This window comes from Tabrizicola sp. (assembly GCF_030694085.1).
GTDB lineage: Bacteria > Pseudomonadota > Alphaproteobacteria > Rhodobacterales > Rhodobacteraceae > Tabrizicola.
On record NZ_JAUXZE010000082.1, the window covers coordinates 110,063 to 222,023 of the forward strand.

110 protein-coding genes (2 of these 110 cut by a window edge) are annotated in these 111,961 nt (G+C 65.0%); 61 read left to right on the plus strand and 49 right to left on the minus strand.

The features are described 5' to 3' along the window. A protein-coding gene (gene mutS, locus Q8M85_RS19160) for a DNA mismatch repair protein MutS (protein ID WP_305547551.1) crosses the window boundary here: on the plus strand, positions 1-1,215 show its end. The gene continues 1,404 nt to the left of window position 1, outside the view; the window shows 1,215 of its 2,619 coding nt (coding positions 1,405-2,619); its start codon lies off the left edge, out of view; its stop codon occupies positions 1,213-1,215. A gap of 51 nt (positions 1,216-1,266) precedes the next feature. On the opposite strand, the gene Q8M85_RS19165 is transcribed toward mutS, so the two are convergent. Together Q8M85_RS19165 and hrcA are read right to left on the minus strand one after the other, a co-directional pair. Beyond that, positions 1,267-1,797 (minus strand): nucleotide exchange factor GrpE, encoded by a 531-nt coding sequence (locus Q8M85_RS19165; protein WP_305547553.1) that lies wholly within the window; start codon positions 1,795-1,797, stop codon positions 1,267-1,269. 15 nt (positions 1,798-1,812) lie between these two features. Beyond that, on the minus strand, positions 1,813-2,883 hold the full coding sequence (gene hrcA / locus Q8M85_RS19170) for a heat-inducible transcriptional repressor HrcA (protein ID WP_305547555.1): 1,071 nt from the start codon (positions 2,881-2,883) through the stop codon (positions 1,813-1,815). A 73-nt stretch (positions 2,884-2,956) separates the two neighbouring features. Here hrcA and rph point away from each other — a divergent pair, with 73 nt between their 5' ends. Genes rph through hemW form a run of 3 tightly spaced genes read left to right on the plus strand, consistent with a single transcriptional unit; the run spans position 2,957 to position 5,465 of the window. After that, positions 2,957-3,673 carry a ribonuclease PH gene (gene rph / locus Q8M85_RS19175; protein ID WP_305547557.1) on the plus strand — a complete coding sequence of 239 codons (717 nt, stop codon included), beginning with the start codon at positions 2,957-2,959 and terminating at the stop codon, positions 3,671-3,673. Beyond that, positions 3,673-4,278, plus strand: coding sequence for an RdgB/HAM1 family non-canonical purine NTP pyrophosphatase (gene rdgB / locus Q8M85_RS19180; protein WP_305547559.1), 606 nt, complete (start codon positions 3,673-3,675; stop codon positions 4,276-4,278). Before rph ends, rdgB begins: the two co-directional genes overlap by 1 nt. Continuing rightward, a complete protein-coding gene (hemW, locus tag Q8M85_RS19185) occupies positions 4,278-5,465 on the plus strand; it encodes a radical SAM family heme chaperone HemW (RefSeq protein ID WP_305547561.1) in 1,188 nt (395 codons plus the stop codon). The genes rdgB and hemW overlap by 1 nt, the downstream gene beginning before the upstream one ends. On the opposite strand, the gene Q8M85_RS19190 is transcribed toward hemW, so the two are convergent. The 8 genes from Q8M85_RS19190 to Q8M85_RS19225 form a co-directional block, all read right to left on the minus strand. Then, complete coding sequence (locus Q8M85_RS19190; RefSeq protein WP_305547563.1) at positions 5,466-6,365, minus strand: ParB/RepB/Spo0J family partition protein; 900 nt, start codon at positions 6,363-6,365, stop codon at positions 5,466-5,468. A gap of 2 nt (positions 6,366-6,367) precedes the next feature. Further along, the gene (locus Q8M85_RS19195; RefSeq protein WP_305547565.1) at positions 6,368-7,171 is read right to left on the minus strand and encodes a ParA family protein; all 804 of its coding nucleotides are present in this window, start codon (positions 7,169-7,171) and stop codon (positions 6,368-6,370) included. Continuing rightward, positions 7,164-7,793 (minus strand): 16S rRNA (guanine(527)-N(7))-methyltransferase RsmG, encoded by a 630-nt coding sequence (gene rsmG, locus Q8M85_RS19200; RefSeq protein WP_305547567.1) that lies wholly within the window; start codon positions 7,791-7,793, stop codon positions 7,164-7,166. Before rsmG ends, Q8M85_RS19195 begins: the two co-directional genes overlap by 8 nt. After that, positions 7,790-9,652 carry a tRNA uridine-5-carboxymethylaminomethyl(34) synthesis enzyme MnmG gene (gene mnmG, locus Q8M85_RS19205; protein ID WP_305547569.1) on the minus strand — a complete coding sequence of 621 codons (1,863 nt, stop codon included), beginning with the start codon at positions 9,650-9,652 and terminating at the stop codon, positions 7,790-7,792. The genes rsmG and mnmG overlap by 4 nt, the downstream gene beginning before the upstream one ends. A 24-nt stretch (positions 9,653-9,676) precedes the next feature. After that, positions 9,677-10,960, minus strand: a complete 1,284-nt coding sequence (gene mnmE / locus Q8M85_RS19210) for a tRNA uridine-5-carboxymethylaminomethyl(34) synthesis GTPase MnmE (protein WP_305547571.1) — start codon at positions 10,958-10,960, stop codon at positions 9,677-9,679. A gap of 13 nt (positions 10,961-10,973) precedes the next feature. Then, complete coding sequence (gene rho, locus Q8M85_RS19215) at positions 10,974-12,245, minus strand: transcription termination factor Rho (RefSeq protein WP_305547573.1); 1,272 nt, start codon at positions 12,243-12,245, stop codon at positions 10,974-10,976. Between the two features lie 117 nt (positions 12,246-12,362). Continuing rightward, entirely contained in the window at positions 12,363-13,262 is a 900-nt protein-coding gene (locus Q8M85_RS19220; protein WP_305547574.1) for a hypothetical protein, read from the minus strand. Beyond that, positions 13,256-13,717, minus strand: coding sequence for a CopD family protein (locus Q8M85_RS19225; RefSeq protein ID WP_305547576.1), 462 nt, complete (start codon positions 13,715-13,717; stop codon positions 13,256-13,258). The genes Q8M85_RS19220 and Q8M85_RS19225 overlap by 7 nt, the downstream gene beginning before the upstream one ends. 411 nt (positions 13,718-14,128) lie before the next feature. Here Q8M85_RS19225 and Q8M85_RS19230 point away from each other — a divergent pair, with 411 nt between their 5' ends. The 4 genes from Q8M85_RS19230 to dnaQ are packed head-to-tail and all read left to right on the plus strand — an operon-like array spanning position 14,129 to position 16,875. Continuing rightward, positions 14,129-14,716, plus strand: coding sequence for a nucleoside triphosphate pyrophosphatase (locus tag Q8M85_RS19230; protein WP_305547577.1), 588 nt, complete (start codon positions 14,129-14,131; stop codon positions 14,714-14,716). Next, positions 14,713-15,552 carry a shikimate dehydrogenase gene (locus Q8M85_RS19235; protein WP_305547578.1) on the plus strand — a complete coding sequence of 280 codons (840 nt, stop codon included), beginning with the start codon at positions 14,713-14,715 and terminating at the stop codon, positions 15,550-15,552. The genes Q8M85_RS19230 and Q8M85_RS19235 overlap by 4 nt, the downstream gene beginning before the upstream one ends. Then, a complete protein-coding gene (coaE, locus tag Q8M85_RS19240) occupies positions 15,549-16,145 on the plus strand; it encodes a dephospho-CoA kinase (protein ID WP_305547579.1) in 597 nt (198 codons plus the stop codon). Before Q8M85_RS19235 ends, coaE begins: the two co-directional genes overlap by 4 nt. Continuing rightward, a complete protein-coding gene (dnaQ, locus tag Q8M85_RS19245; protein ID WP_305547581.1) occupies positions 16,138-16,875 on the plus strand; it encodes a DNA polymerase III subunit epsilon in 738 nt (245 codons plus the stop codon). Before coaE ends, dnaQ begins: the two co-directional genes overlap by 8 nt. Positions 16,876-16,954: 79 nt before the next feature. Here the strand turns inward: dnaQ and secB are convergent, their stop codons facing one another. The 7 genes from secB to Q8M85_RS19280 all read right to left on the minus strand — a co-directional run bounded on the left by secB (position 16,955) and on the right by Q8M85_RS19280 (position 23,768). Further along, complete coding sequence (secB, locus tag Q8M85_RS19250) at positions 16,955-17,473, minus strand: protein-export chaperone SecB (protein ID WP_305547583.1); 519 nt, start codon at positions 17,471-17,473, stop codon at positions 16,955-16,957. A 183-nt stretch (positions 17,474-17,656) separates the two neighbouring features. Beyond that, positions 17,657-18,658 carry an inositol 2-dehydrogenase gene (gene iolG / locus Q8M85_RS19255; RefSeq protein ID WP_305547585.1) on the minus strand — a complete coding sequence of 334 codons (1,002 nt, stop codon included), beginning with the start codon at positions 18,656-18,658 and terminating at the stop codon, positions 17,657-17,659. 39 nt (positions 18,659-18,697) lie between these two features. Continuing rightward, positions 18,698-19,465, minus strand: a complete 768-nt coding sequence (locus Q8M85_RS19260) for an ATP-binding cassette domain-containing protein (RefSeq protein WP_305547587.1) — start codon at positions 19,463-19,465, stop codon at positions 18,698-18,700. 5 nt (positions 19,466-19,470) lie between these two features. Next, positions 19,471-20,583, minus strand: coding sequence for an ABC transporter permease (locus Q8M85_RS19265; protein WP_305547589.1), 1,113 nt, complete (start codon positions 20,581-20,583; stop codon positions 19,471-19,473). 108 nt (positions 20,584-20,691) lie between these two features. After that, positions 20,692-21,633 (minus strand): substrate-binding domain-containing protein, encoded by a 942-nt coding sequence (locus tag Q8M85_RS19270; RefSeq protein ID WP_305547591.1) that lies wholly within the window; start codon positions 21,631-21,633, stop codon positions 20,692-20,694. A gap of 168 nt (positions 21,634-21,801) precedes the next feature. After that, complete coding sequence (locus tag Q8M85_RS19275; RefSeq protein WP_305547593.1) at positions 21,802-22,608, minus strand: TIM barrel protein; 807 nt, start codon at positions 22,606-22,608, stop codon at positions 21,802-21,804. A gap of 128 nt (positions 22,609-22,736) precedes the next feature. Further along, a complete protein-coding gene (locus Q8M85_RS19280) occupies positions 22,737-23,768 on the minus strand; it encodes a LacI family DNA-binding transcriptional regulator (protein WP_305547595.1) in 1,032 nt (343 codons plus the stop codon). 132 nt (positions 23,769-23,900) lie between these two features. On the opposite strand from Q8M85_RS19280, the gene Q8M85_RS19285 reads away from it, so the two are divergent. From Q8M85_RS19285 to Q8M85_RS19295, 3 genes are read left to right on the plus strand one after another with little or no spacing between them, the layout of a single operon-like run. Further along, entirely contained in the window at positions 23,901-24,992 is a 1,092-nt protein-coding gene (locus Q8M85_RS19285) for a fatty acid desaturase family protein (RefSeq protein WP_305547597.1), read from the plus strand. Positions 24,993-25,002: 10 nt separating this feature from the next. Next, positions 25,003-25,314: a MocE family 2Fe-2S type ferredoxin gene (locus Q8M85_RS19290; protein ID WP_305547599.1), complete on the plus strand. Its 312-nt coding sequence runs from the start codon at positions 25,003-25,005 to the stop codon at positions 25,312-25,314. Next, positions 25,314-26,111: a 3-methyl-2-oxobutanoate hydroxymethyltransferase gene (locus Q8M85_RS19295; protein ID WP_305547601.1), complete on the plus strand. Its 798-nt coding sequence runs from the start codon at positions 25,314-25,316 to the stop codon at positions 26,109-26,111. Before Q8M85_RS19290 ends, Q8M85_RS19295 begins: the two co-directional genes overlap by 1 nt. On the opposite strand, the gene Q8M85_RS19300 is transcribed toward Q8M85_RS19295, so the two are convergent. Further along, positions 26,108-27,037 (minus strand): LysR family transcriptional regulator, encoded by a 930-nt coding sequence (locus tag Q8M85_RS19300; protein ID WP_305547603.1) that lies wholly within the window; start codon positions 27,035-27,037, stop codon positions 26,108-26,110. The genes Q8M85_RS19295 and Q8M85_RS19300 overlap by 4 nt on opposite strands. A 165-nt stretch (positions 27,038-27,202) precedes the next feature. On the opposite strand from Q8M85_RS19300, the gene chvE reads away from it, so the two are divergent. From chvE to Q8M85_RS19365, 13 genes are all read left to right on the plus strand, one after another. Beyond that, entirely contained in the window at positions 27,203-28,249 is a 1,047-nt protein-coding gene (gene chvE / locus Q8M85_RS19305) for a multiple monosaccharide ABC transporter substrate-binding protein (protein ID WP_305547900.1), read from the plus strand. A 62-nt stretch (positions 28,250-28,311) separates the two neighbouring features. Further along, positions 28,312-29,853, plus strand: a complete 1,542-nt coding sequence (mmsA, locus tag Q8M85_RS19310; protein ID WP_305547605.1) for a multiple monosaccharide ABC transporter ATP-binding protein — start codon at positions 28,312-28,314, stop codon at positions 29,851-29,853. After that, complete coding sequence (mmsB, locus tag Q8M85_RS19315) at positions 29,854-31,023, plus strand: multiple monosaccharide ABC transporter permease (protein WP_305547607.1); 1,170 nt, start codon at positions 29,854-29,856, stop codon at positions 31,021-31,023. It abuts the gene before it with no gap. A gap of 8 nt (positions 31,024-31,031) precedes the next feature. Further along, on the plus strand, positions 31,032-32,024 hold the full coding sequence (gene araD1 / locus Q8M85_RS19320) for an AraD1 family protein (RefSeq protein WP_305547609.1): 993 nt from the start codon (positions 31,032-31,034) through the stop codon (positions 32,022-32,024). Between the two features lie 10 nt (positions 32,025-32,034). Further along, a complete protein-coding gene (gene araD / locus Q8M85_RS19325) occupies positions 32,035-33,780 on the plus strand; it encodes an L-arabinonate dehydratase (RefSeq protein WP_305547611.1) in 1,746 nt (581 codons plus the stop codon). 129 nt (positions 33,781-33,909) lie between these two features. Next, positions 33,910-34,830 (plus strand): Gfo/Idh/MocA family protein, encoded by a 921-nt coding sequence (locus Q8M85_RS19330; protein WP_305547613.1) that lies wholly within the window; start codon positions 33,910-33,912, stop codon positions 34,828-34,830. Between the two features lie 11 nt (positions 34,831-34,841). Next, a complete protein-coding gene (locus Q8M85_RS19335) occupies positions 34,842-36,350 on the plus strand; it encodes an aldehyde dehydrogenase (NADP(+)) (RefSeq protein ID WP_305547615.1) in 1,509 nt (502 codons plus the stop codon). 1 nt (position 36,351) lies between these two features. Next, positions 36,352-37,368 (plus strand): aldose epimerase family protein, encoded by a 1,017-nt coding sequence (locus Q8M85_RS19340; protein ID WP_305547617.1) that lies wholly within the window; start codon positions 36,352-36,354, stop codon positions 37,366-37,368. 201 nt (positions 37,369-37,569) lie between these two features. Continuing rightward, complete coding sequence (gene ytfQ / locus Q8M85_RS19345; protein WP_305547619.1) at positions 37,570-38,541, plus strand: galactofuranose ABC transporter, galactofuranose-binding protein YtfQ; 972 nt, start codon at positions 37,570-37,572, stop codon at positions 38,539-38,541. Between the two features lie 105 nt (positions 38,542-38,646). Further along, positions 38,647-40,173, plus strand: a complete 1,527-nt coding sequence (locus Q8M85_RS19350) for a sugar ABC transporter ATP-binding protein (RefSeq protein WP_305547621.1) — start codon at positions 38,647-38,649, stop codon at positions 40,171-40,173. Continuing rightward, positions 40,170-41,207 (plus strand): ABC transporter permease, encoded by a 1,038-nt coding sequence (locus Q8M85_RS19355; RefSeq protein ID WP_305547623.1) that lies wholly within the window; start codon positions 40,170-40,172, stop codon positions 41,205-41,207. The genes Q8M85_RS19350 and Q8M85_RS19355 overlap by 4 nt, the downstream gene beginning before the upstream one ends. After that, complete coding sequence (gene yjfF / locus Q8M85_RS19360) at positions 41,204-42,163, plus strand: galactofuranose ABC transporter, permease protein YjfF (RefSeq protein ID WP_305547625.1); 960 nt, start codon at positions 41,204-41,206, stop codon at positions 42,161-42,163. The genes Q8M85_RS19355 and yjfF overlap by 4 nt, the downstream gene beginning before the upstream one ends. 18 nt (positions 42,164-42,181) lie before the next feature. Continuing rightward, positions 42,182-42,901 (plus strand): FadR/GntR family transcriptional regulator, encoded by a 720-nt coding sequence (locus tag Q8M85_RS19365; protein WP_305547627.1) that lies wholly within the window; start codon positions 42,182-42,184, stop codon positions 42,899-42,901. Between the two features lie 85 nt (positions 42,902-42,986). On the opposite strand, the gene Q8M85_RS19370 is transcribed toward Q8M85_RS19365, so the two are convergent. Genes Q8M85_RS19370 through Q8M85_RS19380 form a run of 3 tightly spaced genes read right to left on the minus strand, consistent with a single transcriptional unit; the run spans position 42,987 to position 46,132 of the window. Beyond that, positions 42,987-44,000, minus strand: a complete 1,014-nt coding sequence (locus Q8M85_RS19370; protein ID WP_305547629.1) for a proline racemase family protein — start codon at positions 43,998-44,000, stop codon at positions 42,987-42,989. Between the two features lie 11 nt (positions 44,001-44,011). Then, positions 44,012-45,244 carry an FAD-binding oxidoreductase gene (locus tag Q8M85_RS19375; protein ID WP_305547631.1) on the minus strand — a complete coding sequence of 411 codons (1,233 nt, stop codon included), beginning with the start codon at positions 45,242-45,244 and terminating at the stop codon, positions 44,012-44,014. A gap of 3 nt (positions 45,245-45,247) precedes the next feature. Next, positions 45,248-46,132 carry a dihydrodipicolinate synthase family protein gene (locus tag Q8M85_RS19380; protein WP_305547633.1) on the minus strand — a complete coding sequence of 295 codons (885 nt, stop codon included), beginning with the start codon at positions 46,130-46,132 and terminating at the stop codon, positions 45,248-45,250. Between the two features lie 135 nt (positions 46,133-46,267). On the opposite strand from Q8M85_RS19380, the gene Q8M85_RS19385 reads away from it, so the two are divergent. Further along, complete coding sequence (locus Q8M85_RS19385; RefSeq protein WP_305547635.1) at positions 46,268-46,987, plus strand: GntR family transcriptional regulator; 720 nt, start codon at positions 46,268-46,270, stop codon at positions 46,985-46,987. A gap of 36 nt (positions 46,988-47,023) precedes the next feature. On the opposite strand, the gene Q8M85_RS19390 is transcribed toward Q8M85_RS19385, so the two are convergent. The 5 genes from Q8M85_RS19390 to Q8M85_RS19410 all read right to left on the minus strand — a co-directional run bounded on the left by Q8M85_RS19390 (position 47,024) and on the right by Q8M85_RS19410 (position 51,382). Then, a complete protein-coding gene (locus Q8M85_RS19390; RefSeq protein WP_305547637.1) occupies positions 47,024-47,269 on the minus strand; it encodes a MoaD/ThiS family protein in 246 nt (81 codons plus the stop codon). Positions 47,270-47,272: 3 nt separating this feature from the next. Continuing rightward, positions 47,273-49,522: a xanthine dehydrogenase family protein molybdopterin-binding subunit gene (locus tag Q8M85_RS19395; protein WP_305547639.1), complete on the minus strand. Its 2,250-nt coding sequence runs from the start codon at positions 49,520-49,522 to the stop codon at positions 47,273-47,275. Beyond that, entirely contained in the window at positions 49,522-50,010 is a 489-nt protein-coding gene (locus Q8M85_RS19400) for a (2Fe-2S)-binding protein (protein WP_305547641.1), read from the minus strand. Before Q8M85_RS19400 ends, Q8M85_RS19395 begins: the two co-directional genes overlap by 1 nt. Then, positions 50,007-50,885: a xanthine dehydrogenase family protein subunit M gene (locus Q8M85_RS19405; protein WP_305547643.1), complete on the minus strand. Its 879-nt coding sequence runs from the start codon at positions 50,883-50,885 to the stop codon at positions 50,007-50,009. Before Q8M85_RS19405 ends, Q8M85_RS19400 begins: the two co-directional genes overlap by 4 nt. A 146-nt stretch (positions 50,886-51,031) precedes the next feature. After that, positions 51,032-51,382 (minus strand): hypothetical protein, encoded by a 351-nt coding sequence (locus tag Q8M85_RS19410; protein WP_305547646.1) that lies wholly within the window; start codon positions 51,380-51,382, stop codon positions 51,032-51,034. A 95-nt stretch (positions 51,383-51,477) separates the two neighbouring features. On the opposite strand from Q8M85_RS19410, the gene Q8M85_RS19415 reads away from it, so the two are divergent. Both Q8M85_RS19415 and Q8M85_RS19420 read left to right on the plus strand, forming a co-directional pair. Continuing rightward, positions 51,478-52,212, plus strand: coding sequence for a Crp/Fnr family transcriptional regulator (locus tag Q8M85_RS19415; protein WP_305547648.1), 735 nt, complete (start codon positions 51,478-51,480; stop codon positions 52,210-52,212). A 15-nt stretch (positions 52,213-52,227) separates the two neighbouring features. Then, on the plus strand, positions 52,228-53,868 hold the full coding sequence (locus Q8M85_RS19420) for a CHASE domain-containing protein (protein ID WP_305547650.1): 1,641 nt from the start codon (positions 52,228-52,230) through the stop codon (positions 53,866-53,868). 81 nt (positions 53,869-53,949) lie between these two features. Here the strand turns inward: Q8M85_RS19420 and Q8M85_RS19425 are convergent, their stop codons facing one another. From Q8M85_RS19425 to Q8M85_RS19435, 3 genes are all read right to left on the minus strand, one after another. Further along, a complete protein-coding gene (locus Q8M85_RS19425) occupies positions 53,950-54,915 on the minus strand; it encodes a PRC-barrel domain-containing protein (protein ID WP_305547651.1) in 966 nt (321 codons plus the stop codon). 127 nt (positions 54,916-55,042) lie between these two features. Then, positions 55,043-56,656: a phospholipase D family protein gene (locus Q8M85_RS19430; protein WP_305547652.1), complete on the minus strand. Its 1,614-nt coding sequence runs from the start codon at positions 56,654-56,656 to the stop codon at positions 55,043-55,045. Between the two features lie 30 nt (positions 56,657-56,686). Continuing rightward, on the minus strand, positions 56,687-57,496 hold the full coding sequence (locus Q8M85_RS19435; RefSeq protein WP_305547654.1) for a response regulator: 810 nt from the start codon (positions 57,494-57,496) through the stop codon (positions 56,687-56,689). 154 nt (positions 57,497-57,650) lie between these two features. Here Q8M85_RS19435 and Q8M85_RS19440 point away from each other — a divergent pair, with 154 nt between their 5' ends. Genes Q8M85_RS19440 through Q8M85_RS19450 form a run of 3 tightly spaced genes read left to right on the plus strand, consistent with a single transcriptional unit; the run spans position 57,651 to position 60,099 of the window. Beyond that, complete coding sequence (locus tag Q8M85_RS19440) at positions 57,651-57,824, plus strand: NepR family anti-sigma factor (protein ID WP_305547656.1); 174 nt, start codon at positions 57,651-57,653, stop codon at positions 57,822-57,824. Further along, positions 57,821-58,399 carry an RNA polymerase sigma factor gene (locus Q8M85_RS19445; protein WP_305547658.1) on the plus strand — a complete coding sequence of 193 codons (579 nt, stop codon included), beginning with the start codon at positions 57,821-57,823 and terminating at the stop codon, positions 58,397-58,399. The genes Q8M85_RS19440 and Q8M85_RS19445 overlap by 4 nt, the downstream gene beginning before the upstream one ends. After that, positions 58,396-60,099: a sensor histidine kinase gene (locus Q8M85_RS19450; RefSeq protein ID WP_305547661.1), complete on the plus strand. Its 1,704-nt coding sequence runs from the start codon at positions 58,396-58,398 to the stop codon at positions 60,097-60,099. Before Q8M85_RS19445 ends, Q8M85_RS19450 begins: the two co-directional genes overlap by 4 nt. Before the next feature lie 47 nt (positions 60,100-60,146). On the opposite strand, the gene Q8M85_RS19455 is transcribed toward Q8M85_RS19450, so the two are convergent. Genes Q8M85_RS19455 through Q8M85_RS19465 form a run of 3 tightly spaced genes read right to left on the minus strand, consistent with a single transcriptional unit; the run spans position 60,147 to position 62,132 of the window. After that, the gene (locus Q8M85_RS19455) at positions 60,147-61,052 is read right to left on the minus strand and encodes a hypothetical protein (protein ID WP_305547663.1); all 906 of its coding nucleotides are present in this window, start codon (positions 61,050-61,052) and stop codon (positions 60,147-60,149) included. Next, positions 61,045-61,422: a phage holin family protein gene (locus tag Q8M85_RS19460; protein ID WP_305547665.1), complete on the minus strand. Its 378-nt coding sequence runs from the start codon at positions 61,420-61,422 to the stop codon at positions 61,045-61,047. Before Q8M85_RS19460 ends, Q8M85_RS19455 begins: the two co-directional genes overlap by 8 nt. A gap of 41 nt (positions 61,423-61,463) precedes the next feature. After that, complete coding sequence (locus Q8M85_RS19465) at positions 61,464-62,132, minus strand: hypothetical protein (RefSeq protein WP_305547667.1); 669 nt, start codon at positions 62,130-62,132, stop codon at positions 61,464-61,466. 252 nt (positions 62,133-62,384) lie between these two features. On the opposite strand from Q8M85_RS19465, the gene Q8M85_RS19470 reads away from it, so the two are divergent. Continuing rightward, entirely contained in the window at positions 62,385-62,546 is a 162-nt protein-coding gene (locus Q8M85_RS19470) for a DUF1328 domain-containing protein (protein WP_295072261.1), read from the plus strand. A 127-nt stretch (positions 62,547-62,673) separates the two neighbouring features. On the opposite strand, the gene Q8M85_RS19475 is transcribed toward Q8M85_RS19470, so the two are convergent. Continuing rightward, a complete protein-coding gene (locus Q8M85_RS19475) occupies positions 62,674-63,156 on the minus strand; it encodes a hypothetical protein (RefSeq protein WP_305547672.1) in 483 nt (160 codons plus the stop codon). Between the two features lie 139 nt (positions 63,157-63,295). Here Q8M85_RS19475 and Q8M85_RS19480 point away from each other — a divergent pair, with 139 nt between their 5' ends. Next, positions 63,296-65,146: an AI-2E family transporter gene (locus tag Q8M85_RS19480; RefSeq protein ID WP_305547674.1), complete on the plus strand. Its 1,851-nt coding sequence runs from the start codon at positions 63,296-63,298 to the stop codon at positions 65,144-65,146. A 4-nt stretch (positions 65,147-65,150) separates the two neighbouring features. Here Q8M85_RS19480 and Q8M85_RS19485 read toward each other — a convergent pair whose 3' ends face one another. The 4 genes from Q8M85_RS19485 to Q8M85_RS19500 form a co-directional block, all read right to left on the minus strand. Continuing rightward, complete coding sequence (locus tag Q8M85_RS19485; RefSeq protein WP_305547676.1) at positions 65,151-65,669, minus strand: pyridoxamine 5'-phosphate oxidase family protein; 519 nt, start codon at positions 65,667-65,669, stop codon at positions 65,151-65,153. Positions 65,670-65,751: 82 nt separating this feature from the next. After that, a complete protein-coding gene (gene glgX / locus Q8M85_RS19490) occupies positions 65,752-67,776 on the minus strand; it encodes a glycogen debranching protein GlgX (protein WP_305547679.1) in 2,025 nt (674 codons plus the stop codon). A gap of 14 nt (positions 67,777-67,790) precedes the next feature. Beyond that, the gene (locus Q8M85_RS19495) at positions 67,791-69,002 is read right to left on the minus strand and encodes a glucose-1-phosphate adenylyltransferase family protein (RefSeq protein ID WP_305547681.1); all 1,212 of its coding nucleotides are present in this window, start codon (positions 69,000-69,002) and stop codon (positions 67,791-67,793) included. 96 nt (positions 69,003-69,098) lie between these two features. Further along, on the minus strand, positions 69,099-69,533 hold the full coding sequence (locus Q8M85_RS19500) for an FxsA family protein (protein ID WP_305547683.1): 435 nt from the start codon (positions 69,531-69,533) through the stop codon (positions 69,099-69,101). Between the two features lie 100 nt (positions 69,534-69,633). Here Q8M85_RS19500 and Q8M85_RS19505 point away from each other — a divergent pair, with 100 nt between their 5' ends. The 3 genes from Q8M85_RS19505 to Q8M85_RS19515 are packed head-to-tail and all read left to right on the plus strand — an operon-like array spanning position 69,634 to position 71,910. Beyond that, a complete protein-coding gene (locus Q8M85_RS19505; RefSeq protein WP_305547685.1) occupies positions 69,634-70,293 on the plus strand; it encodes a Tim44/TimA family putative adaptor protein in 660 nt (219 codons plus the stop codon). Between the two features lie 10 nt (positions 70,294-70,303). Next, positions 70,304-71,326 (plus strand): murein transglycosylase A, encoded by a 1,023-nt coding sequence (locus tag Q8M85_RS19510; RefSeq protein ID WP_305547686.1) that lies wholly within the window; start codon positions 70,304-70,306, stop codon positions 71,324-71,326. Then, a complete protein-coding gene (locus Q8M85_RS19515) occupies positions 71,326-71,910 on the plus strand; it encodes a Smr/MutS family protein (protein WP_305547687.1) in 585 nt (194 codons plus the stop codon). Before Q8M85_RS19510 ends, Q8M85_RS19515 begins: the two co-directional genes overlap by 1 nt. 83 nt (positions 71,911-71,993) lie before the next feature. Here Q8M85_RS19515 and Q8M85_RS19520 read toward each other — a convergent pair whose 3' ends face one another. Then, on the minus strand, positions 71,994-73,103 hold the full coding sequence (locus Q8M85_RS19520) for an alpha/beta hydrolase (protein ID WP_305547688.1): 1,110 nt from the start codon (positions 73,101-73,103) through the stop codon (positions 71,994-71,996). Between the two features lie 118 nt (positions 73,104-73,221). On the opposite strand from Q8M85_RS19520, the gene Q8M85_RS19525 reads away from it, so the two are divergent. Beyond that, positions 73,222-73,965, plus strand: a complete 744-nt coding sequence (locus Q8M85_RS19525; protein WP_305547689.1) for an SDR family NAD(P)-dependent oxidoreductase — start codon at positions 73,222-73,224, stop codon at positions 73,963-73,965. Here the strand turns inward: Q8M85_RS19525 and msrA are convergent. Next, a complete protein-coding gene (gene msrA / locus Q8M85_RS19530; RefSeq protein ID WP_305547691.1) occupies positions 73,962-74,564 on the minus strand; it encodes a peptide-methionine (S)-S-oxide reductase MsrA in 603 nt (200 codons plus the stop codon). The genes Q8M85_RS19525 and msrA overlap by 4 nt on opposite strands. Before the next feature lie 200 nt (positions 74,565-74,764). Between msrA and Q8M85_RS19535 the strand changes: the two genes are divergently transcribed. After that, positions 74,765-76,669, plus strand: coding sequence for an alpha/beta fold hydrolase (locus Q8M85_RS19535; protein WP_305547693.1), 1,905 nt, complete (start codon positions 74,765-74,767; stop codon positions 76,667-76,669). A 16-nt stretch (positions 76,670-76,685) separates the two neighbouring features. Further along, complete coding sequence (locus Q8M85_RS19540; RefSeq protein ID WP_305547695.1) at positions 76,686-77,627, plus strand: hypothetical protein; 942 nt, start codon at positions 76,686-76,688, stop codon at positions 77,625-77,627. 60 nt (positions 77,628-77,687) lie between these two features. Here the strand turns inward: Q8M85_RS19540 and Q8M85_RS19545 are convergent, their stop codons facing one another. Next, complete coding sequence (locus Q8M85_RS19545; protein WP_305547698.1) at positions 77,688-78,914, minus strand: argininosuccinate synthase; 1,227 nt, start codon at positions 78,912-78,914, stop codon at positions 77,688-77,690. A gap of 142 nt (positions 78,915-79,056) precedes the next feature. Between Q8M85_RS19545 and Q8M85_RS19550 the strand changes: the two genes are divergently transcribed. Both Q8M85_RS19550 and ilvA read left to right on the plus strand, forming a co-directional pair. Continuing rightward, positions 79,057-79,824, plus strand: a complete 768-nt coding sequence (locus Q8M85_RS19550; protein ID WP_305547700.1) for a hypothetical protein — start codon at positions 79,057-79,059, stop codon at positions 79,822-79,824. Positions 79,825-79,863: 39 nt separating this feature from the next. Beyond that, positions 79,864-81,111, plus strand: a complete 1,248-nt coding sequence (gene ilvA, locus Q8M85_RS19555; protein WP_305547702.1) for a threonine ammonia-lyase IlvA — start codon at positions 79,864-79,866, stop codon at positions 81,109-81,111. Here the strand turns inward: ilvA and Q8M85_RS19560 are convergent. Continuing rightward, positions 81,108-81,446 (minus strand): Hpt domain-containing protein, encoded by a 339-nt coding sequence (locus Q8M85_RS19560; RefSeq protein WP_305547705.1) that lies wholly within the window; start codon positions 81,444-81,446, stop codon positions 81,108-81,110. The genes ilvA and Q8M85_RS19560 overlap by 4 nt on opposite strands. 185 nt (positions 81,447-81,631) lie before the next feature. On the opposite strand from Q8M85_RS19560, the gene Q8M85_RS19565 reads away from it, so the two are divergent. After that, positions 81,632-82,864: a PP2C family protein-serine/threonine phosphatase gene (locus tag Q8M85_RS19565; RefSeq protein WP_305547707.1), complete on the plus strand. Its 1,233-nt coding sequence runs from the start codon at positions 81,632-81,634 to the stop codon at positions 82,862-82,864. On the opposite strand, the gene Q8M85_RS19570 is transcribed toward Q8M85_RS19565, so the two are convergent. Further along, positions 82,853-83,290 carry an NUDIX hydrolase gene (locus tag Q8M85_RS19570; RefSeq protein ID WP_305547709.1) on the minus strand — a complete coding sequence of 146 codons (438 nt, stop codon included), beginning with the start codon at positions 83,288-83,290 and terminating at the stop codon, positions 82,853-82,855. The two genes, Q8M85_RS19565 and Q8M85_RS19570, sit on opposite strands and share 12 nt — an antisense overlap. 78 nt (positions 83,291-83,368) lie before the next feature. Between Q8M85_RS19570 and Q8M85_RS19575 the strand changes: the two genes are divergently transcribed. From Q8M85_RS19575 to Q8M85_RS19605, 7 genes are all read left to right on the plus strand, one after another. Continuing rightward, a complete protein-coding gene (locus Q8M85_RS19575; RefSeq protein ID WP_305547711.1) occupies positions 83,369-84,355 on the plus strand; it encodes an Hsp33 family molecular chaperone HslO in 987 nt (328 codons plus the stop codon). Further along, entirely contained in the window at positions 84,352-84,960 is a 609-nt protein-coding gene (locus Q8M85_RS19580; protein ID WP_305547713.1) for a CoA pyrophosphatase, read from the plus strand. Before Q8M85_RS19575 ends, Q8M85_RS19580 begins: the two co-directional genes overlap by 4 nt. Then, positions 84,957-86,111, plus strand: coding sequence for a CCA tRNA nucleotidyltransferase (locus tag Q8M85_RS19585; protein WP_305547716.1), 1,155 nt, complete (start codon positions 84,957-84,959; stop codon positions 86,109-86,111). The genes Q8M85_RS19580 and Q8M85_RS19585 overlap by 4 nt, the downstream gene beginning before the upstream one ends. 161 nt (positions 86,112-86,272) lie before the next feature. Beyond that, positions 86,273-88,120 carry an ABC transporter ATP-binding protein gene (locus Q8M85_RS19590; RefSeq protein WP_305547719.1) on the plus strand — a complete coding sequence of 616 codons (1,848 nt, stop codon included), beginning with the start codon at positions 86,273-86,275 and terminating at the stop codon, positions 88,118-88,120. A gap of 82 nt (positions 88,121-88,202) precedes the next feature. Continuing rightward, entirely contained in the window at positions 88,203-90,059 is a 1,857-nt protein-coding gene (locus Q8M85_RS19595) for an ABC transporter ATP-binding protein (protein ID WP_305547721.1), read from the plus strand. Beyond that, complete coding sequence (locus tag Q8M85_RS19600; RefSeq protein WP_305547723.1) at positions 90,056-91,282, plus strand: class I SAM-dependent RNA methyltransferase; 1,227 nt, start codon at positions 90,056-90,058, stop codon at positions 91,280-91,282. The genes Q8M85_RS19595 and Q8M85_RS19600 overlap by 4 nt, the downstream gene beginning before the upstream one ends. Positions 91,283-91,372: 90 nt before the next feature. After that, complete coding sequence (locus tag Q8M85_RS19605) at positions 91,373-91,864, plus strand: murein L,D-transpeptidase family protein (protein WP_305547724.1); 492 nt, start codon at positions 91,373-91,375, stop codon at positions 91,862-91,864. A gap of 42 nt (positions 91,865-91,906) precedes the next feature. On the opposite strand, the gene Q8M85_RS19610 is transcribed toward Q8M85_RS19605, so the two are convergent. Then, positions 91,907-92,413: a CAP domain-containing protein gene (locus Q8M85_RS19610; protein WP_305547727.1), complete on the minus strand. Its 507-nt coding sequence runs from the start codon at positions 92,411-92,413 to the stop codon at positions 91,907-91,909. A gap of 178 nt (positions 92,414-92,591) precedes the next feature. Between Q8M85_RS19610 and Q8M85_RS19615 the strand changes: the two genes are divergently transcribed. Continuing rightward, complete coding sequence (locus Q8M85_RS19615; protein ID WP_305547729.1) at positions 92,592-93,185, plus strand: L,D-transpeptidase; 594 nt, start codon at positions 92,592-92,594, stop codon at positions 93,183-93,185. Between the two features lie 91 nt (positions 93,186-93,276). Here Q8M85_RS19615 and Q8M85_RS19620 read toward each other — a convergent pair whose 3' ends face one another. From Q8M85_RS19620 to Q8M85_RS19635, 4 genes are all read right to left on the minus strand, one after another. Continuing rightward, positions 93,277-93,627, minus strand: coding sequence for a DUF5368 domain-containing protein (locus Q8M85_RS19620; RefSeq protein WP_305547731.1), 351 nt, complete (start codon positions 93,625-93,627; stop codon positions 93,277-93,279). 12 nt (positions 93,628-93,639) lie between these two features. Continuing rightward, positions 93,640-94,983 carry an NAD(P)/FAD-dependent oxidoreductase gene (locus tag Q8M85_RS19625; RefSeq protein ID WP_305547733.1) on the minus strand — a complete coding sequence of 448 codons (1,344 nt, stop codon included), beginning with the start codon at positions 94,981-94,983 and terminating at the stop codon, positions 93,640-93,642. 230 nt (positions 94,984-95,213) lie between these two features. Continuing rightward, the gene (hemH, locus tag Q8M85_RS19630) at positions 95,214-96,311 is read right to left on the minus strand and encodes a ferrochelatase (RefSeq protein WP_305547735.1); all 1,098 of its coding nucleotides are present in this window, start codon (positions 96,309-96,311) and stop codon (positions 95,214-95,216) included. Between the two features lie 51 nt (positions 96,312-96,362). Further along, positions 96,363-97,196, minus strand: a complete 834-nt coding sequence (locus Q8M85_RS19635) for a methyltransferase domain-containing protein (protein WP_305547737.1) — start codon at positions 97,194-97,196, stop codon at positions 96,363-96,365. A gap of 23 nt (positions 97,197-97,219) precedes the next feature. Here Q8M85_RS19635 and Q8M85_RS19640 point away from each other — a divergent pair, with 23 nt between their 5' ends. The 7 genes from Q8M85_RS19640 (at position 97,220) to Q8M85_RS19670 (ending at position 102,781) form a co-directional block, all read left to right on the plus strand. Continuing rightward, complete coding sequence (locus Q8M85_RS19640; protein WP_305547739.1) at positions 97,220-97,942, plus strand: double zinc ribbon domain-containing protein; 723 nt, start codon at positions 97,220-97,222, stop codon at positions 97,940-97,942. Positions 97,943-97,977: 35 nt separating this feature from the next. Beyond that, positions 97,978-98,235 (plus strand): glutaredoxin 3, encoded by a 258-nt coding sequence (gene grxC / locus Q8M85_RS19645; protein WP_305547741.1) that lies wholly within the window; start codon positions 97,978-97,980, stop codon positions 98,233-98,235. Continuing rightward, complete coding sequence (locus Q8M85_RS19650) at positions 98,235-99,065, plus strand: carbon-nitrogen hydrolase family protein (protein WP_305547743.1); 831 nt, start codon at positions 98,235-98,237, stop codon at positions 99,063-99,065. Before grxC ends, Q8M85_RS19650 begins: the two co-directional genes overlap by 1 nt. Next, positions 99,062-99,505, plus strand: a complete 444-nt coding sequence (locus Q8M85_RS19655; protein WP_305547745.1) for a MarR family winged helix-turn-helix transcriptional regulator — start codon at positions 99,062-99,064, stop codon at positions 99,503-99,505. Before Q8M85_RS19650 ends, Q8M85_RS19655 begins: the two co-directional genes overlap by 4 nt. 121 nt (positions 99,506-99,626) lie before the next feature. Then, entirely contained in the window at positions 99,627-101,723 is a 2,097-nt protein-coding gene (locus Q8M85_RS19660; RefSeq protein ID WP_305547747.1) for a YjbH domain-containing protein, read from the plus strand. Next, positions 101,720-102,412, plus strand: a complete 693-nt coding sequence (locus Q8M85_RS19665) for a YjbF family lipoprotein (protein WP_305547749.1) — start codon at positions 101,720-101,722, stop codon at positions 102,410-102,412. The genes Q8M85_RS19660 and Q8M85_RS19665 overlap by 4 nt, the downstream gene beginning before the upstream one ends. A gap of 171 nt (positions 102,413-102,583) precedes the next feature. Continuing rightward, positions 102,584-102,781 carry a hypothetical protein gene (locus tag Q8M85_RS19670; RefSeq protein ID WP_305547751.1) on the plus strand — a complete coding sequence of 66 codons (198 nt, stop codon included), beginning with the start codon at positions 102,584-102,586 and terminating at the stop codon, positions 102,779-102,781. A 4-nt stretch (positions 102,782-102,785) separates the two neighbouring features. Here the strand turns inward: Q8M85_RS19670 and Q8M85_RS19675 are convergent, their stop codons facing one another. Then, a complete protein-coding gene (locus tag Q8M85_RS19675; protein WP_305547753.1) occupies positions 102,786-106,298 on the minus strand; it encodes a translocation/assembly module TamB domain-containing protein in 3,513 nt (1,170 codons plus the stop codon). Continuing rightward, positions 106,298-108,133 carry an autotransporter assembly complex family protein gene (locus tag Q8M85_RS19680; RefSeq protein ID WP_305547755.1) on the minus strand — a complete coding sequence of 612 codons (1,836 nt, stop codon included), beginning with the start codon at positions 108,131-108,133 and terminating at the stop codon, positions 106,298-106,300. Before Q8M85_RS19680 ends, Q8M85_RS19675 begins: the two co-directional genes overlap by 1 nt. A 144-nt stretch (positions 108,134-108,277) precedes the next feature. Between Q8M85_RS19680 and Q8M85_RS19685 the strand changes: the two genes are divergently transcribed. The 5 genes from Q8M85_RS19685 to infB form a co-directional block, all read left to right on the plus strand. After that, on the plus strand, positions 108,278-108,904 hold the full coding sequence (locus tag Q8M85_RS19685; protein WP_305547759.1) for a class I SAM-dependent methyltransferase: 627 nt from the start codon (positions 108,278-108,280) through the stop codon (positions 108,902-108,904). 129 nt (positions 108,905-109,033) lie between these two features. Continuing rightward, positions 109,034-109,639 carry a ribosome maturation factor RimP gene (gene rimP / locus Q8M85_RS19690; protein WP_305547761.1) on the plus strand — a complete coding sequence of 202 codons (606 nt, stop codon included), beginning with the start codon at positions 109,034-109,036 and terminating at the stop codon, positions 109,637-109,639. A gap of 12 nt (positions 109,640-109,651) precedes the next feature. Then, the gene (gene nusA, locus Q8M85_RS19695) at positions 109,652-111,262 is read left to right on the plus strand and encodes a transcription termination factor NusA (RefSeq protein ID WP_305547763.1); all 1,611 of its coding nucleotides are present in this window, start codon (positions 109,652-109,654) and stop codon (positions 111,260-111,262) included. Between the two features lie 24 nt (positions 111,263-111,286). Then, positions 111,287-111,931: an RNA-binding protein gene (locus tag Q8M85_RS19700; RefSeq protein ID WP_305547765.1), complete on the plus strand. Its 645-nt coding sequence runs from the start codon at positions 111,287-111,289 to the stop codon at positions 111,929-111,931. Then, positions 111,928-111,961, plus strand: the 5' portion of a protein-coding gene (infB, locus tag Q8M85_RS19705) for a translation initiation factor IF-2 (protein ID WP_305547767.1). 2,555 nt of this gene lie beyond the right edge of the window; 34 of the gene's 2,589 nt are visible here — the first part of the coding sequence; it begins with the start codon at positions 111,928-111,930; the stop codon falls past the right edge of the window. The genes Q8M85_RS19700 and infB overlap by 4 nt, the downstream gene beginning before the upstream one ends.

Here is a 111,961-nt window from a genome sequence, read left to right on the forward strand (position 1 = left end):
AAGCATAACAACGTGCTGGGCTACTTCATCGAAACCACCACCACCCACGAAGACCGCATGCGCGCCATGCCGGAGCTTTTCATCCACCGCCAGACCACCGCCGGACAGGTCCGCTTCACCACCCTCGCCCTCTCCGACCTCGAAACGCGCATCCTCAACTCTGCCAACCACGCCCTCGAAATCGAAAAGCGCCACTACACCGCCCTGAAAGCCGAAATCCTCGACCACTCCGCCCCCATCGCGCTGGCCGCCCGCGCCCTGGCCGAGATCGACGTCGCCGCCGCCTTCGCCGACCTTTCCGCCGAGGAAAACTGGTGCGCGCCCACGGTCGACGACAGCCGCGCCTTCCAGATCATCGGGGGGAGGCACCCGGTGGTGGAGCGCGCCCTTCGGCTACAGGGCCAGCCCTTCGTCGCCAACGACTGCGCCCTGACCGACAAGGACACACCCGCGATCTGGCTGCTGACCGGACCAAACATGGCCGGGAAATCCACCTTCCTTAGACAGAACGCCCTGATCGCCCTCCTCGCGCAGGCAGGCTCCCACGTCCCGGCCACCCAAGCCCGCATCGGCCTTGTCTCCCAGCTTTTCAGCCGGGTCGGGGCCTCCGATGACCTTGCGCGGGGCCGGTCAACCTTCATGGTCGAGATGGTCGAAACCGCCGCGATCCTGAACCAGGCAGACGACCGCGCGCTTGTGATCCTGGACGAGATCGGACGCGGCACCGCGACCTATGACGGCCTCTCCATCGCCTGGGCGACCCTCGAACATCTGCACGAGGTCAACCGCTCCCGCGCCCTCTTCGCCACGCATTACCACGAGATGACCGCCCTGGCTGGCAAGCTGCCGGGCGTGAAGAATGCCACCGTCACGGTGAAGGAATGGGAAGGCGACGTCATCTTCCTGCACGAGGTCCGCGAAGGTGCCGCCGACCGCAGCTATGGCGTGCAGGTCGCGCGTCTTGCGGGCCTGCCGCACACGGTCATCGAACGGGCCAAAGTCGTGCTTGAGGCGCTGGAGAAGGGCGAACGAGAGGGTGGCAAGCAGGCCACGCTGATCGACGACCTGCCGCTGTTCCGCGCCGCACCGCCTGCGCCCCCACCGCCGAAGCAGAAGACCTCAGCGGTGGAAGAGCGGCTGAAGGACATCCACCCGGACGAATTGACACCAATGGAGGCCCTGAAACTGATCTATGAAATCAAGGGGTTGTCGTAGGGTGCGCTACAGCGCACCGTCGGTTGGTGCGCTGTAGCGCACCCTACGATCTTACCCTGCCGTGTTCGAAGACACCCCGACCTGCGCCGGGCGCAGCAGGCGGTCGAACAGCATGAAGCCTTCGGTCGCCACCTGGATGATCTGACCGGCCTTCGTCCCCGGCAGCGGAGCTTCGAACATCGCCTGATGCAACTGCGGGTCGAACTGGTCGCCCACGGCAGGCGAGATCATCGTGATCCCGTGCTTGGTCATCACATTGGTCAGCTCGCGCAACGTAAGCTCGACCCCTTCGATAAGCGCCGCCGAAGTTGCCCGGCTTTCCTCGGGGATCGCCTGGATCGCCCGGTTCAGGTTGTCGTAGACCGGCAGCAGGTCGCGTGCCAGACGCGTCCCGCCGTACATCTCGGCCTCTTTCCGGTCCCGCTCGGCCCGCTTGCGCGAGTTTTCGGCGTCGGCCAGCACCCGCATGAACTTGTCCCGCAGCTCGTCGCGTTCAGCCCTCAGGGCCTCAAGCTCACCAGCGTCCTGGGCTTCAAACTCTTCTACGTCCACCTGCGGAGAGGCGGTTTCTTCCTGCGACATTCGCAACGTCCTTCTTCAGCCCTTGCCGCGGTCACTGACCAGGCGGCCCACCAGCTGGGCGGTGTAGTCGACGATCGGAACGATGCGGCCATAGTTCAGCCTGGTCGGTCCGATGACGCCCACCGCGCCGATGATCTTTCGATCAGCGTTCATATAGGGAGAAACCACCAGACTTGAACCGGAAAGTGAGAAAAGCTTGTTCTCTGAACCGATAAAAATGCGCACGCCTTCGCCCGCCTCGGTAAGGTTCAGGAATTCGGCGATGTCGCGCTTGCGTTCAAGATCATCGAACAGGACGCGGATTCGGTCGATCTCGGACTGATCCGCCGCTTCGCCGATCAGATTGGACCTGCCGCGCACGATCAACCGCTCCGAAGGCTCGCCCGCGTTCTCCCACAGGGCAAAGCCGCTTTCCACCATCTCGCGCGCCAGCGAATCGATCTCTTGTCGCCGTTTGCCGATTTCCGACACGATGTTCGCCCGCAGTTCGGACAGGGTCCGTCCCTCGGCCAGCACATTCAGGAAATTCGCCGCCTCGCGCATCGACGAGGGCGTCTGCCCCGGCGGCGGCACGAAAACCCGGTTCTCCACCTGACCATCTGCAAAGACCAGCACCACCAGCGCCCGGTCGGCGGCCAGGCTGACAAACTCGATATGCCGGATCGCCGCTTCACGCTTCGGGGCCAGAACCACGCTTGCGCCGCGCGTAATCACCGACAGCGCCGCGCCGACTTCGTCCAGCAACGAGGTCACATCCTGGTCGTTAACCCCCAGCGTGGCGTCGATCTTTTCCTGATCCTCGGGGGCGACCTGGCCCACTTCCAGAAGACTGTCGACGAACATCCGCAGCCCCATCTGGGTCGGAACTCGCCCGGCCGAGATGTGCGGGCTGTCCAGCAGCCCCAGATACTCCAGGTCCTGCATGACATTCCGAACCGTCGCGGCCGAGACCTTTTCGGACAACGACCGCGTCAGGGTGCGGGACCCCACGGGTTCGCCAGAGGTGAGATAGCCTTCGACCACGCGGCGGAAGACCTCACGTGTCCGATCGTTCATGTCGCTGAGGATTGGTTGCGGCGTTGTCATCGGTTCAGCAATCGGCCTTGCATCCGGTGCCCGTGGTTGCATATGTGGCCGCATTCCAGCGAAAGGTCCAGCAATGCGCCCGTCAGGCAGAAAATTAAGCGATCTACGGGCGGTTTCAATCGAAACCAACGTGATGCGGCACGCCGAAGGCTCTTGCCTGATCAAGATGGGCGACACGCATGTCCTTTGCTCCGCCACGATCGAGGACAAGGCACCCCCGTTCCTGAAGAACACCGGCCAGGGTTGGGTGACTGCGGAATACGGGATGCTGCCCCGCGCCACGAACTCCCGGACGCGCCGGGAAGCGGCGGCGGGCAAGCAATCGGGCCGGACGCAGGAAATTCAACGCCTTATCGGCAGGTCCCTGCGCGCGGGCGTGGACCGTCAGGCCATGGGTGAACGGCAGATCGTCGTCGATTGCGACGTGATCCAGGCCGACGGCGGCACCCGCTGCGCCTCGATCACCGGCGGTTGGGTTGCGCTGCGTCTGGCGGTGAACAAGCTTTTGACCTCGGGCGTGATCGTGTCGGATCCGATGCTGGATCACGTTTCCGCTGTGTCCTGCGGCATCTACGCCGGCCAACCCTTGCTTGACCTCGACTACCCCGAGGATTCCGCAGCCGGGACCGACGGCAACTTTGTCATGACCGGCGCCGGCAAGCTGATCGAGGTGCAGATGTCCGCCGAAGGGTCAGCCTTCAGCCAGGACGAACTTCTGCAACTCCTCGACCTCGCCCGTGCGGGCAACGCGGCGCTGGTTTCGGCACAGCGGGCCGCCCTGGGTCTGTGATGCTGAAGCGCGGGGATCGCCTTTTGGTCGCCACGCACAACCGTGGCAAGCTGGAAGAGATCGCCGATCTTCTGGCCCCTTTCGATGTAACCGTCGTCGGGGCTGGGGACCTAGGCCTGCCCGAACCCGAAGAGACAGAGACCACTTTCGTTGGCAACGCGCGCCTCAAGGCCCACGCCGCCGCAAGGGCCTCCGGTCTGGTCGCGCTGGCCGACGATTCCGGCCTCGCTGTCGATGCGCTGAATGGCGCGCCGGGTGTCTTCACCGCCGATTGGGCCACCACCTCGAAAGGCCGCGACTTCGCCGTGGGAATGACCCGCGTCTGGCGCGAGCTTGAGGCCATCCACGCCCCCGAACCCCGCACCGCCCAATTCTGCTGCACGCTCGTCCTTGCCCACCCGGACAGCCAAGACCTTGTCTTTGAAGGAAAATCCCCCGGCCGCCTCGTCTGGCCGGGTCGCGGCGAACAGGGCCACGGCTTTGACCCCATCTTCATGCCCGACGGCTATACCCAGACCTTCGGCGAGATGGACCGCTGGGAGAAAAACCGCCTCTCCCACCGCGCCGATGCTTTCCAGAAGCTTGTCACGGCCCTGTTTCCCTGATGGCTGCCCCGGCTTATGAAGATTGGCGCCACGCCGGATTTGGCCTGTATATACACTGGCCCTTCTGCCAGTCGAAATGCCCCTACTGCGACTTCAACAGCCACGTTTCGGCACGGATCGATCAATCCCGCTGGCTTCAGGCGTTCGAAGCCGAAATCGACCGTATCGGCGCCCTGACCGAAGGCCGCATCCTGAACACCGTCTTCTTCGGCGGCGGCACCCCGTCCCTGATGGAAGCCGCCACCTTGCAAGGCATCCTCGACCGCACCCGCGCGACCTGGACCCTCGCGAACGACATCGAGATCACCCTGGAAGCCAACCCAGGCAGCGTCGAGGCCGCCCGCTTCGAAGGATACGCCAAAGCCGGGGTGAACCGGGTTTCCCTTGGAATCCAGTCCCTTGACCCCGAAGACCTCCGCCGCCTCGGCCGGATGCACACGGTTGATGAGGCAGCTAGTGCCATCGCCATCGCTCAGTCCGCCTTCGACCGAGTCTCGATCGACCTGATCTATGCCCGCCAGAACCAGACGCTTCCGGCCTGGCGCGACGAACTCCTCCGCGCGCTGGACTTCGGCACCTCACACCTCTCGCTTTACCAGCTGACCATCGAGGACGGGACGGTCTTCGGCCAGATGCATGCCAAGAACCTCCTCAAGGGCCTGCCGGAAGAGGACCTCTCCGCCGACATGTTCGAACTGACGCAAGAGATCACCCGCAACGCCGGTCTCCCCGCCTACGAGGTGTCGAATCACGCCCGCCCCGGCGACGAATCACGCCACAACCTGATCTACTGGCGGATGGGCGACTATGTGGGAATCGGCCCCGGCGCTCACGGCCGCCTGACCCTCGAATCAGCCCGGTTCGCGACCGAGGCGGAACGCCAGCCGACCCCCTGGCTCAACCGAACCCTGTCCCTGCCCGGAAGTGCCGAGGCGACGGACCGGCTGTCGGCCGAGGATCGCGCCTCGGAATACCTGATGTTCGCGCTGCGCCTGAAAGAGGGTGCTTCCCTCAGCCGCTTCGCCGCATTGGCCGGTGCGCCGCTGTCAGCCGCAGCGCTGTCCGAGGTGACTGCCCTGGGCTTCCTTCACCAGGACGGCGACCGCATCCACACGACCGAAACCGGCGTCATGATGCTGAACGGCATCCTGCGGGCGCTGCTGGCGGGTCGGCAAAGCGCTGGCTGATCAATCTTCATCTGGTAGCTGCGACAGAATCCGACACAACCTGTCGAGATCCTCAAGCGAAGCGTAGCGGATCGTCAGCTCTCCACTTTCGCTGCCGGTAGAATGGTCGATCCGCACCGGCAGCTTCAGGTTAGCCGCCAGATCCGCCTCCAACGCCCGGGTATCCGCATCCTTTTCGGGCACATTCCGGGCCTTCGACGTCAAGGGCTTCGCGCTTTCCTGCACCTTCACCAGGCGTTCGGTTTCCCGAACCGACAGCCCCTTGGCAACGATCTGCGCTGCCAGTTCAGCCGCTTTCGCGCTACCGATCAGCGCCCGAGCGTGACCGGCCGACAGCGCCCCGTCGCGCACCATGTCCTGCACGTCTGTCGGCAACGTCAGCAACCGCAGCAAGTTCGCCACGTGGCTGCGGCTCCGGCTCAGTGCTTCGGCCAGTTTCTCTTGCGTGTGCCCGAATCGAGTCATCAACTGCCGGAAGCCCAGCGCCTCTTCGATCGCGTTCAAGTCGGCTCGTTGTATGTTCTCGATGATCGCAACTTCGAGGACCTCGGTATCGTTAAGGTCCCGCACGACAACAGGAACTTCGTGCAGTTGCGCCAACTGCGCGGCCCGCCACCGCCGCTCACCGGCAACGATCTCGTACACGTCGCGGCCCGGCTTCCGCCGCACGATAAGGGGCTGAATCACCCCCTTCTGCCGAATCGAATCGGCCAGGCTATCCAGGTCTTCCTTGCGGAAATCCATGCGGGGCTGCTGGGGGTTCGGCTCCAGTTTGTCGACCGGCACGTGCAGTTCTGCTTTTCGCGCCATAGCCATCTGCTCGGGGCCCGCCAGATGCACATCGGCCATCAGGGCCGATAGACCACGGCCAAGACCGCGCTTCTCGTTCTTGCTGGACATGCTCAGGCCTCTGAAACTTCTGGAGTTTTACGGCGGTCGGCGATTTCCTTCGCCAGGGCTCGATAGGCCTCGGCTCCTTTGGAGCCGGTATCATAGGTCAGCACGGGCAGTGCATAGGAAGGCGCTTCGCTGATTCGCACGTTCCGGGGAATCGTCGTCCTCATCACCAGGTCGCCCATATTCGCGCGGGCGTCGGCTTCAACCTGCGCCGTCAACCTGTTGCGGCGATCATGCATGGTCAACACAATACCTTCGATCCGCAGGTCCGGGTTTGCTGATCGCCGCACATCGCGAATCGTCAGCATCAGCTGCGAAAGGCCTTCCAGCGCAAAGAACTCGCACTGCAGGGGCACAAGCACGGAATGGGCAGCAACAAGCGCATTCACTGTCAGCAGGCTTAAGGCTGGCGGGCAGTCGATCAGGATGTAGTCGAAGCCGTATCCGTCCATTTCTGGCCGACGAAGCGCATCATGCAGCAAGTAGCTGCGCTTTTCGTTGGAAACGATGTCCAGGTCCGCCGAAGACAGATCTGCATTCGCTGGAATGATCATGATCTCTGGAATGTTGGTTTCCATAACAACATCCAGTAGATCGACACCATCGACGATCAAGTCATAGCTTGTCTTCTTGCGCGCATCCGGCCGCACACCAAGCCCGGTCGAAGAGTTTCCCTGCGGATCAATGTCCACCAACAGGACCTTCTTGCCCAGCTCGGCAAGTCCGGCAGCCAGGTTGATCGCGGTCGTCGTCTTGCCAACGCCGCCCTTCTGGTTGGCCAATGCAAGGATATGGGGGTGGTCAGACATGGCGGTGAATATTCCTGATCACAAGAAGTGCGGCTTCGCCTTCGGACAAGCTTGGCTGCGTGTCAACTTCAAAGTCCCAGGCCTTGCGAGCTTGAGAGATCTCGTCCTGATATCGTGCGCCTTTAGGGAAGATCGCGACGCCGGCGCGGCATAAGTGCAGTTTGGCAAAGCCAAGAAGCTCGGACAGAGGAGCGAGCGCACGCGCGGACAGAACGTCGACATCCAAAGGCTTTAGCGATTCGATTCGTTCGCTTCTGACAGTCACGTCCAAAGCTAGGGCTTGTGCAGCCTGTCGAAGGAAAGTGGCTTTTCGCAGGTCTGATTCGACAAGCGTTACGTGAAGCTTTGGCTGTAGCTCTTTAGCAAGCACAGCCACAACAAGCCCCGGGAAGCCGCCACCCGATCCAAGGTCCGCCCAGGATGTGGCGTCGTGTGGACAAAGTGCGAATACTTGTGCAGAATCTGCGATGTGCCTATCCCACAGCTCCGGCAGAGACTTCTTGCTGACGAGATTTATCGCTGGATTCCAGCGCAGCACAAGCGCTTCGTACGCCCGCAGAGCCTCGAATGTTTCACGTGAAACATTGACTCCGGCCACAGCAAAATCAGTCGAAGCCGTCATCCTGCAAGCTTTTCGCCGGGCTTGCGCAAATGCGCAAGGATCAGAAGCAGCGCTGCTGGAGTAACGCCCTCTATGCGCGATGCCTGCAGGATTGTGTCCGGTGCGACACGCGTAAGCTTTTGCTTCAGCTCGTTGGAGAGGCCTGAAATGCGGCTGTAGTCGAAGCCGTCGGGAATACGTTGTGTCTCCTGGCGCCGCAAGTCAGCGACTTCCCTCGCCTGCCGATCGGCATACTGATTATAGGTAGAGTCAATCTGTAGCAGTTCAAGAACCTCTCGGCCCAACATATTGTAGACGGGAAACGCCTTCACAATGCCATCGACCTCCACTCCGGGAAGCGACAGAACGTCATAGGCTGTCCGCTTTCCCCCGTCCCTGCTCACTGCAATTCCCGCCTCGTTCAGAGCCTTGGGTCCCATCGTCACACCGGACAGCATGTCCCGTCCCGTTTCCAGGGCTTCCAGTTTCTTCAGAAACGCATCGCGCCGCGCCGCAGAGACACACTCGAGGTCCAGCCCGATTGGCGTGAGCCGCCGGTCTGCGTTGTCCGCGCGGACTGTCAGCCGGAACTCGGCGCGAGAGGTGAACATCCGATAGGGCTCCGTCACACCACGCGACGTCAGGTCATCGATCATCACGCCAATGTAGCTGTCGGTCCGACTGAACTCGACCGGCTCCCGACCGCTAGATGCAGCGGCAGCGTTCAGCCCGGCTACAATCCCTTGCGCTCCCGCTTCCTCATACCCCGTTGTTCCGTTGATCTGGCCGGCGAAGTAAAGCCCCTGTACGGCCCGGGTTTCCAGCGTCCTGTGCAATCCGCGCGGGTCGAAGTAGTCATACTCGATCGCATAGCCTGGCTGCAGGATTACCGTCTCCTCCAGCCCCGGGATCGTTCGGATATAGGCGTGCTGGACCTCTTCGGGCAGCGAGGACGAAAGCCCGTTCGGATAGACCGTATGATCGTCCAGCCCCTCCGGCTCCAGGAACACCTGATGCGAGGTCTTGTCGGCAAAGCGCACGACTTTGTCCTCGATGGATGGGCAATAACGCGGGCCAACACCCTCGATATGCCCCCCATACATGGCAGATCGACCCAGGTTGTCTCGCACGATCTGGTGTGTCGCCTCGGAAGTATGTGTGATTCCGCACGAAATCTGACGTGCTTCCGGGACCCGGTTCAGGAACGAGAAAACCGACGGCACCTCATCCCCGGGCTGGCTTTCCAGCTGCGCCCAATCGATCGTCCGCCCATCCAGCCGCGGCGGTGTGCCCGTCTTCAGCCGCCCCACCGGAAGCGCCAACTCGGCAAGTTGCGAGGCCAGCAGACGCGAAGGCGAATCGCCCATCCGACCCCCCGACATCCGCCGGTCGCCGATGTGGATGACGCCGTTCAGGAAAGTTCCCGCTGTCAGCACCACTCGACCCGAGGCCAGATCCACCCCCGAGGCCAGAACGACCCCGGCCACAGCACCGCCGCTTAGCCGCAACCCGGCGACTTCGCCCTCGATGACGTCCAGGCCCGGCGTCGCCAGCAGTTCCGCCCGCATCGCTTCACGATACAAACGCCGGTCAATCTGGGCCCGCGGTCCCTGCACGGCCGGTCCCTTCCGGCGGTTCAACAGGCGAAACTGGATACCCGCGCGGTCCGCCATCCGGCCCATCAAGCCGTCCAGCGCATCGATCTCGCGCACAAGGTGACCCTTGCCCAGGCCACCAATCGCCGGATTGCAGGACATCGCGCCCAGTGTTTCCACGCGCAGGGTCACCAGCGCAACCGACACACCCATCCGGGCCGCTGCCGCTGCCGCCTCGGCGCCCGCATGGCCGCCGCCGATCACGATGACATCGTAGTGTTTCACGTGGAACATCCTTGGGAACACTCCCTACTTGCCGATGCAGAAGCTGGCGAAAATCTCGCCGAGCAGATCGTCCACATCTACGCGGCCGACAAGCGCATCCAACGCTCGCACAGCCTGCCGCAGATGTTCCGCCGCCAGCTCGACGCGCGAGTCGGGTCTTACCACTTCCGCCCGTGACTCGGCCAGAGAAGCAATCGCCGTTGTAACAGCCACGCGATGACGTTCGCGCACTAAGGCGCCCGCAGAGCCCACCCTGTCCCCAAGGATTTCACCGATCCGGGCCATCAATTCGGGGACGCCTTGCCCAGTCTTGCCCGAGACCGCAAGGCCAAGCTGACCAGATATGGTATCCGCCTTGCCCCAGACCACAAGATCATCACCAGTCGGCTCCAACAGCAGGCGTGAGCCATCCGACAGGAAAAGCCGCAAATCCGCCGCTTCGGCCCGGGCCAGGGCCCGCTCGATCCCGGCGCGTTCCAGCCGATCCCCGGTCTCACGTAGGCCCGCCGTATCAAGGAAAGTTACCGGCAGCCCGGCAATCTCCATTCGAACTTCGATCACATCGCGCGTCGTCCCGGCAATCTCGCTGGTAATCGCCGCCTCGCGCCCCGCCAGCTGATTCAGCAGCGTCGACTTTCCCGCGTTGGGCGCGCCCACGATGGCCACCTCGAACCCGTCGCGGATGCGTTCCGCTGCGGTCACCCCGGCCGCTTCGCGCCCCAGGTCGGCCATCAGCCCGTCGATCAGCGTCAGCACTTCGGGCGAGACGTCCACCGGAACGTCCTCGTCCGCAAAGTCGATCGTGGCCTCCAGCAAGGCCCCTGCCCGGATCAGATCGCGCCGCCAGCCTTCCACCTTTTGCCCGACCGACCCCGACAGCACCCGCACGGCCTGCCGCCGCTGCGCCTCGGTCTCGGCGTCGATCAGATCGGCCAACCCTTCGACCTGCGCCAGGTCCAGGACGCCATTATCCAGAGCGCGCCGCGTGAACTCCCCCGGCTCTGCCAGCCGCAGGCCCGGTTGCGCAGACAAGGCTCGCAGCACCGCGCCCACGACCGCCGGCCCGCCATGACAATGCAGCTCCACCACCGCCTCGCCGGTGAAGCTCGCGCGCTCGGCAAAGCACAGCACCAGCGCCTCATCCAGCAGTTCGCCGCCCCAAGTCACCCGCCGCAGCCCCGCAACGCGCGCAGCAGGCAACGACCCGCAAAGCGCAAGACCGGCTGCAAACGCCGCCGGTCCCGAGATCCGTACCACGGCGAGGCCCGACCGACCCCGCGCCGTGGCGAGGGCATAGATCGTGTCCATCGCCAGCCGCCTGTCAGGTGTTCATCGACTCGAAGAATTCGCTGTTCGACTTGGTCTGCTTCAGCTTCGAGATCAGGAATTCGATCGCATCCGTCGTCCCCATCGGGTTCAGGATGCGACGCAGGACGTAGGTCTTCTGAAGGTCCATCTTGTCGACCAGAAGGTCCTCTTTCCGGGTGCCGGATTTCAGGATGTCCATCGCCGGGAACACGCGTTTGTCGGCGACCTTGCGGTCCAGCACGATTTCCGAGTTCCCCGTGCCCTTGAATTCTTCGAAGATCACTTCGTCCATCCGGCTGCCGGTGTCGATCAGCGCGGTGGCGATGATGGTCAGCGACCCACCTTCCTCGATGTTCCGGGCGGCACCAAAGAAGCGTTTCGGCCGCTGCAGGGCGTTGGCGTCCACACCGCCGGTCAGCACCTTGCCCGAGCTTGGAACAACCGTGTTGAATGCGCGGCCCAGACGGGTGATCGAGTCGAGCAGGATCACCACATCGCGCTTGTGTTCGACCAGACGCTTGGCCTTTTCGATCACCATCTCGGCCACTGCCACGTGCCGCGTCGCCGGTTCGTCGAAGGTCGAGGCGACAACCTCCCCCTTCACCGTGCGCTGCATGTCGGTGACTTCCTCGGGGCGTTCGTCAATCAGAAGGACGATCAGATAGCACTCCGGGTGATTCATCGCGATGGAGTTGGCGATGTTCTGTAGAAGCACCGTCTTGCCCGTGCGCGGCGGGGCCACGATCAGCCCGCGCTGGCCTTTGCCGATGGGGGCCACCAGGTCGATGATCCGGGCCGAACGGTCCTTGATCGTCGGATCCTCGACTTCCATCTTCAGCCGCTCATCGGGGTAAAGCGGCGTGAGGTTGTCGAAGTGGACCTTGTGGCGCGCCTTTTCCGGGTCGTCGAAGTTGATCCGCGTGACCTTGGTCATGCTGAAATACTTCTCGTTGTCCTTCGGGGCCTGCATCAGTCCTTCGATGGTATCGCCTGTGCGCAACGAGAACTGGCGCAGGATCTCGGGTCCGACATAGATGTCATCCGGGCCAGGTAGATAGTTTGCGGACGGGCTGCGCAGGAACCCGAACCCATCCTGCAGCACTTCCAGCACGCCATCTCCGCCGATCTCCCAACCTTCCTCGGCGTGCTCTTTCAGAAGCGAGAACATCATCTCGCCCTTGCGCATGCTGGGGGCGTTCTCGATCTCCCACTCCTCGGCCATCGCCAGAAGGTCGGCCGGGGTCTTGGCCTTGAGTTCAGAAAGGTTCAAGCGTTCGACAGTCATGGAATACCTTTGGGCGGACCACGCCCTCTCGCGGGGGGTCTCGGCGGATTTGGAACGGGAGATGCGATGGACCGGACGGCCCTGCGGCGCCCGTTTATACCGCGGCGGAGTGCCAAGTCAATCTGGCAAAGCCGGATCGGCAAACAACGCGGCCGCCGGGGCCAGGAAGATCAGCCGATTTCGCGGAAAATCCCACAGCGTCGGCGTATCGGCCAGGAAGATTGCGCCAAGTCGCAGGAAATCGGCCGGGCCGCTGCGACGAAAATCCTTGGGGCCACCTGCCTGCACCAGCGTGACCGTAAGCGGGCCGAACTCCATATCCCCCAGGCGGATCGACTTCAGTTTCCACAGGTCTGGTCCGCCGGTCAGCAGTCCGGCCCGTGCCAGCGCCGCCTGCGTTGCGGGGCGCAGGTAGAGCGTCCCGTTGTCGCCCGTATCGAAGTCCACCAGCATCGCCTCCTCACCGATCCGCACCGCCGCAGTGGGCTGCTCGCCCTTCCAGTAGGAAAAGACGATCTCGCCCCGCACGTCCTGCGGGCTCAGGGCAAAGGTCCCGGCCCGCAGCACCACCAGCCGCTTTCGCGCATAATCCAGCAGGAACGGATGCGGCTCGACGAAAGGAGAGCCAAGGAACCCCATAAAGCCCGCACCAAACCCGGCCTCGACAAAACCAAAATCGCCACTGACCACCTTCGCAGGCAGTTCCATCGCTTGCCCGTCCACCGCTAGCACTGGCGCATCGTGCAGCATGACAATGATCGGCTGACCCGAGGCGGCATTGCCCCGCGCCACCTCTTGTCCCGGTGCCAGGTCGGCCGCTTCGCGGTTCAGCATCACTGTCTCGGGCGTGCCGTTGTCCAGCATCATCTGGCCGGGCTGACCATTGACCGTCACCTCCAGCATGGGCTTGCCATCGACGACCACAAAGGGGATCTCGCGCCGGTCCCGTCCATCGGACAACAGTTGCGCGAAACCCGGTGATGCACAAAGCACCAGAAGGCAGGCGAGCCTTACCATCTCATGATCACCGAGAAGACGATGACAAGCATCAGGATGGTTGGAACCTCGTTCATCAGCCGGTAGGTCCGCCCGGCCCGGCTGTTGGTGCCCGAGAGGAACTCTTTGCGGCGCAAGCCAAGCCAATGGTGGAACCAGGTCATCCCCAGCACCGCCCCCGCCTTGAACCAGGGCCAGACGAAAGACCAGTCCACCACCCCCGGCGTGAACACCAGCGCCAGCCCGAAAACCCAGGTCGCGATCATCGCCGGGTTCATGATCCCGCGCAGCAACCGCCGTTCCATCGTCTGAAACATCGTGTCGGTGGCCGACCCGGCCTGCACCTGCTCGACGTGATAGACGAACAACCTGGGCAGGTAAAAGATCCCCGCCATCCACGAGATCACCGACACCACATGCAGCGACTTTGTCACCAGATACCAGTCGGCCAGGAAATCCGTGATCGTCTCTAGCATCTTGTCCACCAAAAGCGCGTTCGTTCTTCTTCTATAAAGAAAGAATGAAAGAAGGAATGTTGTTGATGTAGGGCCTGTGCAGAACGGGATTGTCCCACTCGCCCCCAGACCCATCCACAGGGAGGGCCCTGGGGACAAGTTCGGGAAAACCCCCACCCCCTTCGGACTGTTTCCACATTGTCGATTTATTTCATATGGTTAAAATGAACCGTACCCGCGCTTCATCCACAACCTCGCTCTGTCCCGACCCCCTGACAACCATTTCTCCCGTCCGGCGTGACAAGCCCGTGCACAGCGGGATATCTCTGGCCGGATCGTCCCGGACCACCCTCGATACCCACAGACCACCGCCACAACCCCTTTCCCGCCCGAAATGGGCCCAGGAACAAACCGCGGATATCCACAGCCCCCATGATCCTCGCCTCCACCTCTCCGACCCGCCTGCAGATGCTCCGCGCCGCCGGCCTGGACCCCACTGCCATCGCCCCCCGCGTCGACGAAGCCACGATCCGCGATGCCCTTGTCGCCGAAGGCGCAACCCCGCGCGACATCGCCGACGCCCTGGCCGAGATGAAGGCCCGCAAGGTCGCCGAGAAGCACCCGGCCGACCTTGTCCTTGGCTGCGACCAGGTTCTCGCCCTGGACCGCGAGACCTTCGCCAAGCCCCAAACCCCCGACGACGCCCGCGCCCAGCTTCGCCAACTGAGAGGCAAGACCCACAAGCTCCTCTCTGCCGTCGTCGTCTACGAAAACGCCGAACCTGTCTGGCGCACCATCGTCGAAGCCCGCCTGACGATGCACCAGTTCTCCGACGCCTACCTCGACGACTACGTCACCAGAAACTGGGACAGCATCCGCCACTCTGTCGGCTGCTACAAGGTCGAGGAGGAAGGCGTCCGCCTGTTCTCTGCCATCCACGGCGACCATTTCACCATTCTTGGCCTACCGCTTTTGCCGCTGTTGGCATGGCTTGGGAACCGGGGCATGATCGCCACATGACCGACCACCCCCGCATCCCGCTTGCTGCTGTCCTGGGCCATCCCATAGCCCACAGCCGCAGCCCCGCGCTGCACGGCTACTGGCTCAAGCGGTATGGGATCAAAGGTCACTACATCCCGATCGACATCGCCCCCCTGGACCTTTCCCGCCTTCTGCGCACCCTGCCCGAGCTTGGCTTCGTCGGCTGCAACGTCACGATCCCGCACAAGGAGGCAATTCTTCAGATCGCCGATGTCGTCACTGACCGCGCCGCGCTGATCGGGGCGGCCAATACGCTGATCTTCCGCAAGGACGGCAAGATCCATGCCGACAACACCGACGGGTCCGGCTTCATCGCCAACCTGCGCCAGAACGCGCCGCACTGGGCCCCCGGCTCCGGCCCCGCCGTCGTGCTGGGAGCCGGTGGTGCGGCCCGTGCTGTCGTTGCCGCCTTGATCGAGGTCGGTGTCCCCGAAATCCGCCTCGCCAACCGCACCCGAGCCCGCGCCGACGCCATCCGCTCCGATTTCGGCGCGAAGATTCACGTTCATGAATGGGTTCAGGCCGGCAATCTACTGGACGACGCCGCAACCGTCATCAACACCACCTCGCTTGGGATGACCGGCAAGGCCGATTTTCGCATCAACCTTGACAAGCTTAACCCGAACGCGCTCTGCAATGACCTCGTTTACACCCCGCTCAAGACCCAGTTCCTGATCGAGGCCGAAGAACGCGGTGCCACCATCGTCGACGGCCTTGGCATGCTTCTGCACCAGGCTGCCCCCGGCTTTGAACGGTGGTTCGGTCAGCGCCCCGAGGTGGACGAGGCCACCCGCAAGGCTGTCCTTTCGGCATGACCTTCGTCCTTGGCCTGACCGGCTCCATCGGCATGGGCAAATCGACCACGGCGCAGATGTTCGCTGACGAGGGTGTCCCCGTCTGGGACGCCGACGCGACGGTCCACCGCCTTTACCAACCCGGCGAGCCCGCAGCACTTGCCATCGGCGCCCTTTTTCCCACCGCCATCGACGCAGATGGAAGTGTGAACCGGGCCACGCTCCGCACCCTGATCCAGGCCGACGCCACAGTCCTCGACCGCCTGAACGCCGCCGTCCATCCCCTTGTCGCTGCGGACCGCGCCCGGTTCCTAACGGCCAACGCAGCCGCCGAAATCGTCCTCCTCGACGTGCCGCTGCTCTATGAGATCGCCCTCGATGGCGCCTGTGACGCCGTCGCCGTCGTTTCCGCCCCACCTGACATCCAGCGCGACCGCGTGCTATCCCGTGGCGCGATGACGGAAGCCGAGTTCCAGACCATCCTCGCCCGCCAGCTTCCCGACGCGGAAAAACGCGCGCGGGCCGACTACATCATCCCCACGACCAGCCTTGAAGCCGCCCGACAGGCGGTGAAAGATGTGCTGGCAGACATCCGGCGGACCCAAGATGCGTGAAATCGTCCTCGACACCGAAACCACCGGCTTTGAACCCGCCGAGGGCCACCGCATCGTCGAAATCGGCGCGGTCGAGCTTTACAACCACCTGCCGACGGGCCGGACCTATCACCAGTACATCAACCCCGAACGCGGGATGCCGATGGGCGCGTTCGAGGTTCACGGGATCGGCCATGACATCCTGGAAACCCCCGGGAAACCCGTCCCCGGCGGTGTCACGCTGCGCGACAAGCCGGTTTTTGCCCGGATCGGTCAGGCTTTTCTAGATTTCATCGGCGATGCGCAGCTGGTGATCCACAACGCCGCCTTCGACATGAAGTTCCTGAATCACGAACTGGAACGTTGCGGCCTGCCCGGCGTGCCATTTTCGCGCGCAACCGACACCCTGATGATTGCCCGGTCGAAATTCCCCGGCACCCCGGCCTCGCTCGATGCGCTTTGCCGCCGCTTCAACATCGACAACTCGATGCGCGAAAAGCACGGCGCGCTTCTGGACAGCGAAATCCTTGCCGAAGTCTATCTGGAGCTGATCGGCGGCCGCCAGCCTGACCTTGTTCTCGCCAGTGTTGCCCCGGCCCCCGCCCGCAACGCCTCGGGCGAAGCCATCACCTGGCGCCCCCGCCCGCGTCCTGAACCCCTGCCGCCCCGCATCACCGGGGAAGAGCTTGCCGCCCATGCCGCGATGCTCGCCAAGCTTGGCGATGCCGCGATCTGGAAGAAGGAAGCCTGAATACGGCGTTCCGGGAACCGCCGGTCCACCTGGCGCCCCTCTCCCCAGGGGGAGAGGGGCGAGGTGAGGGGGGGAACCGTCAGTTGACCTGCTGTGCCGGTGCAGCCGAGGCCGCCTGCGCCTGCGCCCGACGGGCCAGCTCTTGCCGGTACAGCGCCATGAAGTCGACGGTATCGACGTTCAGCGGCGGGAACCCACCGTCGCGCGTCACGTCCGAGATGATCCGGCGCACGAAGGGGAACAACAGCCGCGGACATTCGATCAGCAGGAATGGATGGATCTGCTCGTCCGTCACGCCTTCGATATGGAAAGTGCCGCCATATTCCAGCTCCAGCATGAACAGCACGTCGCCATTCACCTTGTTCTTCGAGGTGACCTTGAACTTGGTGATCACCTCGTACTGGTTCGCCACCGGGCGCTTGCGGGCGTCCAGGCTGACCGCGACCTGGATGTCCGGCTGGACCTCTCCTGCCGTCAGGCCCTTCTGGACCACCACGTTCTCAAAGGACAGGTCGCGCACATACTGCGCCAGAACCTGCATCTTGACTTGCGGCTGCGTAGCGGCTGCGCCGTTCCCGGCCGGGGTTTCTTCTGCCATATCGGGTCACTCCTCAGCGGACTTGCCGCCTTCTATCAGGTCAGGGTGCGGCCCTCAATCCTGCGGATTCTCCAAACCGAAATGGCCGACCCCGAAGGTCGGCCATTCCTTAACCGTTCCTGAATCAGCGCGCGCAAGCCACTGAAATTACGCGGTCCGCAAAACTGTCCACGGTGGACGGCCTTACAGAATCTCGCCCATCTTGACGACGCGACCTTCCGCGACCGACATCAGCGCCGCCTCGGCCAGGGCCAGGGCCAGCAGCCCATCCTCACCCGACGGCGAAGCCTTCGCTTTGCCCGCCATCGCGTCGATAAAGGCCGCGATCTCGGCTGCATAGGCCTCGGTATATCGGGTCATGAAGAAGTCATGCAGCGGCGGCCGGGTATAGCCCGCCCCCGTCGCGACCTCGATGGAAACCGGCCGCTGGTTCTCGGCCGCGACCGACCCCGCCGACCCGTGCACCTCGATCCGCTGGTCGTAGCCATAGGTCGCCCGGCGCGAGTTCGAGATCACCGCCATCTTCCCCGTGGCCGTCTTCAGCATCACCTGGACGGAATCGCTGTCCCCCGCCGCGCCAATCGCCGGGTCCACCAGAACCGCCGCCATCGCCGAGACTTCGGCGACTTCCTCGCCCAACAGGAACCGCGCCATGTCGAAGTCATGGATCGTCATGTCCCGGAAGATCCCACCCGACCGCTTGATATAATCGACCGGAGGCGCGCCGGGGTCGCGACTGGTGATCGTCACCATCTCGACGGTCCCGATGGTCCCATTGTCGATCTCGCCCCGCACCGCCATGAAATGCGGATCGAAGCGGCGGTTGAAGCCGACCATCAGCGTGCCCCTGTTGGCGCGGACGACCTCCAGACACTGCTTCACCCGGGCCAGCGACAGGTCGATGGGCTTTTCACAGAACACGGCCTTGCCGGCCTTCACGAACTGCTCGATCAGGTCGGCGTGGGTGTCGGTCGGCGTGCAGATCACCACCGCGTCGATATCCTTGGCCGCGCAGATCGCATCAATCGAACGCACCTCGCAGCCATACTGGTCCGCAATCGCCTGCGCCGCCGCCGGCACCGCATCGCTCACCGCCACCAGCTTTGCCCCAGAGTTGCCGGAAACTGCCTTCGCATGAACCTTCCCGATGCGCCCCGCACCCAGAAGCCCGAACCTGATCGTCATAGTCTCTCCTTGTCCCGGGCTGACCCCGGCTTTCGAATGTCAGGCGTAAGTGGCGTCCGTGCCGCCCTTCACGCCCGTGATATAGCTCACGATGTCATTGCCGTCGGTCTCGTCCTTCCGCAAGGAGGCGACGATACGGCCGCGACGGAAAACCACGATCCGGTCCACCAGATCGAACACCTGCCGCAGATTGTGGCTGATCAGGATCATCGGGATGCCCCGGTCCTTCAGGCCCCGGATGATGTTCTCGACTTGAGCCGTTTCCTGCACCCCAAGCGCAGCCGTCGGTTCGTCCATGATCACCAGCTTCGACGCAAAGGCCGCCGTCCGGGCGATCGACACGCATTGCCGCTGGCCGCCGCTCATGTTGCGGATCGGGTTGTCGACGTTGGGGATCTTGACCGCCGTGGTCGCCAAAGCCTCCATCGTCCGGTCGCGCATCGTCTTGCGGTCGAGCCAGGAGAACGGCCCCAGCTTGAACTTGAACAACTCACGCCCGAGGAACAGGTTCGAAGGCACGTCCAGATCGTCGGCCAGTGCCAGAGTCTGAAACACCGTCTCGATCCCGGCCTGCCGCGCCTCCAGCGGGCCGGAGAAACTGACCGGCTGACCGTCAAAGATGACGTCGCCAGAAGTCCGCTGTTCCACCGCCGTCACCTGGCGGACAAAGGTGGATTTTCCCGCCCCGTTGTCGCCCACCACGGCGACATGCTCGCCCTCGTGCAGGATGAAGTTCGCGTCGTCCAGCGCATGCACGCCGCCGTAGTGCTTGGTCAGGCCACGGGTTTCCAGAATGACTTTCGACATGGCCGTTACCCCCGGGTCCGTTTGCGTTGACGCCACTGGTCCAGCACCACCGCGCCGACGATGATCGCGCCCTTGACCATCTCTTGATAGTAGGCGTCCAGCTTGATCGAGGTGAAGCCCGAGATGATCACCGAAAAGATCGCCGCCCCAAGCACCGTCCCCAGGATCGACCCCCGACCCCCGGCCAATGAGACGCCCCCGATCACCGCCATCGCAATGGCGTCGAGTTCATACATCACCCCCATGCCAGCCTGCGCGGTCAGGTTTTTCGAGGTCAGCAGCACCGCCGCAACCGCCGCCAGGACCCCGGCGATGGCATAGACCAGCACCTTGTGCCGGTCGGTGTTGATCCCCGACATCCGTGCCGCAGCCTCGTTCGATCCGATGGCATAGGACCGCTTGCCATACAGCGTGTAGGTCATGATGACGTGGAACAGGACCGCCAGCAGGACGAAAACCACGGCGGGGTTCTGGCCTGGCCACGACAAGAGACCGAAGGTCATGCCTCCCAGAAGGTCCCCATTGGCAAGAGAGCCATATTCAGCCGTCGGAAAGCTGACCGGCTGACCGTTCGACCACCAACGCGCTGCCCCGCGGGCCGAGACCATCATCCCCAGAGTGGCAATGAAAGGTGGGATCTTGGTGTAGGCGACCAGCAACCCGTTGATAAGTCCGGCAAGCAGCCCGCAGGCCAGGCCGATCACGATGGGCACGATGACCGGCAGGTCCATCGCCCAGTCGCCAAAGATGGCCTTGGGGTTGGGGTTGCCATTGACCAGCGCGGTCTGGGCAAAGCTCATCGTTACCATCGCCGTCGCGCCCACCACGGACCCCGACGAAAGGTCGATCCCGCCGATGATGATGACCTGCGTCACCCCCAAAGCGATGATTCCGATGATCGCGACCTGCAGGATCATGATGTCCAGTCGCTGCTGGTTGAAGATCGCATCCACGTTGTCGCGCATGTTGAACAGGAAGGACCCGCCCTGCATGCGGTTCAGGATCTCGAAGATCAGGACGATCAGGACCAGGGCACCGAACACGTTCCACTCCGGTGCGCGGGTGCGCTTAGCCGGATCGTACTTCAAGCCGCCAAGGCCATGCGTTGCTTCTGCCACGTCGCCCTCCTCCCCCAGGATGCAATAAGGCTGGCCGATGCTAACCGATCTGCGCCAGTAAAAACGGGGCGACTGCTGCCAGCCGCCCCATAGGTGCCCGGAAGGGGCTTAGTTCTTCGACAGGTAGCCGTCGATGTTCGCGGGCGTCACCAGTTCGAACGGGACGTAGACCTTCTGGTCGACCGCCTCGCCCGCAGCCAGCTTGACCGCCGCGTCCAGCGCGCCGCCGCCCTGGGCCGCCGCATTCTGGAACACGGTGATGTCCAGTTCCCCCGCCTGCATCGAGGCCAGCGCGTCCTGCGTCGCATCGACGCCCGACACGATGACCGCGTCCATGCCGATGCCAGCGGCCTTCATCGCCTGGATCGCGCCCAGCGCCATCTCGTCATTGTTGGCCAGCACGCCGTCGAAGGCTGCGCCGGTCGACAGCCAGTTGGTCATCAGCGACTGGGCCTGGTCCCGCGACCAGTTGGCGGTCTGCTGGTCGATGATGTTGACCTTCACCGCACATTCGCCGGCTTCCATCACATCATAGTAGTTCTGCGTGCGCTGCACTGCGGCCTGGTTCGACAACTCGCCCTGCATGACGTAGACGCTGACCTCGTCCTTGCCGGCCGCCTTCCACTGGTTGCACTGCTCGATGAAACCCTGGCGCGACGATTCGGATTCGTTCGAGGCGACGAAGGCCTGGTTGTCCGGCAGCGTGTCGACGTTGATCGGCTGGCGGTTCACATAGACCAGCGGCACGCCCGCAGCAGCTGCCGCATCCGACATGGCTTGCGTGGCCGAGGTGTCGACCGGGTTCACGATGATCGCATCGACGCCCGAGGCGATGAAGTTGTTGATCTGGTCCAGCTGTTTGGCGACATCGTTCTGGGCATCCTGGATCTGCACCGACAGGCCGGCCGAATCGGCCTGTTCCTGGATGCCGTTGCGCAGCACGGTCAGGAAGTTGTCGTCGAAAAGCGCCATCGACACGCCGATACCTTCGGCCATCGCGGTGGTGCTCATCAGCGAGGCAAGGCCTGCAGCGATAAGGGTCTTCTTCATGGGTCACTCCTCCCGGTTATTGCCCGCTGTCCATACAGCGGTTCAATTCTGATTGCCGTGACGTCGCCTCCCTGCGCGCCACGGATGAACTCGTCAGTCCCGATACCGCAGACTGAGGAGTTGCCTTCCTTGCGTCAACCGATTCTTGCAACCGGTTGCAAAAGCTGTTCACGCGGGAACCCGCGCCATGTGATCCATGCTGGTCCGCAGCGCCGTCGCCGGGTCTTGCAGAGCGTGGATCTCCGGCGAGAACGCCTCGAAGCTGACGGGCCCGTTCCAGCCCGCCGCCTGCAGCGCCGCGATCTGTTCCACATTGCCCAGCCGGTCGCCCGGCGTCACCAGCACCCGGTGAGGGTCGCGCATGTCGGCGATCCCGACCTCCTGGTCCACTACGCCCGACACATGGACGATGCCGGTATGTTCGGGGAACAGGGGGCCGCCGTGTGCAAGCGTGTGGTGGAACGTGTCGTGCACCAGCTTGAACCGGCCCTTGCCGCCGACGGCTTCGATCCCCTCGACCGCTTCCGATTTGTAACGCAGCGCGCAGATCTCGAAGCCCAAAGGCTCGACCATCCCGATCAGGTTGTGGTCCTCCAGCATCGGTTTCAGCGCCTTCAGCGCCACACGCAGGTTTGCCTGCCGCTCGCCATTGCCCATGCCCATGTTATCATTTCGCGGGATCAGGCTGACCGCCTCGGCCCCGGCGGCCTTGGCGATCTTCATCAGCGCCAGTGCCTCGGCCTCCTTGTCGTCGGACCAGTCGTTGAAGCGCTTGACCTCGGCGACAGCCAGCAGGCGCAGCCCGCTTTCACGGACAAAAGTTCCGCCCTCGGCCGGGTCCAACCCGTCGAACAGCGGCTGCGGCAGGTCGTTGCGAACCTCGATCCCCACACAACCCAACTGCTTGGACAGCGCGACAAGTTCACGGAAGGCAAGCCGGGCCACCGTCATGTGGTTCAAAGCGAACTGGATCATTCCCGGCCTCCCAACCGTGGCAATCTGGTTGGAAGGACCATCGGGACAGACCGCTGTCGCGTCAATCCGTCGCGCCTCGAACGCATCATTTCTGACGAATGGACAAGCAGAAGGTTGATTGCTTTTCGTCAAACGCTTTCTGGAAGGTACAGGTCTGGCGGCAGGAAATGCTGCCCCTGGACGGGGGCCATCCCGTCGGTCACCGCCTCTGTCGCCAGGCGGACCAGATCATCGCACAGCCGCTGCAACGGCGTTGCAATGACCATCGTCACTTGCCGTCCGATCAGCGCTGCCCGACTTTCCGGCGTCAGTTCGTTGACGACCAGTGCAACCTCGCCCGGTTGCCGCGCCTCGCGCACAGCGGCAATGGCGCCCTCCATCCCGCCGCCCGCGCAGTAGATCCCGCGCAGGTCCGGGTGACGCGACAGCAAATCCAGCGTCGCCTCATACGTCAGCTGCCGGGTTTCCAGATTGATCAGCGTATCAAGGATCTGGAACTGTGGCGCATGTTCGCGGAAGTAGCTGCGCACCCCGGTCTCGCGCAGCTCGTGCCCGTGCCAGCGGTAGCCTCCGACGAAGACCGCGATCTTTCCGGCATGGTGGGACGAGGTCGCGATCATGTGCGCCGCAATGCGTCCAACCTTCAAGTTATTGAGTCCCAAATAATTTTGCCGCACACCCTGGCCGAAATCGTTCAGCAGAGAAAAGCAGGGGATGCCCTTTGCGTTCAACCGCATCACCGCCTCGGTCACCTCTGGGTGGGTGACAGCCGTGGCCGCAATGGCATCGACGCGCCCGGCCATCGCCTCCATCAGCTCGGTGAAATCCTTGGGCGACTGCGACGCCGCGAAGGCCACCTGCAGCGAGGCGCGGACACCCATCGCCGCTGTCACCGCCCGTTCCGCTTCGACCCTGAACTGCTGGTAGAAGGACTGGCGTTCCTTGTGCAGCACCAACCCCAGCCGCAACCGCGGCAGGTCGGCGTGCACCCTCTGCCCGATCAGGGGTGCCGCGTGATAACCGATCAGACGCGCGGCCTCATAGACCTTGCGCGCAGTCTCTTCCCGCACCTTCTCGCGGCCGTTCAGAACCCGGTCGACAGTGGCGCTGGACACTCCGGCCTCGCGGGCGACGTCGTGGATCGTGGGACGGTTGGCCATTCTTTCTGACGAAATCCCATCAGGATGTTGCCGGAACATGATGGATCATGACGAAACCTGCAAGCAATACTATTGGCGATTGGGTCAAGACCGACTTATCCACGACTCATGAAACGTCAGCGGAGGTCAAAGATGGGTAAGCGGGACTACAGCCTTTTCGGACCCGACGCCAAGCGCGCCGTCGACAGCGGGCTTACCGCGGCCGAATGGTATCACACCGAGGTGCCGCGCAAGGTGATGAAGGACCTGATGGCACGCAGCGACGCCCCGGCGATCCGCGACACCATCATCCTTTACGGCAGCATGATCCTGTTTGCCGGAATCGGCATCGCGCTGTGGCCGTCGCTGTGGTCTGCCCCGTTCTGGCTAGCCTACGGCGTCCTTTACGGCTCGGCCTCAGATTCGCGCTGGCATGAATGTGGCCACGGCACTGCCTTCAAGACGCCGTGGATGAACAACGTGGTCTATCAGATCGCCAGCTTCATGATCATGCGCAACGCGGCCACCTGGCGCTGGAGCCACGCCCGCCACCATTCCGAGACCTACTTTGTCGGTCGCGACCCGGAAATCGCCGTGATGCGCCCGCCGGAAGTGGCGAAGCTGATCCTGAACTTCTTCGGCATCCTGGACGTCATCGCCTTCGTCCCCCGGCTCCTGCGCAACGCCATTTCCGGCCCCACGCCCGAAGAACGCACCTACGTCCCGCAAAGCGAATGGGACAAGGTGCAGCACGTCGCCTTCGTCCACGTGTCGATCTACGCGGCGACCATCGCGCTGGCCGTCTGGCTGGGCTCCATCCTGCCTCTCATGGTCATCGGCCTGCCCCGGATGTACGGCGCCTGGCACCACGTCATGACCGGCCTTCTTCAGCACGGCGGCCTGGCCGATAACGTCATCGATCACCGGCTGAACAGCCGCACCGTCTACATGAACCCGGTCAGTCGCTTCATCTACTGGAACATGAACTACCACGTCGAACATCACATGTTCCCGATGGTGCCCTACCACGCCCTGCCGCGCCTGCATGAGGTCATCAAGGCCGACCTGCCGCCGCCGAACCGCTCCATCGCCGAGGCGTTCCGCGAAATGTGGCCCGCGATCAAGCGCCAGGTGATGAACGAGGATTACTTTGTCAGGCGTGACCTGCCGCCGACAGCCAAGCCCTACCGAGAGGACTTCCACCGGTACGTTCCGGGCATGATGCCCCCCGCCGCCGCAGAATAAGGACACGCACATGCCCTGGATCGACGCCTGTTCGACCGACGACATCGACGAAGAAGACCTGATCCGCTGGGACCATGCGGGCCAGACCTTCGCGATCTATCACTCACCCGACGGCGCTTTCTTCGCGACCGCCGGTCTATGCACCCACGAAAACGTCCACCTCTGCGACGGCTTGGTGATGGGCAACCTGATCGAATGTCCCAAGCACAATGGCCAGTTCGACTATCGCACGGGTGAGGCGATGCGCGCCCCGGTCTGCGTCAACCTTCGCACCTTCCCGGTGAAGGTCGAAGGCGACCGCGTGTTCGTCGAGGTCGCGTGATGGCGCCGCCCACCGTCAAGGACCTGCTCGACGCGCGCGGCAATCACCAGTTTGCCATGCTCCGCGTCGAGACGCTGGAGGAAGCCGAAGCCGCCGCGAAAGCCGGGGTCGAACTCCTCTCTATCCCCCCCGCCATGCTGATGGACCGCCGCTTCCGCGACGTCGCACCCGATGCCTTCGCCTTCCCGGGCGACAACTTCTACGAAATCGGCGCGACCGATGACTTCCTGCGCTGGGCCTTCCCGCTCTTCAAGCACGGTGCCGACGCCTTCTACTGCTCCGGCTCTCTCGCCACGGTCCGCGCGATGACCGACCACGGTCTGCCGGTTTGCGGCCATGTCGGCCTGATCCCCTCCAAGCGCACCTGGACCGGCGGCTTCAAGGCCGTGGGCAAGACGCTGGAAACCGCGCAGCTTGTCTGGAACCAGTGCAAGGCGCTGGAGGCGGCGGGAGCCTTCGCTGTGGAAATCGAGGTCGTCCCTCATTCCGTCACCCGCTTGATCGCCGAAAAGACCAACCTCTTCTTGATCTCGATGGGCGCAGGCGCGGGCGGTCACGCGCAGTACCTCTTCTCGGATGACGTTCTTGGCCAGAATCGCGGTCGCATCCCCCGCCACGCCAAGGTCTATGCCGACTTTGCCGCCGAGTACGACCGTTTGCAGGCGATGCGCGTTGACGCGATGAGCCGGTTTGCCAAGGACGTCCACGACGGCGATTATCCCGCTCCACAGCATCTGGTGGACTGCGACCCCCAGGTCGTCTCGGACTTCGCCGACTGGCTCGACCAGAACGCCTAGACCTCCAGGATCGCGTCGATCAATCGCTGTGCCGGGGGCGTCATCTGCGCCCCGGCCCGCGTCACCAGGCTGAACGGCGCCACCGACAATCCCAGGTCGATGGGCAGCGACACAAAGGGGACCGAAGGGTTCCCCGCAAAGCTGTCGACGACCGGAGTCGCCAACGGCGCAATCGCATCGGTCTGGTTCAGCAGCGCCAGCGTGAACAGGAAGGACGAGGTCGATATCCTCCTCTGCGGCAGGGGCAACCCCAACTCGGCCAGCCGGCTTACCACCGTCTGCGTCAAAAGCGTCTCGTCGTCGCCCATCACCCAGTCGTAGGACATCAGGTCGTCCAGCGACAGGATCGGCCGGACCAGAAGCGGATGGCCGCGCCGGACCACCAGCGACAACGGCTCGACTGCCAGAACGCGCGCCTCCAGCTGGGTTTCACCGGGCGAAAGCCGTGCCAGCGCAAAATCCAGCCTCCCGTCGCGCAACTGGTCGCACAGGTTGACAGAAGTCGCGACCGTAACCTCGGCGCGGAATTCCGGCAGGTCGCGCTGCAAGGCGATCAGCACCGGCATCACTAGGCTCAGCGCCGGACCCGTCACCGCGCCGACCCGCACGACACCCGCCCGACCCGTCGCCGCCTCGGTCAGCTCGCGGGCGGCATCGGCCAGCTCGATCTCGATCCGGGCCGCACGCCGTGCCAGTGACAGCCCGACTTCGGTCAGCCTTAACCCGCGCCCCTGCCGTTCGTGCAGCGGCAGACCCAGAAGTTCTTCCATATCGGCCAAGAGGCGCGAGGCGGCAGGCTGCGCCACGCCGATCCGGGCCGCAGCCACCCCAAGGGCGCCGACATGGCTGAGTTCGGCCAGCAGCCGCAGCTGCACCGGCTTCAAGCGTCGGAGTTGGATGGCAAGGCTGGATTCGGTCGCACTCATATCAAAAATGTCATGTTTCAGTCACCAGACCCTATTTGACATGCATAGGTCACCTGCGCAATCTGCGCCTCGTCCGTGTGCAGGGGTCGCATTTGCGTGCCCAAAGCGGATGCAAACGAAGAATCATCGGGAGGAAACAAGATGATCTTGACCCGCCGCGGCCTTATGGCCCTTACCGGCGCCACCGCTGCCCTGTCGGCGCTGCCTGCCTTCGCCCAGGACAAGGGCTCCGTAGGCATTGCCATGCCCACCAAATCCTCGTCGCGCTGGATCTCGGACGGCGAGTCGATGGTCAAGGCGTTCCAGGACGCTGGCTATGCCACCGACCTGCAGTATGCCGAAGATGACATCCCGACCCAGCTGAACCAGATCGAGAACATGATCACCTCGGGCGTCAAGGCGCTGGTGATCGCGGCCATCGACGGCACCACGCTGTCGAACGCGCTGGACAATGCGGCTGCCCAAGGCATCAAGATCATCGCCTATGACCGCCTGATCCGCGATTCCGGTTCGGTCGACTATTACGCCACCTTCGACAACTTCAAGGTCGGCGTGCAGCAGGCGGAATCGCTGGTTGCGGGCCTGAAAGAGCGTTTCCCCGACGTGAAGCCGTGGAACGTCGAACTCTTCGGCGGCTCGCCCGACGACAACAACGCCTTCTTCTTCTACAACGGCGCGATGAGCGTGCTGGACCCGCTGATCGCTTCGGGCGACATCGCCATTCCGTCGGGCCAGATGGGCATGGACGTCGTCGGCACCCTGCGCTGGGATGGCGCGGTTGCCCAGGCGCGGATGGACAACCTTCTGTCCTCGAACTACGGCGACAAGCAGCTGCACGGCGCGCTGTCCCCGTATGACGGCCTGTCCATCGGCATCCTGTCGTCGGTCAAGGGCGTCGGCTACGGTTCGGGCGATCTGCCGATGCCGATCGTCACCGGCCAGGACGCCGAGATCCCCAGCGTCAAGTCGATGATCGCGGGCGAGCAGTACTCGACCGTCTTCAAGGACACCCGCGAACTGGCCAAGGTCACCGTCACGATGGTCGACGCTGTCCTTGCCGGTGGCGAGCCGGAAATCAACGACACCGAAACCTACAACAACGGGGTCAAGGTGGTTCCGTCCTACCTTTTGGAGCCGGTCTCGGTGAACCTCACGAACTACGAAGAGATCCTCGTCGGTTCGGGCTACTACACCGCGGACCAGCTGCAGTAAGCTGATCCGAAGGGCCTGCCCGCGCCGCTCCCGCGCGGGCAGGTTCCCTTGGGGGAGGGACCATGACCACACTTCTGGAAATGCGGGGGATCACCAAGGTCTTCCCGGGCGTCAAGGCGCTAGACCGGGTCAGCCTGACTGTCGAGGCGGGGGAAATCCACGCCATCTGCGGCGAAAACGGTGCGGGGAAATCCACGCTGATGAAGGTCCTGTCGGGGGTCTACCCGCACGGCACCTACGACGGCGAAATCATCTATGACGGCCAGCCTTTGCACAATCGCAGCATCCGCGATTCTGAGGAAAAGGGCATCATCATCATCCACCAGGAACTTGCGCTGATCCCCTTGCTGTCGATCGCCGAGAACCTGTTCATGGGCAACGAGGTCGCCACCAACGGCGTGATCTCCTGGCCGCTTGCGATGCAGAAGACGGGCGAGCTTCTCCGCCAGGTCGGCCTTAACGAACCCCCCAGCGCCGTCGTCGGCAAGCTGGGCGTCGGCAAGCAGCAGCTGATCGAAATCGCCAAGGCCCTGTCAAAGAACGTCCGCCTTCTGATCCTGGACGAGCCCACTGCGGCCTTGCAGGAAGCCGACGCCGACCGCCTGCTTGACCTGATGCTGGAGCTGAAGGCGCAGGGCGTCACCCAGATCATTATCAGCCACAAGCTGAACGAAATCGGACGCGTCGCCGACCGCATCACCGTGATCCGGGACGGCACCTCGGTCTCGACGCTGACGAAAGAGGAAATCTCGGAAGACCGCATCATCCGCGACATGGTCGGCCGTGACATGGCCCACCGCTATCCCGAACGGACCCCGGCCCCCGGTGAGATGCTGTTTCAGGTGGAAAACTGGTCCTGCATGCACCCGGAACAGGCCGGTCGGCAGATGATCAAGGGCGTCTCGCTGAACGTGCGCAAGGGCGAGATCGTCGGCATAGCGGGCCTGATGGGCACCGGGCGCACCGAGCTTGCCATGTCGATCTTCGGACGCAGCTACGGCAAGGGCCATGCGGGCACCGTGAAAATGAATGGCAAGCCGGTGGATGTCTCGACCGTGACCAAGGCCATCGCAGCCGGCATCTCCTACGTGACCGAAGACCGCAAGGCGCTGGGCCTGATCCTGGAAGAGCCGATCCTGAAGAACATCAGCCTGGCGAACCTGATGGGTATCGCCCGCCGTCACGTCCTCGACAAACGCCGCGAGGCGCAGGTGGCCGAGGGGTACAGGAAGCAGCTTGCGATCCGCACTCCCGGCGTGCAGCAGAAGGTGGTGAACCTCTCGGGCGGCAACCAGCAGAAGGTGGTGCTGTCGAAATGGCTTTTCACCGAGCCTCAGCTGCTGATCCTTGACGAACCGACCCGCGGTATCGACGTCGGTGCAAAGTTTGAAATCTACACGATCATGAAGGACCTCGCCGAACAGGGCCGGGGCGTCCTGATGATTTCGTCCGAGATGCCCGAGCTTCTGGGAATGTGCGACCGCATCTACGTGATGAACGAAGGCCGGATCGTGGGCGAACTGACCCGCGACGAGGCGAGCCAGGAAAAGATCATGGCGCTGATCGTGAAAGACAACGGCAAGACCACAGGGAAGGTGGCGTAAATGGCTGACAATCAAAGCTCACTCGGCGGGCACCTGCGCGAAAACGGGATGCTTCTGGCGCTTGTCGCCATCGTGGCGCTGTTTTCCGTTCTGGTGTCGATGCAGGGCAAACCGATGTTCCTGCAGGCCCCGAACATCACCAACATCTTCCTGCAGAACGGCCACGTCATCATCCTGGCCCTCGGGATGCTTCTCATCATCGTCGCCGGCCACATCGACCTGTCGGTCGGTTCTGTTGCCGCCTTCACCGGGGCCGTTGCCGCCTATCTTACCGTCGTACTCAAACTCCCGATCTCCGTCGTCATCCCCCTGACCCTGATCGTCGGCGGGTTGATCGGCGCCGCCCAGGGTTACTGGGTCGCCTATTGGCGCATCCCGTCGTTCATCGTCACCCTCGCAGGGATGCTGGTCTTTCGCGGCGCAACGCTGTGGCTTCTGGGCGGGCAGAACATCGGCCCGTTCCCAAAGGCCTTCCAGGCCATGTCCTCGGGTTTCATCCCTGACCTGACCGGCATCGGCAAACCCCACGGCCTGACCCTGATCGTCACCGCCATCGCCATCGCCGTGGTGATCTGGATCGGCCTGCGTTCCCGCGCCCGCGACGCCGAGTTCGGGATCGCCCCGGAACCCACCGGCCTGTTCTGGGGCCGCACCCTGATCATCGCTGCCGCGATGGCCTTCGTCGGATGGCAACTCGCCAGCTTCCGGGGTCTGCCGAACGTGTTGATCGTGCTGGCCGCTCTGACCATCCTTTACGCCTTCTTCACCGAGAACACCGTCCAGGGCCGCCGGATCTATGCCGTCGGCGGCAACTACAAGGCTGCCAAGCTGTCGGGCATCCAGACCGAACGGCTGGTCTTCTTCTGCTTCGTCAACATGGGCGTCCTCGCCGCGCTGGCCGGGATGATGGTCACCGCCCGCCTGAACTCTGCGACCCCCAAGGCCGGCACCGGGTTCGAGCTTGACGCCATCGCCGCCGTCTTCATCGGCGGGGCATCGATGGCTGGTGGCTCGGGCAAGATCATCGGCGTCGTGATCGGAGCGCTGATCATGGGCGTGATGAACATGGGCATGTCGATCCTTGGGGTTGGCATCGACTACCAGCAGATGATCAAGGGCCTGGTCCTCCTCGCCGCCGTCATCTTCGACGTCTACAACAAGAACAAGTGAGCCTCGCCATGCATCTCTCCACCGTCAAGGGCGTCGGCCCTGTCGTCCGTGAAGGCTCCGAAGCCCGGATCGTGCGCAACACCGCCTCGATCTACGAACTGGCGTCCGCTGCCATCGCGGGGAACGGGCTTCAAGGGGAAATCGCCCGTCGCGGCCTCGGCGAAACCGTGGACCTGACCCGCGCGACCTTCGACCTTCCGGTCAGCCACCCCGACCCGGCGCACCTGCACCTGACCGGGACCGGCCTGACGCACCTCGGCTCTGCCTCTGCCCGTGACGCGATGCACGCCAAGCTGGCCAGCGCTGCGCAGCACGCAAACTCTGAATCTGCGGAAACCCTGACCGACAGCATGAAGATGTTCCGCATGGGCCTTGAAGGTGGCCGCCCTGGCGCCGGGGAAGTGGGCGCGCAGCCCGAATGGTTCTACAAGGGCAACGGCCATGCCGCTGTCGCCCCCGGTGCGGCCCTGGAAGCCCCCGGCTTTGCCGAGGACGGCGGCGAGGAACCGGAAATCGCCGGCATCTACCTGATCGGTCCCGACGGCACCCCGCACCGCATCGGCTGGGCGCTGGGCAACGAGTTTTCCGACCACATCACCGAACGGGTGAACTACCTCTGGCTTGCCCACTCCAAACTCCGCGTCGCATCCTACGGACCGGAAATCCTCGTCGGCGAACTCCCCGCCGACGTGCGCGGCCACTCCCGCATCCTCCGCGACGGCAGGACCCTGTGGGAAAAGCCCTTCCTTTCGGGCGAAGCCAACATGTCCCACACCCTCGCCAACCTGGAACATCACCACTTCAAGTACGACATCTTCCGCCAGCCAGGCGACCTGCATGTCCACTACTTCGGCACCGCCACGCTGTCCTTCGCCGACGGCATCAAGACCCAACCCGGCGACACGTTCGAGATCGAGGTCCCCGACTTCGGCCAGCCCCTGCGCAACACCCTGGCCTTCGCGCCGAAGACCCAGGGCGCGACCAAAGTTCACCCGCTGTAAGAGGCCAGAGATGACCAAGTTCAAACCCGCCCCCTGGCCCCGCAAGCTGCGTTCGCAGGAATGGTTCGCCGGCACTTCGAAGGACGCGATCTACCACCGCAGCTGGATGAAGAACCAGGGCCTGCCCGCCGACCTTTTCGACGGCCGCCCGGTGATCGGCATCCTCAACACCTTCTCCGAGCTCAACCCCTGCAACGCCCACCTCAACGACCTCGCCGAACGCGTCAAACACGGAGTCTATGAGGCTGGCGGTTTCCCCGTCATCGTCCCGGTCTTCAGCGTCAGCGAATCCGGCTTCCGCCCCACCGCGATGATGTTCCGCAACCTCGCCGCGATGGCGGTCGAGGAAACCATCCGTGGCCAGCAGATGGACGGTGTCGTCTGCCTTGTCGGTTGCGACAAGACCACGCCGTCGCTCCTGATGGGCGCGGCATCCTGCGACCTGCCCACCATCATGGTCTCCGGCGGTCCGATGCTGAACGGCTACTTCCGCGGCGAACGCGTCGGCTCTGGCACCCATCTCTGGAAGTTCTCCGAGGCTGTCAAAGCCGGGGAAATGACCGCCGAGGAGTTCGTCGAGGCCGAAGCTTCGATGTCCCGCTCGCCAGGCTCCTGCAACACGATGGGTACCGCCTCCACGATGGCCAGCATGGTCGAAGCCCTCGGCATGACCCTCTCCGGCAACGCCGCGATCCCCGCTGTCGACAGCCGCCGCCGCGTGATGGCGCACCTCACCGGCCGCCGCATCGTGCAGATGGTCAAGGACGACCTCAAACCCTCCGACATCCTGACGCGCGAGGCGTTCCAGAACGCCATCCGCGCCAACGCCGCCATTGGCGGATCGACCAACGCCGTGATCCACCTTCTTGCCATCGCCGGTCGCTGCGGCATCGACCTGACGCTGAACGACTGGGACGAATGGGGCCGCGACGTGCCCACGATCGTCAACCTGATGCCGTCGGGCAAATACCTGATGGAGGAATTCTTCTACGCCGGTGGCCTTCCCGCCGTCATGAAGCGGCTGGGCGAGGCGGGCCTTCTGAACAAGGACGCGCTGACCGTCTCGGGCGGCGGCGTCTGGGACGAGGTGAAGGATGTCCGCAGCCACAACGACGACGTGATCCTGCCCGCCGACAAGGCGCTGACCCAGTCGGGCGGCATCGTCGTCGTGAAGGGCAACCTTGCGCCGGACGGGGCGGTCCTGAAGCCATCTGCCGCCACCCCGGCCCTGATGCAGCACCGTGGCCGCGCCGTCGTGTTCGAGGATATCGACGACTACAAGGCCCGGATCGAGGATGAGGCGCTGGATATCGACGAAACCTGCGTCATGGTCCTGAAGAACTGCGGCCCGCGCGGATACCCGGGAATGGCCGAGGTCGGAAACATGGGCCTGCCGCCCAAGGTCCTGCGCAAGGGCATCACCGACATGGTCCGCATCTCGGACGCCCGCATGTCGGGCACCGCCTATGGCACGGTGGTCCTGCACACCTCGCCCGAGGCCGCGCGCGGTGGCCCGCTGGCCGTGGTCCGTTCCGGTGACTTCATCGAGCTGGACGTCGCCAATCGCCGCCTGCACCTCGACATCCCGGACGAGGAACTCGCCGCCCGCCTCGCTGCGTGGAAGCCGGCCGTCGAACCGCCCAGCGGGGGTTATGCCAAGCTTTACCACGACCACGTCCAGGGTGCCGACAAGGGGGCCGACATGGACTTCCTGATCGGCTGCCGGGGCAACGCGGTGGCCCGCGAAAGCCACTGATGACACGCGCAGCGTCGGTCACCACGACTGCCGCTGCGCCCAGGCCCCCCCTCTCCCCTGGGGGGAGAAGGATGGGGTGAGGGGGAACCCGCCCAAGCCCACTAACTCCGCCAAAGGAAAGGCGACCCCATGACCCGCACCAAAGTCGCCCTCGTCGGCATCGGCAAAATCGCCCTCGACCAGCACGTCCCCGCGTTGAACGCCTCCTCCGACTGGGAGCTTGCCGCCACCGTCAGCCGCAGCGGCAAGGTTGACGGCATCCCCGCTTTTACCGACTTCGCCACCTTCCTGGCCGAGCGTCCCGACATCCCCGTCGTCTCGCTCTGCATGCCCCCCGTCCCGCGCTACGCCTATGCCGAAGCGGCGCTCGCAGCCGGCCGACACGTCATGCTGGAAAAACCCCCGGGCGCCACCCTCGCCGAAGTCCACGCCCTCGAAGCGATGGCCATATCCAAAGGTCTCACTCTCTACGCCACCTGGCACAGCCGCATGGCCCACGCCGTCGCCCCCGCGAAAGCCTGGCTTGCCGACAAGACCATCCGACAAGCCCACATTACCTGGCGCGAGGACGTCCGCAAATGGCACCCTGGCCAGGACTGGGTCTTCCAGCCCGGCGGCATGGGCGTCTTCGACCCCGGCATCAACGCCCTCTCGATCCTGACCGAGATCCTCCCGCGCCCCGTCCACCTGACCCGCGCCACGCTCGAATTCCCGTCGAACCGCCAGACCCCCATCGCCGCCCAGCTCACCTTCTCTGGCAACGTCACCGCCGATTTCGACTGGCGCCAGGAAGGCCCCCAGACCTGGGACATCGACATCCAGACCGACCGGGGCCACCTCGCCCTCCGCATGGGCGGCAATGTGCTGGAGATCGACGGCAAACCCTCCGCTGGCGAAAACACCATCATGGGCGAATACCCCGCCCTCTACGCCCGGATGGCCGACCTCGTCCGCACCGGCACCTCGGACGTCGACCTCTCCCCGATGGTCCACGTCGCCGACGCCCTGACCCTTGGCGAACGGCTCACCACCGACGCCTTCGACTTCTAAAGGAGACCACCATGCTGACCGGAAAACACCTGATCGCGGGCAACTGGGTCGGGAACGACCAGACCTTCGCCTCCTCCCCCGCCCACGGCCCCTCGCACGACTTCTCCGTCGGCACCCCGGCCCACGTGACCGCCGCCTGTGACGCCGCCGAGGCCGCCTTCCCTGCCTATTCCGCAAAGACCCGCGCCGATCGCGCCGCCTTCCTGAATCGCATCGCTGACGAGATCGAAGCGCGCGGGGCCGAGATCACCGAAATCGGCACCCAGGAAACCGGCCTCCCCACGGCGCGCCTCGAAGGCGAACGCGGCCGCACGACCATGCAGCTGCGCCTCTTCGCGACCCATATCCTCAAGGACGACTGGCTCGACCGCCGCCACGACGCCGCGCTGCCCGACCGCCAACCCGCCCCTCGCCCGGACATCAAACTTCTGCAGCGCCCCATCGGCCCCGTCGCCGTCTTCGGAGCATCCAACTTCCCGCTCGCCTTCTCCACCGCCGGGGGTGACACCGCCTCGGCCCTCGCCGCCGGCTGCCCCGTGGTGGTCAAAGGCCACTCCGCCCACCCCGGCACCGGAGAAATCGTCGCCCAGGCAATCGATGCGGCGATAAAGGCCTGCGACATGCCACCCGGCACCTTCTCCCTGGTCCAGGGCGGCAAGCGCGACGTCGGCGAGGCGCTCGTCCAGCACCCCTGCATCAAGGCCGTCGGCTTCACCGGATCGCTGGCGGGGGGCCGCGCCCTCTTCAACCTCTGCGCCGCCCGCCCCGAACCGATCCCCTTCTTCGGCGAACTGGGCAGCGTGAACCCCATGTTCCTCCTTCCCGCCGCCCTTGCTGCACGGGGCGAGGCCATCGCCAAAGGCTGGGCCGGGTCGCTGACGATGGGCGCAGGCCAGTTCTGCACCAACCCCGGCATTGCCGTCCTGATCGACGGACCCGAAGCGGACGCCTTTGTTGAAACCTCAAAGACCGCCGTCAGCGCCATCGGCCCGCAAACCATGCTGACCGACGGCATCGCTGACGCCTACCGCCAGGGCCGCGACCGCGTGGCCGCAGGCAACGGGGTCCGCTCTGTCCTGACCACCACTTGCGATCTGCGCAATGCCACCCCCTACCTCTTCGAGGTCTCAGGGCAAGACTGGCTCGCAAACCACGCCCTCGCCGAAGAGGTCTTCGGCCCCCTCGGCCTGATCGTCCGGGTCCGCCACGCATCGGAAATGCAGGACATCGCCCGCAGCCTGCAAGGCCAGCTCACCTGCACACTGCACCTCGACGACGCCGACACCGACCTTGGCCGCGCCCTGATGCCGATCCTCGAACGCAAAGCCGGCCGCCTCCTTGCCAACGGCTTCCCCACGGGGGTGGAAGTCGTCGACTCCCAGGTTCACGGCGGCCCGTACCCGGCCTCGACCAACTTCGGCGCGACCTCCGTGGGCACCATGTCGATCCGCCGCTGGCTGCGCCCGGTGGCTTACCAGAACATGCCCGACGCCCTTCTTCCGCTAGACTGGGCCAAGTGAGATGACTGCCCCCACCGCCATCGGCCAGATCGAAGGCCGCGAGGTCCACGCGGTCACCCTGAAAAGCGACGGCCTCAGCCTGAAGCTCCTGACCTGGGGTGCCCGCCTGGCCGAGCTTTGGGTTCCCGACCGCCAGGGGACCCTGGCCGACATCGTCCTCGGTCAGGACAGCATGGAGAACTGGCAGACCCACGGCACCTATATCGGCGCCACCTGCGGTCGCTACGGCAACCGCATCGCCGGGGGCCGCTTCACCCTTGACGGGCGCGTGGTGCAGCTGGACCAGAACGAATCCGCCCAGCACCTGCACGGCGGCTCAAAGGGCCTCGACCTGAAGGTCTGGGACATCGAAAGCCAGTCCGACCGCCACGTCACCTTCACCACCACCTCCCCGGATGGCGACATGGGCTATCCCGGCACCTTGACCGCCCGGACGACCTACCGGATCGACCAGGGACTACAGATCGAGATGGAGGCGACCACTGACGCCCCCACCATCGTCAACCTGGTGAACCACGCCTACTTCAACCTTGCGGGCCACGGCTCGGGCGACATCCTTGGGCAGCAGCTACAGGTCGAGGCCGGGTTCTATCTGCCCGTCGACGACCGCCTTATCCCGACGGGTGAGGTTCTGACCGTCACCGGAACGCCCTTCGACTTCCGTGCGACAAGGCCCATCGGGCAGGACCTGCCGGGGCAGGGGGGCTTCGATCACAATCTTTGCCTCTCTGGCCCCTTGGGCACCAACGGCCTCCGCCGTTGCCTGCAAGCTTACGATCCCGCCTCGGGTCGACGGATGCGGCTCTCCACCACGGAACCCGGCCTGCAGTTCTACACAGGCGCGCATTTCGACCAGACGCCGGGCAAGGGCGGCGCGCGCTACCCCCGCTTCGCAGGCTTTGCGGCCGAAACCCAACGCTTCCCTGATTCGCCGAATCGCCCGCAGTTTCCCTCCGCGCGGCTTGATCCGGGCTACCGCTACCGTCACGTGATGCACTTCGATTTCAGTCCGGCTTGACCATTGGGCTTTGCTGCCGCAGCGCAGCAGGTCCGAACCTGCCAGAACACCTTGAGAAGGAACAGTTTCGACCGCCCACCCGCGCACGCGCAGCATGCCCACACGCCTCCGTGAACGGACTTCTTGCATATAGTAATACTTTTGCTAACGTCTGCTCAGCCACCCGAGGAGAGTGGCCAAAGTTTCCACTGGGAGGAAATCATGAACGTTATCAAGACTCTCGCGCTTGGCGCGGGACTGGCCAGCTTGTTGCTTTCGGCTGCCTATGCCGAGGGCCTGCAAGGCAAAGTCATCGGCTTCTCGCAGATCGGCTCTGAATCCGGCTGGCGCGCCGCCGAGACTTCGGTGACCAAGGCCGAAGCCGAGGCTCGTGGCATCGACCTGAAATTTGCCGACGCGCAGCAGAAGCAGGAAAACCAGATCAAGGCGATCCGTGGCTTCATCGCCCAGGGCGTCGACGCGATCCTGGTGGCCCCGGTGGTCGCGACGGGTTGGGAAGAGGTCCTGACCGAAGCCAAGGAAGCGGGCATCCCCGTCGTGCTTCTGGACCGTGGCATCGAGGCGCCGGAAGATCTGTATCTGACTTCGGTCGCATCGGACCAGGTCAAGGAGGGTCGCGTTGCTGGTGAATGGCTGGTCGCCAACGTCGGTGACAAGCAGTGCAACGTGGTCGAGCTGCAAGGGACTGTCGGCTCCTCGCCCGCGATCAACCGCAAGCAGGGCTTCGAAGAGGCACTGGCGGGCAAGGCGAACCTCACCCTCACCCGCAGCCAGACCGGCGACTTCACCCGCTCCAAGGGCAAGGAAGTCATGGAAGGCTTCATCAAGGCCGAAGACGGCGGCAAGAACATCTGCGCGGTCTATGCCCACAACGACGACATGGCCGTGGGCGCGATCCAGGCGATCAAGGACGCAGGCCTGAAGCCGGGCAGCGACATCCTGGTCGTGTCGATCGACGCCGTGCCCGACATCTTCGCCGCAATGGTCGCCGGTGAGGCGAACGCCACGGTCGAACTGACCCCCAACATGGCCGGCCCCGCCTTCGATGCGCTGCAAGCCTATTGGGACGCAGGCACCGAGCCGCAGAAGTTCATCATCACCGAGTCGAAGCTTTATACCCCCGCGGATGATCCGCAGGGCGAATACGACCGCCGCAAAGGCCTTGGCTACTAGGTTTCCTCGCCAAGGCGCCGCCGGGCGAAGCTGAGGGGCTTCGCCCGGCGGAATTGCTTTATCCGCCGGTTCGGCGGACAGTTGCGGGGCAGGGGGGAAGACGCGATGACAGCACAGCAGCCAGTCCTGGAGGCGCGGGGGATCGACAAGGTCTTCGGGCAGCATCGTGCCCTGGACACGGTGGATTTCGCCGCCCACGCGGGCGAGGTCCATGCACTCCTGGGCGAAAACGGCGCGGGCAAATCCACCCTGATCAAGATCCTGACCGGAGCATACCAGCCCGATGGCGGGGAACTCCTGCTGGAAGGCCAACCCATCCACCTTCGCGACCCGCTGCATGGCCAGACTTACGGCATCGGCACCGTCTACCAGGAGGTCAACCTGCTCCCCAACCGCTCCGTGTCCGAGAACCTGTTCCTCGGCCGCCAGCCCACCCGCTTCGGCATGGTCGACCGCAAGCGCATCGACGCTGCCGCCAAGGACCTGCTCTCCCGCTACGGCCTGAACATCGACGTCCGCGCCGAGCTGTCCGAATACTCCGTCGCCGTCCAGCAGATCGTCGCCATCGCCCGTGCAGTCGAGCTCTCCGGCAAGGTCCTGGTCCTGGACGAACCCACTGCCAGCCTCGACCGCAACGAGGTCCAGCGCCTGTTCGACGTCGTGCGCGGCCTGAAAGCCAAGGGCCTCGCCATCATCTTCATCACCCACTTTCTCGACCAGGTCTTCGACCTCGCCGACCGCGTGACCATCCTGCGCAACGGCAGGAAGGTCGCCACCCAGGCCCTCAACACCCTGAACACCACCGACGTTGTCCGCATGATGCTGGGCAAGGATGTCGCCTTCGACCACCATCCCACCGCCCTGACCGGCGGTCCCAAGGGCGCCGTCCGCGTGCAGTTCCAGGGCCTCAGCCGCAAGGGCCTCTCTCCCTTCGACCTCTCCGTCCATGAAGGCGAGGTCGTCGGCGTCGCCGGCCTCCTCGGCTCCGGCCGCACCGAGGTCGCCCGCCTGATGTTCGGCGTTGACACCAGCGACGGCGGCCAGATCACCGTTGATGGCCACCCGGTCACCATCCGCAACCCCGCCCAGGCCGTTGCCGCTGGTTTCGGCTTCTGCCCCGAGGACCGCAAGCTTGACGGCATCTTCGGCGACCTTTCCGTCCGCGAAAACATCATCATCGCCCTGCAAGCCAAGCTTGGCTGGTTCAAGGCCCTGAACCGCGACGATCAGGTCGAACTCGCCGGCCGCTACGCCGAGGCCCTGGACATCCGCGCCGCCAACCATGATATGCCCGTCAAACTCCTGTCCGGTGGCAACCAGCAGAAGGTGATCCTCGCCCGCTGGCTGGCCATCGACCCGACCTTCCTCATCCTGGACGAGCCCACCCGCGGCATCGACGTCGGCGCCCACGCCGAGATCGTCCGCACCATCAACCGCCTGCGCGAGGAAGGTCTGGCCCTTTTCGTCATTTCCTCGGAACTGGACGAGGTCGTCGCCTACTCCAACCGGATCGTCGTCATGCGCGACCGCGAGATGGTGGCCGAACTCGACGGCGACTCCATAGCCCCCGATGCCATCGTGCAAGCCATCGCCGGAACGCCGCCGCATGAGACTCGGGAGGCCCGCCCGTGACCCGCCCGACCGTCGACCTCCGCCCGACCCAGCCGCCCCTTCCGCGCCCCAGACCGCTGGCTCACTTCTTCACCCGACCCCAGGTCATCGCGCTTGCCGCCGTGCTTCTGGTCAACTGGCTCCTTTTCCCCGGCTTCTTCACCGTCACCTGGCAGGATGGCCGCTTCTTCGGCAGCCTGATCGACGTCCTCAACCGTGGCGCGCCCGTCGCGATCCTGGCCATCGGCATGACGATGGTCATCGCCACCAAGGGCGTGGACCTCTCGGTCGGCGCGGTCATGGCGATCTCTGGGGCCACCGCCGCCACCCTCGTCACCAACGGCATCCCCGCGCCGGTGGCCGTCCTCGCCGCCTTGGGCACCGGCCTGCTCTGCGGATTCTGGAACGGCATCCTTGTCACCGTCCTCGAAATCCAGCCCATCATCGCCACCTTGGTCCTGATGGTCGCCGGTCGCGGCCTCGCCCAGCTGATCACCGAGGGCTACATCGTCACCTTCTCAGACCCGCTCCTGATCTTCATCGGCACCGGATCGTTCCTCGGCCTGCCGATGCCCGTGATCATCGCCGCCGTGCTGATGATCCTCGCCACCCTGATCGTCCGCCGCACCGCGCTTGGCCTCCTGATCGAGGCGGTGGGCGTGAACCGCTCCGCCGCCCGTTTCGCAGGGCTTTCCGCGAACGCACTTCTCCTGATCGTCTACACCTTCGCCGGCTTCTGCGCCGCCATCTCGGGCCTGATCGTCGCTGGGGACATCCGCGGTGCCGACGCCAACAACGCCGGCCTCTGGCTTGAACTCGACGCCATCCTCGCCGTCGTCATCGGCGGCACCTCGCTGATGGGCGGACGCTTCTCGATCCCGATGGCTGTCCTTGGCGCGATGATCATCCAGGCGATGAACACCGGCATCCTGATCTCGGGCTTCTCTCCCGAATTCAACCTCGTGGTCAAATCCGCCGTCATCATCGTGATCCTCGTGCTGCAATCCCCCCTCTCGTCCCGCCTCTTCCGCCGCCTTCCCGGAGCGCAAAAATGAACCGCAGCCTCCGACCGCTTCTGGCGACGACCCTGATCTTCCTCTTTGCCTACATGCTGGCCGTGTCTCAGCAGCCCGCCATGCTTTCGACCAGGGTGCTCGGCAACTTCCTGACCGACAACGCCTTCCTTGGAATAGCGGCGGTGGGCATGACTTTCGTCATCCTGTCGGGCGGCATCGACCTTTCCGTCGGAGCGGTGATCGGCTTCACCACGGTCCTTGTCGCCGTCCTGATCATGTGGCTGCAACTGCACCCGCTGGTGGCCTTCGCCATCGCCCTGATCGTCGCCACCGCCTTTGGGGCCGTCATGGGGGCCGCGATCCACTACCTGAAGGTGCCAAGCTTCATCGTCACCCTTGCGGGGATGTTCCTTGCCCGTGGCGGGGCCTCCGTCCTCTCCCCCGACTCCATTGGCATCAACCACCCGTTCTTCAGCGCGGTCCAGAAAAGTTACATCCTTCTCCCGGGGGGCGGCCGCCTGACGGTCGTGGGCATGATCATGCTGGCCGTCTTCGCCGTCGCGATCCTCCTCGCCCACCGCACCCGCTTCGGCTCGAACGTCTATGCGCTGGGCGGGTCCGAGACCTCTGCCGCCCTCATGGGCGTCCCGGTCGCCCGCACCACGATCTCGATCTACGCGCTTTCCAGCTTCCTCGCGGGCCTCGCCGGGGTCGTCTTCTCGCTTTATACCTCTGCCGGATACAGCCTGAATGCGCTGGGCGTCGAACTTGACGCCATCGCCGCCGTCGTCATCGGCGGTACCCTCCTGACTGGCGGTTATGGCTTCGTTGCGGGCACCTTCATCGGCGTCATGCTGCAAGGATTGGTGCAAACCTACATCGTCTTTGACGGAACGCTCTCAAGCTGGTGGACCAAGATTGTCGTCGGCGTGCTTTTGTTTATGTTCATCCTGCTGCAACGGCTGGTCTTCAGGGCCGCGCCACGCCGAACCTAAGGAACCTGGACCAGTATCATGAGCGAACCGGGGAGCCTGATCCGAACGCTCTCCGGGCGGCCAGCAGCGCGGAACTATCACTCCTATGTCATCAACGAGGTGGGTCGCGCCATCGTCTCCGGTGCGATGCCGGTGGGGTCAGGCCTGCCCGGTGACGCCGAGATGATGGATCGTTTCGGCGTTTCCCGCACCGTGCTGCGTGAGGCGCTGAAGACGCTGGAAGCCAAGGGGTTGGTGGAAGCCCGTGCCAAGGTCGGAACCCGCGTCCTGCCGCAGTCGCGCTGGAACCTCTTTGACCGCCAGATTCTCGCCTGGAAGCTGGAAAGCGGCCCCTCGCCCGCCTTCCTCGCCTCGTTCCAGACCATCCGCGAAAGCCTGGAGGTTCAGGCCGCAAAGCTTGCCGCCCAGCACCGCGAGGCCGAACACGTGCGCCTTCTCAACTACTGGCTCAACCAGCGCGCCGCGATGTCCCACCAGCCCGAACCCTTCGCGATGGCCGAATTCGAGATTCACCGCGTTGTGGCCGAGGCCTCGGGCAACCCCTTCCTCCGCGCCGCCTCGGCCATCATGGAATTCGGTGTGGCTGTCTCTGTCATGGCGCAACTTGGTGACGGTCTCTCCGCCCCGCCCCGCGGCCTCGCCGAAGCGCATGCGGCAGGTTACGAGGCCCTTGTCCGCGCCATCGAACGCGGCGACGGCGACACGGCGGCGGCACAAATGGCCGTCCTTACCCGCTGATTCTCAAACCTTTCGAAATCCTTAACGCCCACGAGCAAGTCTCTGGACGCAAAAGGAAAACAGCCAACTGTCCACCGTGGACACTTTACCCGCCCCAAGTATCGGAAAGCCGGAATCCTGACGGAAACGGATCGCTCGGGTCCAGTCCGATCTGGCTGATCCCATAGATCCACCCCCGCCCCGAAACCCGGTTCATGGTGGCCCTGTAAGGCCCCACCCTGGTTTCCTCGACGAACTCCGTCACGAACTCCCCGCCGATGGTCGACCGCGAGACGACCCGGTCCCCCGGCCTGACCAACCCCCTCGAGTGCAGCACTGCCATGTTCGAATTCGACCCCGTCCCGCACGGCGACCGATCCACCCGCCCCGGCCGCAGCGTCGTGCAGGTCCGCACCGCCCCATCCGCCTCGTCCGACCGGAACATCACATAGGAAAGCCCGTTCAACGCAGGCTCCACCGGATGCACAGCCGGTTCCACCTCGGCAATCCGCCGCCGCAGCTCCACCCCCGTCACCGCCAGCTCCCGCGCCTTCTCCGGCACGATGGTCAGCCCCACCTGATCCACGTCGATCAAGGCATAGAAGACCCCACCAAAGCAGAGGTCATACGCCACCGCCCCCCACTCCGCCGTCTCGATCACCCCGTGCTTGGCCAGGAACGACGGTGGCATGTCCAGCGTGACCCGCACCACCTTGCCGCCCTCACACTCCGCCGTCGCCACCACCAGCCCCGCCGCCGTATCCAGCGTCACCACACTGACCGGCTCCACCATCGGCACCATCCCGGTCTCCAGAAGCGCCGTCGTCGCGCAGATCGCGTTCGACCCCGACATCGCGTGTGCCTGATCGGGTTGCAGGACGATGAACCCCACATCCGCCCGCGGATCGCAGGCCGGGGTCAGCAGACAGAACGACCCCGCCGGACCCGACCGGGGCTCGGAACACAGCCACCGCCGCAATCCGTCATCGACGCTGTTCAGGTGGCGCAGCTTCTCGGCTATCGTGGCACCCGGGATGTTCAACACCCCCCCGGTGATCACCCGCCCGATCTCGCCCTCGCAGTGGACATCCACCGTCTGTATCGTCCGGCTGAACCGCATCGTTTTCCCCCTTAGAACCTGTTGACCCGGTAGGGACGCAGATCGACCGAGGGTGTCCCGCCGGTGATCAACTCTCCCATCAGCCGGGCCGTGGTTGCCGCATAGGTCAGCCCAAGATGCCCGTGGCCGGTCGCATAGAACAACCCCTTCGTCCGTGCGCTGGCCGACAGGATCGGCACCGTATCCGGCAGGGCAGGGCGGTGACCCATCCATTCGGTGAAGTCCTGGCACCGCAGGTTCGGCAAAGCCTCCCGCGCCCGCTTCACCGTCACTCTCGCCCGCCGATAGTCCGGCGCTGCGTCCAGCCCCGCCATCTCCACCGTGCCACCCACCCGGATGCCACCCGCCGTCGGCGTCACCATGAACGCCTTGGCGGGCCAGATGATGGAATGTCTCATCGAAATGCCCGGAGCCATGATCTGCGTGTGATATCCCCGCTCTGTCTCCAGCGGGATCGGCTCGCCCAGACCCTTCGCCAGCTTGGCCGAAAAGGCCCCCGCGCAGATCACCACCTCATCGGCGGGCAGCTTCCGGCCATCCTTCAGCACGACCTCGCGGATGCGCGCCGATCGCACAAAGCCCACGACTTCGCCGCTTTCGATCCGGCCACCCAGAGCCATAAACCGCTCGGCCAAAGCCAGCACCAGCTTGTAGGGGTCCTTCATCGATCGGTTCTGCGGGAACAGCACCGCCATCCCGATCCGGTCCGACAACTCGGGCTCCAACGCCTTGATCGCCTGCCGCCCGATCACCTCATGCGGGAAGCCGAAGCGCTCCAGGATTTCGATATGTTCGTGGTCCGCCTTGAACTCTGCCTCGTCGGCGTACAGCGACAGGCAGCCTTCTTGACTGATCTGGTCCGAAAGCCCCATCTCGCGCAGCAGGTCCAGCGTGTCCCCCAGCGCCCGCGAACACAGCGCCGCTCCCTGAGCCTCCAGCTCCCGCAGCTTGGACGGTCGGCTGGCTGCAATGAAACGCAGGAACCACGGAACCAGCTTTGGCATGTAACCGGGCCGCACCCGCACTGGGCCTTCCGGGTCCAGCATCCAACCCGGGATCTGCTTCCAGACCGACGGGCGCGACGCCGGCATGAACTCGGTCACGGCGATAGAGGCCATGTTGCCGAAGGAAGCGCCCTTTCCGGGCGCCTCCCGGTCGATCAGCAGCACCTGACGGCCGCGCTTCTGCAGATCATGGGCGATGGCCGTGCCGATGATCCCGGCACCCACGACAACAGTGGCCACGGCTTACTTCCAGTTCAGGATCGGCTGCATCGCCGCTGCAAACTCGGCCTTCTCGGCTTCGGTCAGCGGGCCGAACGGCATCCGGCACTCGCCCACCGGACTCCCTTGCAACTCGCAGCCGTACTTCAGCTTCTGCACGAACTTGCCTGATTCCAGCACGTTCATCGCGGGCCAGACCGCCTGCATGATCTCTTTCGCACGTGCATGGTCGCCCGCCCGGAAGGCCGCGTCCATCTCGCACACCGGCTTGGCCATGCAGTTCGCCGGACCGCAGATCCAGGACTCCGCCCCCCAGTGCATGAAGTCCCAGGCGATATCGTCGGAACCCGACACCAGCTGAATCCGCCCCGTATAGCGCATGGAAATCCCGATGGCGCGCTGCAGGACGCCCGAGCTTTCCTTGATCCCGATGATCCGCGGATTGTCCGCCAAGGCATCCAGAGCCTCATACTCGATTTCGACCCCGTCCTTGCCTGGGTAGGAGTAGAGCACGATGCTCATGTCCGTCGCATCGATCACCGCGTTGAAATGACGGATGATTTCGGCCTGCGTCGGCTTGGTGTAGAACGGCACCGCCAGCAGGACGGCATGGTAGCCCAAGTCCTTGGCGCGCTGCGTGTTGGCGATCACCCCGGCGGTGGACGGCGCATTGGTCCCGGCAATCAGCGTCTCGCCCGGCTTGGCGAAGTCCTTCACGAACCGCAGCACCTGGTCGCGTTCATCGTCGCTCATCAGATTGTATTCGCCAGAAGACCCGCAGGGCACCCAGCCCGAAACCCCCGCTGCGCGCAGCATGGTCAGGTGCGCTTCGAAGGCCTTGAAGTCAATCTGCCCCTTGGTATCGAACGGCGTGACAAGCGCAGGCATGACGCCGGACAGCTTCAGCATTTGGGATTCCTCCTGGTGCGGCGTTTCCCGCGCAACATGGCGACAGTGTGACGACATGTCAAATCCAGAATGTACCGTGTCGACTTGATGCACCCCATCGGATATGCTTCCGCAACATCTGCCAGGGGGCCCGCCATGCGCGACGAGACGGAACCGAAACGGCTCAAAGGCACCGGCGTAAAGTTCGCCTACGAGACCCTGCGGGATGAGATCCTGGCCTTGGACCTGGAACCCGGCGCGGTGCTGGACGAAACTTCGCTGGCGGAACGTTTCGGCATGTCCCGCTCCCCCGTGCGCGAGGCGCTGATCCGGCTGGCGGGCGATGATCTGGTGGTGACGCTGTCGAACCGATCTACCGTGGTGGCACCCATCGACCTGCAAAGCTTCCCGAAATATGTCGAGGCGCTGGATGTCGCGCAAAGGATGAACACCCGACTTGCGGCCGAGTTGCGGACTGAGATTGATCTCAAGGCCATTGCCCGCCGCCAGAAGGAATTCGTGGCGTCCGTCCACAAGGGCGAACACCTGGCGATGTCCGAGGCCAACAAGAACTTCCACATGGCCATCGCCCATGCGGGCCGGAATCCCTACCTGGCGGCCTTTTACGAACGCCTGCTGAACCAGGGCCGCCGGATGCTTCACCTGCACTTCGCCTATCTGGAACAGGGCGACGGCGAGGTCCTTCTGACCGATGAGCATGACGAGATGCTTGCGGCAATCCGTGACCGCGACGTGGTGCGGGCCGATGCGCTTGCCCATGCCCATACCCGGCAGTTCCGCGACAACTTCATCAGCTACATGACGCAGAACTATCTGAAAGACGCGCCCTTCGTCTCGTTGGGTCCGGCAGCGTAAGGTGAGCCGGCCCCGGCCTGATCCGGGGCGGGGTCGCTAACCCCCCTTCAACCGCTGCAACAGAAAGACCTCACTCTGCGGCCCGACCGGAGCGGCGCGGTTGTTGGCGATCACCTCGCCATCGACCGCCACGGAAAGCCCCGCCTTGATAGCCGGTCCCAGACTCGGATGCGCCTTTTCCAGCGCATCCAGCATCTGCCCTACGGTCGTGGCGTCGACCTCCACCACCTCCTGGCCCTCGGCGAACCGCCGCAAGCTGGCCCATAGATGGACCCTCGCCATGAGTTAGCCCTTCGCCGCCTTGATCGCCGCCAGCACCTTCGGCGGAGAGCAGGGCAGGCTGCGGATGCGCGCACCCGTGGCCCCCGCGATGGCCGAAGCGACGGCGGGCAGGGGCGGGGTGATCCCCGTCTCACCCACGCCGCGGACGCCGTAGGGGTGGCCGGGGTTCGGGACCTCGATGATCACCGTGTCGATCATCGGCAGGTCGCTGGCGACCGGGATGCGGTAGTCCAGGAACACCGGGTTCTGCAGCCGCCCATCGGCGCCGTAGACATATTCCTCGTTCAGTGCCCAGCCGATGCCCTGCGCGGCCCCGCCCTGATACTGGCCTTCGACATAGGCCGGATGGATTGCCGTGCCTGCGTCCTGCACCACCAGATAGCGCAGCACCGTGGTTCTGCCGGTTTCAGGATCAACCTCGACGTCGACGACATGGGTGCCAAAGCTTGCGCCCACACCTTCCGCCGTCACCTCGTGGTGGCCTGAAATCGGCCCGCCGGTCGAGCCCATCTTCGATCCGATCTCGCCAATGGTCATCGGCGGGTGCTTGCCCGCGTTCGGCCCGGCCGGGTGTGCTGCCCCGTCCTTCCATTCCACCGCTTCGGCGTCGATGCCCCAGTCCGCCGCAGCCCGGCGGCACATCTCGGCAATCGCCTGCCGCGCGGCCTCGACCGCCGCCTTGCCGCTGGCAAAGGTTGCGCGGCTGCCGTGGGTCGGTTCGTTCACCCCAAGCGCGCCGGTTTCCACCACGTTGACCCGGACGTCTTCATAGGGAATCCCCAGCGTCTCTGCGACCATCAACCCGATGGAGGCGCGGCTGCCGCCGATGTCCGGCGTGCCGATCATCACCGTGGCCGTCCCGTCCTCACCCACCGCCAGCGAAACCGAGGTCTCGCCGCCGTGGTTGAACCAGAAGCCCGAGGCGACGCCCCGGCCCTGATTGGGGCCAAGCGGGATGGCGTAGTTGGGGTGGTCCTTTGCTGCCTCAAGCGTCTCTTTCAGGCCGATCACGTTGTAGACCGGGCCGTATGACGACTTCGACCCGTTGGTCGCACCGTTCTTCAGCCGCACCTCGATCGGGTCCAGCTTCAACTCGCGGCACATCTCGTCGACCAGGCTTTCCACCGCGAAAGCCGCCATCGGCGACCCCGGCGCGCGATAGGCGGCAGCCTTCGGGCGGTTGGCGATAACCTCCACCGCCTCATGCTTCAGCGCGGCAATGTCGTAGCAGGCGAACGCGCAAGGCAGCGCCTCACCGATGGGCGACATCCCCGGGAACGCCCCGCCCTGCATGCGGAAGTAGACCTGACCAGCGGTGATCGTGCCGTCCTTCTTCATGCCCAGCTTGACGTCCATCGAGGCACTGGCTGTCGGTCCCGTCGCTCGCAGCACTTCGGACCGGCTCATCACCAGCTTGACCGGACGCCCGCCCGCCTTCCTGGAAAGAGCCAGCGACAAGGGTTCCATGAAGATCGTGGTCTTGCCGCCGAAACCGCCACCAATCTCGGACGGGGTGACGCGCAGGTTCGCCGCGTCGATCCCGAGGACAGCCGCGCTCATCCGGCGGATGTACCAGTGCCCTTGCGTGCAGACCCACATCTCGCCGCGCCCGTCCTCGCCCATCTGGCCGACGCAGGCGTGCGGTTCGATATAGCCCTGATGGGTCGCCTCGGTCTTGTACGTATGCTCGCGCACGATGTCGGCAGCGGCAAAGCCCGCCTCGACGTCACCATGCCCGAATTCCATATAGCGGGCGACGTTGCCGTGCATGCCTTCCGGCACGGAATAGTCCGCCACGCCTTCGCGGATCACCGGAGCGCCCGGAGCCATCGCCGCATCGACGTCGGTCACATGCGGCAGGACCTCGTAGGTCACTTCAATCAGCCGCGCCGCGTCCTGCGCCAGAAGGGCCGAGGTCGCTGCGACCGCCGCCACCGCATGCCCGTCATAGAGAGCCCTGTCTCCTGCCAGAGTGTTGTCTTGCAGGTTCAAGTCTTCGCCCGTCAGTCCGGTCGGCAGGTCCGCCCGAGTCACCACGGCCTTCACGCCATCCAGCGCCAAGGCTTTCGAGGCGTCGATCTTCACGATCCGCGCATGGGCGTGGGGCGACCGCACCACGGCGGCATGCAGCATCCCCGGCAACGAGAAATCCGCGCCATACCGCGCGCGGCCCGTCACCTTGTCCAGCCCGTCCGGGCGGTTGGGGCGGGTGCCGATCAGCTTGTATCCGGTCTTCACATCATCCCGTGCCATCACGCAGCCCCCCGATGGTCCTGACGCATTTCCGCAGCCGCGTCCTGTACGGCTCGGATGATCTTGTCGTACCCCGTGCAGCGGCACAGGTTGCCCGCCAGCCAGTAGCGCACCTCGGTATCCGTCGGGTCCGGGTTCCGCTCCAGCAAAGCCTTCGCGGCCACAAGGATACCGGGGGTGCAATAGCCGCACTGAAGCGCCGCATGTTCGATGAACTTGCGCTGCAAGGGGTGCAGCTCTTCCTTCGCCATGCCCTCGATGGTTTCCACCCGCTTGCCGTTGGCCTCCGCCGCCAGCATCAGGCAGGAACAGACCAAGGTCCCGTCCACCGTGACCGAACAGGCCCCGCAGTCGCCAGTGCCGCAGCCTTCCTTGGTGCCGGTCAGGTCCAGCTGGTTTCGCAGCGCATCCAGCAGCGTCTCACGCGGGTCGGCCAGAAACTCGACCGGGTCGCCGTTGACGGTGGTGGTGACGTGAATCTTGCTCATGCTTGGGACCCTTTCGATGGGCCTTTCGCCCGGTCATAGGCGATCTGTGCCGCCCGGCGGGCCAACACGCCTGCCACGTCGATGCGGAACTCCTTGGTCCCGCGCTTGTCCGAGATCGGTTTCGCCGCGCCCTCCGCCGCCTTGGCCAGCGCAGCCGTCGCCGCGTCGTCCAGGGTCGTGCCGATGATCGCCTGCGCTGCCGCTTCCGATAGGATCACTGTCGGCGCCACCGCGCCCAGTGCCACCCGCGCCTCGACGATCTTGTCGCCATCCAGACGCAGGCTCACGGCGCAGCCGACCACGGCGATATCCATCTCGGTCCGTGGAATGAAGCGCAGGTAGCAGTCGCCGCCGTTCTTGCCCCGTGGCGGCAGCGTGATCGACGACACCACCTCGCCCTTCGCCAGCGTCGTCTTCCCCGGCCCCGCCGGAACCGCCTCAACCGGAATGTCGCGCGACCCCTTCGGCCCCGTCACCGTGACCATCGCACCAGCGGCAATCAGCCCAGGCACCGAATCGGCGGCGGGAGAGCCATTGCACAGGTTGCCGGCCAAAGTCGCCCGGCCCTGCACCTGGGTCGAGCCGACAAGGCTCATCCCCTCGACCACACCGGGCCAGTCGCGTACCAGACCTTCATGACCGCCCAGCACGATCCCCGGCACCGCGATCCCGATCTTCCAGCCACCGTCGGGCGTCTGCACAACCTGGTCGACGCCCGGAATGTGCTTGAGATCAATCAGATCATCCGGCTGCACCATCCCGGCGCGCATCTGCACCAGGACATCAGTCCCCCCGGCCAGAAAGCGCAGGGTCCCGGTCGCCCCGGCCGCAATGGCCGCCGCATCCGCAAAGCTGGTAGGTGTATGGTATCGCATGTCGTCTCCCTGACCTTCTGGCAGGCGTTCCGTCGTCGCCGATTGAACCCGACTTTGCTGCACCAAGAGGCACACCGCAATGCCCCTCTGCGACGCCTTCAGTCCGTGGCCGACCTCACGCCCATCACAAGCGACATCTCCCGGCCCTAGCCCTGGCTGTCGCCGAGCAACTGCCGCAGCAGATCGGCCACGGTATTTTCGTTGAAGGGCGAGGCAAGGACATGTGCGCCTTCGGCCTCGGCCTCGCTGACCATGCCGCGGAAGGCATAAGGCACCTCCAGGCTTTGCAGCGCCCTGCCAGCCGGAGTCCGCTGGAACCCCTTCGGTTCATGGTGGATCAGCACGGCTCGCGGGGGCCTGATGGCCAGCTCGCCCAAAGCCGCCTCGGGAGTGGGGAACACAATGACCTCTGCAGCAGGGTCATTCACCCGGATCGCATGGGCAAGATCGTCCGCGACGATCTGGTCGGGGTCGATGACGAAGTACCGATTTTTCACTGATTTGCCCTTGGATCATTGACGTTCCGCCGCCTCACCTTGAAGGTATATCCCAGCAGCCGCATTAACCTGTGATGAACCAAGGGTTGAAACCGATGACCAAAGTCACGGATTGCCTGGACTGCCCGCTGCGAAGCCGACCGCTGTTCGTCCCGATGACCGAAAGCGAACTTGCCTTCCAGCGCCGCTTCAAGGCCGGAGAGCGGTTCATTCCAGCCGGAGGCGACATCATCTTGCAGGGCCAGAAGTCCTCGTCGCTGTACACCGTGCTGTCTGGCATGGCCGTCCGGTCGGTCATGCTGGAAAGCGGGCAGCGCCAGGTCATCAGCTTTGTCTTCCCCGGTGACCTGATCGGATTGCAGTCGGGGATCATGGGCGAAGCGCAGCACAGTGTCACCGCCGTGACGGACACCCTGCTTTGCACCTTCCCCCGCGAAAGGGTCTGGAAGCTGTTCCGCAACCAGCCTGCGCGCGCCTATGACCTGACCTGGATCGCCGCAATGGAAGAGCATTTCCTGGGCGAGACGGTGGCCACCCTGGGCCAGCGTGACGCAACGCAACGTATCGCCTGGGCGCTGGTCCGCATCTGGCGTCGACTTGTCGCAATCGGTATGAACGATGGCGGCTCGGTGCCGTTTCCCTTCCGGCAGCAGGACCTGTCTGACGCGCTGGGCCTGTCGGTCGTTCATACCAACCGGGTGATCGTCGCGCTGCGTAACGACGGGCTGGCGCGCATTGCGGGCCGACGCCTGGAAATGCTGGATCATCCCCGCCTTTCCAGGCTGGCACTCATGGACATGGAGAAGGAAGATGTGCGGCCGATCCTTTGACGGAAACACCCTGCGGTGAGGCAGTTTCTTGCCGCACAGCTTCCGAAGCTGGTCTTCCTCCTGGCCTTCCTTCCCGGCCTGGCGGTGACCGTTGCGGTCTACACTGGCGCCGAACGCCGGATCGAGGCCGAGTTCGTGCGCGTCGCCGACCTTGCTATCGACCGGGTGGTGTCCCGGCTGCAGCAGCATGTCGTGGTCCTGCGCGCCGCCCGCGGGCTTCTGTCTGCCACCCGCGGCGGAATCGTTCGCGATGAATTCCTGCGCTTCCTCTCCTCGGTCGACATCGTGACCGAGTTGTCGGGGGTCCAGGGCATCGGCTTTGCCCGGATGATCGCCACCACCGACACTGCTCTGGCGGAAGACGAGGTTCGCACCCACTACGGTCTGGACATCGACGTCCACCCGCAGACGGACCAGTCCTGGCGCACGCCGATCGTGCTGCTGGAACCCCAGAATCCCCGCAACAGCGCCGCCCTGGGCTATGACATGTTCTCCGAGCCCGTCCGGCGACTGGCGATGAACCTGGCGATCTTGACCGGCGAGGCCCGGATGACCGCCCCGGTGCAGCTGGTGCAAGAGATCACCAGCGACAAGCAGACCGGCTTCCTTGTCTATTTGCCCTTCCAAAGCACCGCGCAGCCCGCAGGCAGCCAGTCCCGGCCGGTCGAGGGCTTCGTCTACGCTCCGTTCCGCGGTGGCGACCTGATCCGCGCGGCGCTGTCGGTGGGTGCACCGCTGCCCGTCGCTCTGCGCATTGTCGATGTCGAAGCCCCTGGCACCCCGTTGTTCGATGACAGCTCGGACGCAGCGGCCCGACCGCTCCACCACAACCGCAGTCTGGATATCCTGGGTCGGCAATGGCGCTTTGACGTCTGGTCCGACAAGGCGAACATCGGGCAGGTTCGGCACCTCAGCAGCGTTCTGCTGGGGCTGACCAGCTTCCTCTTTGCCGCCGCGGCCGCCTATGCGGTCGTCGCCCGGCAGAAAGAGGCGCTGCAAGCCCGGGCCGTCGCCGCCGCCGCCGCGCGCGAGGCCGAATACCGTGAGCTTCTGCTGCAAGAGATGAAGCATCGGATCAAGAACCACATCGCCCGCATCCAGTCGATCTCGCGGCAAAGCGCCCGGGGGGCGACGGACGTCAAGGCCTTCACCACTGCCTTCGACGCACGTCTGCAAGCGATGTCTGCGGTACAGGAGATTCTGGCGGGCAGCGCCGTGGCCCAGGCCGACGTCCGGGCCGTCCTGGTGAAGGAACTGCAGCAAAGCCTGGACGCGACCGAGGTTCAGCACCTGATCGACGGTCCCCCTGTCCGCCTGGATGAACGCCAGGCCCATGCCTTTGCCCTGGTCGTGCACGAACTGGTCACGAACGCGATGAAGTACGGCGGGCTTTCGGTGGGCGGGCAGGGGCTGGAGATCCGCTGGTCGGTCCAGACCGAAGCCGGTGGTTCGCCCCGGATCCAGCTGCACTGGACCGAACGGATCAGCGGGCTTTCAGCGCCGCCAGAGACCGGCTCCGGCTTCGGGTCCCGCCTGATCGAGGCCAGCCTGAAAGGCGAACTGCAAGGCAGCCTGACCCGCGACTACGGACCCGAAGGGCTGCAGATCCGCATTTCCTTCCCCCTGGACCCCGCGCTGAACCGAACCAGCACATAAAAAGAGGCCCGCACCCACCAGGGTGGGCACGGGCCGGGCCTTCCGCTGCGAAAGGGCTCGGTTACAGCGGTCGACCGTTGCTTACTGCACCTTGTACTCGGGCAGGGCCTCCAGCTCTTCCTTGGTCATGTTGACCCAGAGCCGGACAGCGCCACCTTCGGTCTGCGCCACGGTCAGTCGGTCCATCGGGATGGCCACCGACCGCGCACCGATGCCAAGGAACCCGCCGACATCCAGGATCACGTCGGTCACCTGGCCCTCGCCCGTCAGGACAAGGTCCGAGACTTCGGCGATCGAGGCGTCGTCCGAACCGCGGACATCGGCGCCGGTCAGAAGCTCGGCCGTCAGGGTGTCACGCTCGACTGCGGTATACCCCTCGGGCAAAGTCATCGTGCCGTCCGAAGCCACGGTCGGGGCGGTTTCGGATACAGCTTCGGTCTCGGTTCCTTCGGCCACCGCGCCATCCGCCGGCATTTCGGTGTCGGTAGCGTTCCCGACGCCCTCAGTGCCTTCGGCCGTGGTCGACTCGGCCACCGCCTCGTCGGTCGCGGTGCCCTGCTGCGTCGTGTCGGTCGCAGTTGCATCCGCATTGACGTCAGCATTGGCATCGACGTCCGTTGCCATGCCCGGGATCATGTATTCCGGCGCGCCTTCCAGCGTCGCGCGGTCGGATTGCAGCACCAGGAACCAGTCGTCGGCATCCGTCGCGTCGTCCTGCACGACCTTCAGTGCGGCCATGTCGACGGCAACCTGCCGTTCGCCCATGCCCAGGAAGCCTCCGATATCGACCAGGACGGCGTCGACGGTGCCGTCACGGCCCAGGATGATGTCGTTCACTTCGCCGATGTCTTCCCAGCCGTCCTGCACGCCCGCATAGGCGTCGGCGTCAAGGGCGCCTTCGCTGGCATAGACGCGCGCGCCGATGACTTCCGACGCGGCCAGCGACGGACCGGCAGCTTCGGTCTGGAACGGAGAGGCGGCGTCTTGGGCCATCGCAGGCAATGCGAAGCCTGCCGCCAGAGCGGTTGTAAGTAGCAGAGCTTTCACGTGAATCTCCTTGGATTGCGATCGTTGATGCGGCTCCAGGCCGCTTGTGTCCCCCCAACGTCGCTGATCCGGGATGAGTTCCGACCCAAGTTGCCCAATGATCACGGGCTTGGCAAAAACCCGCGCATCAGACCATCTCGTCCGGGACCAGGGGAAAGGCGCGGCCAAAATCCTCGGCCGACTTAAGGTCGTAGGGCAGCAGAAACCCGCGCCGCAGGTCTGGCGGCAGTTTTGCGTTGCGCGCCGCCAGGCCCCACCAGGCGGGAATCGCCCGCTCGGGAGCGAAAAAATCGGCGGCAGCGCCGCTCGGCAACCAATGCGCCATCAGCCGCTGCCGCAGTCGCGCGACTTCGGCCGGACGTGTCAGCACCACGCCTGCCTCGGTGTCCCAGCGCAGCGAACGCCCGTTCAGATTGGCTGACGACACGATGGCTTGCGCATCGTCGAAAATGCTGACCTTGGCATGGATGTAGACCAGCGGCGCGCCCCGCAGCTGCGCCCGACCCTTCGCCCGCGTCCGGCGCGGTTGCGCCGCCCCGCCCACGAACAGCCGCCGCCCGAAGCCCCGGCGCAGGATGCGCAGGCACTTGGCCTGCAGGAACTCGCCCAGCCTTGCGTCAAGGCCGGTGGAGCCTTCGAACGCCACGTCGTCCGGTGCAGCAGGCAGGATCAGGATCATCCGCAGATCAGGATTTTGCCGCGCCGCCTCGGCCAGACGCCGCGCCAGCCGCCGATCCCGGAAATATTGCGTCTCGACATAGATCAGCCGCTTGGCCCGGCTGATTGCCTCGCGGTGCGCTGCGTCGATTTCCGCCACCGCCGGTTCGGGAGAGAGAAAGCGCCAGGCCCCCCGTCCGCGCCGCCGTGACAGGGTGCGGACAAACCGCAGCCCGGTGCGGTCCGGCGCAGGCTGGCCTTGCGAAACCTTGCCCGCGATGACGTCAAGGAACCCTAGCAGGTGCTGACGCGCGTCGTCCGCAACGGGACCTTCCAGCATCAGCTGCACGTCATGCCAGGTGTCGTGGCCCGGTTGCCGGTGCTCGGGCGTGTCGTAGAAGCGTTCGTCCAGATCCAGCCCGCCGATGTAAAGGCGCCGCCCGTCGAAAACTGCGAGTTTCTGGTGATGGGTCGCGGGATACAGCGGCGGCACCTGGAACAGCCGGGGCCTTGGCATCGCATCCTTGGCCACCAGCATCCGCCCGACCCCCGGCATCTCGCGCAGCGCGGTCAGCCGGTGTGACGTGACCTGCCGCCGCAGCCACCCCGCCACCCGACCCAGCCGCGTCTTCACTACGGGCCAGAACAGCAGGCGCGGCCAGATGCCTGCCACCGCCGAATGCATCGAGGGCACGACGACCAGCCTTGCCCCCGGCCCGGCCATTTCCGCCGCAGCCCAGAACATTCTTACGGTGCGCCAGGTTGCCCGGTGCAACCGGGGCCGCGCCACCGGATCGAAGTCCGACAGCACGATCCGCACCTCGACCCCGCGTCGCAGCGTGTGGATCATCAGATCGAACCAGGTCGTCCCGATGGCCTGCGCCTCGGGGGACCTTAGCCTGGTCTTCAGGTCGAAGACCCGGAACCCCGCCACGATCTCGTGCTTGGCCGACAGGAAGGCGCGCTCCAGTGCCGGATAGGCCTCGGCCGCCGTGACGAAGATCTCGACCGGCGGCAGGGTTGCTGGATGGCGGAGGATGGCGGCCTGCGGCACGACGGCTTCCAAGGTTGCGACCGGGATCAACCCCGCCCCGCCGCCCCGGTTCCCGTGTGCCTATGCCCGCAAGGTCGCGGTCGACGAAAAGAACATCGCCTGGCTGACAGCGGACCGCACCTGCTCTTCCGTGTAGGGCTTGTTGATCAGGAACGCCGGTTCGGGCCGTTCGCCGGTCAGCAGACGCTCGGGGAAGGCGGTGATGAAGATCACCGGGATATTGCCGAACTGCGCCAGGATCTCGTTGACCGCCTCGACGCCCGAGGAATTGTCCGCAAGCTGGATGTCGGCAAGAATCAGATCGGGCTTCTCGGCTGCGGCCATCTCGACCGCCTCGCTGTGCGTCCGCGCGTTCGAGGTGACCCGGTGGCCCATTCCCTCGACGATCGCCACGATGTCCATCGCGATGATCGCCTCGTCCTCGATCACCAGGACCGAGCCGCGGACCGACCGCTCCATCTCCTGCACGGCCACGTCGATCAGGTGCCGCGCCTCCGAGGCGTCACTGCCCATGATCGCCGCGACCTGGTCGTGGTCGAACCCTTCGACCGTGTTCAAAAGCAGCGCCTCGCGTGAGTTCAGGGTCAACCCCGCCATATGTGCCTGCGCCGCGCTGGACAGATGGTCATCGGCATCGGTGACAGGCGCACCTGCAGTGGACCAGATCGAATGGAAGACCGAAAACATCGAGACCTTCGGGTCAGGATGCGCGCCCAGCAGGGTAGGATCGGCGATGATCGATTCCAGGACAGCGATGGCATACTTGTCCCCGCTGGACTGGCTTCCCGTCAAAGCCCGCGCATAGCGGCGCAGATAGGGAAGGTGCCGGGCCACCGTTGCGGAATGATCGACCGCTTCCTGTGCGAACATCAAATTTTCTCCCTGATGCATAATTCGTCGGGAACCAAACGCGCAAACCCACGTTCAGTTCCCGTCACTGAGAGAATTTTCTCCGGCATCATGATGGACCGGAACCGGACATGGTAGGACGCGTTGGTGACGCAGGTATTGGGAATGGAATGTCATGAAGAAGGATAAGGAAGAGGATGTGTCAAACCGGCAGGCAATCCGCGCGCAGATCGACGAGAATCTGAAAAGGGTCTATGCGGCCACGCTGAACGAAGAGTTGCCGGACAGGTTTCGCGACCTGCTCGACCAGCTCAAGAGCAAGGCCGCCGGCAAGGGCGGACCGGAATGACCGCAGGTTTTCCTGTTCCTCATGCCGATCCCCGCGATCGGCTTGCCGGCGCCATCCCGAAGCTGCGCGCTTTCGCGATCAGCCTGGCGCGTGACGCGACGATGGCCGACGACCTGGTGCAGGACACCATCCTGAAGGCCTGGTCCAACATCGAGAAATTCGACCCCGCGACCAACCTGGACGCCTGGCTGTTCACCATCCTGCGCAACACCTTCTATTCGTCGCTGCGCAAGACTCGCCGCGAAGTGCAGGACAGCGACGGTGTTCATGCCGCAAGCCTGTCTGTGAAGCCGGACCACGACGGTCACATGGCGATGCGGGAATTCCAGAAGGCCTTCGACAAACTTAGCCCCGAACACCGCGAGGTGCTGATCCTCGTCGGCGCATCGGGCTTTTCCTGCGAAGAGGCGTCCGAAATGATGGGTGTTGCCATCGGGACAGTGAAAAGCCGCGCTAGCCGCGCCCGCAAACGTCTGGCAGAACTGCTGCATCTGAAAGACGGAGAGGACATGTTTTCCGGCACCGATGGCGCAACCCAGGCAGTCGTGATGCGCACGGCTGCAGCCGGATTTTGATCCGCCGCCTGAAAGCACTTTTCTCGTTCAGCAGCCTTGGCGTGCGCCTTGGCTCGACCATCATCCTTGCACTGATGCCGCTTGGCGTGCTGTCGGTCGTCCAGACCCGCGACGCGCTGCACCAGGTGGATGCGTCGACGCTGAAAGGCGTCGGCGGGGCTGCCTTGCAGGCGATGCGTGACCAGATCGAGGTCATAAAGGAGGCGCAGGTCTCGGCCCGCGTGCTGGCATCCGTGGTTGGTCGCCCAACCGGGGGCGGCCCGTCCTGCGTTCAGCAGGTCACCTCGATCAAGCGCGAGATCGCCCAGGCCACGGTGGTCGCCTACGTCCCGAAAAGCGGCCTCGTGACCTGTGCATCGACGGGCAAGGTCTATGATCTTTCCGACAATTCCGAGTTTCAGAAGATGCTGGAGCTTCCCCTGCCCAGCCTGATCTACGATGCGCAAGGGCAGCTCTCGCAGCAGGCGGTGGTTGGCGTCAGACACCCGGTCTTCGCCACTGATGGAAGCTTTATGGGTTTTGTGGTGATCTCGCTGGCCTACAGCGCCCTGTCCCCCGGGACCTATGACGATTCGGTGTCGATGTGGAACCCGGTTTACTTCGCCTCATTCACCGGCGACGGAAAGGTCCTGGTGTCCTCCAAGCCGGACCTGCCGCCCGAAGAAGCAATTCCGGGCAACCATACCGTCACCGAGCTTGCAGGATTGTCCGATACGTCCTTTTTCGTCGACGAAGGAAGTTCCCGGCATATCCTGTCGGTCGTCTCGGTGGCGCGGAACCTGTTCCTCGTCTCGGTCTGGCGGCCGGACAGCGCCAGTTTCTGGACCAACGTGGCAGTTCCCTACCTGATGCCTGCGCTGACCTGGGTCGCCGCCCTGGTCGCAGCCGCCTTCGCCTCCAACCGTCTGGTCGTCCGCCACGTCCGCGCCTTGTCGCGGTCGATGACCGACTACGTTTCGTCGCGCCAGCGCCTGCAGATCCCCGACATGGACGGCGCCCCGGACGAGATCCAGCGCCTTCACGCTGCTTACGAGCTGATGATCCGAACGATCGAACAGGAAGAAGCCGAGCTGCAGAACCTTGTCGTCGACAAGGACGTTCTGATCCGCGAGGTCAACCACCGCAGCGGCAACAGCCTGCAGATCATCGCCTCGATCATGCGAATGTATCGGCGTGAGGCAGCGGACCAGAAGCTGCGCACGGTCCTGGACGGGCTGATCAACCGGGTGATCGCGTTGTCGTCCACCCACACCAGCCTGTACACGCTTTCGGGCCAGCGGGATGTCTCGGTCGACGAGATTTTGTCCAATGTGATCAAGCGTCTGAAGGAAATTCACGGTGTGGCGCTGGGCGTTGCCTCCAAGCGGCTGCAGCCCGTCCGCATCGATGCCGAGGCCGCCGTGCCCCTGGCCCTCGCCCTGGCCGAGGCGATCGGCTGCTACTTCTCGCGCGGGGGACTGGGCAAGGACGAAGTTTCGGTCGCCCTCAGCGAAAGCGACGGCACCATACACCTTAGCGTCGAAGGGCCCGAGGTGGCCGAGCTTCGACCGCAGTTGACGGACGGCCTCGTTTCGCTGCCACAACGGATGCTCAAACAGTTTGCCGCACAGCTTTCCGGGACGGTCAGCATCCGGCTGGACGAGGGCCGCGCGACGGTCGATCTTGTGTTTCCCCGGCGCAATCCGCTGCGGCGGACATGAAAGAACCGGCCCGCAACGGGGCCGGTCCAATCTGCGCAGGTCATGGGTCAGTGGTGCCGCACCGTCGTCTGCGGATGCCCGGACGGCGTAAAGACCGAGGCCGCGCTTTCGATGTCGCTCTTCAAGGCCGAACCCAGCGTCTGTGCCAGTTCACTGGCCTTCATCGCTTCGGTCTTTGCGGCGGTAAAGGCGTCATCCATCAGCCGGTCCCGCGCTTCACCCATCAGCCGATCCTCGGTCTCGGTCTGTGGAAACAGGAAGGCCAGTGCTGCCCCCGCTGCCGCCACCAGAGCGCCCGTCATCAGCGGATGCTGTTCCACCTGCTCACGGCCCTTCTCTGCCAGCGCGATCCGACCGAGATAGATCCGCTCGCGGGTCTGCAGGGCCTGGTCGCGCGCGGCACCAGTCAAGGACTCCAGCCCCCTGCCCAGCGCGTTGCGCGTCTCGACGGCCAGCGCCGACATCACCTCGGCCCGGTGCTTCGCCAGTTGCGCCGCCGGGGCCAGACCGCGCCGCGCGGCGTCGTCAATCTGCCGCAGCATCTCCTTGGCGTTCTGCCGCAATCCCCGCGCTTCGGTCAGCCAGTCCTCTTCCGGGTCCACCGGTTCGGGTGCCGGCGGCCCGCCTTCGTCTTCCCAGCGCGTCAGCGCCTCGAAACGCGTGCCGGCCGTCACCGGAACCACCATTGGCCCGCCCCGGTCGCTCATCGCCTTTCGCCCGAAGATCAGGGCCGCCAGAGCCACCCCGGCTGCCGCCGCCGCCACCGGATGCGAGCGCACCGCGCCGTCAACCCGTGACACCAGCGGCGACGCCTGCGACATCAGAGCAGCCTTGCCTTCGGCAATCAGGGTCGCCGGGTCCAGACGATGACGCAGCGCCACAAGCGCCTGTGCCAGCGCCTGCCGGTCTCGCTCCAGGGACTGTTCGATTTCATGCATGTTTCGTTCAGACATGTCGTGCTCCCGTCTCGTTAAGGCCGGCCTGCACTGCTTCCGCGTCACGCCGGACGCCACGCAGCGCCCGGTCCGGCCAGATACCGCGCAGCCGCAGCGCCGCCCGTCCGGCCAGCACCAGCATCACCGCCAGCAGGCACAGCGCCACGCCGACAATCAGCGCAGCCCAGGCCGGGCCAAGCCCCGTCGCCGCCAGCGCCGCCACGGCGCCACCGGCCAGCACATTCAGACCTACCAGGGCAAAGATCGCCGCGACGACAATCTTCACCAACCCGCCGACGGCGTGTTTCACGCCCTCGGTCGCTTCGGCCTTCGCCAGCATCAGCTCGCCCCGGACCAGACGGCTGAGGCTGGCAATCACCTCGGACATGAGCGTCCGAATTCCCTCTGTCTCTGGTTCGGTTCCGCGCATCAGACCCGCGGTCCCTGGCCGTAATCAGAGTCACGCTCGGCCAGCCGGCGCTTGCTGGACGACCGGATGAAGCGTGCCGCCGCGAAACCGGCGATGGCCGCCGCCGCCATGAAGGCCCCGGGATGACGCTTGGCCAGCGTCTTGACGTCCGCCGTCAGATCCGAGACCGACCGCTGCCGCAGCGCATCCGAAGCCGTATGCAGCCCCTGCGCGACCGAGGTCATCACCCGCGACTTCAGCGCATCGCTGTCGCTGTCAGCCGAGGCGCGCTCCAGCGTTGCCGCAAGCCGCTCGCCAACGTCAGACAGGCTTTCGCGGGCCATGTCCGCCTTCTCGACAGCGACATCCTTCACCGCCGAAAGGGTCGAACCGGCGCCGCTGACAATGGCCTCCTTCGTGTCCTGAGCGATGTCCTGGGCCTTGCCCACGATGTTGCCCACGCGCGACCGGCCTTCGTCGGCTGCATCCGACGCCGCGTCCTTCATCGACGAGGCCGTGTCTCGCACCGACTTGCCGAACTGGTCGACGTTATGCTTCACGGTTCCCGCCGCAGTCTCGGCCGCATCCATCGCGGTCTTGCCCGCGTCCTGGACCTTTCGCCCCATCTCGCCCATCGAACCCGACTGCATCTGGCCGCGGTGTGAGGTGTCCTTGTCGCTCGCGTTCATCGCACTTCTCCTGAAATCCGTTTGGGATGCTTCGCACAGCCCCGCGTCGCGGCGCCGTCACTCTGGGAATACAAGTCCCGAAACGCCGATCCGGTTCCCAGGGCGCGTTCCCAGGGCGCGGTCGCCCCCGAAATCTTGTCGGCCTGCCCGAAATCTTGCCGGCACAAGGGAACCGATCCGGCCAGCGCGGTGTTCTTTCCGCAATCTGACGCTGCGCCCTGCGGGGCTTTATGTAATCAAAGGAGAAAACCCATGCTTGGTTGGGCCGTGACTTTCCTGATCATCGCGATCATCGCCGGTGTCCTTGGCTTTGGTGGCATCGCTGGCACCTCGGCCGGGATCGCCCAGATCCTGTTCGTCATCTTCATCATCCTGTTTGTCATCTCGCTGGTCCGCGGAATGATGACCCGGTGACCTCTGTCCCCTGAGGAAGCGGTCCTTCCCTGCCGCCTTCCCTTTACTGGGCTGCGATGTCCTCGCAGCCCTTTTTTCTTGGGCAGACGTGGTCTTTGCCAGAGAAATGTAAGGAGTTGATGATCGGTCAGGCGACGGCAGGAACCGCCCGCACGTCGCTGATACGCAGCTCGGTCGAGATGCCGTCCAGGTCAAGCGTACCACCGATGCGTTGCAGAAACTCCACCAGCGACCCGACCGCCCGACCGTCCTCCAGGATCAGATCGATACGCCCGCGCCGACGCCGCAACGCGGGCCGGAAGGTCAGCACGGCGCACATCAGCGAGAACACCGTCTCGCTTTCATCGCCATTGGCGGCAAGGACAAGTCGGTCCAGCCCGCCCGCCGCCTGTAACGTGCTGTTCAGCGCACTCAGCGAGGCGCTCTGCCGGAAATCCGTCAGGATCATCTGCGCGTCCGGCACTGCCAACTCTGCCAGGGTCATCTGCACCAGCGACCGACCTGCGACAAAGACCCTTGCGTCTTGGTCCAGGGCCAAAGTCTCACGTGGCAGGCCAAGCACCGCGTCATTGATCAGGATGACCTTCCGCCCGGTTTCCAGTAACGCCATCTGGGATCTCCTCGCACTCTACCCTGCCGAAACGCCCAACTGCCCGCGAAGTTCCCCCCGAAGTTCCCGGCCATGACAAGCCGAAAGGGAACCGCCGATGTCTGGGGGCGTTCTCCTTGCGGTTCAGCCGGGGGACAGAATGTCAAAGACCGATGACGTCGCAATGACGCAGAAGGATCGTGCAGATCTCTGGTCCGGCACTGGCCACTCCATCGTCTCGCTGACCACGCTCGCCACCATCACGGCCGTCGTCGCCATCCTTTACGTCGCGCAGGACCTGTTCCTGCCGCTGGCACTTGGGATGCTGTTCGCCTTCATCCTGACGCCCGTGGTCAATTACCTGCGCCACTGGGGGCTGCGCGACACCCCCGCCGTGATCGTCACCGTGCTGGCCGCCGGGGCGATGGTGGCCGCCTTTGTCCTGGTTCTGGCCTACCAGATCAGCCAGATCGGCATGAACCTGCCGCAGTACCAGGGCAATGTTCTGACCAAGGTCGACACCATCCTCGACGCGGGTGCCGACAGCCGGATCATCGCCCACCTGCAAGGCATGGTCGAGCGCATTTCCGAACGTATCTCCGCCGACCCCGAGGCTTCGAACCCGACCATGAAGGTCGAGGTCGTCGAACAGCCGGGTGTCCGCGAATGGCTGACCGAGATCATCCTTCCCGCGCTTGCGCCCGTGGGGATCTTCGGCCTGATCTTCGTCGTGGTCATCTTCGCGCTTCTGGAACGCGCGACCCTGCGCGACCGACTGGTGCAGCTGATCGGTGGCGCGAACATCCTGGCCACATCCCGCCTTTTGGCCGAGGCCGGGGGCCGCGTCTCGACCTATCTCCTCGCACAGCTTCTGGTGAACGTCATCTATGCCATACCGATCTGGCTTGGCCTCTGGATGATTGGCGTTCCAAATGCGCTCTTCTTCGGTCTGGTCACCCTGGTCCTGCGCTTTGTGCCCTATATCGGCTCGGCAATCTCGGCGATTCTGCCGCTGCTGATGGCCTTCGCCGTCTCGCCCGACTGGTCTCTGGTCCTGTGGACCGGGGCGCTGTTCCTGGTGGTCGAGTTCGTCACCTCGAACATCATCGAACCCTGGTTCTACGGCCACCGGACCGGAGTCTCCCCGCTGGCCGTCATCGTGTCGGCGATGTTCTGGACCTGGCTTTGGGGGCCGATGGGGCTGATCATCGCCACGCCGCTGACCGTCTGCCTGGTCGTGATCGGCCACCACGTCCCCAGCCTGCGGCTTTTCCCGATCATGTTCGGCGACCAGCCCGTCCTGGCCGACTCGGCCCGGCTTTACGACCGCCTTCTCGCGGGCCGCATCATCGAATTCACCGAGGCCGCTACGACTTCGACCGCCAAACACTTTCTGGCGGACTACTACGACAAGACCGCAATACCGGCACTGGCTCTGGCACAGGCCGATCATTCGGCGGGCCTCCTGTCGGACTACCAGACCCAGCGTATCGCCAGCGCCGCCTGGACGCTGACCGACGAACTGGATTCGGTCGTCGAGGAAGAGCTTGCCCTTGCCGCCGAAGGCCCGCAGCCTCAGACCGAAGGGGACATGACTCTGGTTACCAACGGTCTTCTTGACGGGATCGACCGCAAGATCCTGGTGATGGGCGCGCTGACCCGGCTGGACGAATCCGCTGCCCGGATGGTGGCTCAGGCGCTCACCGCCGAAGGGGCGGAAGTGGTGACGCTGCCGCCGCGCGCTTCGGTGGCCAGGATGCTGGCCGACTTCAAGCCCGAGACCGTGGTGGTGGTGTCGTTGGACCCGACCCGGGGGGCAGCGGTGGACCTGCAGATGCGCCTGCTCCGCCGCCGCCTGCCGGGTGTGAAGCTTGGGGTCGCGCTTTGGCCGGACCCATCGGAAACCAAGCCCGCAAAACCCGGCAAGGGCGCGGCCGACTTTGCCGTCTCGGGCATGGAAGAGCTGTTCTCCCATGCCTTCGACAAAAGGTCCGCCGACGCTGCGGCCTGAAGCCCTACAGCTCGGCCTCGCCGCGCGTGCCCAGGTCCGGTGATTTGCCCTTCACCGCCCCGGCGACGATCTCGGCAATGCCGCGCAAGATGCCGGGCCCGTCCCATACATCGGCGTGTCCGGGGTCGATCACCAACGTCACCACGTCATGCGCCTCGGGTCCTTGCGGCCAGAACACCTGCGCGCCGGGGTTCCACAGGTCCTTGACCAGACCCTTGTCCGGGTCGACCGTGGCCTGTCCGACCAGCGCCACATGATCGCCGCGCCCCTGGTAGCCCAGAAAGACCGAGCCATCGACCCGGATATCCCGCGCCGCCGAACTGTCGCTTTCCGTCAGGATGTAGATCACGCCCTTCTCTGGCGTGGGGATCGTCGACATCGGTCGCCCGCGCAGACCGTCGGCGCTGCGGGTGACCAGCATGGTGATGTCGATCGCCTTCAGCATCTCCCAGACCCGTTCCGCCTCGATCGGCTGGATTGCGGGCGGGTTCTGGGTGTTCTCATGGTCGCTGACCAGTGCCATCTTTCGTCTCCGTTGCAATGGGGGAAGTCTTGAGGGGGAAGTCCTGACCCCAACGCCCCGGCACGGCTGCGGGTTCCGGCCGCTACCCCGCCGCCTCCTGCCAGACCGACACCGATTGCCAGGCCAGCGAAATCCCGCCGCTTTCGATTGTATCGCACACGACCGGATCGCCCGAACTGTCGATCCGCCGCCGCCAAGTCCCCTCGGGCAACTGGAACTCCGCCTCATCCCCCGGGTTCAGCACGATCAGAAGATCGCTTTCCGCCCGGTGATAGCGCAATCCCAGCGGTGCCTCTTGCCCCCAGCCGTCCTCAGCCAGCGGGCCATCCGGTCCATGCCAGGTGATCTCGGGTCCCTCACCCTCGCCCGGACCGCGGGCAAAGCGGGAATCCGCCAGCCCCACCTCGCGCCGGAAGGCGACAAGGGCCGCCACCGCCGCCACCAGCCGGCCATCCGCCGCGTCCCAGTGCAGCCAGGAAATCTCGCTGTCCTGGGCATAGGTGTTGTTGTTTCCGCCCTGGGTCTGTCCGAACTCGTCACCCGCCAGCAGCATCGGCACGCCCTGAGACAAGAGCAGCGTCGCCAGCATCGCCTTCGACCGCCGGTGCCGCGCCTCCAGTATACCGGGATCATCCGACGGCCCCTCGGCGCCAAGGTTGTGGCTGATGTTGTGGTCGTGGCCGTCGCGATTGTCCTCGCCGTTGGCGTCGTTGTGCTTGCCGTCATAGCTGACCACATCGCGCAGCGTGAACCCGTCATGCGCCGCCAGGAAGTTGATCGAGGATGTCGCCGGTCGCTGCGAATGGTCGAACTGGATCGGAGAGCCCAACAGACGTTGCGCAAGATCGCCCTTCAGCCCCGGATCGCGCCGCCAGAAGGCCCGCATGTCGTCGCGCGCCTTGTCGTTCCATTCGCGGAACGGGAACGGAAAGCCACCGACCTGATAGCCGCCCTCGCCGATGTCCCACGGCTCGGCGATCAACTTGACCTGGCTCAGCACCGGGTCCTGCCGGATCGCCGAGAAGAACGACCCCTCCCGCTCGAACCCTTCGGCCTCGCGCCCCAGAGTGGACGCAAGGTCGAAGCGGAACCCGTCGACGTGCATTACCTGCACCCAGTAGCGAAGGCTGTCGATCACCATCCGCAGCACCATCGGATGGGCCACGTTCAGCGTGTTGCCGCAGCCCGTGGTGTCGAAACAGTGCCGCTTGTTCTCGGCAAGCAGATAGTAAGAGGCATTGTCGATCCCCCGGAACGACAGGGTCGGCCCCAGCTCGGACCCTTCCGCCGTGTGGTTGTAGACCACGTCCAGGATCACCTCGATCCCCGCCTTGTGCAGCTTGCGGACGACTTCTTTCACCTCGTCCGCCCGGCCCGTCTTCAGATAGGCCCGGTGCGGGGCAAAGAAGGATAACGTGTTGTAGCCCCAGTAATTCTTCAGCCCCTTGTCCAGCAGGAACTGGTCATGCAGGAAGCCGTGCATCGGCAAAAGCTCCACCGCCGTCACGCCGACGCGCTGCAAATGCGCGATCATTGCGTCCGAGGCCAGACCGCACAGCGACCCCCGGTCATCCTCCGGCACACCGGGATGCCGCATCGTCGCGCCCCTGGGATGGGCTTCCCAGATCAGCGTTTCTTCCCAGCGATGGCGCAGCGCCTCGTCGGCGTTCCAGTCGAAATCGGGGTCCACCACGACGGCCTTTGGCACGAAGGGGGCCGAGTCGCGGTCATCCCGCGTCAGATCATCGCCGGTATGCCCGAAAACCGCTGGGTCCCAGGTCAGCTCGCCCCGCAACTCGCGGGCATAGGGGTCCAGAAGCAGCTTCGCCGGATTGAACCGGTGCCCTTCCTCGGGTGCCCAGGGACCGTGGACGCGGTAGCCGTAGACCTGTCCCGGACCGACGCCCGGCAGATAGCCGAACCAGATCCCGCCTTGCATGTCCGGCAAGTCCAACCGCGCTGTCTCGACCTTGCCTTCATTGTCATACAGACACAGTTCGACCCGCGTCGCGTTCTCGGAGAACAAGGCGAAGTTCGTGCCCTCTGCATCACAAACCGCCCCGATCGTGTCGGGGCGGCCTTTGGTTGCATCGAAAGCGGGGGTCATGGGTTTCTCGTGGATCATTGCGCCCTCTGCACTTTGCGGTGCAGCGTAGGCCCGCCATGAAACAGCGAGAAGACCGGCGTCCGCAACGCGCCGCGCCGTGCCAACATGGCCGAATTGACCAGCGTGGTATCGCCCGAGACCCGGAACCACCGCGCGTCCTCCTCGGGGTCGTCGCCGATGTGCAGCCCGTGTGGGATTACCGTGTTCGGCGCGACGATCACGTTGGTCAACCGCACCCCGGGCGAGACGCGCGCCCCCGGCATCAGGACCGACCGGTCCAGCGCGGTCCAGCGGTCGGGATTGCCGCTGCCCACCATCGGCGACATCAGCCGCAGCCCGCCCATGTTCACGCTCGAGTTGAAGGCATCCCGCGGCAGCGTCGCCGCCTGCATCCGAACCTTCATTCCGGGGACCAGCGGCCTCCGGCACGGCGGCGGTCCAGCTTCGAAATCCAGCCAGCTTTCGCGCAACCCGTCCAGCGTGCCCACATCGCGCCAGTAGCCATCCCAGCGCCAGACCGCTGCCTCGCCGCTGTGCACCGCCAGCGGGATCACGTCCTCGCCGAAGTCCAGCACCTTCGGATCGGCCAGCATCTCGCGCAGCCAGGGCCAGTCAATGACGTAGATCCCCAGCGATGCCAGCGACTGTTTCGGATCGCCGTAGATCGCGGTCGGTTTGGCCGGTTTCTCGGCAAAGCCCGCGATCCGGTGGCCCGGACCATCGGTCACGATGCCGAACCGCCCGGCGTCCTCACGCGGGACGGGCATAGCCGCCAGCGTCAGCTTGGCGCCACTCTCGCGGTGGGCGTCGATGAAGCCCCGGTAGTCCATCGAATAGACATGGTCCGCCGCCACGACCAGCACCTCGCGCGCGCCCATCGCGTCCAGTTCGGCCGCATTGGCGCGCAGCACATCTGCCGTCCCGCGATAGCCCGCCGGTCCTGCCGCAGCCCCGTCGCGCAGCATAAGCCCGCCCTCTGGCCATACCGGGTCCCAGACCTCGCGCAGATGCGCCGTCAGCGTCTCGGGCCGGTACTGCGTTCCGACCATCACCCGACCCACGCCGGACCGCGCCAGAGCGGCCATCGTGAAGTCCACGATGCGATGAAAACGGGCGAAGGGCAGCGCCGGCTTGCAGTCGCGCCCGGTCAGCTCGAACAGTCTTGTGCCCTGACCGCCAGCCAGAACAATCGCGACGGTATGGTTCAGTTCGGGGGTGACGGACACGGCAACCTCGCTTCGGCATTGGTTTCTGGATGTGCCAGACCAACGTCCCGAAGCTGCCGCGGTTCCCTTCACAATCCGGTGGTTAGCGCGCTGAATTCAGTTCAGCCGATCGTCCTGGGGCTGGTGCTCATAGACGTCGTCTTCACGATTTGCCCCGCGCCGGACGACCATCACGCCCCGCATCCGGCGGCCCATCTGTCGGATCATCAGGTTGCGCACCGGGGGCAACAGCAGGATCAGTCCCATCGTATCGGTGAAGAACCCCGGCAGGATCAAGAGCACCGCCGCCACCCCCATCAGCGCCTTGTGCGCAAGAGGCGACAGCGGATCATGCAACCCTTCCTGCAGCCCCTCGCGCAGCTTTTGCCCACCCGACAGCGCCAGTCCCTTCAGCATCAGCACCCCTGCGACCCCGGTCAGCAGCACCCAGGCCAGCGTCAGCCATAACCCCAGCGCTGCCCCCAGCGTCACGAACAGCGCGATCTCCACCAGCGGCAGAGCCAATACACCCAGCACGACCCACATCTTCATTCTCCGCCTGCGTTCTTCGGTCACATGGTAGACTTCGCCGCGACCCCACCCTACATAAGGGCGAGCCCAAAGGTTTTAAACGGAAAGTCCGAGGTTACTCATGAACGGATCCCTGATCCAACTCCTGGTCCTTGCCGGGATCGCGATCTTCCTCATCCTGAAGCTCCGTTCCGTCCTTGGCACCCGCGACGGCTTCGAAAAGCCGCCGATCCCGCTGGATGACGTTCGCCCCCGCGTCCGCCGCGACTTCGAGGTGATCGAAGGCGGCCCCGACCGCGACATCATCGACCACGTCGCCGAAGGCTCTGACGCCGCCAAGGCTTTGGCCGAGATGAAGAAGGCCGAGCCATCCTTCACCGTCGGCCCCTTCCTGCAAGGCGCCCGCGGCGCCTACGAGATGATCCTGATGGCCTTCGAAAAAGGCGAGCTTGACCGCATCCGCCCCTTCCTTTCCGACGATGTCGAGGCGAGTTTCGCCGAAGCCATCGCCGCACGCGAAGCGCAGGGCCTGACGGTCGAGGCCAGCTTCCTTGGCATCAAGGAACTTGTGCTGCACGACGCCACCTTCGCCCCGGAAACCCGCTTCGGTGAAATCACCGTGCGCTTCGTCGGAGAACAGAACTACGTCGTGCGCAACAAGGTCGGCGAGATCGTCGAAGGCTCCCCGCGTGAGGTGAAGAAATCCCGCGACATCTGGACCTTCGCCCGCCAGATGGGGTCCGACGACCCGAACTGGCAACTGGTCGCGACCGGCGATTGATCCGGCCAGGATGCGCCGTGCGCTCCACCTCTGCACTCTGACGGCGGCCCTGATGGCCGCCGTTCCTGCTTCCAGCGAAGTCCTTGATTTCGAAGCCCTGGACGGGTGGCGCGACGACAACCACCTTGCCGCGCTGCAAAGCTTCCTTGGCACATGCGACCTGATCGGCAAGCCCGACTGGCAGCCGATCTGCGCCGTCGCCGCCGATGTCCCCAAGGACGACGCCTCGGCCCGCAGCTTCTTCGAGCTTTTCTTCAAGCCCGTGGTCGTCGGTCAGCCCCCCGCCCTGTTCACCGGCTACTTCGAGCCCGAACTCCAAGGCTCTCCCACCCGCAGCGGACGCTTCCGCTTCCCGATCTATGCCCGCCCCCCCGACCTGCGCGAAGGCGTTGCCTACCACACCCGGCAGGCCATCGAGAACGGCGCGCTGGCCGGACGCGGATTGGAGATCGCCTGGCTGGACGATGCCGTCGACGTCTACTTCCTGCAGGTCCAGGGATCGGGCCGCATCCGCATGACGGACGGCTCGGTCGTGCGCGTCGGCTATGCCGGTAAGAACGGCCACGCCTACCGATCCGTTGGGCAGGAAATGGTCCGCCGTGGCACGCATAGCATCGACCAGGTTTCCGCGCCCGAGATCGCCAACTACGTTCGGTCCAATCCCGGCGCCGGGCAGGACCTGCTGTACACCAACCCCTCTTATGTCTTCTTCCGCAAGATCGGCTCTCTTAGGCCCCAGGACGGCCCGATCGGCGCGATGGGCCGCTCGATCACGACACTGCGCTCCATCGCCATCGACCCGAAGTTCACCCCCCTCGGCGCGCCTGTCTGGATCGAAAAGGACGGTCGGCGCCCGATCCGCAGCCTGATGATCGCGCAGGATACCGGCGGCGCGATCAAGGGAATGCAGCGCGCCGACATCTTCTATGGCACCGGCGCGGATGCGGGTGAAGCCGCAGGCACGGTCAAGGACCCAGGGCGCATGGTCCTGCTGCTGCCCATCGACCGCGCCTTCGCCATGCTGGAAGACTGATGGCCCGCCGCCGTCCCCTTTCACCCGAAGAGGCCGACCTGTGGCGCAGCGTTGCACGGACCGCACGACCGATGCATGGGCCAAAGCTTCACTTGCCCGAACCGCCCCCCGTGACCGAACCGCCGCCGATGGCCCATGCCAAGCCGCGCCTGTCGCCGTTCGTCCTGGGCGAAAAGCACCGGGCAATGGAAAAGCGCGACCTCGCGCCTAGCCTGCCCGACCGCATCGGTCAGGCCCCCCTGCGCATGGATGCAGGCACCCACGCCAAGATGACACGGGGCAAACTGCAACCCGAGGCGCGGATCGACCTGCATGGAATGACACTGGCGGAAGCGCACCCGGAACTCATCCGCTTCATCCTGAACGCCCACTCTGCAGGGCTGCGTCTGGTCCTTGTCATCACCGGCAAGGGCAAGCGGCGCGACGATACCGGCGCGATCCCCCAGCGCATCGGCGCGCTTCGCCACCAGGTCCCGCACTGGCTCCACCTGCCTCCGCTCGGCCCGGTTGTGCTCCAGGTGTCCGAGGCACACCTGAAACACGGTGGTGGCGGGGCCTACTACGTCTATCTGCGGCGCCGCTGACCGCCCGCTCGTCGTCGACTGCGTCGCTCCTCGCTGTGCCCCCGACGAGAAGCCGAAGGCGCACGAGGAGGGTCCCGGCAGGATCAGCGTGGGGCCACCCCCGCCCGCCCCTCGGCAATCGCCCCGACCGGAGCCAGCACGACTTCCGTCGCATTGCGCACCGTCAGGACCAGCCCCGGCAGCAGGCCGACCCGGGCACGGGCGTCCGAGGTGAAGGCGTCCGCGATCCCCACAAGCCCACCGAACAGCTTCAGAAGGGCGGGATTTTCGCCCAGGTTCAGGTGGCCGTCCCCGGTCGTGTAGGCCGCCGTGTCCAGGTAGATCACGTTCAGGTCCGCGACCTGCGCTACGCTCTCCATGTTTCCCAGCCGGTCCCCTGTCCCCGACAGCGTGGCCGAAATGTTCAGGACGCGATCCCGCGAGCTGCCGAAAATCACGAAGGGTTCGGGTAGCTGGCCGATATCGCGCGCCTGCGCCCGGAACACGTCCAGGTCCAGGTCCGGCGAGATCAGCACCACGCCCTTGATCCGGTCCAGCGCGCCCGGACCGTCCTTCAGCACCATCTGCCGAAGTCCCTCCATCGTCAGGAAGGCCCCCATCGAATGTGCCACGATGATGATGTCCCGCGCCCCGGCCTGTTCGACTTCGTTCAGAAGCGATACGAAGCCCGATCGTGCAAACAGCACGGAATCGCGGTCATAGACATACCCCAGCGCCGACCCGCGTGAGGGCCAGGCGTAATGCACCGCCACCCCCGGCACCTCCAGGTCGTGATGCATCTGTGCCACCCGGTAGACGCCTTCGGCCATCGTGTTGTTGAAACCGTGGACATAGACCACCGCATCCCGCTGCCCGCGCAGCTTCATCGCCGCCTTTAGCGCCGCGCTGAAATCGTCTCCCGATGCAAAAGCCCGCGCGTCCAGCGTCAGGAAGTCCCGCTTGCCATCCGGCTTCCGCGTCTTCGGTGGCCAGTTGACCTCACCCGGTTCGCGGTCCGGCGGGATCGCGATGTCATAGCGCAGGAAGCCTGGCTCGCCCGACCGCGTGAAAGCATAGGCTTCGCCGTCCTTTTCCCGCGTCGTGCCCACGAAGATCGTCTCTGGCGTGCCCCCCGCCAGCCCATCCGGGGCCATCGTGAAATCGCCGCGCGCAGCACAGCCGGCCAGTAGCAGAACCATCAACAGCTTGCGCACCGGCACCTCCACACTTTCCCTGACCCTTGGCCCGCGCGCAACGCAGCGTCAAGCCATCGACCGTGGACAGCAGCGCGCTGCCGCCGCACACTTGACCCCGGCAAGACAGGAGGCTCGCATGACACTTTCCGGCAAAATCGCTCTCGTCACCGGCGGCAACCGTGGCATCGGCCTCGCCACCGTCCGCGCGCTTGCGAAAGCGGGCGCAACGGTGCACTTCACCGCCCGCAGCGCGGCCAACATCGCCGCGGCCCAGCGCGAGCTTGGAGATATCCCCGCCACCGGCCACCTGGCGAACATGACCGACCGCATCGCGATGGCGACCCTCTTGGACCAGAACTTCGACATCCTGGTGAACAACGCCGCCGTCATCGCCCCCATCGGCCGCATCCTTGACATCTCGGCCGAGGATTGGGCGCACAGCATCGACGTCAACCTGACATCGGTCTTCCACGCCACCCAACGCGCCCTTGCGCACATGGTCGCCAAGGGCGGCGGCACCATCGTCAATATCTCCTCCGGCGCGGCGCACCGGCCGCAAGAGGGCTGGTCGGCCTACTGCGCGGGAAAGGCCGGCCTCGCCATGCTGACCCGGTCGGTCCACCTGGAATACGTCGACCAGGGCATCCGCATCTTCGGCTTCGCACCCGGAGTCGTCGATACCGACATGCAGGTCGCCATCCGCGCTTCGGGCATCAACCCTGTCTCCAAAATCCCCCGCGAAAACCTGGCCCCGGCGCAGGAACCCGCCCAGGCCATCGCCTGGCTCTGCACCCCCGCCGCCGACACCCTTGCCGGGCAAGAGCTTGACGTCCGCTCTCCCGACCTGCGCGCAGCAGCCGGGTTGCCGCAGCTCGATTAACCGGGGAACGCCTGCGCGCCCCACAGCTCCCGCACCCGGGCATCGCGTCCGCAGGCCTCGCGGTAGAACTTGTAGGCGTTCGCCTTCTTTTTCGGACCGGCGCGGGTCAGCACGATCTCGGACGACTTGTAATAGTCCTGATGATAGTCCTCGGCGATCCAGAACGTCCCCGCCTCCCGCACCGGAGTCACGATCGTCGCGCCCAGAACCGCCTCGGCCTCGGCCACCGCCGCCAGCGCGGCCTTCTTCTGTGACGCATCCTGCACGAAGATCGCCGTCCGGTAGGCATCCCCCCGGTCGCAGAACTGTCCGCCCGCATCCAGCACATCCACCGACCGCAGGAACTTGGCGATCACGTCAGAATACGAGATCACCGCCGGATCGAAGGTGATCTGCACTGCCTCGAAATGCCCCGCGTGATTGCGATAGGTCGGGTTCTGCAACGCGCCCCCGGTATAGCCCGAGACGACATCGCTGACCCCGTCGACCCCCTCGAAATCCGACTCCACGCACCAAAAGCAGCCGCCCGCGACGATGGCCGTCTCGGCCCGCGCCATCCCTGCCAGACCCAGCAGCACCACCAAAGCCATCCGAAGCATCCGCACCTCCACCGTTCAAGGCCGCAGCCTGTCGCGCGCGCCCCGGCAACTCCAATCACCGATCCGTGGATCACCGGAAGGTGAAGCGCCGCCCAACTATTGCGCCGCACCGAAACTCCTTGGCCTGCCCCGCGTCCCACAATAGCCTGCGACCGACCATGCGGGCCCACCCGCCGAACCGAACCGACCGAAAGTCCCGCATGCGCCACGCCCTCTTCGCCCTTGGCCTCCTCGCCTCCCCCGCCCTGGCCGAGACCTCCCTCTCCGACGCTGCCTCTGGCCTCGACCTCTTCCCGTGCGAACTTGGCGGCCTCACCTGCACCACGCTGACGGTGCCGCTTGATCACCGCGCCAACGACCCCTCGCAGACGCTGGACATCACCTTCGCCCTGTCCTTCGCCACCAACGAAAGCCTGGGTATCCTGTTCTACTTCGTCGGTGGTCCCGGAGGCTCCGGCCTCGCCTCGGCTGACAGCTACCTCTCCTCCTTCGACCCCGCGCTGATCGAAAACCTGGACATCGTCTTCGTCGACCAGCGCGGCATCGGCGCGGTCCACGGCCTGTCTTGTCCCGTGGCCCAGGCCCGCTTCGACAGCTCTGCCGCGCCGCTGTCCGATACCGACGCCGTCCTCGCCACCGCCCGCGCCTACGTCAGCGATTGCACCGCCGAAATGGGGGCCGACCATCTGCTGCCCGTGGTGAACACCGACCAGGCGATCCGCGATTCCGAGGCGTTCCGCCAGGCTATCGGCGCGCCCAAGGTCTGGCTCTACGGTGAAAGCTACGGCACCCAATTGGTGCAGGCCTATGCCACCCAGGTCCCCCAGGCCGTGAAGGGCGTGATGCTGGACGGAGTCGTCGACCTTACCCTCGACGCCGAGGGGTTCTACCGCCGCTACACCCTTACCGCCGAACGGCTTCTGTCCGACACATTCGCGCTTTGCTTCGGCATCCCGGCCTGCAAGGCCGACTTCCCCGCCGACCCCTCCCAGGTCTACGACGACCTTGCCGCCCGCCTTGCCGCTGGCCCTGTCACCGTGCCCTACACGCTGGCCGATGGCACCCGCGTCGACCGCACTCTCACCGCAAGCCACCTGGAATCCAGCGCCTTCTATGCGCTTTACGCCCCCGAGGGCCGGGCCGAGTTCCTCCGTACGCTCGCCGCTGCGGGTCGGGGCAATCTCGTGCCGCTTCTTCAGCTTGGCTACTCAAACCTCTTCATCGACCCCGAGACCGAAATCGGCATGGAGGACCCCGCCTGGTTCGGCGCCGCCTATTACGCGATCACCTGCACCGATTATGACAGCGGCCCCGGCACCGCAGAGGACCGCGCCCGCCGCATCCTGGATCAGGCCCGCGCCCTTGCGCCCGAAGCCCCGCGCCTCCTCCGCTCCTATTACATCGAGCGCCTCGCCTGCGCCTACTGGCCGCAGCAGGGACCCGCGGCCCGCCCGCAAGCCTATGCCGGGGGCGACTGGCCCACGCTGATCCTGAATGGCAGCAATGACCCGATCACCCCGATCTCGATGGCCTATTCCGTCCTCGATGACGCGCAGAACGCTTACGGCGTCTTCATGCAAGGCGGCCCGCACGTGATCTGGGGCCGCGGCCTGGCCTGCCCCGACGCCATAGTGCAGGCACTTCTGTTCGACGGCACCCTGCCCCCCGCGCGTGAGCAGCTTTGCGAGCAGGAGCCCATCGCCGACTACACGCCCCTGACCCTGACCGACCCCACCCGCGCCGACGCCTTCACCGTGGCCCGCGCCATCGAGACCGAACTGATGCACTACATCCCCCTCGTCACCTGGCCGGGCGATCACCCCACATCCTTCGGCTGCCCCTTGGGCGGCACGATCCTGGCCGAACCTGGCGACCGGGGGACCGATTTCACCTTCACGGGTTGCCGCTTCTGGCCCGCCCTGACCTTCAGCGGCACGGCTGCCGAGGTCAGCATGGACGATCCCGACGACGGGATCACGATGGACCTCAAGATCAGCGGCGCGCAGATTGGCGATCTTGTCTATCTGCATCGCACCACCGATCAGTCCTACAGCCTGAGCGGAATCTGGAACGGCCAACCCGCATCGCTACCCCGCCAGCCCTGACCGACAGGAGCCTGCCATGCCCCAGGACGCCCCGCCCCCCGACTCTTCTGACCAGGTAGAGCAGGCCGTCCGCGCCCTGATGCCCGCCCTTCGACGTCAGGCCATGGGCGCAAACCTGTTCATCGCCCTTGCCATCGGGGCCACCGTCGTCGGGGCGCTTCTGATCCTCAATTCGGGGATGGAGGACAAGGATCGCTGGAAAATGGCCGGGCTGGCAGGCATTGCCGGATTTGTCGTGGTGGCGTGGATCTACCGCTCCACGATCCGCAGCCAGCAAGCCCAGGTCATGCCGATCCTCGCCAGCGCGATCGGCCTGACCTACTCCAAGGACGCCAAGACCTTCCTGCAGGCGCTGCCCAAGCGGCTCCTGCCGGCGCGCGGCATCCGAACGGGGGAGGACCACGTCCACGGCAGTATCGGCGCGCACGGAATCCACATGGCCGAGATCCACGTCGAATCCGGCGGCAAGAACTCCCGCACGCTGTTCAGGGGCATCGTCGCCCAGTTTCCCAATCGAGCGACGATGCCTGCCTTCTTCATCGCCCAGGAAGACACGACCCGCCCCGGCTTCTTCTTCGGGGGCGATCTGACCACCGAGGGGTTGTTCAAGCTTCGCACCGTCACCGGCGGCAGGGGGCGCAGTTACGGCATCTGGACGTCGTCGATCAGCCAGCAAGAGCCGCCCGCTCTGTCCGAGGTCGTCGCCATCCTCACCCGGATCGAGGATCTCGTCGGTCCCGCTGCCGAGCTTTATGCAGCGACCTCGAACGGGGTCGAGATGCACATCGCGCTGACCCACCGGCGCAATCTTTTCCACATCGGCGGGCTCTTTCCCGACGAGAGCACCCTGTTCCGCGATGTCCGCGACGCCATGCACGACCTGACGGTGCCGCTGACCCTTGCCAAGGCCCTGATCGAAGCCGAGGAAGCCACTGTTGCAAAAGTTAAGGGGGCGTAAACCGCCCCCTGCAACGCCTTGATTTTCCTTGGTGGACAAGTCTGTCCACGGTGGACAGCCCTACTTAGCGACCCGGGCGTTCCGGCTGGCGATCAGCCGCAGCCGCAGCGCGTTCAGCCGGATGAAGCCCTCGGCGTCCTTCTGATCGTAGGCCCCCGCGTCCTCTTCGAAGGTCACATGCTTCTCCGAGTACAACGAGTGATCCGACCACCGCGCCACCGTCCGGGCGGACCCCTTGTACAGCTTGACCCGCACCGTTCCGGTCACGTGTTCCTGCGTCTTGTCGATCAGCGCCTGCAGCGCCTCGCGTTCGGGGCTGAACCAGAACCCGTTGTAGATCAGCTCGGCATAGCGCGGCATGATGCTGTCCTTGAGATGCCCCGCTCCCGCATCCAGCGTGATCTGCTCGATCCCCCGGTGCGCCTCCAGCAGGATCGTGCCGCCCGGGGTCTCATAGACCCCCCGCGACTTCATCCCGACAAAGCGGTTCTCCACCAGGTCCAGCACACCCACGCCATGCTTGCCGCCCAGTTCGTTCAACCGGGTCAGGATCGTGGCGGGGCTCATCGCCTCGCCGTTGATCGCCACCGCATCGCCCTTGTCGAAGGTGATTTCCACCATCTCGGCCTGATCGGGGGCCTCCTCGACCGGCACCACGCGCTGCAGCACGTAATTCGGGAACTCCTCTGCCGGGTCCTCCAGCACGCGGCCTTCCGACGAGGTGTGCAGAAGGTTCGCATCGACCGAGAACGGCGCCTCGCCCCGCTTGTCCTTGGCGATCGGAATCTGGTTCGCCTCGGCAAACTCCAGCAGTTTCGTCCGGCTGGTCAGGTCCCACAACCGCCACGGCGCGATCACCTTGATCGCAGGGTCCAGGGCGGCGGCGGACAGCTCGAACCGCACTTGATCGTTCCCCTTGCCCGTCGCCCCATGCGCCACCGCATCGGCCCCGGTCTCATGCGCGATCCGCACAAGATGCTGGCTGATCAGCGGCCGGGCGATGGAGGTCCCCAGCAGATACAGCCCCTCGTACAGCGCGTTCGCCCGGAACATCGGGAACACGAAGTCCCGCACGAACTCCTCGCGCACATCGACGATGTGGATGTTCTCGGGCTTGATTCCCATCAGCAGGGCCTTCTGCCGCGCCGGCTCAAGCTCTTCGCCCTGGCCCAGGTCGGCGGTGAAGGTCACCACCTCGCAGCCATATTCGGTCTGCAGCCACTTGAGGATGATCGAGGTATCAAGGCCGCCCGAATAGGCAAGGACGACTTTCTTGGGCTTCAGCATCGGGAAGGCTCCCTCATGAATTTCTGGCGCGGTTTAGCTGGCGCTTAGAACGAAACACCAGCAAGGGCAAGAACGCCGCGACGCTTGACGGATGTCCAAATCCGAATTCCAGTGCCCCGACATTCCCCAATCGGAGCCCATCATGAGTTTGCGCATTTTCCTCCACTCCATTCGCCAGGTCTTCGGCAACCTCTCCGGGGCCCTGCAGGTCTCGGGCGTTTTGATGCTTGTGCAGTTCGCCGTGCTTCTGACCCTTGGCCGCTCGATGCCGACGGACGAGGCCGGGATGCGCCAGATGATGATGCAGGGGGACATGCCCTGGGGCCGGATCGTCCTTGGCGCGCTGGTCAGCACCGTGCTCTGGCTCTGGATCGTCGTGGGCTGGCACCGGTACATCCTTCTGGGCGAACGGCCAAAGCTGGTGCCCGCCTTCCGGTTCGACCGGATGCTGGGCTACTTCGGCAAATCCCTCCTCATCGGCCTGATCATTCTGCCGCTGGCGCTGATCCTGGGCTTCATCGGTGGTGGCATCGCTTCGGGCCTGGTGCATGGCGGCGGCAATGTGATCCCCGCCCTCGTCGTGATGGGCCTGTTCGTCTACGTGCCGCTCGCGGTCGTGGGCATGCGCCTTGGCACCATGCTGCCTGGCGCCGCGCTTGAACCGGGCGTGCCTGTCTTCAGCGGCTGGGAGGCCACCCGCGGCGTGACCCTCACCATACTGGGGGTCGTGGTCCTGTCCGTCGGCTTCGCCCTTGTGCTGGAGTTCATAGGGATGCGGGTCTTCGGTGATCCGATGTCCATCCCTTCTCTGATCTACGAACTGGTCAAGCAATGGGTCATCGCCCTGGTCGGCGCCTCGATTCTGACCACGCTTTACGGCCACTACGTCGAGAAGCGCCCGCTTGTCTAATGCTTGCACCACGCCACGGCATCGGTCATGCCAAAGGGCATGACCGATTTCCCCACCCAGGCCCGCAAAGCCACCGCCGCCCTGCGCGAGCTTTTCCCCGAAACGCCCTTGCAGCGGAACGACTTCCTCTCGGCGCGCTACGATGCCGAGATCTGGCTGAAGCGTGAGGACCTTTCGCCTGTCCGCAGTTACAAGCTGCGTGGCGCGTTCAACGCCATGCGCAAGGTGCGCGCCCGTCAGCCGGACCAGCACCAGTTCGTCTGCGCCAGCGCCGGAAACCACGCGCAAGGGGTGGCCTTTGCCTGCCGCCACTTCGGGGTTCAGGGCGTCATTTTCATGCCGGTCACCACGCCGCAGCAGAAGATCGACAAGACCCGCGTCTTCGGCGGGGACAACATCCGAATCGAGCTGACGGGTGACTATTTCGACCAGACGCTTGCCGCCGCGCAGACCTTCTGCGCCCTGCAGCAGGCGCATTTCCTGTCGCCGTTCGACGACCCCGACGTGATCGAGGGCCAGGCCTCGGTCGCAGTCGAGTTGCTGGAACAGCTTGGCCGCGCCCCCGACCTGGTGGTCCTGCCGGTCGGTGGAGGTGGCCTGTCCTCGGGCGTCACAGGCTACCTGCGCGAGGTCGCGCCAGACACCGACTTCCGCTTCGTCGAGCCGTTGGGCGGGGCAAGCCTGACGGCCGCCCTGCAGGAAGGCGCACCAACCAAGCTGCCGCGCGTCAACAGCTTCGTCGATGGCGCGGCTGTGGCGCGGGTTGGAGACAACACGTTTCGGATGCTGTCTTGGGTCGACCACAATGACGTGCTGCTGGCCCCCGAGGATCGCATCTGCGTGACGATGCTGGAAATGCTGAACCATGAAGGCATCGTTCTGGAACCGGCTGGCGCCCTCTCGGTGGATGTTCTGCCGGAACTGGCACAAGAAATCCGTGGCAAGACGGTGGTCTGCGTCACCTCGGGCGGCAACTTCGATTTTGAAAGGCTGCCCGAAGTAAAGGAACGTGCGCAGCGCTATGCAGGTCTGAAGAAATACTTCATCCTGCGCATGCCGCAGCGTCCGGGCGCCCTGCGCGAATTCCTTAACCTGCTCGGCCCGGATGATGACATCACCCGGTTCGAATACCTGAAGAAATCGGCGCGCAACTTCGGCTCGGTCCTGATCGGGATCGAGACCAAGACCGCCGGCCACTTCGATGACTTCCGCCGCCGGATGGAGGCTGCGGGCCTTGCCTTCCGCGACATCACCAACGACGAGACGCTGTCCGAGTTCCTGATCTAGGCCGCGCCCGCCCGGTCCGTCGACAAGCCGCCCAGAAGGCCCGCTCGCGATGCCCGCCAGATCGCCGCCAGCTGCATCATGTCGATCAGCGCGGCGTGGCCGACGGCGGCCTTGCGCTCACATTCCTGGCAGATCGCGGCAAGCTCGGACAATCCCAGGTTCAGCGCGCTTCCCTTCAGGAAATGCAGCTGGCCTTCGACCTCGCTGTCAGGAAGGCCCGAGATCAGCGCCTTAACTGCGCCCTCCGCCTCATCCAGGAACATGTCGGCGACCTCGACAAAGCCGTCGGCGCCGATCTCCTCCCGCAATTCAGCAACCCGTTTCCAGTCAATCATGGCACCACACCCTGTTACGCCACACCCAAGCCTGCAATCTGCCGCCATCGGCCTTAACAAATCGTGGCCGACCGAGGCCGAAGTTCGTCGAATTCTAACATTCACACGCCGTTAAGGCCCGGGCGTCAGTCTGGCCGCAACGGAGGTGATTTGTGTTTGTCAGCCCCATGAAGCTTCAGGATGGAATGTCCGCGGTCGAGGTTCCGCGTCACGTGCTTGTCGTCGATGACAGCCGGGCGCAACGGCACATGGTATCGATGCACCTGCGCCGCTGGGGCTACCGGGTCAGCGAAAGTGAATCCGCCCTGGCCGCGCTGGACCTGTGCCGCAGCGCCGATATCGACATCATCATCAGCGACTGGATGATGCCAGGCATGACAGGTCTGGAATTCTGCCGCGAATTCAGGGCCTTGGACCGCGAGAACTATGGCTATTTCGTCCTTCTTACCTCCAAGTCGGAAACGACCGAAATTGCCGACGGGCTGGAAGCCGGGGCCGACGACTTCCTGACCAAACCCGTCGCATCAAACGAACTTCGCGCGCGCCTGCGGGCCGGAGAGCGGATGCTTGCCACGCAGGCCGAGCTTCTGGCGAAGAACAGGGTCATCGTCTCGACGCTTGTCGAACTGCAAAAACTCTACGATTCGCTCGACCGCGACCTGATCGAGGCGCGGAAGCTGCAGCAGACCCTGATCCGCGACCGGGTCCGCGACTATGGCTGGGCCAAGGTTGCACTGATCCTGCGCAACTCCGGGCGGGTTGGCGGCGACCTTGTCGGCAGCTTCCGGGTGGATGAGGATCGGGTGGTCGTCTATTCCATCGACGTCTCTGGTCACGGCGTCGCCTCGGCGATGATGACCGCACGGCTTGCCGGGTTTCTTACCGGCTCCTCGCCCGAACAGAACCTTGCGTTCCAGACCGGGCCGGAGGGCGAGCATATCCTGCTGCCCCCCGCCGCGGTCGTCGATCGTTTCAACCGCCTGATGCTGGATGAAATCCAGGCCGAACAGTACTTTACGATGGCCTATGCCGTGGTGGACCGCCGCACAGGCCGTCTGGACCTGGTGCAGGCAGGGCACCCCCACCCGATGTTGATCCGCCGCGACGGACGCGTGCAGCGGCTGGGGCAGGGCGGCATGCCCATCGGCCTGATCGACGGCGCGACCTACGACCAGATCACCGTGCAGGTGGCGCCGGGCGACCGTCTGATCCTGGTCTCGGACGGGTTTACCGAATGTCCGCTGCCCGAAGGCCGCGACTTCGGCGAGGATGGGCTGGTCGAAAGCCTGAAAAGCTCGGCCCACCTCAGCGGCGCCGACCTGTTGGAGGCGATGGTCTGGGACCTGACCGCCAAGGCCGGGACCGATTCGTTTCCCGACGACGTCTCGGGGATCGTGCTGGACCTTCTAGCCCAGTAGCCGTCCCAGCATCGCCCGGTCGCCTTCGTTTCCCAGCCGTGTCAGTGCCGTCTCGACTGGCAGCCACACCGCCGTATGCCCCGCCTCGGACGGCGGGCCCAGCCGACGCACCGGACGCGCAAGATACACCTTGCACAGCTTCTCGGCCCACATGTCGTACTCCGGCATGTAGGTGAACCGACGGAACACCCCCAATTGTCGGCGGACCGCGATCTTCCAGCCGGTTTCCTCAAGGACTTCGCGGTGCAGCGCTGCCAGCGGGTGCTCACCCCGGTCGATACCACCCCCCGGCAACTGGAACTCCGGGATGGGCTCGGCCTGATGCGTCGCAAGGATATGTTCCCCCTGCAGCAGCACCGCGTAGACCCCCGGCCGCCGCGTATACCGCTGCCCCGCCTTCACCGGCTCGCCATAGCGTCGGATCATCCTGCCCCCTTGGACCTGCGGTTGCTCTGCCTATATAGGCGCGATATGCCAGCACTGGCACCATCAGGAAATCCCCGAATGACCACCGGTTCGCAAATCGCCTGGGACGATACCGTCCTGCCATTCCAGCTTGACGCCTCGGGCATCCGTGGCCGGGTCGTGCGCCTTGACGGCGTGCTGGACCAGGTCCTCAAGCAGCACGCCTACCCGTCCGTGATCGAGGCGCTGGTGGCCGAGACCGCGCTTCTGACCGCGCTGATCGGCCAGGCCGTCAAGCTGCGTTGGAAGCTCTCGCTGCAAGTGCGCGGCAAGGGCCCCGCCCGCCTGATCGCCACCGACTACTACGGCCCGACCGCGGATGGCGAACCCGCCCGCATCCGCGCCTATGCCAGCTATGACCCCGACCGACTGGACCTGAAGGCCGATCCGTTCAGCCAGATTGGCGAAGGCTACTTTGCCGTCATGATCGATCAGGGCGAGGGCATGGTTCCCTACCAGGGATTCACCCCCATCGCTGGCAAAAGCCTGTCGGACTGCGCGCAGACCTACTTCGCCCAGTCAGAACAGATCCCAACCCGCTTCCAGCTTGCCTATGGCGAAAGCGCCGAGCCGGGTCGTCCGCTGCACTGGCGCGGCGGCGGCATCATGCTGCAACACATGCCCGCCGTGGGCGGCGTCGCGGCCGAACAGGGCAGCGGCGAGGGCGGCCTTCTGACCCATGCCGACATCCTGGGGGGTGCCGATTCCGACAACTGGAACCGCGCCAACATCCTGCTCGACACCGTCGAAGAGCTGGAGATGATCGGCCCCTCGGTCCCCCCCACCGACCTTCTGGTCCGCCTTTTTCACGAGGAAGGCCCCCGCGTCTTCGACGCCCAGCCGGTGCGTTTCGGCTGTTCGTGCAGCGAGGACAAGGTCCGCAGCACGATGTCGATCTACAGCCAGAAGGACATCGCCAAGATGACCACCGAGGCGGGGATCGTCACCGCCGACTGTCAGTTCTGCGGCGCGCATTACGAGATGGACCCCAAGACACTGGGCTTCGAAGCGGTCAAGCCGGAATGACCGAAACCGAGGACATGCTTCGCGCGGCGCTTTCCCGCCCCGCCGGGCCGTCCTCGGATTTCGACCTCAACCCCAGCATCCGGCCTCCCGCCGACAAACCTCTTCGCCCCGCCGCCGTCCTGGTTCCGGTCTGGCTGCGGGACGATGGGCCCCGCCTGGGTCCCCGGCTGATCCTGACCAAGCGCTCATCGCATCTGAAGCACCACCCCGGCCAGATCGCCTTTCCCGGCGGCAAGGTCGACCCGACCGACACCAGCCCCGAAGCCGCCGCCCTCCGCGAAACGCAGGAAGAGATCGGCCTCCCCCCCGACCGCGTGCAGATCATCGGCACGCTTCCCGTCCACGAAACCGTCACCGGCTTTGCCATCACACCCTTTGTCGGCCTGATCCGTGGCCCTTTCACCCCCACGCCTGAGGTTGGCGAAGTCGACGAGGTCTTCACCGTCCCCCTGTCCCACGTCCTGACCGCTGCCCGATTTGCCATCGAGCGGCGGCAATGGATGGGCGCCTGGCGCCGCTACTACGCCGTCCCCTACGGCCCCTATTACATCTGGGGCGCCACCGCGCGTATCCTGCGGGGGTTGGCGGACCGGGCGGGGACATGAAGGCTGAAGGCAAAGTCTCGGGCGACTGGCTGGACCATCCAGGCACGCAAGCCCTGATGCAGGCGCTGGAAGCGGCGGGCCACACGGCGCTTTTCGTCGGCGGTTGCGTGCGCAACGCCCTGCTGCATGAACCCGTCGGCGATGTCGACATCTCCACCGACGCGACGCCCGACACCGTCTCTGACATCGCCGGAAAGGCGGGCTTCAAACCCGTTCCCACCGGCATCGACCACGGCACCGTCACGGTCGTCGTGCAGGGTAAACCGCATGAAGTCACGACTTTCCGCCGCGACGTCGAAACCGATGGCCGCCGCGCCGTCGTAGCCTTCTCCACCCGAATCGAGGAAGACGCCCAGCGTCGCGACTTCACGATGAACGCGCTGTATGCCGACCGCCACGGCGCCGTCATCGACCCCTTGGGTGGCCTTCCCGATCTGCAAGCCCGCCGCGTCCGCTTTGTCGGCGACGCTGAAACCCGCATCCGTGAAGATTACCTTCGCATCCTCCGTTTCTTCCGCTTCCACGCCGCCTATGGCGATCCCGACGGCGGGATCGACCCCGAGGGCCTGGCCGCCTGCGCCGGACTGTCGGAAGGGCTGGAGGGCATCTCGAAAGAGCGTATCACCGCCGAGTTGCGCAAACTCCTTACCGCCCGCGATCCCGCCCCATCTGTCGCGGCCATGTCCCGCTCTGGCGTCCTGGCTCGCATCCTGCCCGGAGCCGACCCGCGCGCGCTGGCCCCGCTGGTCCACCTCGACGCAGCCGAACCCCCGCGCTGGCTTCGCCGTCTTTCCATCATCGGAGGAGACACCGACCACCTCCGCCTTTCCAAAGCCGAGTCGCGTGATCTGGCCGCCCTTCGCACCACATTGGGCACCCTCGACACCCCCGCCGCACTGGGTTGGCGCCTGGGAAAGGCACTGGCGACCGATGCCGTCCTGGCCCGCGCCGCGATGTTCGAGACCCCGCCGCCGCCTGGCTGGACCGACGAAATCCAGCGCGGCGCCCAGGCCCGTTTCCCTGTCGCCGCCGCCGACCTGATGCCCGCCTTGCAGGGCGAGGCCCTGGGCGCACGGCTGAAAACCCTTGAAGCGCAATGGCTTGCATCGAACCTTACCGCCACCCGTGAGGCGCTGCTGAAAGAGGCGTGACAAAACGCCGCGACTCGGCTACGCATGGCCCACCCAAGAACGGAGACCAGCATGGACAACGGGACCTCGCCAAGACTCACCTGAGTTGGCCGATCCCGTCGTGGCGGCCGCCTGCAGGCACCGCTTCACTCCATTGCCGCACTTTTCTTCGGGTCCTCCCCATGTTCCGTTTCCTCGAAAACCTCGTCGATCCCTATCAGCCCTATGTCGAACAGGACGCCCCTCCCACAAGGCTGTGGCCCTTCCTGAAGGACTACATCCGCCCGTTCAAAGGCGTCTTCGCGGTCACCGCCCTGTTTTCGGTCGGCAACGCGGTGCTGGATGTGGGCATGATCTGGTATCTCAGCCGCCTTGTGGACCTGATGACGGGCCAGTCCCCGCAGGCCTTCCTGGAAAACCACTGGGGCGAGATCCTGATCGCCGCGCTGGTGATCCTGGTCGTCCGGCCGCTGGTCGCGGGCGGCTCGGTGGGCCTGTTGCACAATACGATCCTGACCAACTTCGGCACGATGATGCGCTGGCGGGCGCACCGGCATGTGCTGCGTCAGCCCGTCGGCTGGTTCGAAAGCGATTTCGCCGGGCGCATCGCCAACCGGATCATGCAGGCCCCGCCCGCGGCCGGGGATGCGGTGTTCCAGGTCTTCGACATGGCCGCCTTCGCCGCCGCGACCTTCATCGGCGCGCTGCTGATGCTGGCCGATGCCGATCCCCGGCTGATGATCCCGCTTTTGATCTGGCTGGTCGCCTACATCGCCCTGATGCGCTGGACAATCCGCCGCGCCGGTCCCGCCGCCACGGCCTCCAGCGACGCGCGCAGCGCCGTCACGGGCCGCGTGGTGGACAGCTACACCAACATCCACTCGGTCAAGCTGTTCGCCCATCAGGATTCCGAGCTGAACTACGCCAAGGAATCCATCGAAAACGCCCGCACCACCTTTCAGAAGGAAATGCGGATCGTCACCCGGATGGACATCGCCCTGACCTTCATCAACGGGCTGATGATCCTCGGCGTCTCCAGCCTGGCGATGTGGCTCTGGACCCATGACCTTGCCACCGTCGGCGTCGTCGCCGGGGCCGTCGCACTGGTCCTGCGCCTTCACTCCATGACCTACTGGATCATGTGGGCCTCGACCCAGTTGGTGCAGAACCTCGGCACCCTGGCCGAAGGGATGGAGACGATTGCCCAGCCCGTCACACTGGTCGACAAACCCGGCGCACAGCCCTTGAATTTCCAGCAGGGTCTTCTGGAACTGAAAGACGTCTCGCACCACTATGGGCGCGGGTTCGGTGGGCTGAAGAACGTCACCCTCACCATCCGTCCCGGCGAAAAGATCGGCGTCGTCGGCCGGTCGGGCGCGGGGAAATCCACCCTGGTCAAGCTGATCCTGCGCTTCTACGACACCGAAAGCGGCGCGATCCTGATCGACGGCCAGAACATTGGCGACGTGACGCAAGAGTCGCTCCGCCAGAAGATCGGCATGGTCCAGCAGGACAGCAGCCTTCTTCACCGTTCCGTCCGCGACAACATCCTGTATGGCCGCTCCGAGGCGTCGGAAGCCGATATGATCGCTGCCGCCAAGAAGGCCGAGGCGCATGACTTCATCCTGACGCTGGAGGATCCCCAGGGCCGCCAGGGCTACGACGCCCATGTCGGCGAACGCGGGGTGAAACTGTCGGGCGGCCAGCGCCAGCGCGTCGCCATCGCCCGCGTGATCCTGAAGGACGCTCCGATCCTGATCCTGGATGAAGCGACCAGCGCCTTGGACTCCGAGGCCGAGGCCGCCATCCAGGGCGCCCTCTACGGCGTGATGGAGGGCAAGACGGTGATCGCCATCGCCCACCGCCTGTCCACCATCGCAGCGATGGACCGGATCGTGGTGCTGGAGGACGGCGAAGTGGTCGAGGACGGCCCCCACGCAGAGCTTCTCCGCAAGCGCGGCCTCTATGCCCGCTTCTGGGCGCGGCAGTCGGGCGGCTTTATCGGTCTGGAAGAGGAAGCGGCGGAGTGATCCGCCGCTTTCTAACGGAACTGATCCCCCCTTCGAAGCGTAAACCCTTGCTTCACCCCAAGGACCGGCCTACCTCAGCTCCATGAGCGCCCTTCAAAGCCTCGGCTCCCTTATCGACGCCTTCCGCCCCGCCGACGGCCCCCCGCCGCAACGGCTGGGCGCGTTCATGCGCTGGTCGCTGGCGGGCAGCTGGCCGATGCTGGTGGTGGCGGGCTTCCTGTCGTCACTGGCAGGCGTCACCGAAGTCGTCAGCGCCCTCATTCTCGGCTGGGTGATCGACGCCGCCGTCAACTCCGGCCCGACCGACTTCTTCGCCGCCCACTGGTCGCTGGTGGTCTGGTTCCTGGTCTTCTACATCCTCCTGCGACCCCTCGCCTTCGCCGTCTCCTCGGCCTCAAACAGCATCATCATCGGTCCGAACGTGATGCCCCTCGTCCTGTCCCGCCTGCACCGCTGGACCCTGGGCCAGGCCGTCACCTTCTTCGACAACGACTTCGCCGGTCGCATCGCGCAAAAGCAGATGCAGGCCGCCCGCGCCGTCACCGACGTGGCGACCGAAGTCATCAACACCGTCTGCTTTGCCCTGGCCTCGGTCATCGGCTCGGTCGCCTTCCTGATCGCGGTCGACGCCAAGGTTGCCGTCGCCCTTCTTGTCTGGCTGATCGCCTATGTCTGGTTGATCCGCTTCTTCATGCCGATGGTGCGCAAGAACTCTGCCGCCCGCGCCTCGTCGCGCGCGATGGTGTCGGGGCAGGTCGTCGACACGATCACCAATATCAAGACCGTCAAGCTTTTCGCCCACCATGCCTTCGAGGACCGCGTCGCCCTTGACGCGATGGAGGTGTTCCGCGAACGCTCCCTCGAATTCGGCGTCATCTCCACCTGGTTCCGCTTTGCGCTGATGCTGCTGGCGGGTGTCCTTCCCGTCCTTCTGATCGGCGGCACCGTCATGCTCTGGCAACAGGGCAGCGCCACCGCAGGCGACATCGCCGCGGCCGGGGCCATCGCGCTGCGCATCGCGCAGATGTCGGGCTGGGTCAGCTTCACGCTGATGTCGATCTATACCTCGGTGGGCGAGGTCGAGGACGGGATGCGGACGCTCTCGGTTCCCCACACGCTTGCAGATGCGCCGGATGCCACGCCGATGCCGCGCATCAAGGGCGAGATCCGCTTTGATCACGTGACCTTCGCCTACGGCCGTCAGCGTGGCGGCGTCCAGGACATCGACCTGACCATCCGGGCCGGGGAAAAACTGGGCATCGTCGGGGCAAGCGGGGCCGGGAAATCTTCGCTCGTCTCCCTCCTCCTGCGCCTCTACGACCCCGAACAGGGCCGCATCACCATCGACGGTCAGGACGTGCGAAGCGTGACGCAAGAGTCTCTCCGCCGTCAGATCGGCATGGTCACGCAGGAAACCGCGATGTTCAATCGCAGCGCACGCGACAATATCGCCTACGGCCGACCCGAGGCCAGCCAGGACGAGATCGTCGCCGCCGCAAGGGCCGCCGAGGCGGATGAGTTCATCTCGACCATGCTCGACCACAACGGCCGCAAAGGCTACGACGCCTTCCTTGGCGAACGCGGGGTCAAGTTGTCGGGTGGTCAGCGCCAGCGCATCGCCCTTGCCCGCGCCTTCCTGAAAGATGCGCCGATCCTGGTTCTGGACGAAGCCACCTCTGCGCTGGACAGCGAAGTCGAGGCCAGCATCCAACAGGCGCTCGGCCGCGTGATGCAGGGCAAGACCGTCCTTGCCATCGCCCACCGCCTGTCGACCATCGCCGCAATGGACAGGATCATCGTCCTGGACCGTGGCCGGATCGTCGAAATCGGCAGCCATGACGAGTTGCTGGCCAAGGATGGGCTTTACGCGCGCTACTGGAAGCGGCAATCAGGCGGCTTCATCGGCGTTGAAGACGAAGAAGCGGAAGCGGCAGAGTGATCGTCACCATTGACCGACTGGGTCACCTTGGACACGGCATCGCGGCCAATCCGGGCACAGGCTCCATTTTTGTACCCGGCACCCTACCCGGAGAGGTCGTCGAAGGCACACCAGAGGGCGACCGCCTCCTTGAGCCGAAGATCATCACCCCCTCGCCCGACCGGGTGAAGCCTCCTTGCCGCCACGCCCGCGCTTGCGGAGGCTGTCAGTTGCAGCACGCCTCCGAGGCCTTCGTGGCCCGGTGGAAGCAACAGGTCGTGGAAACCGCCCTGTCTGGCCAAGGCCTGACCGCTGACTTCCTGCCCCTCATCACCTCGCCCCCGAACTCTCGCCGCCGCGCGACGCTCTCGGCCCGCCGCACCAAGTCCGGGGCGCTTATCGGCTTTCACGCCCGCGCCTCGGACACCATCGCCGAGATTCCCGACTGCCAGCTCCTCCACCCCGGCATCCTTGCCGCCTTCCCTGGCCTGAAAGCGATGGTCATGACCGGAGGATCGCGCACGACCGAACTCTCCTTGCAGGTGACATTGACCCGTGGGGGACCAGATGTTGTGGTCACTGGCGGCAAGCCGCTAGACAGCGCCCTTCGGATGGACCTCGCTCGCCTGGTCGAAACCCACGCCTTTTCCCGCCTGACCTGGGACGGCGAGACCGTCGCCCTCCGCGACCGCCCGGCCCTGACGATGGGCACAGCAACTGTGGTCCCCCCGCCCGGTGCCTTCCTGCAAGCCACCGCCGAAGGTGAAGCCGCCCTTCTGGCAGCTGTCCGCCAAGCCCTCGGCCCACAGAAACGTGTGGTTGACCTCTTCTCCGGCGTCGGCACCTTCACCCTGCCGCTTGCCGAAACGATGGAGGTTCACGCCGTCGAGGGCGACCCGGCCATGACCAAGGCCCTCGACCTTGCCGCCCGCAACACCCCGAACCTGCACCGGATCAGCGTTGAGACCCGCGATCTCTTCCGCCGCCCGCTGGAACCTGACGAGCTGCTCATCTTTACCGGAGCCGTCATCGACCCCCCGCGCGCCGGGGCCGAGGCGCAGACGCAAACTCTGGCCGCCTCCAAAATCCCGGTGATCGCCGCCGTCTCCTGCAACCCGGTCACCTTCGCCCGCGATGCCAAGGCGCTGATCGGGCAAGGCTACCGCCTCGACTGGGTCCGGGTCGTCGACCAATTCCGCTGGTCCACCCATATCGAGTTGGTGGCCCGCCTGTCGCGTCCCTGACACATCCGTGAAGCCCCCGGCCCTTTGCCGCACTAGGCAAATCGCCCGGTTTCATGTACCCATGGGAAAAAAATACGGGCGGGCAAGGGCATGCGGTTTATCGGTTGGCTGGCGATCCTGGTGGCGGTGATCGGCCTTTCGGGCTGTGGTTCGAAATTCAAACGGTACAACGGTCCGGAAGTGACCCAGGTCCAGGTCCACAAGGCCGACCGCAAGATGTACCTGTTCCACCACGACAAGATTCTGAAAACCTACGACATCGCCCTTGGCTTCGCGCCCCAGGGTCACAAGCAGTTCGAAGGCGACGGCAGGACGCCCGAAGGCCAGTACTTCATCAGCCACAAGAACCCGGAGTCCAACTTCCACCTCTCGCTCGGCATTTCCTACCCGAACCAGGCCGACATCGCCTTCGCCGAAGCCCAGGGCAAATCCCCCGGTGGTGACATCTTCATCCACGGCGGCCCGAAGAAGCCGGTCACCAGCCGCGACTGGACCTGGGGCTGCATCGCCCTGACCGACAAGGAAATGGAGCGGGTCTATTCCATGGTCAAACCCGGCACTCCGATCTTCATCCTGCCATGAAAAAGGGGCCCGAAGGCCCCCGATCCGCAGTATGACGGGGGATCAGCTCCCCGTTACCATCGTCCACCAGATCTTCCCGTTCGGCTCTTGGAACCAAGAGAAGCCCAGCCGGGTCGCCATCGGGTCCATGATCACCACGCGGGTATCGTCGCGCTGCATCCAGGACGACAGCGTCTCCAGCTCGGTCTCGTAGGTCTCCGAGATGTTCTCGCCCAGAAGCCGCCCGGTGAACCCCGCGCGCTGCGCCCGGACCAGCGGCGAAGAGCCGTCGGACCCGAAATGCCACGGCCGGTTCTGCACCGACATGTCCCGCGCATGGGTTGCCGCAGCGGCTGTCAGGTTTGCGTCGAACGACACCGGAGGCAGCGCCTTCGCAGCCCGCAACGTATTCATCGCATCCAGGAAGCGGAAAGATACCTCCCGCTCATCGGCGATCCGGTAGACCCGCGGCAGCGGCTTGCCGTCCGCACCCAGCTGAGGCTCGCCCGTCGTCGCACAGGCCGCAAGCGCCAGGAACAGGCCCTGCGCCAGGAAAACGCGTCTATCCATTCTGTCCACCAGATCAGAGCCGCGCGAAGCGGCCATTCGGGCTCTCCTTAGCCGAAGGTTGCGGCAGGTTCAAACGGGCATCTTGGCGATAGGCGGTTGCTAACAGGTCTTTGATTTGCGCCTGCACCGCAAAGCAGCTATACGCAGCGCGAAACACGGTCTTGCAGGAGTATCAGCCATGTCGAACGGTCCGATCAACCGTCGCGCGGTTCTGGGTGGTGTGGTTGGTGCCGCCAGTCTGGCAGCCTTGCCCGCCTTTGCACAGGATGGCAGCACCGAATTTACCCAGCCGGCGTCGGCTTCGGTGCGCAACAATGTCTCCAGCTTCCGCATGCTGCGTTGGCAGGACTACTTCGACAACACCCGCAACGGTGTGATCCTGGCTGACACCACGTCGCGCGCTTTGCACTACTGGTCGGAAGACCAGTCGATCTACCGTCTCTACCCGACCTCGGTCCCGCTGTCCGAAGAGCTGACGCGCCGCGGCATGACTTCGGTCATCCAGAAGGTCGTCAATCCGACCTGGCGGCCCACAGTCTCGATGAAACAGCGCAACCCTGATTGGCCCGATGTTGTCGAAGGCGGGGCGCCTGACAATCCGCTGGGGTCGCGCGCGCTCTATCTCGGCTGGGAGGCTTACCGCGTCCACGGCACCCACGACACCCGCAAGATCGGCCGCCGCTCCTCGAACGGCTGCATCGGGCTTTACAACGAACACATCGAAGAGCTGTTCGAATTCGCCAGGATCGGCACCCAGGTCCGCCTGATCTGACCATTCACGGCGTGAATGATCAATGGGCCGCCCGGCATTTTAGCCAGGCGGCCCATTTGTTTTCAGTGGACGCCCCGCGCAGGCGCGCAGGTCAGTTCTGGTTTCCGCGGACCAAGGACTGCGCTGTATAGACCAGTATTGCCATTCCGATTGCGCCAACGGCGGCAACGGCAAGAAGGACAATCGCGTCGATCGGGCCACCCATGTCACCAAGGCCCGAGCTTGTCACCTCAAGCATGAACAGGACGGCCAGGATCGCCCCGATGGGCATGGACAGTTGCGCCACCAGGAACTTGCGCATCGACATGGCGCGGTCCCGAATCAGGACATAAAGATACAAGGCCGTCACGATCAGCGCCGCGGCGACCATCGCCCAGAATAGTCCGCGTCCGAAGATTTCTTCAAAGACCGCGACCAGAGTTTCAAGGGTCAGTTCCTTCATGGTCTTGGCTCCTTATGCCTTGCCGCGCAGCATCGCGTTGTAGGTGGCCTTCAGCGCCACCTCTTTCATCAGCCAGCTGATCCACAGTTCTTCCAGCGGGGCGATCAGGCCGGGGAAACTGGGCACCAGGTTGTTGCTGTAGTCGAATTCGATCAGCATGGCGCTACCCACACGGGTGATCAGCGGGCAAGAGGTATAGCCGTCATAGACCTCGGTTCCCTCTTTGCCCTGCAGCGCGGCGACCAGATGGTCTTCGATCACCGGAACCTGCCACTTCACGCTTGCCGCGGTCTTGCCTTTTGGGACGCCCGCGACATCGCCCAATGCGAAGATCTCGGGATAGCGCAGGTGGCGCATCGTCTTCTGGTCACATTCGACCCAGCCCTGATCGGTCCACTTGTCTGCCCAGCTCAATCCCGACTGGCGGATCACCTCGGGCGCGCGCTGCGGCGGGATGACGTGCAGATAGTCGTAGGGCATTTCAACCGTCGTCTTGATCTCTTCCTTGGTCGTCGTATCGATCTCGGACTTCTCGAACATCGCACGCTTCTGGCCCGGTTCGATCGAGACAAGCTTGTGCTGCAGATGGGTCTTGATTCCGCGTTGGCCCATCAGCATGCGCACCTTTTCCGCTACAATCGGCACGCCGAAAAGCGCGCCTTGCGGGGCGGTGTAGTGCACTTCGAACTTCCCGGCGCCGACAGTGCGGCTGGCGATGTCCTCAAGCAGAAATGCATGTTTCAGGGGGGCCCCAGCGCATTTCATCTCTGTCGAGGGCCGCGTCATCACGGCCACCCCGCCCTCTTCGGTGAACTTGCGGGCGGCCTCCCAGGTTCGCGCCGCATGCTCGGGGCCGGCATAAAGCGCCCCGATTCCGTTCTGGCCCACCATGTCAAGCGAGAAGCCCGGAATGGCATCGTGATCAAGCACAAGACCGGGCGCCACAACGAGGAAGTCGTACTCCAGTTTTGTTCCGCCCGCTGTCGTTACGGTCTTGACCAGGGGATCGATTGCAGCCGCAGCTTCCGGCACCAGCGTCACACCTGCGGGTAGCCAATCCGTCGTCTTCGAGACGACATAGGATGCGGGCTTCAGCCCGGCGGCGACCAGCGACAGACCAGGCTGGTAAAGATGCTCAGCGCGTGGGTCGACGATGGTTATCGTCGCGCCGTCCAGGCGCTTGACAAGCCGGTTGGCCATTGCGGTGCCACCGGCACCCGCGCCGATGATTACGATGCGCGCCTTGGTGGCCAGGCGGTTCCCATAGGCCGCCCCCCCTGTCACCGTTGCGGCCGCTCCGGCTGCGGCAAGGCTAAGGAACCCGCGCCGTGTCGTGAAAGGGGATGAACCCGCCATGCATGTCTCCTCCGAAATCGCTACGCCAATCCTACCAGCAGAGAACGCCGTTCGGGTTGATTCAAATCACTATAGCTTCAAAGCTTAAAATATCAAACAATAAGTGCGGACCAGAATCTTGCCGAAAAAGCGCGACAGCTGAGGGCTCCACCAAGGTTAAGGCCACCCTAACGGATTCTGGTATATTATTGATATTTATAAGAATATTGGAAGTGTCCACCGTGGACAATTCAGGCCTGTCGCAGCCACCCGCCCAGGTTTTCCTCGATCACCGCCACCAGCGCCTCGATATGGGCCGTATCATCGTTCAGGCAGGGAATGTACGTGAAGCTCTCCCCACCCGCATGTTCGAAAGCTTCCCGGATCTCGCCGTTGATCTCTTCCAGCGTCTCGATGCAGTCGGCCGAGAAAGCCGGAGCCATCACCGCGATCCGCTTCTTCCCCGCCTTCGCCAGTTCCGCCACATGCTCGACCGTGTAGGGTTTCAGCCACTCCTCACGCCCGAAGACGGACTGGAAGGTCGTGTCGATCGCCCCTTTCTCCCACCCCAGCCTCTCCCGCAGCAGACGTGTCGTCTTGGCGCACTGGCAGTGGTAGGGGTCGCCCTCCATCAGGTAGCGCTTTGGCATCCCGTGGTAACTGGCGACCAGCACATCGGGCCGGTGGTCCAGCCCGGCATAGACCGCCTCGACCGACTTTGCGAGCGCGTCGATATACAGGGGATGGTCGAAATACTCGGCCACGGTCCGCACCGCAGGCTGCCGCTTCTCCTTCATCAGAGCGCGGAAGAACTGGTCGTTCGCAGTGGCCGAAGTCGCCCCGGCGTAGTGGGGGTAAAGCGGGAAGAACAGCACCTTCTCGCACCCTGCGGCCACCATCGCCCTCACCTTCTCGTCGGTCGAGGGATTGCCATAGCGCATGCAGAAGTCGACCATGATGTCAGCCCCGTGCCGTTCCGCGATCATCTCGGCAATCGCCGCGGTTTGGGCTTTGGTGATGGTCAGTAGCGGGCTTTCGTCCAGGTCTTCGTTCCAGATGAGCTTGTAGTTGGCTCCCGAGGTGAAGGGCCGCTTCGTCAGGATGATCAGCTGAAGCAGCGGCTGCCACTTCCAGCTGGGAATATCGACCACCCGCTTGTCCGACAGAAATTCGTTAAGATAGCGCCGCATCGACCAGTAGTCATAGGCGTCCGGCGTTCCCAGGTTGGCCAAAAGGATCCCGATCCGCGCCTTGCGGACGCGGGGGTGGTCGGCGGGGGCGTGTGCAAGGCGGCCTTCGCCTGGGGCGACGTCGGTCCCAGTCACGGCTCCGGTCCGGGCATCCAGCATGGTGTTCTTCCCAATGGTTCATGGGGGGACATAAGGGGTTGGTCGGCAGGGTCAACCGTCTTTGAGGGGCTTCTCGGGCACACCCAGCGCATCTGCCAGCCGCGACCGCGCCGATCCAGGCCGCAAGGGCTGCTGCTGGCTTTCATGCGGGACCCAGCCGGTCAGCACGACCAGCTCTGCCGTAGCCGCCAGCCGACCCTCGGAGGTGCCGTAGCTTCCCGCGTAGATACGCCCAGCCTCGGCCAGAACCGCGCGGCGGGTAAAGCGGCGCAGGCGGCCGGCCAGGGCGTTCGTCTCGCCCGCAGCACGAAGGTCGGACAACAGTCCCGGAAAACTGCGATACTGGACCGTCTGGACCAGGCTGTCGGCCACCGGCAGGGCAAAGCCAGCCCGCTGCATGAGCCCGCCCAGATCCCGAATCTCGCCCATCGGCACCACGCGGGGCGAGAGACCGCCGGTCACTGCCGCCTCGGCCTCGGCCAGGCAGGCGCGGAGTTCCTGCAGGCTGCGGCCCCCTGGCAGAACCACCAGGCACAGACCGTCAGGCTGCAACGCCCGGCGGCACTGGACCAACTGGCCCACGGGGTCATTCGCCCAATGTAGCGCCATGAAGTGCACGACAAGATCGTGCGCGCCTGGTTCCAGCGCGATCAGATCAGCGTCGGGAACCATTGCCGAGGTCGGAAAGCCGGTGAAAATCTGGGGATAAGCCGTCACCACGGCGGGCGACGTAAACCTTTTGTTAACTTCGCTGAGTCTCTCCTGCAGGTCATCAAGGGCCAGGCGGTGCAGGAACAGCGCATCGTCATGGCCGGGCAATGCGCGGGCACGGGCACGGTGGCGGGCCAAGGCCGTTCGGTCGGTCAGGATGGGCGGCTGGGTCATCGGCGGGACTTTAGGAGCGGAGAATGGGATTGCAAGGCGCGCTGCAGCTACTTTACCCGCCGCAGTGCATTTCCTGTTCGGCCCCCGTGCAAAGCGACTTCGGTCTGTGCGCCGACTGCTGGCGCGAAACGCCTTTCATCAGCGGCCTGGTCTGCGACCAGTGCGGCGTGCCGCTGCCGGGCCAGGACGCCAGCGAGCGCGCGCTTTGTGACGACTGCTTGACCATCGCGCGCCCCTGGGACCGGGGCCGCGCTGCGCTGATGTATGACGAGAACGGGCGGCGTCTGGTCCTTGCGCTGAAGCACGGCGATCGGATGGACCTTGCGCGGCCCGCCGCGGGCTGGATGCTGAGAGCGGCACAGCCGATCCTGAAGCCCGACATGCTGGTCGTGCCGGTACCGCTGCACTGGATGCGGCTGTTCCGAAGGCGTTTCAACCAGGCGGCCCTGCTGTCTCGAAACATCGCCAAGGCGGCGGGGCTGGACCATTGCCCGGACGCCCTGATCCGCAGACGGTCAACGGGCAACCAGGATGGAAAGACCCGGGACGCCCGCTTTGCCAATCTGATCGAGGCGTTCGCTGTTCCCAAGAGCCGGGAGAAGCAGGTTCGCGACCGCGACGTGCTGGTGGTCGATGATGTAATGACTTCGGGTGCGACCTTTGCAGCGGCAAGTGAGGCGCTTTTTGCGGCAGGCGCGCGCTCGGTTTCGGTACTGGGGCTGGCGCGCGTTGCGAAAGGCGGCTGAACCCCTGTAGACTGGCGCGCAAAGAGGAATCCGCGATGCGCCCGGTCGAAATCTACACCACTCCGTTCTGCCCCTACTGCCACGCCGCCAAGCGGCTCTTGCAGAAGAAGGGGGTCAATTACTCTGAAATCGACGTCAGCCAGGACTCCGACCTGCGCGCCAAGATGACCCAGCGGGCGAATGGCCGGCGGACGGTGCCGCAGATTTTCATTGGCGGGCAGCATGTCGGCGGCTCGGACGATCTGCACGCACTGGATCATGCCGGGAAGCTTGACCCGATGCTGGCCGATTGATGCGCGTCGGTCTGATCCAGTTGACGGTCACCGACGACCCGGCGGCGAACCTGCCGGTGACCTTGGGCTATATCCGGCAGGCCGTTACACAGGGCGCGGGTTTTGTCCTGACGCCCGAACTGACCAACGGCCTGTCCTCCAGCCGCGCCCACCAGCGCAACGTCTTCCGGCATGAGGAGGACGATGAGACGCTGGCCACCCTGCGCGCCGAGGCGAAGACGGCGGGGATCTGGCTGCTGATCGGCTCTCTGGGTGTGCTGACCCATGACGCCGACGGTCGCTTTGCCAACCGCAGCTTCCTGATCGCGCCGGACGGCGGCATCGCCGCGCGCTACGACAAGATCCACATGTTCGACGTCAATGTCTCGGCGACCGAGGTCTACCGCGAAAGCGAGGGCTATCGGCCGGGGTCGAAGGCGGTGGTGGCAGAGACCCCTTTTGCCAGGATCGGGATGACGGTCTGCTATGATGTCCGCTTTCCGACGCTGTATCGGCGGCTGGCGCAGGGCGGGGCGCAGGTGATCACGGTTCCTGCAGCCTTCAACCACATCACCGGTGCGGCGCATTGGGAAACCCTGTTGCGCGCCCGAGCGATCGAGACGGGCTGCTTTGTCCTGGCTCCGGCACAGACCGGCTTCCATCCCGAAACGCAGGGGAAGGGTCGCAAGACCCACGGCCATTCGCTTGCCATCGCGCCCTGGGGGGAAATGCTGGCGGACGCAGGGACCGAACCGGGCGTGACGCTGGTGGACCTGGACCTGGGCCGCGTGGCCGAAGCGCGGGGCAGGGTGCCCTCGCTGACGCATGACCGGGACTTCGACGGGCCATGAGCGCGGAAAAGGCCGACGACATCGCGGTAGCCCTGTTCGGCGAGCTGTTCATGGCCGACCAGCTGGCGCGCAACCGCATCTCGAAGGTCCTGCCGAAGGGGATGGAGCTGTCGCATTTCAGCGTGCTGAACCATCTGGCGCGGATCAACGACGAACGGACCCCGGCCCAGCTGGCGAAGTCGTTCCATGTCACGCGCGGAGCGATGACCAACACGCTGACCAAGCTTGAATGGGCGGGACACGTCCACATCCGCCCGGATTGGGAGGATGCCCGGCAGAAATTCGTGGCGATCAGCCCCTCGGGCCGGTCCGCGCGTGAGTCAGCCCTGGCCAGCGTCGTCCCCCTGATTGCCGAGGTCGTGCAGGCCATCGGCGCCGACCGGGTGCGGGCGCTGCTCCCGGTCCTGCGCGAGCTGCGGATCAAGCTTGAAGACGGCTGATCTTGGGGCATGTCCGAAAAGCCATAGCTCTACGGGTTCCACTCGGCCGTAGCCTTATATCCCTTGCCCTGTCCGCTGTATCTTCGCATAGATTGGGCCATAATCCCAAGAACCGGTCGCCATGCAGCCTACGTCCCGCCTTTTCGCCTTGCTTGCCCTTGGCACCGCGCTGGTCAGCGCCCCCGCTCTGGCCGAAATGTCGGGCACGCTGAACCTGAACGGTGCGACGGGCCTGATCGACATGCCCTCGGGCGATGCGCAGAAGGATGCGACGTTTTCGTTCTCGACCGCGCTGATCGGGCCGGTCAGCCGGGCGACGCTGAGCTTTCAGTTCAGCGAAAGGCTGTCGGGGTCGTTCCGCTTCCAGACCTGGCGCGACTGGGACACGCTGATCCCGGGCGACAGTGAGGAAAGCGACCGCAGCATCGACTTGCGGTATCAGGTGCTGAAGGAAGGCAAGATCGCCCCGGCACTGACCATCGGGTTGCAGGACCTGACGGGGCAAGGGCTGTTCGCATCGGAGTATGTCGCGGCGACGAAAACCTTCGGTGACAAGGTCAAGGTGACGGCGGGTCTGGGTTGGGGGCGGCTTGGCAGCGATGGCGGCATCGGATCGCCCTTCGGCAGTCGGCCTCCGGTCGATCCGACAGGGGTGCCCAATGCCGACCAGTGGTTCCGCGGCGAGGCGGCTCCGTTTGCGGGCGTAGAATACAAGGTCAACGATAACTGGACCTTGAAGGCGGAATACTCCTCGGACGCCTATGTGCTGGAGGACGCCGAGCGCGGGTTGATCGAACGCGACAGCCCGTTCAACTTTGGCGTCGAATACCAGCGCAACCCCTATATGCGCTTCGGCGCCTATTCGCTGTACGGGTCCGAGTTTGCCTTGGCCTTCCACATCATCCTGGACCCGAAAAGCCGGGCCACAGGCGGTATCGTCGGCAAGGCCCCCGTCCCGGTCAAGGCGCGGCCCGCTCGTGCCGCAGACCCCGAGGCCTATGACAGCGGCTGGGTCAGCCAGCCCGACGCCGGACCGATCCTGCGGCAGAACCTGGCAAAGCGGCTGGCCAAGGATGGGATCGCGGTCGAGAATCTGGCCTATACGGCGGACACCGTGCAGGTTCGCATCCGCAACGGCCGGATCGACGCCGGATCGCAGGCCATCGGCCGCACGGCACGGGCGCTTAGCCATGTGATGCCCGCCTCGGTCGAGGTGTTCGAAATCGTGCCGGTGGTGAACGGAATCGGCGCGTCCAAGGTCACCATCCGCCGCAGCGACCTGGAGGCGCTGGAATACACCGCCGACAACGCGACCCTGCTGCGTGAGCGCGTGACGGTCACCGATGCCGGACCCGCCCCGGCCTGGTCGTTGGGCGACGAAGATCTTTACCCGAAGTTCCGCTGGAGCCTTCGCCCCGTCGTCCGCCTGTCCGAACCGATGGAGGGCGACATCGGACTACGACTGTCGGCGAACTATGACATGGCACCGGGCTGGGTGCTTTCGGGGTCGATCTACAAGGAACTCGTCAGCAACCGCGAGGCATCTGCCTCGACCTCGACCTTGCCGCATGTCCGCACCGATGGGTCGCGCTACAACGAGTTCGGCGATCCGGCGCTGGAGAAGCTGACGCTGGCCTGGTTCGCCCGCCCGGCCGACAGCCTGTATTCCCGGGTATCTGTCGGCTATCTGGAGCGGATGCACGCCGGGGTCTCGGGCGAGCTTCTGTGGAAGCCGGTAGACAGCCAGCTCGCGCTGGGGGCCGAGGTGAACTATACCAAGCAGCGCGACACCGATGGGGGCCTTGGTTTCGGCGAATACGACTATGACATCGTCACCGGCCATGTCTCGGCCTACTATGATTTCGGTAACGGCTACCTTGGCCAGCTGGACGTGGGCCGCTACCTGGCGGGCGATGTGGGCGCGACCATGTCGGTCGACCGCGTTTTCGCCAACGGTTGGCGCGTCGGCGCCTTTGCCACGGTCACCGATGTCAGCGCCGAGGATTTCGGCGAGGGCGGGTTCGACAAGGGCATCCGTCTTACCATCCCGTTCAACTGGGCGCTGGGCACCGATACCCGCCGCGGCTTCGACCTGAACTTCCGACCCAACGGCGGCGACGGCGGCGCGCGGCTTAACGTCGACGACCGGCTCTACCAGTCGATCCGGGAGTATCACACGGACGGGCTTGACCCCGACTGGGGAAGGGTCTGGCGGTGAAGCATCTGAAACTGGCGTTGGCCGGGCTGGCGGCTTTTTCCGTGCTGGCGGGGTGCGGCAACGACAAGACCCCCAATCCGATGGCCGCGGCCGTCGGAGCCGTGGCGAAGACCGGCATGGCGAAGCTGAAGGGGCAGTCAGCTGAGGCCGCCCCCGCCGCCCAACCCGCATCGCCGAAAGACCTGCGGGCAGAGCTGGCGAAAGCGGGCCAACCGATCCTGCTGGTGTCGTCAACGGCGCTGGGTCAGACCGGGTTCCTGACCGTCAGCGACGCGAAGGGCGGCGTGCTGACCTGGGCCACCCCCGACGGTGCGACCTTCTCGCAGCGTGATGGCGTGCTGATCCAGACCCGCGGCCTTGGCTTCGACCTGATGTCGGCCCAGGTCCCCTCGGTCGGGCAGCTTCGGCAGGTCGGAACGCCCTACCAGCGCGTCTACTTCTTCCTGGGCCCCGACGACCAGGGGACGCGGCGCACCTATGATTGCGTGACCGCCAGCGTCGGTACCGAAAGCATCGAGGTCCTGGGCCGCACCCATGCGACCACCCGTCTGACCGAGACCTGCACCCGCAGTTCCGGCGGCGGCAAGGTCACCAACGAGTTCTGGATCGACGGCGCGATGATTCGGCAGTCGCGCCAATGGGTCAGCGCCGGTCTGGGCTACATCGACTTCGCCCGCGTGATCGACTGACCTTCTGCACTTAATTCGACCCAAGCCCGGCGTTTCGTGCCGAAACTGCTGCAGTTTGCGCGCAGTTTAGGGTAATCTTTACCGATCCGGTTCAGAACCCATGCAATGGACAGGCCGGACGCCTATCCTTGGAAACTGACGCCGATACGGACACGCTGACAGGAGGGCCGGATGAAATCGCTGATCGCAGTCGCGCTATCCTTGGTGCTTGCGGCCCCGCTTCAGGCCGGTGGCCCGGTCGTCGTGGTGGAAGAACCGCCCGTCGTGGTCGAGGAGGGAGCTGCTTCCAGCAAGGGTCTTCTGCCCTGGCTGATGGTGCCCCTGGTTCTTTGCATCGTGATGTGCGGCGCGGACGACGAGGCGGATTGACCGCCTAGTAGTCCTTTTCCAGGAAGACACCGATCCCGGTTTCGCCATCGGCGCCCACGCGCCCCTTGACCGTCACGCCTTCGCGCAGGTCCAGGTTCAAGTTGATCTGGCTTTTGCCGTCCTGGTCGATCTCGACCTCGGTATAGACGTTCTCCGAGATGTATTTTCCCGCCTTCAGCGCCGCCGACCCGTCCTCGGACGTGGTCACGTCCAGGTCATCCAGCCCGAAGTTCCGGCGCAGGTTGCCCACCAGCCCCTCGCCGCTCCGGCCCGCCAGAACGGCCACGGCATTGGCCAGCTGTGCGGCTTGCAAGGCCGAGATCTTGTCCAGCCCACGACCGAACAGAAGCTGGGCCAGCACCTCTTCCTGCGGCAGCTCTGGCGATGAGGTGAAACGGACGACCGGGTCATTCGCCGGGCCCTCCACCGTCACCGTGCTGGTGATCCCGCCGCTGTCCGTGCTGGCTGCCACACTGATCTGCGGGATGAGACTGCCCTCCAGGCTTAGGTCCGCGCGCGACAGGACGAGCCTTCGGCCCAGGATCTCCAGCCGACCCCGGATCAGCTGGAAGCTGCCAGCCGGAAGGACATTGGCGGTCGTCCCCAGAAGGCGCAGCTCTCCCCCCAGTTCTGCGTCGATCCCCCGTCCTCGGATGAAGACTTGCGAGGGGGCAAGGATGGTAATGTCCAGTGCGATGGGCCGGGCCTGCTCGCGGTTCCCGCGTCCGCCGGTGTCACCCAGCAGGCCCGCCTTGCGGCGCGTCTCGCGGACCGGAGCGGGTTCGCGCGCATGGTCGATGTCCAGCAGTGCGGCCGCCGAACTGAAGCCCGAGGCGGGGACCCGGACCTCGGTCTCGGACAGGCTGAGCGTGCCGGACAGAAGCGCCCCGCCCAGCAGCGGACCACGCAAGGCCAGGGTGCCGCTGACCCGGGTGTCGAAAAGCTCCGGGTCGTACAGACGCAGCGCGTCCAGCGTCAGAGCAAGGTCGGCGTCGCGCGCGCCGGTCAACCGGATCGGCCCATCCACCCGCAGCCGCCCGCCGGACGACAGGCCCGACGTCGCCTGAAGCTGCAGCGACCCACCTTGCAGCGTGCCGATCGCCTCGACCCCCTGCAGCGAAAGGCCGAGGTTCGGATCGACGATGCGCCCACCCGACAAGGTGACGCGTCCCGACAACGATGCCAACGTCAGCGGCCCGTCCAGCCGCAGATCATAGCCGATGTCCCCCGAGGCGGACCTTGGCGCAATGAACAGGTTCGCCAGCCCCGCCGCCCCGGACCCCCGGATCGCCAGGTCCGCCGAGCCGAACCCATTCGCGATGCGCCCCTCCACCGTGGCTCGGATCTGGCCTGGCCCCGCGCCGGTCAAGTCTATCGCATAGCCTGTGGCATCTTGCGTGGCAGTGCCCGCAAATGTGAGCGGACCCTCAAGTTCAGGGACGAACAGGCCCAGGTTCGCCAGCCGCGCTTCCAGATCTATCCGCCGCACATCGTCCGCAATCTCGCCCCGTGCGGTGCCCGAAAGCTGCGGGTTGGCCAGCCGGGCCATGCGCACCTGCAAGACACCATCCTTCAAGCCCAGGTCCAGCTCCAGCCAGCTTTCCCCCGCCAGAAGCCTGTCGGCCTGTGGGCTGCCCAGCCGCAGCGACTGCCCGGTCCCCGACAGTTGTATCTGCCCGTCCCTGGGCTGGCCGGTGAAGCTGCCCTTCAGCGCCAGAGCCCCACCATAGCCCGGTCCCAACACTGACAAGTCGTCCAGGCGGACCGTTCCCGAAAGGTTAGATCCTTCGTTCGACAGCGTGCCGTCGGCCTTCGCCACCAGCCCCCCCGCAACAAGGTCAAGGTTGCGCAACAGGGTTCCGCTTTCGTCCCGGCGGATCGAGGCGACAAGCGTCGAGCGCCCGGCCAGAAGTCGGTCGACCTGTGGCACGTCAAGGCTAAGGCCGATGCCGTCGAAGGCAAGGTCCAGATCGAAGAACCCCGACAACCGGCTGGCCGAACCACTGGTGACCAAGGTCCCGGACCCGCCAAGCGGTCGCCCCGCCAGCCCCGAGAACCGGGCGAAGTCCTCAGCCTGCACCGTCAGTTTGCCGCTGGCCAGGAAGGCATCCTTCAGCCCTTCGACCTTGACCGCCCCCAGCGCGGTCAACCCGGCACCGTTCAACCGGATGTCCGACAGCTGCAACGCCCCGGCGCCTTCCCGGACGAACATTCGCAGCGAGCCTTCGATCTCGGTTCCCAAGGCGCGGGCCAAAGCGGGATCGGTCGGCGCGATCCCTGAGGCCGCAAGGGTCAGGGTCCCGCCAAAGCTGTTCCCGGCGGTCGACCGTCCGATCCGCCCCGAACCGCTCAACTCTGCCCGTGCCAGCTTCAGGTCTGGGCGGTCAAGGCCCTGTATCACGACCTCGCCCGACCAGCCTTCCCGTCCGGTCAGCGTCTTCAGACGGAAATCCGCCCGCGCAAGTCGGGTATCGGCTGCGAACGGAAGAGCCACGGGTTCGCCATCCGGCGCGGCAAGCGTTCCGGTCACGTCGAACCACTCGGGCAACCCGTCCGCCGCGATCTCGGCCGTGCCGCCCAGCGTCAGCGACCGCGCCGTGAGGTCAAAGCGGTCAACCGTGGTCCGTCCAGCCTCGGACCGCCGCGCATCCAGCTTCAGCGCGACCTCGTTGCCGAAGAACGCCACCTGATCCGGCGCAAGGACCGGAGCAAGGTCGCCGGACAAGTCCGCCAGCAGGCGATACCCCGACGGCTCGGCAGCTTGAAGCTGCACGCTGCCCTGCAGCCGCTCGGCCCCGTCCGTTGCCAGGGTCACATCCGCAAGGAAATCGTCGATCGTCCCTTCGCCCTGCACCCGAAGCGAGGCCGAGGGTCGTCCCGGCACGCCCAGCAGGTTCACGAAGATCCCCTCGGCATCCTCTTCCGCCACCAGATCCAGCCCAAGCACCCGCGTCGCGTTGGAATAGGACGCGTCCAGCGTGATCTCGCCCTGTGGCCCTTCGCCTGTGCGCAGAAGGTCCAGGTTCGCTCGTCCCTCGCCGCCCGACAGCTGCATCGAGGCTTCCAGCGTCCCCGAGACGGCCTGGCCCAGCACTTCGGGCGCAAGCTCGATCCGCTCGGCCGCCACCCGGTCGACGCTGATCGACACCGGCAGCTCTGGCAGGCTGAAACCCGAAGCTTCGACCTTTGGCGTGCCATCGTCCGTCTCGGGTAGCCGCGCGATGATGATCTCTTGCGCCGAAAGCTCGCTGACGTTCAGTTCCCCCGAGAACAGCGCCGAACGGCTCCAGTCCAGCACCACGCCATTCAGCGTGATCCAGATGCCCTTGTCGTCGGCTATGGTCAGCTGCTGGATGGTCGCCTGCGACGACAGCGCGCCCGCAAAGCCCGTCACAGTCACCCGACGCCCGGCATCCGACAACGTGTCCTCCAGGAAGGCCGTCAGGTAATCGCGGTCACCCTCCTGCGCGAAGGCAGGCGCGGCGGTCAGGCAGGCGATCAGAAGTAGCCGCCGCATCAGAAGGATTGCCCCAGGCCGACATAGATCTGCACCCCGTCGCCGGTCGTGCCGCTGATGGGCGAGGCGACATCCAGCCGGATCGGTCCAAGGCCGGTCTCGTAGCGCAGCCCAAGGCCCGCCCCGGCGTGCGAACTTGAAAATCCTCCCGTGAAACCGTCCAGCCCGATGCTGCCCCAATCCACGAACCCGACCACGCCGATCTTGTCGCTGACCTTGGCCCGTGCCTCCAGCGATCCGGCCAGGAAATACTTGCCGCCGATCAGGAACTGCGGCCCGAACCCGCGCGTCACGGCGATGCCCAGCGACCGGTAGGGCTGCCCCCGGACCGTGCCGCCCCCACCCGAGAAGAAAAGATCGTTCCGCGGGGTTTCCAGCAGGGTCGAGCCGAAGACAGCCCCAGCTTGTGCCCGTGCGGCGATGACAAAGCGCCCAGGCTCGCCAAGGCTGCGGTAGACCCTTCCGTCCATCGTCGCCCGCAGGCCCGAACCCGTGGTGCCGAACCCGGCAAAGGGTTTGGCCTCGGCGTCCAGGTAGAAACCCTTGGTCGGGCTGTTTGCCACGTCCCTCTTGTCCCAGTTCACGCCGATGGGCAGCGACAGATTGCGGAAGGTGAAGCTGCCGCCAGGGTCGCGGCCGTCGAGATAGTCGTAGGTCAGACCGACCCGCGCCGTCAGAGTCTCGGAAAACGTGTGCGAGAACTTCAGCCCGAACGTGACCGAATCCAGCGCATAGTCGATCTCGTCTTCATGCGAATAGCCCAGCATCAGGCCCGCCGTGGTGTCTGGCGTCAGGGTCGCCGGCCGGTCCAGTGTCACCGTCAGCCCGTAGTCGATGCCGCTTTCGCCCGACCCGATGTTCGTCGCGTCCGCTGCGATGCCCAGCCGTTCGCCCCCGCCCAGCAAATTGCGGTGCAGCCACGAGGCAGACAGCGACACCCCGTCCAGGCTGGCGATTTCCGCGCCAAAAGAATAGCGGCGCGGCTTCTGTTCAACCACGGTCGCGGTGATCCCCAGCAGGTCGGGTGCCGTGACCTGCTCGTCCTCGGTCAGCGCCACGGAGGAAAAGATGCCGGTCCGCCGCAACCGGGTTTCGGCGCGGCGCAGCTCGGTCTCGCTGAAGGTCTCCCCCTCGGGCAGGCCGGCGATCTTGGCGATGCGACGCTCGCGCATCCGTTCCTCGCCAGTGATCTCCAGCCGTCCAAAGCGCAGTTTCGGACCCGGCGACAGGCCCACATCGGCGTTCAGACGCCGCGCTGCATGGTCGGCCACGACGTCTTGGCGCGTGACGAAGGCCTTGGCGTGCCCCGTCTCGCGCCAGGCCTTGATCGCTACGTCGACGGCAGAGGCCACGGCCCCACTTGCCGCCACGGCGCCCGAGCGGAACCCTTCGGGCAGTTCGGTCTCGCGTGCCAGCGGGGCGACACGTGCGACGCCAAACCGGAACGGATCACCGGGGTCCACGTCGATACGGATCGCCGAAATCGCCGTCGGGGCCTCCAAGGCCGGGATGGCTGCCGCCTCGCGCCCGTCGATGCGGATGCGGATCACGACCGAGTAATGGCCCTTGGCATACATCGCCGCCAGGATCCGCGCATAATCCGCTCTGGCGGCGGCCAGCAGGTCCTGTGGCGCGGTCTGCCCCTGCGCCTGCAGCGACCGCACTTGCGATGCGTCCTGCACCGCCTGGGTCAGGTCCCCGGACCCGCCCGCGACCACGATGTCCAGCCGGTCCAGCGCATTGGCCGACGCCGCGCCAAGGCCCAGCAGGACCGCAGCGACAGCCCCTCGGACCCGCAGCACATGACGATCGGAAAACACGTGAATGACCCTCATCGGCAGCTTCTTGCGGACTATCGCAGCTTGTGCCGACCCCTTCAATCCAAGGAAACCGATTGGGCGAAGTTGGGTTCCCGCTTGCTCCGTCATTCATCTGTGACACGCAGGCTGCATCACTGCGCCAAGGCAGGAGAATTGCACATGACCGACGACGGCTATGATCTGGACGAGGCCTATCAGATCGATGGTCCCGACGGTGCCCGCCGCATGTATGGCGACTGGGCTCCAACCTATGACGACAGCTTTGGCGCGGCCTGGGGCTACATCGCCCCGCGCGAGATTGCCGCGATCCTTGCCGCCGAGGTTGGCACGCAAGCCGAGATCCTGGACATCGGCGCGGGCACCGGTCTGGTGGCCGAACACTTGCGCGGACGCACTGTTGACGCGCTGGATATCACGCCCGAGATGCTGGAGATCGCCCGCCCCAAAGGCGTCTACCGCAATCTGATGCTGGGCGACCTGACCAAGGCGCTGGACATCCCCGACGCGACTTACGACGCGGTGATCAGCTGCGGCACCTTCACCCACGGCCATGTCGGGCCGGAGTGCTTCCCTGAACTCCTCCGCATCACCCGCCCCGGCGCGGTCTTCGCCTGCGGGACCATCGGCCCGGTGCTGGACGGGGCTGGCTTCGGATCAGAGCTGGCGCGGCTGGTGGCGCAGGGCCGGATCACGCCTGTCGCCTGGCGCGACATCCCGATCTACGAAGGCGCCGACCATCCCCACAAGGATGACCGTGGGCTTGTCATGGTGTTCCGCCGGGTCTGATCCATTGGCCCTTGCAGACTCGGGGTCGGGCGCGTATATCCCCCTCAACAGCTGCTTCGGGGTCCAAACCTGAAGCTACCGAAAGTCACGGGCGGGCCGCTGGGTCCGCTTTTTTGTTTCTGGAATCCAATGTCCGATCTGATCGCCAAGACTGCCATCGACCGCCGCCTGGCTGACATTGTCGGCCCGGTGATCGAAGGTCTTGGCTTCGAACTGGTCCGCATCCGTCTGATGGGTGGCAAGACGCGCGTGTTGCAGATCATGGCCGACCGTCCCGATGGCGGGATCGGCGTCGATGAATGTGGCGACATCTCTACCGCCGTTTCGGCTGTGATGGACGTGGAAGACCCGCTTGAGGACAACTACGTCCTTGAAGTCTCGTCCCCCGGCATCGACCGGCCGCTGACCCGGCTGAAGGATTTCGAGATGTGGAAGGGCTGGGAAGCCCGGATCGAGACGACCGAACTGATCGACGGCCGCCGCCGGTTCAAGGGCGATCTGGCGGGGGTGGAAGGGGACGAGGTCCTGATCACCATCGAGGAGTCGGGCGAAGAGGTTACCATCGGGCTGAAGTTCGACTGGCTCTCCGACGCCAAGTTGATCCTGACCGACGCGCTGATCGCCGAAATGCTGCGCCAACGGAAAGTGGCCGAGCCCACCGACGGCCAGTTCGACGAGATCGAAGAAATTGACGGGGATGAGGACGACGAGCCCGCCCCGGAAACCAAACACTAGGGAGAGACCCGCATGGCCATCACCTCTGCCAACCAGCTGGAGCTTCTGCAGACCGCCGAAGCCGTGGCGCGCGAAAAGATGATCGACCCGGATCTGGTGATTCAGGCGATGGAGGACAGCCTCGCCCGGGCCGCCAAATCCCGCTACGGCGCCGAGATGGACATCCGCGTGAAGATCGACCGCAAGACCGGCCGCGCCTCCTTCACACGCGTTCGCACCGTGGTCGAGGATGACGCGGTCGAGAATCACCACGCCCAGATCACCGTCAAGCAGGCCAAGTCCTACCTGGCCGACCCGCAGCTTGGCGATGAAGTCATTGACGAAGTGCCCCCGGTCGACCTGGGCCGAATCGCCGCGCAGTCGGCCAAGCAGGTGATCCTGCAAAAGGTCCGCGAAGCCGAGCGGGACCGCCAGTTCGAGGAATTCAAGGACCGCAAGGGCACGATCATCAACGGCGCCGTCAAGCGCGAGGAATACGGCAACGTCATCGTCGACATCGGTCGTGGCGAAGGCATCCTGCGCCGGAACGAGAAGATCGGCCGCGAAGCCTACCGCATCGGCGACCGCATCCGCTGCTTCATCAAGGACGTGCGCCGCGAACCGCGCGGCCCGCAGGTCTTCCTGTCGCGCACCGACCCGCAGTTCATGGCTGAACTCTTCAAGATGGAAGTGCCGGAGATTTATGACGGCATCATCGAGATCAAGGCCGTCGCCCGTGACCCGGGCAGCCGCGCCAAGATCGCCGTGATCTCCTACGACAACTCCATCGACCCGGTGGGTGCTTGCGTCGGTATGCGTGGTTCGCGTGTGCAGGCCGTGGTGAATGAACTTCAGGGCGAAAAAATCGACATCATCCCGTGGAACCAGGACACCGCGACGTTCCTGGTCAACGCGCTGCAGCCTGCCGAAGTCTCGAAGGTCGTGTTTGACGAAGAGGCCGGCAAGATCGAAGTCGTCGTTCCCGATGAGCAGCTGTCGCTCGCCATCGGTCGCCGTGGCCAGAACGTCCGTCTTGCCAGCCAGTTGACGGGCCTTGATATCGACATCCTGACCGAAGCCGAAGAATCGCAGCGTCGCCAGGCCGAATTCGCCGAACGCACCAAGCTGTTCATGGAGGCGCTGGATGTAGACGAGATGATGGCGCAACTGCTGGTCGCCGAAGGGTTCACCAACCTGGAAGAAGTCGCCTATGTCGACCTGGACGAACTTCTGTCCATCGACGGCTTTGACGAAGGCACCGCAGGCGAGTTGCAGGCCCGTGCTCGCGACTATCTGGAAGCCGCCAACGCCAAGGCGATGGAAAACGCCCGCGCGATGGGTGTGGAAGACAGCCTCGTGAACTTCGAAGGCCTGACGCCGCAAATGCTGGAAGCGCTGGCCCAGGACGGCATCAAGACGCTGGAAGACTTCGCCACCTGCGCCGACTGGGAACTGGCCGGTGGCTGGACCACGGAAAACGGCCAGCGCAAGAAGGACGAAGGCGTTCTGGAAAAGTTTGAAATGTCGCTTGAGGAAGCGCAGACGCTGATCATGACCGCCCGCGTGATGCTGGGCTGGGTCGACCCGACCGAACTGGAGCAGCCCGCCGACGAGGTTGCCGAAGACGAGGAGGCCGAGGCCTGATCTCAGGCCTCGGGAACCTAGCGCATGACGCGCGGCGGCCGGGAAAAAGACAGGGACGAACCGGAACGCAAGTGCATTGCGACCGGGGAAAGCCAGCCGAAAGCGGGTCTGATCCGCTTTTGTTTGGGTCCTGACGGTCAGATCGTGCCCGATGTCATGGGCAAGCTGCCCGGCCGGGGGATCTATGTCTCGGCGGATCGGGCGGCCATTGAAAAAGCGGTGACGAAGAATCTCTTCACCCGCGCAGCCCGCCAGCCGGCGAAAACCGCCGACGGTCTGGCCGATCTGGTCGAGACGCTGGTTCTGCAGCGCACCATCGAACTCTTGTCGATGGCCCGCAAGGCCGGTGACGCGGTCACCGGCTACGAGAAGGTGAAGGACTGGCTGATCAAGGGCACTGCGGTGACGCTGATCCAGGCCAGTGACGGGTCGGAACGGGGCAAGACGAAGCTGCACGCGCCGGAAGGCGACAAAGGCTTTATCGGTTGTCTTTCGGCCGGGGAAATCGGTTTGGCATTCGGGCGCGAACGTGCGATACACGCCGCGCTTGCCGCTGGTGGACTCAGGTCCCGTGTTGTAGAGGAAGCGGCAAAACTCGCTGGCTTGCGTGGGCAGGCCGGTGGGGATGACGGCGGCGAGACCGCCATGAAGGATACGAAGAACGCATGAGCGATACTGACGGCAAGAAACCTCTTGGCC

Bases quoted from the DNA above. Each gene is read 5' to 3' on its own strand.
- Q8M85_RS19165 (WP_305547553.1), bottom strand. From the start codon at position 1,797: ATGTCGCAGGAAGAAACCGCCTCTCCGCAGGTGGACGTAGAAGAGTTT.
- hrcA (WP_305547555.1), bottom strand. From the start codon at position 2,883: ATGACAACGCCGCAACCAATCCTCAGCGACATGAACGATCGGACACGT.
- rph (WP_305547557.1), top strand. From the start codon at position 2,957: ATGCGCCCGTCAGGCAGAAAATTAAGCGATCTACGGGCGGTTTCAATC.
- rdgB (WP_305547559.1), top strand. From the start codon at position 3,673: ATGCTGAAGCGCGGGGATCGCCTTTTGGTCGCCACGCACAACCGTGGC.
- hemW (WP_305547561.1), top strand. From the start codon at position 4,278: ATGGCTGCCCCGGCTTATGAAGATTGGCGCCACGCCGGATTTGGCCTG.
- Q8M85_RS19190 (WP_305547563.1), bottom strand. From the start codon at position 6,365: ATGTCCAGCAAGAACGAGAAGCGCGGTCTTGGCCGTGGTCTATCGGCC.
- Q8M85_RS19195 (WP_305547565.1), bottom strand. From the start codon at position 7,171: ATGTCTGACCACCCCCATATCCTTGCATTGGCCAACCAGAAGGGCGGC.
- rsmG (WP_305547567.1), bottom strand. From the start codon at position 7,793: ATGACGGCTTCGACTGATTTTGCTGTGGCCGGAGTCAATGTTTCACGT.
- mnmE (WP_305547571.1), bottom strand. From the start codon at position 10,960: ATGGACACGATCTATGCCCTCGCCACGGCGCGGGGTCGGTCGGGCCTC.
- rho (WP_305547573.1), bottom strand. From the start codon at position 12,245: ATGACTGTCGAACGCTTGAACCTTTCTGAACTCAAGGCCAAGACCCCG.
- Q8M85_RS19220 (WP_305547574.1), bottom strand. From the start codon at position 13,262: ATGGTAAGGCTCGCCTGCCTTCTGGTGCTTTGTGCATCACCGGGTTTC.
- Q8M85_RS19225 (WP_305547576.1), bottom strand. From the start codon at position 13,717: ATGCTAGAGACGATCACGGATTTCCTGGCCGACTGGTATCTGGTGACA.
- Q8M85_RS19230 (WP_305547577.1), top strand. From the start codon at position 14,129: ATGATCCTCGCCTCCACCTCTCCGACCCGCCTGCAGATGCTCCGCGCC.
- Q8M85_RS19235 (WP_305547578.1), top strand. From the start codon at position 14,713: ATGACCGACCACCCCCGCATCCCGCTTGCTGCTGTCCTGGGCCATCCC.
- coaE (WP_305547579.1), top strand. From the start codon at position 15,549: ATGACCTTCGTCCTTGGCCTGACCGGCTCCATCGGCATGGGCAAATCG.
- dnaQ (WP_305547581.1), top strand. From the start codon at position 16,138: ATGCGTGAAATCGTCCTCGACACCGAAACCACCGGCTTTGAACCCGCC.
- secB (WP_305547583.1), bottom strand. From the start codon at position 17,473: ATGGCAGAAGAAACCCCGGCCGGGAACGGCGCAGCCGCTACGCAGCCG.
- iolG (WP_305547585.1), bottom strand. From the start codon at position 18,658: ATGACGATCAGGTTCGGGCTTCTGGGTGCGGGGCGCATCGGGAAGGTT.
- Q8M85_RS19260 (WP_305547587.1), bottom strand. From the start codon at position 19,465: ATGTCGAAAGTCATTCTGGAAACCCGTGGCCTGACCAAGCACTACGGC.
- Q8M85_RS19270 (WP_305547591.1), bottom strand. From the start codon at position 21,633: ATGAAGAAGACCCTTATCGCTGCAGGCCTTGCCTCGCTGATGAGCACC.
- Q8M85_RS19275 (WP_305547593.1), bottom strand. From the start codon at position 22,608: ATGATCCAGTTCGCTTTGAACCACATGACGGTGGCCCGGCTTGCCTTC.
- Q8M85_RS19280 (WP_305547595.1), bottom strand. From the start codon at position 23,768: ATGGCCAACCGTCCCACGATCCACGACGTCGCCCGCGAGGCCGGAGTG.
- Q8M85_RS19285 (WP_305547597.1), top strand. From the start codon at position 23,901: ATGGGTAAGCGGGACTACAGCCTTTTCGGACCCGACGCCAAGCGCGCC.
- Q8M85_RS19290 (WP_305547599.1), top strand. From the start codon at position 25,003: ATGCCCTGGATCGACGCCTGTTCGACCGACGACATCGACGAAGAAGAC.
- Q8M85_RS19295 (WP_305547601.1), top strand. From the start codon at position 25,314: ATGGCGCCGCCCACCGTCAAGGACCTGCTCGACGCGCGCGGCAATCAC.
- Q8M85_RS19300 (WP_305547603.1), bottom strand. From the start codon at position 27,037: ATGAGTGCGACCGAATCCAGCCTTGCCATCCAACTCCGACGCTTGAAG.
- chvE (WP_305547900.1), top strand. From the start codon at position 27,203: ATGGCCCTTACCGGCGCCACCGCTGCCCTGTCGGCGCTGCCTGCCTTC.
- mmsA (WP_305547605.1), top strand. From the start codon at position 28,312: ATGACCACACTTCTGGAAATGCGGGGGATCACCAAGGTCTTCCCGGGC.
- mmsB (WP_305547607.1), top strand. From the start codon at position 29,854: ATGGCTGACAATCAAAGCTCACTCGGCGGGCACCTGCGCGAAAACGGG.
- araD1 (WP_305547609.1), top strand. From the start codon at position 31,032: ATGCATCTCTCCACCGTCAAGGGCGTCGGCCCTGTCGTCCGTGAAGGC.
- araD (WP_305547611.1), top strand. From the start codon at position 32,035: ATGACCAAGTTCAAACCCGCCCCCTGGCCCCGCAAGCTGCGTTCGCAG.
- Q8M85_RS19330 (WP_305547613.1), top strand. From the start codon at position 33,910: ATGACCCGCACCAAAGTCGCCCTCGTCGGCATCGGCAAAATCGCCCTC.
- Q8M85_RS19335 (WP_305547615.1), top strand. From the start codon at position 34,842: ATGCTGACCGGAAAACACCTGATCGCGGGCAACTGGGTCGGGAACGAC.
- Q8M85_RS19340 (WP_305547617.1), top strand. From the start codon at position 36,352: ATGACTGCCCCCACCGCCATCGGCCAGATCGAAGGCCGCGAGGTCCAC.
- ytfQ (WP_305547619.1), top strand. From the start codon at position 37,570: ATGAACGTTATCAAGACTCTCGCGCTTGGCGCGGGACTGGCCAGCTTG.
- Q8M85_RS19350 (WP_305547621.1), top strand. From the start codon at position 38,647: ATGACAGCACAGCAGCCAGTCCTGGAGGCGCGGGGGATCGACAAGGTC.
- yjfF (WP_305547625.1), top strand. From the start codon at position 41,204: ATGAACCGCAGCCTCCGACCGCTTCTGGCGACGACCCTGATCTTCCTC.
- Q8M85_RS19365 (WP_305547627.1), top strand. From the start codon at position 42,182: ATGAGCGAACCGGGGAGCCTGATCCGAACGCTCTCCGGGCGGCCAGCA.
- Q8M85_RS19370 (WP_305547629.1), bottom strand. From the start codon at position 44,000: ATGCGGTTCAGCCGGACGATACAGACGGTGGATGTCCACTGCGAGGGC.
- Q8M85_RS19380 (WP_305547633.1), bottom strand. From the start codon at position 46,132: ATGCTGAAGCTGTCCGGCGTCATGCCTGCGCTTGTCACGCCGTTCGAT.
- Q8M85_RS19385 (WP_305547635.1), top strand. From the start codon at position 46,268: ATGCGCGACGAGACGGAACCGAAACGGCTCAAAGGCACCGGCGTAAAG.
- Q8M85_RS19390 (WP_305547637.1), bottom strand. From the start codon at position 47,269: ATGGCGAGGGTCCATCTATGGGCCAGCTTGCGGCGGTTCGCCGAGGGC.
- Q8M85_RS19395 (WP_305547639.1), bottom strand. From the start codon at position 49,522: ATGGCACGGGATGATGTGAAGACCGGATACAAGCTGATCGGCACCCGC.
- Q8M85_RS19400 (WP_305547641.1), bottom strand. From the start codon at position 50,010: ATGAGCAAGATTCACGTCACCACCACCGTCAACGGCGACCCGGTCGAG.
- Q8M85_RS19405 (WP_305547643.1), bottom strand. From the start codon at position 50,885: ATGCGATACCATACACCTACCAGCTTTGCGGATGCGGCGGCCATTGCG.
- Q8M85_RS19415 (WP_305547648.1), top strand. From the start codon at position 51,478: ATGACCAAAGTCACGGATTGCCTGGACTGCCCGCTGCGAAGCCGACCG.
- Q8M85_RS19435 (WP_305547654.1), bottom strand. From the start codon at position 57,496: ATGTTCGCACAGGAAGCGGTCGATCATTCCGCAACGGTGGCCCGGCAC.
- Q8M85_RS19440 (WP_305547656.1), top strand. From the start codon at position 57,651: ATGAAGAAGGATAAGGAAGAGGATGTGTCAAACCGGCAGGCAATCCGC.
- Q8M85_RS19445 (WP_305547658.1), top strand. From the start codon at position 57,821: ATGACCGCAGGTTTTCCTGTTCCTCATGCCGATCCCCGCGATCGGCTT.
- Q8M85_RS19455 (WP_305547663.1), bottom strand. From the start codon at position 61,052: ATGTCTGAACGAAACATGCATGAAATCGAACAGTCCCTGGAGCGAGAC.
- Q8M85_RS19460 (WP_305547665.1), bottom strand. From the start codon at position 61,422: ATGTCCGAGGTGATTGCCAGCCTCAGCCGTCTGGTCCGGGGCGAGCTG.
- Q8M85_RS19465 (WP_305547667.1), bottom strand. From the start codon at position 62,132: ATGAACGCGAGCGACAAGGACACCTCACACCGCGGCCAGATGCAGTCG.
- Q8M85_RS19470 (WP_295072261.1), top strand. From the start codon at position 62,385: ATGCTTGGTTGGGCCGTGACTTTCCTGATCATCGCGATCATCGCCGGT.
- Q8M85_RS19475 (WP_305547672.1), bottom strand. From the start codon at position 63,156: ATGGCGTTACTGGAAACCGGGCGGAAGGTCATCCTGATCAATGACGCG.
- Q8M85_RS19480 (WP_305547674.1), top strand. From the start codon at position 63,296: ATGTCAAAGACCGATGACGTCGCAATGACGCAGAAGGATCGTGCAGAT.
- Q8M85_RS19485 (WP_305547676.1), bottom strand. From the start codon at position 65,669: ATGGCACTGGTCAGCGACCATGAGAACACCCAGAACCCGCCCGCAATC.
- glgX (WP_305547679.1), bottom strand. From the start codon at position 67,776: ATGACCCCCGCTTTCGATGCAACCAAAGGCCGCCCCGACACGATCGGG.
- Q8M85_RS19500 (WP_305547683.1), bottom strand. From the start codon at position 69,533: ATGAAGATGTGGGTCGTGCTGGGTGTATTGGCTCTGCCGCTGGTGGAG.
- Q8M85_RS19505 (WP_305547685.1), top strand. From the start codon at position 69,634: ATGAACGGATCCCTGATCCAACTCCTGGTCCTTGCCGGGATCGCGATC.
- Q8M85_RS19510 (WP_305547686.1), top strand. From the start codon at position 70,304: ATGCGCCGTGCGCTCCACCTCTGCACTCTGACGGCGGCCCTGATGGCC.
- Q8M85_RS19515 (WP_305547687.1), top strand. From the start codon at position 71,326: ATGGCCCGCCGCCGTCCCCTTTCACCCGAAGAGGCCGACCTGTGGCGC.
- Q8M85_RS19525 (WP_305547689.1), top strand. From the start codon at position 73,222: ATGACACTTTCCGGCAAAATCGCTCTCGTCACCGGCGGCAACCGTGGC.
- msrA (WP_305547691.1), bottom strand. From the start codon at position 74,564: ATGCTTCGGATGGCTTTGGTGGTGCTGCTGGGTCTGGCAGGGATGGCG.
- Q8M85_RS19535 (WP_305547693.1), top strand. From the start codon at position 74,765: ATGCGCCACGCCCTCTTCGCCCTTGGCCTCCTCGCCTCCCCCGCCCTG.
- Q8M85_RS19540 (WP_305547695.1), top strand. From the start codon at position 76,686: ATGCCCCAGGACGCCCCGCCCCCCGACTCTTCTGACCAGGTAGAGCAG.
- Q8M85_RS19545 (WP_305547698.1), bottom strand. From the start codon at position 78,914: ATGCTGAAGCCCAAGAAAGTCGTCCTTGCCTATTCGGGCGGCCTTGAT.
- Q8M85_RS19550 (WP_305547700.1), top strand. From the start codon at position 79,057: ATGAGTTTGCGCATTTTCCTCCACTCCATTCGCCAGGTCTTCGGCAAC.
- ilvA (WP_305547702.1), top strand. From the start codon at position 79,864: ATGACCGATTTCCCCACCCAGGCCCGCAAAGCCACCGCCGCCCTGCGC.
- Q8M85_RS19560 (WP_305547705.1), bottom strand. From the start codon at position 81,446: ATGATTGACTGGAAACGGGTTGCTGAATTGCGGGAGGAGATCGGCGCC.
- Q8M85_RS19565 (WP_305547707.1), top strand. From the start codon at position 81,632: ATGTCCGCGGTCGAGGTTCCGCGTCACGTGCTTGTCGTCGATGACAGC.
- Q8M85_RS19570 (WP_305547709.1), bottom strand. From the start codon at position 83,290: ATGATCCGACGCTATGGCGAGCCGGTGAAGGCGGGGCAGCGGTATACG.
- Q8M85_RS19575 (WP_305547711.1), top strand. From the start codon at position 83,369: ATGACCACCGGTTCGCAAATCGCCTGGGACGATACCGTCCTGCCATTC.
- Q8M85_RS19580 (WP_305547713.1), top strand. From the start codon at position 84,352: ATGACCGAAACCGAGGACATGCTTCGCGCGGCGCTTTCCCGCCCCGCC.
- Q8M85_RS19585 (WP_305547716.1), top strand. From the start codon at position 84,957: ATGAAGGCTGAAGGCAAAGTCTCGGGCGACTGGCTGGACCATCCAGGC.
- Q8M85_RS19590 (WP_305547719.1), top strand. From the start codon at position 86,273: ATGTTCCGTTTCCTCGAAAACCTCGTCGATCCCTATCAGCCCTATGTC.
- Q8M85_RS19595 (WP_305547721.1), top strand. From the start codon at position 88,203: ATGAGCGCCCTTCAAAGCCTCGGCTCCCTTATCGACGCCTTCCGCCCC.
- Q8M85_RS19605 (WP_305547724.1), top strand. From the start codon at position 91,373: ATGCGGTTTATCGGTTGGCTGGCGATCCTGGTGGCGGTGATCGGCCTT.
- Q8M85_RS19610 (WP_305547727.1), bottom strand. From the start codon at position 92,413: ATGGATAGACGCGTTTTCCTGGCGCAGGGCCTGTTCCTGGCGCTTGCG.
- Q8M85_RS19615 (WP_305547729.1), top strand. From the start codon at position 92,592: ATGTCGAACGGTCCGATCAACCGTCGCGCGGTTCTGGGTGGTGTGGTT.
- Q8M85_RS19620 (WP_305547731.1), bottom strand. From the start codon at position 93,627: ATGAAGGAACTGACCCTTGAAACTCTGGTCGCGGTCTTTGAAGAAATC.
- Q8M85_RS19625 (WP_305547733.1), bottom strand. From the start codon at position 94,983: ATGGCGGGTTCATCCCCTTTCACGACACGGCGCGGGTTCCTTAGCCTT.
- hemH (WP_305547735.1), bottom strand. From the start codon at position 96,311: ATGCTGGATGCCCGGACCGGAGCCGTGACTGGGACCGACGTCGCCCCA.
- Q8M85_RS19635 (WP_305547737.1), bottom strand. From the start codon at position 97,196: ATGACCCAGCCGCCCATCCTGACCGACCGAACGGCCTTGGCCCGCCAC.
- Q8M85_RS19640 (WP_305547739.1), top strand. From the start codon at position 97,220: ATGGGATTGCAAGGCGCGCTGCAGCTACTTTACCCGCCGCAGTGCATT.
- grxC (WP_305547741.1), top strand. From the start codon at position 97,978: ATGCGCCCGGTCGAAATCTACACCACTCCGTTCTGCCCCTACTGCCAC.
- Q8M85_RS19650 (WP_305547743.1), top strand. From the start codon at position 98,235: ATGCGCGTCGGTCTGATCCAGTTGACGGTCACCGACGACCCGGCGGCG.
- Q8M85_RS19655 (WP_305547745.1), top strand. From the start codon at position 99,062: ATGAGCGCGGAAAAGGCCGACGACATCGCGGTAGCCCTGTTCGGCGAG.
- Q8M85_RS19660 (WP_305547747.1), top strand. From the start codon at position 99,627: ATGCAGCCTACGTCCCGCCTTTTCGCCTTGCTTGCCCTTGGCACCGCG.
- Q8M85_RS19670 (WP_305547751.1), top strand. From the start codon at position 102,584: ATGAAATCGCTGATCGCAGTCGCGCTATCCTTGGTGCTTGCGGCCCCG.
- Q8M85_RS19675 (WP_305547753.1), bottom strand. From the start codon at position 106,298: ATGCGGCGGCTACTTCTGATCGCCTGCCTGACCGCCGCGCCTGCCTTC.
- Q8M85_RS19680 (WP_305547755.1), bottom strand. From the start codon at position 108,133: ATGAGGGTCATTCACGTGTTTTCCGATCGTCATGTGCTGCGGGTCCGA.
- Q8M85_RS19685 (WP_305547759.1), top strand. From the start codon at position 108,278: ATGACCGACGACGGCTATGATCTGGACGAGGCCTATCAGATCGATGGT.
- rimP (WP_305547761.1), top strand. From the start codon at position 109,034: ATGTCCGATCTGATCGCCAAGACTGCCATCGACCGCCGCCTGGCTGAC.
- nusA (WP_305547763.1), top strand. From the start codon at position 109,652: ATGGCCATCACCTCTGCCAACCAGCTGGAGCTTCTGCAGACCGCCGAA.
- Q8M85_RS19700 (WP_305547765.1), top strand. From the start codon at position 111,287: ATGACGCGCGGCGGCCGGGAAAAAGACAGGGACGAACCGGAACGCAAG.